The organism is Flavobacterium lacisediminis, from assembly GCF_025909975.1.
Lineage (GTDB): Bacteria > Bacteroidota > Bacteroidia > Flavobacteriales > Flavobacteriaceae > Flavobacterium > Flavobacterium lacisediminis.
Genome location: NZ_JAPCIO010000008.1, coordinates 1 through 115,343, shown reverse-complemented (window position 1 = coordinate 115,343; position 115,343 = coordinate 1). Strand labels below are relative to the sequence as shown.

Here is a 115,343-nt window from a genome sequence, read left to right as displayed (position 1 = left end):
ATTTGGTTTTCGATTTTAAAATACTTGAAAATAGCTAAATAAAGCGCTAAAACCTCTGTTTGATTTGCTTGCTTAGTTTTGATTACATCGCTTAGATTTTCTTTGGTATCGAAATAGCGGTTATACGCAATTGTTTTTTTGACTTTGTTTTCAATGTTCCAAATTTGCTCTTGTAAATCGGCTGATTTGGTAATGGTTTTACAAAAATCGTCAACAGCTTTCTGGTTTTTTTTGTCTAATTCGATATTGAACCTTTCGTATACATTAGATGCAAATTCTTTGTAGTTATAAAGATTTTTTGAACCATTGTATAAGTTAGCATCAAGTTTGTAACGGAAAAATTTAATATTAGCTTTCCAGTTTGAATACTTTTCATCGTCTTCTAATTTTGGAACATTTGATTCTTTAACTGAGATTGCAATTTTGTCTTTATGTGTTTTTTCGTCTAAAACAGCTTCTGCTAAATTGTTGTATCCTTTTGTTTTGAATACTAAATGATTTGGATAGATTAACTCGAAGTTGATATCCATAATAGGTAAATCATCTTGCATTTTAAACGTTTTTCCGTTTAATTCTGGCATTTCTTCTAAAACGAATATTTTTTCAATTACAGCTCCTTTTTCTAAACCATTAATAGCGAAATAATTAAATTTAACACCGCGTTCTTCATCTACTTCTTCTTTGATATCTTTTTTATCTAAAGTAATGATTTTACCACTTTTTAAAATAACACGAGCTTCGTTTTTAATTACGTTCTCCTTTAAATTAAAAGGTAAGTAGATTTTGTTGTTTTTCTCGATAGCATCATCGGAATTGATGAAGATTTTATCGTGAAGTAAATAATATTGTTTTGGTCCGTTTTTGTCTGAAATAATTTCAACTTTAATTGTACGACTTACGATTACTTCGTTTTCATTTTTATATTGTTCTGGAACCGAAAAAGCTTCTGGTTTTTGTTCCCATTTGTAGTTTTTGAAGGTGTAATCTTGTGCTACAATCGAATTGACGCTGCACAAGAATAAAACAAGAAGGCTTTGAGCTATTAGTTTTCTCATTTGAATCGTATTATTTTTCAGTTAAAATTAAAGTTTCGCTATAGTTGCTTTTCATTTTTTTAATGCTGTCATCCCACAATTGAAAATCGCTTGGTTCAATTACCAGTTTTTTAACTTCAAACGTGTATTTCACTAAAATCTTATTATTACTTTCTGTAAAAACAGCATTAACTTTTAGTAATTCGTTATCTAAAGTAAAGTTTTTTGGAATGTATTTTACTTTGTAATTGGTAGGAATTTCAAATTCGTATTCTGAATTGAAAAAAGAAACAATTTCAAAATCATAGCCTGTAACGCGGTCTTTTTGAATTGGATTTTTTTCGAATACTTTGTGTAAATAAGGATTTAGGTACAGCTCTTTTTCTACTTTGATTAGGTAATTATCCAATTCGAAATCGTAATTTACATTATAAGGTAAATCGCGATTGCCAATATTTTCTTCAGTAAATGAATTTAGGTTGAACTTGTTATTTCCTTTTAAGACTAAGCTTTTAATCATTTCAAAACGGGTTTTTCCTGAAGCGTCACCAATTTGCATTAAGGTCATACTTCGGTTAAAACCATTGAATTCCATTTTTCCTTTTCCAATAAGCTTTCCGTCTTTTATTTGAACTTTTACGATATCGTCTACCTGATTTTTTTTAGCATCAATAACTGGAACTTTTACAATTTTAAATTCTTTTCCATTATTGATTAAAGCTTCTTTTCCTTGAATAAAAGAAGTTGGTAATCCGTAACGCGTTTCTCTATCAGTAGCATCTAAAAAGATATAATCTTCTCCTTTTTTATAAGCTGCAATCATGTGATTATCTACAGCAGGTGTTGCTAATTCAGAGTAGGAGTAAGGAATTTCTCTGGTTCCAATCCAACATAAATTTACATCTTTTATATTGGCATATTCTGACATAGAAACTATGATATTTGCCATGTCTTTACAATCTCCAAATTTTCTTTCGAATACTAAATCGGCTTCTCTTGGGATAAAACCTTCGTAGCCGTTTTCAAAAGCTACATATTTGATATTGTCTTTTACCCAATAAAAAATGCTTTTGATTTTTTCCTCATCAGAGGTTTTGTCTTTAGTAATTTCTTCTGTAATCTTTTTTAAATCGATACACTCTTTTTTATTCAGATTGTTTACAAAACCTTGGTAATATTTGTGTAACAATGAAACATCATCTAAAACGATAGTTTTTTTGTCGTTTATCGTATAATCTTTAACGTAAATATCAATGTGAGGTGCTGTATGTAAAACACCAGGTCCGTTAGATTCAAATTTGAATGCTTTAACGTTTTTTAATGTCCAAGTGTAGACCATTTTACCTTTTACTTCGGTTTTTTTGAATTGAATGGTATTGTTTGGGTCATTAAAAATTTTAAATCCGATGTTTACGTTTTTATCGGTTTTTACTTCAAATGTGGCATTTTTTATTGGGTATCCTCCAATAAACATGTACTTATGAAGTAGAAATGGATCTACAAATTCTCGTTTGTAATTGTAAACTTTTTTAGCTCCTTTTTCTAAATGAGGAAAAATAAGTTGTCTTTCTTTAATGTCGTCAAAGAATACTGAACTACTGCTTGAGTTTTTCTCAGTAGATTGTGTCACTTTGATTTTTTTATCTTTTCCATTGGTATTGATAACTGAGAAAGCGTCATATTCTAATAGTTTTACTAATTCAGAATAAGTAAAAGTTTCTTCGTTATTGTGAATGCCATTTTCAGAAAGTATCATCGATTCAAATGATGTATTTTGAATGATTTTCAACTTTTTGTTTTCGATAGAAATATCATACCCTTGATAATCTAAAAGTACAACCTCGTTAAAATCGGGATATTCTTTTTTGTAGTCCTCAAAGGTTTGCTGAGCTTGTACGCCTATCGAAGTACATCCGATAAGCACACAAGTAACAACTATTTTATTTGCTGATTTCAACCAATTCATCTGAATCGTATTTTTTAGTTAGAGTTAAAACACCATTAGTGTAAATTAAAAAGTCACCTTGAAGTTCATCATTTTTATAATTTGCTGTTAACCATGGTTTTCCATCTTCTTTGAAGTAAGTATGAACTCCCTCAAAATCTCCGTTTTTCAAATTTTCTTTTTTGTATACTTTTCCGTTAGAGTAGTATTCAGTACGTTCTCCTTCAAATAAACCATTTTTGTAGTTTGCTTCATATTCTGGTTTACCTTCTGCATTGTTAATTACCAATTTACCATTGATATTTCCCTTTACAAATGTTACTTTCATTGCTACTTTTCCATTTGGATACAAAGAAGTAATTTCTGCGTTTTCTGCTGGGGTTTTTACATTTTCTGAAAAACCACCCGTTTTGCTTAATGTTGCATAACTTACTAAAGCACTACTTTCAAAATTTACTTTTAAGACAGGTTCTCCTTTTTGGTTGTAATAAATATATTCACCATCAGTTAGACCATCTAATTCGTTATATTCAAACATTTTTGCTTTGTTGTGGTAGTAACGAATTGTTTTACCATTTTCAGCACCTAATACATATTCACTAGTAATTCTTAAATTTCCAACTAAATCATATTGTGTATCAGTTCCTGTAATTAAACCACAATAGTAGTTTCTTTCAAACATTAATGTTCCGTATGGACTGTAATATTTGTAATTGTTGTTAAGCTTTCCGTTTACATATTGTGATTCAGAAATTTTGTTACCTAATTTATCTTTTGAAGTAAATTTACCATTATAATTTCCGTTCACCATTTCAAAATCTTGAGATGATGCTCCGTTATTAAGACTTAAATTGAATTTTCCAGATTTGTTTTTGTAGTCAAATTCAAATTCTTTTTTCCCGTTATTGTCATAACTCTCAGAAAAGATAATTTCACCTTCAACAAATTTTGAAACTTGAGAAAGTTTTCCAGATTGTCTGTAATTTGTTTTAATATAACTAACATCGCCATCTAATAGAAAACCTTCTATTTTTATAGATCCATCTGGGTAATAAGTAGTATAAGGACCGTTTTGGGTACCATTAGTATAATTTGAAATTTCGTTTAAAACACCACTATCATAAATTTCATAAACACCATTTAAGGCATCATTTGTATAATGAGAAATACTCATTAGTTGAGCTCTGTTATTATAGGAATGGCATAAACCAGTTTGATTTCCGTTGATGTAATTTTCTTTGATTTTTAAATTTCCATTTGTAAAGTAATAATTCCATTCTCCCGATTTTTTTCCTTTCTCAAAGAAACCAGTTATTTGTTTGTTACTGTTCAAACTAGAAATACTGAATGCTTTTTTAGTAAGATTGATTTCATCAGGTTTTGGATTTGCGTACGAATATTGTAATCCTGATTTTAACTCGCCTCCTTTGTATTTTTCTTCGAAGTATTTTTCTCCTTTAGGGTTGAAATAACTGTACGATTCTAATTCTTCTTTATCATTAAAAATTAATTCAGAAGCTTTTACACCAGTAAAGAAATAGTTTGTGGTTTTGGTAATTTTTCCATTGGTATAAAAATTCTCATATTCTAAATTTTTATTGGCATAGTATTTTTTATAATTAGCTGTTGGTTTACCGTTTGCGTATTCACCTTCAGCTTTAATTGTTTTACCATCAAAGTATTGTGTGTACTTGCCATCAATTTCATCATTCTTATAGGTAGTTGACACTGTAATGTCTCCAATTTCATTATAAAGTGTATAAGAACCATTTAATTTTCCTTTAGCGTATGTAATTACACTGCTTTTGTTTCCGTTTGGATAATAACAAGTTAAGGCACCATCTCGTTCTCCATTTGTAAAATTAAGCTCACAGTTTTTACCGCCATTTACATGGTAAGTACTGCTTAATCCATGAAGTACATCATCTTTATAAATTTCAATAGTACTTAAGTTACCATTAGAATAGTATTCTTTTTTTTCACCGTTTAGCTTTCCTACAGAATACATTTTTTCCATTTCAAGATTTCCTTTGGAATCAAAATATTTTTGTAAACCATCTAATTCGTCATTTTTTAGATGTAACTCGCCTTCAATATTTCCATGTTCTCCTAAAAGTTTGAATTTCCCTTCTTTTTTCTTATTTACAACAGGACCAATAATGAATGGTTTTCCATCATTTAAATAAATAACTACTTCTTGTTTTTGCCCAAAGTGATCCATATTTCTTTTAGCAAATTGATCCCAAAAATCAACTAAGTAATATTTTTCATAAAATGCGGTAATTACTTTTTTGTGTTTTGTAATTTCTTTGCCTAATTTTTCTTCTAATCCAAGTAATATGTAATAGCTAAAACCTTCAAATTGTTTTTTAGCTACAACGTCTTTAATCCAAGGCAGGTAGGTAGTTTCGAAGAAGCCATCTCCCATTTTGTGTTCTAAACTATATTCCATTACAGCTTGCATTTGACGCATAATAATGTCGTCGATTTCAGTTTTTAGCTTATAAGCTTTTCTTAATGGAAGTTGATTTCTTAAAATAGTTTCTAATTCTTCAAAGTTATCTCCGCTAGTAGAAAAAACAACTTTTCCTTTAGTAAGATAGTTTTCTCCAAATTTATTATTCAATTTTAAAACCGCTTCTTCAGCAAATTTTCCTGTTGGAGCAATAGCTAAATAACTTAATAGAGCTAAACTTCCTTCAACAATATTACCGTTTTCAAGTGCAATAGCGCCTAAAAAATAATGTCCAGAAGCTAAATTAGGATTGATCGTAACTGCTTTTTTTAATAAATCAGCACTTTTTTGAAGATCATCTTTTCTTAAATATAAAATAGCTTGATTGTATAAGAAATTTGAAGAATTGCTTAAGTATTGTGCTCCTTCATTAAATATTTTTTCTGCTTTATCATATTCTTTTTCATCACTATAAAAAGTACCATAAAGAGTATATAAAGAAGGTTGTTCTTTCATTTTTCCTTCATTATACAATGTTTCGTAATGCTTTAAAAGTTGTTCTTTCTTATCACCAGCATATAATGATAACGCAATTTCATGCTGAGCTACTAAATATTTAGGGTCTGTTTTTCCGATTTTCTGAAATTCGGCAACAGCTTCATTGTACTGTCCTTTTTCATAGTGAGCAAAACCCGTTTTTAGAATAGAATCTGTAGAGTAAACAAAAGAATAATCTTTTTTTGATTGAGAAAAAGCATTGGTAAGCCCAATGATTAATAGTGTTAAGAAGGCTTTTTTCATGGAAAAATAAAATTTACCAAATATAAATTTTATTTCTATTTTTTGTGCAAAATTTCCTAAAAATGTTAGATTTTTAACATAATTAAAATTTAGAAATCTAAAATAATGTTATAGTGATTATGATGCTTCTTAAATTCATTAACTCCCTCTTTAAAAGTTAAGTATTTTGCTCCATTTTTTTTATTCTCTTTGCTAATTAAATACATATAATGAAAGTGGCGTGTAAGCTCTTTCCAGCCAAACAATAGACTGTGTTTTGGGTCATACATGTGAGTAGGTTCACTAATAGCGCCATTAATTTCTACGATTTGGAAATTTTTCCCTTTTGCTAAATCAGCATACGATTCATACATGATATCCATGCGTCCAAAATGAAAGCCTTTTATTTGATTGCAAATAGTATTAAAGCTTTCAATCATTTCTGAAGTAATTTCGTGACTTGCATCTACAAATTTTGTACCGCGACAATGATTTCCGTAAGGTACCAAATTAATGGTTTCGCCTTCTTTTAAAACGGTATTCAATTTATCTTTGTATTCGGATTCAAGGGTTTCTAATTGCAGTAAATAACGTTTGTCTTGATGTAATAATTCGCGAATAGTATTTTTTCCGTTTCCAGTAAGAATCATGAATTCTTTTGAAACAATTCCGGTTATTTTTCCAGGTTGATTAGGAAGTTTTACATAAAAAAGACCAATTTCATTTTTGTATGGAATTAAATCTTGAATTAAGATGTCAAATTTTGCTTTTTTAAGGTAATTTTCTAACTCTTCAGTATTGTGAATTTTTTTAACTGCCGTTCCTCTTAAGCCAATATCTGGTTTTGCAATTAAAGGAAATTGAATATTTACTTTATTGATTCTTTGTGAGATGGTTTCAAAATTTTCGGTCGGACTAACTAAAATGGTTTTTGGATAATATTGTGGTGGAATCAAATCGTAAATTTCTTTTTTCGATTCCATAAAAAAACCTCCATTTTTAATAGTAGGATTAGAAGCATTGAAAAAGAAGAACGAACGTGTTCTTACAACATAATATAAATATTGAAAATATACAGGAAAATAAACCACTTGATATGGCCAATATTCCCAATGAATTAATTTGTGTAGAAAGAGATTCAGTTTAGCCATTATTATTCGTATAAATCCAGATATAACATTTCTATCTTATTGTTAGTCACTGAGCACTGCGTAATGCTTACAGTTTTTAAGATGTCATTACGATTGATTTGTAACCCAAATTCTTTATTTTCTGATTCAGTAAATTGATGAAAATGTAAAATTTCTTCTGATGTTGGATTATTTTTTGTCTTAATAAAATCCTGGAACCATACTTTTCTTTTTTCTCTAATTTCTTTTGAATATAGAGTAGAAGAGGACCAAATGTGAAATTGCTTAGCATCAAATTCTGTTGTGCTTTTTTCGACTTCGTTCCATTGCAATTGCGTCAATTTATTATTCTCAATTAACACAATTGTAAAAGGTTCAACATTAGATAAATCAATTTTTTCCCAAAGAGCAATAGTGTTTTCTGCAGTCATTAATTCTAAAACAATTAGTCCTCTACTTTTGAGATAATTAAGTTTTGGATTATGCTTTTCTTGTGCTCCGTTTAGTAAAACAATAACTTTGGTTTCATTATGTGCTACCCAAGTGCCACCTGCTTTTGGATCTTTTGGAAAGTTTATTTTATTTCCATCAATTAAATATTCTTTGGGAGGAATTGCTCTTTCTCGTGCAATTTTTTCATCTCTATTAGAAGTGATGATACAGCCATTATTGGTTGGAACATAAGTTACTGTGCACATTGTCTACGATATTCAAGTGTTGAAGGAGCTACTCCAAATGAATTGGAAATTCGAATATGGGGTAAACGATGTAATGCTACTTTTATCAAGGCTTGATGGTGAATACTGTGTTCTAAATTATAGACTAATTCTCTGAAATAATTCGTTGGTAATAATTCAACAGGACTAAAACAATTGTGCGCTAACGAGAGGGTTTTGTTAGTTTTGTCTATTTCATGAAGATATTTTTCAATCCTATTGATAGCTTCGTTTTTATCGGTTTGAAGTATTAAATCTCGCTTTCTATCATCGTAATTGATTACTCCACAATCATAGTTTTCTAGCAAACAGCCAAACAACTCAATAATATGACGCATATGTTCTCCAATAGTTGCATTGCTTAACTCTGGATTTTTTTGCGTGAATTCATCGTTTGTGAGTTGACGAAGTAATTCGATGTTTTCGGAAAGATTATTTTTAACGTTTTGAATCAGCATAATCATTATTTTGTTTCAGGAACAAATTTTATAGAAACAGAGTTCATGCAAAAGCGTTGTCCAGTAGTTTCTTTTGGTCCATCATCAAATATATGTCCTAAATGACCATCGCATTTTGCACACAAGACTTCAGTTCTAACCATTCCGTAGCTCAAATCTTGTACATAGACAACCGAACCTTTAATCGCTTTGTCAAATGAAGGCCAACCACAGTGTGAATCAAATTTGGTATCAGAACTAAATAAATCATTTCCGCAAGCAGCGCAAACGTATTTTCCTTTTTCAAAATGATCCCAATATTCTCCCGTAAAGGCTCTTTCTGTTCCTTTGTTTCTTAAAACTTCATATTGCTCAGGTGTAAGCTCTGCTTTCCATTCAGCATCTGTTTTTTTTGAATTTGAATTCATCGTTTTAGGTTCTTTGGTTTGTGATTGACACGATTGTAAATTTACAATTACTAATAATAAAAATAACTTTTTCATAGCTAACAGTTTTTTCAAATTTAATGGTATGAATTCAAATAATATGTTAACTAAATAACAAAATATTTGAATTATGTATTGATTTCTAAATCTTTAATATAATCTTCGTTTTCATAAAAGAAACGTTCAAAAGCATCCATTTTTTCGCTAAAAAAATCAAAAACAGCATTCCAAGTATTTTTGTTATTGATGCTTATTCCTGTTTTTTCAACCCAAATGCGACTGATTACTTTTCCATTTTCTAAATAATAATTACGTTCAAAAATTGCATCTTCTAAATAATCTTCTAAAAGAATAGTTTTTAACGATTCAACTTTCTCATAATATATTTTACGTTTTTCTTCGTCTTTTGGTTCTATATCTAGTAAAACTTGTGCTTTTTTATTGTCAACATAAAATTTAAAGGTTACATCTTTTATTTTGGTATTGTATAACAACCACTTACGAGGGTATTCAGCTGCAAATGCAATCCAAAAATCTTTTTTAATTTGAAGGGCTTCTTCTTTACTAAACATATTATTAAATTAGAATATTATTTTGTTTCAAAAAAATAGCTACCTTTAAGGTTGCTAAATTGAGATTATATGCTTTTTAATGATTTTATAAAATATATTCCAAAGATAGAAAAAGAAACCCTTCTTTCTACAGATGCGCATGCGAAAATGGCACCATTAGAACGTATTTCTTATTTAAAAGAGGAAAGTTATTTGGATAAAAATCCTAGAAAGGCAGCTGTTTTAATGCTTTTTTATCCTAAAAATGAAGTAACTCATTTAGCATTAATTGTAAGGAATTCATATCCTGGAGTGCATTCTTCCCAAATAGGTTTCCCTGGTGGAAAAGTTGAAGAATATGATGCTGATTTAGAAGAAACGGCACTACGAGAAACACATGAAGAAGTAGGAATTCACCCAGATAAAATACAAATCATTAAGCCTTTTAGCGAAATTTATATTCCACCAAGTAATTTTTTAGTGGCTCCTTTTATGGGAATTTCCAATGAAGAACTAACTTTTATTCCTGATTTAGATGAAGTTAAAAGAGTGTTAGAATTTTCAATAGCTGACTTTTTAGACGAGAAAAGTATTACTAAAGTAACCATGTCAACATCTTATGCTACAGATATTGAAGTTCCTGCTTTTATGGTGGATAAATACGTGGTTTGGGGAGCTACTGCCATGATGATGAGTGAGTTAAAGGAAACTATTAAATGTGCACTTAGTAAATGCAATTTATAGTGGTTTCAAATTGTTAAGACTTAAAGTGATTTTAAACTTTTTTTCTTTCTAAAATCACCTATTTTACTACTTTTGCGTTCTTGTTTTGTTAAAATAAATGAAAATTATGGGATTATTTAAGAGAAATCCTTTCGGACATATATTGTTTTTAAAGACTTGGTTAATTCGTATAGCAGGGTTTTTAACACACCGTCGTTACCGCTATTTTAACCAATTACATATTGAAGGTTCTGAAATTATTAGAAATTTACCAGATACCAATGTGTTGTTTATTTCAAATCATCAGACTTATTTTGCTGATGTTGTAGCTATGTTTCACGTTTTTAATGCGAGTTTAAAAGGTAGAGAAAACAACATTAAAAATGTTATGTATTTGTGGCATCCTAAACTTAACTTGTATTATGTCGCAGCAAAAGAAACAATGCAAGAAGGATTATTACCTAGGATTTTAGCTTATGCAGGTGCTATTACAGTAGAAAGAACATGGAGAGCGAAAGGAAAAGATGTTACGGAGAAGAAAGAAGTAAACCCAAACGACACCGAAAATATTAAAATTGCTTTAGAAGATGGTTGGGTAATTACTTTTCCTCAAGGAACTACGCGTTCGTTTAAACCAGTAAGAAAAGGAACAGCTCATATTATTTTGCAACATAAACCAGTTGTAGTGCCAATTGTAATTGATGGTTTTCGTCGTTCTTTTGACAGAAAAGGATTAATGATTAAGAAAAAAGGAATATTACAATCGATGGTAATTAAAGAACCATTGAAAATTGATTATGAAACAGCAACGGTTGAGGAAGTAGTAGAAATGATTGAATTTGCTATTGAACAACATCCTTCTTTATTAAAAGTGATTCCATCTGAAGTTTTAGATGAACAAGCAAAATTAGACAGAGAAAGAATGTGGAAATATTAAAACACTTTTTTTTTCATTTTGAACTTGTTTCAGAATCTATGTTTAGATGTTTTAAAGTATAAAAATCATATTGAATTGGAAGAAGTTAGTAAAAAAATTTACAGAGTAATGTTTATTGTGGCGCTTCCAATAATAATCTTTGCTTATCTGTTTGTTAATTATCAAAACAATAATCTTAATGTTGTAAAAGAAGATTATGAAAAAATAAGAAACATAGAATTTTCAGGACTCGTTATTGAAAAGAAAAAAGACGGAAATTACCCAAGAGCAAATCGATACATATATTTAACGAAATATCATAAAGTTATAATATCAAGTGAACTTTATACAAAAATAAAGATTGGCGATTCGGTTTCAAAACCTAAAAATTGTGATTCTATTTATTTTTACCTAAAAAATGGTGACATTGAGATTGAAGACTTCAATCAATTCGGAAGAGAAAAATATCTAAATTTGCTAAATAAAAAAGAATAACCACTACAATAGGGGGAAATCATTAAATTTACGAAAGTTCTTGACAAAAAAAGTTTTTATTGAATCGCCTCAACTTTATATCCTTTTTTACGAAGTAGTTTAATTACACCTTCTTCACCGGCTAAATGTCCAGCTCCAACACCAAAGAAAGTAGATTTATCTTTCATGGTTTTAATCATAATAGGAATCCAGTTTTTATTTCGGTTATTTAATAAAATGTCTTGATTTTCGGAAGTGATTTTATTGTCAGAGTCACTCATCATTTTAAGCATACCTTCAATGTCTTTGTTTTGGTAAATGAGCATCATTTCATTAATTTCTTTTTTGTCATTTTCTAAATCGTCCTTTACTGTTTTTAATAATTCATCCGCTTGGTCTTGATAAGAGATTTCGTCAAATACTTTCATTTGATCTTCCGCTTTTTCTAATCCAAAAATTTCTTCATTTTGTTCTTTAGTAATTTTCATTAGTTCTGATTCTACCGATTGAGATTTACAATCTAACATCTTAGGAAACAACATTGAACTAATCATAAAAGGTTTAAAACTGTCAAACATTTTAGCTGACATTTTTAAATTTTTTTTCATGAATTCATCTACCATTTTAAAATCTTCAGCACTTAATAAAGTCGATAATTTTGTGCCATCTTTCATCATCATGAGTTTCATCAATTTCATCTGAATAGATTTATCATCCATGTCGAGTTCTAAATATAATTGTTCCGTAGCTTCTAATGCATTTATAGTGTTTTCATCTAAAGAAGCATCACAAGTTATGTGAATGGTTCCATATAAATATGAAGGTTTCTTTAATCCATTTCCTGAAATCTTCCACAAAAGACTTTTTTCTAGTTCTTGAGCATCTGAAAATAAGGAAGTAAAGAAGGTAAAAAGTAAAAACAAGTAACGCATTAGAAATCTATTTTTTTAAGTTCGTTGTAATTCTTTTCTAATCGTTTCATTAAAATACCATATAAAACACGATAGAACAACCAAATAAGTCCAATAAAAACGGCAATAACAATGGCATATACCATAAGCATAATACAATAAAATGTATTTGGGTCTACATTTTGAGACATCTTATCTACCATTTTACGAATGTTTGGATCATACATAAATTGGAAAATAAAAACTAAAATAAAAGAAAAAGCCGTCATAGCTAAGTTATACCATACGTAGTACTTGACTGTTTTTCTGGTTTTTAGAATACTTTGCATTAATTGTTTTACCGTATCTGTAGTATTGATGGTTTTATAGTTTTTGAAGAATAGGTAAATAAAGAACAGAATTACACCATAATTTATAAATGAAATTATAGGCATAGCTGTATCTAAATGATACGTTTTTAAAGTTTTAAAATATTCTTCATCTGCAGTGAAAAAAGAAATACCAGTCCATAACAAAAGCTCTAAAACACTAATAATTACAATCCACTTCACGATAGAAGAGGAACGTTTATGTAGCATTCCATAAATTTCTTTTTCACCTATTTGTTGGAACGAACTTTCTTGTTTTTTCCAGTCTTTTTTTAATAAATCTAATTCATCCATGAGTTACGGATTTAATATTTTTTTTAATTTCCCTTTTACACGGTTCATTTTTACCCGTGCATTCACTTCACTAATCCCTAACGTTTCTGAAATTTCGGTATAATCTTTATCTTCTAAATACAAGAAAACTAAAGCTTTTTCAATGTCGTTCAGTTCACTAATAGCGCTATATAAAAGCTTTAATTTTTCTTCTTCTTCAAAATTGTAATCGTCTTGTGTTACTTTATGAAAAGTACTATCAAACTCAATGGTATCAATAGTTCTTTTCTTTTTTCGATATAAAGTAATGGCTGTGTTTAATCCTACGCGATAGGCCCAAGTAGTAAATTTGGAATCACCTCTAAAATTTGGAAAAGCTTTCCATAATTGAATTGTAATTTCCTGAAACAAATCTTTATGCGCATCTTCATCAGTAGTATACAATCGACAAATTTTGTGGATTATATTCTGATTCTCTTTAAGTTGCTTTACGAAAAGTGCTTCCGATTCTGATTTCATATACAATAAGTAGTCGTTTGAACCAATATGTTACAAGTATAGTACTTCAAATTTAATTAATCATTAACTTTTTTACTAACTTTTCAATTCTTTTTCTCCTTATCTTTGAATTGATAAATTTACAATGATAAATGAATATTCCTCGTAGTAGCTTTCCTAGAATCGTCATCATTGGTGGTGGTTTCGCTGGAATTTCTTTAGCGAAAAGACTTCGCAATAAAAATGTACAAGTCGTTTTATTAGACAAACACAATTATCATAATTTCCAACCTTTGATGTATCAAGTAGCAACAGGCGGATTAGAGCCCGATTCTATTGCGTACCCAATTCGAAAAATTGTTCAAGAATATAAAGATTTTTATTTTCGATTGGCAGAAGTTCGTGAAATTGATGCCGAAAACAATACGATTTACGCTGATATTGGTGAACTTAAATATGATTATTTAGTAATTGCAACAGGTTCTAAAACCAATTATTTTGGAAATAAAGAAATCGAACGTAATAGCATGGCGATGAAAACCATTCCGCAATCGTTGAACATTCGTAGTTTAATTTTAGAGAATTTCGAGCAAGCTTTGCTTACCAATGATATCGACGAACGTCATAGTTTGATGAATTTCGTTTTAGTTGGTGGTGGTCCAACAGGAGTTGAATTAGCCGGAGCTTTAGCCGAAATGAAAAAAGCCATTTTACCAAAAGATTATCCCGATTTAGATGTTCGAAAAATGGAAATCAATCTGATTCAAAGTGGCGATAGAATTCTGAATACCATGAGCGAAAATGCTTCTGAAAAAGCAGAAAAGTTTCTGTTGGATTTAGGAGTTAGCGTATGGAAAAACGTTCGTGTAACAGGTTATGATGGAAAAACAGTCACTACGAATTCCGATTTATCATTTGATTCGGCAACTGTAATTTGGACAGCTGGTGTACAAGGTGCTTTACCTCACGGTTTAAAGGCAGATAGTTTCATCAAAAATGTAGACAGAATTAAAGTCAATCAATTCAATCAAGTAGAAGGTTATGATAATCTTTTTGCAATTGGAGATATTGCCGTAATGACTTCAGAAGAATTTCCGCAAGGACATCCTATGATGGCACAACCTGCTATGCAACAAGGAAGATTGTTAGCCGAAAATGTAATCCGATTATTAGATAAAAAGGAATTAAAACCGTTTGTGTACAAAGATAAAGGTTCAATGGCAACCATAGGAAGAAACAAAGCGGTTGTTGATTTACCAAATTACAAATTCAGCGGTGTTTTTGCTTGGTTTGTGTGGATGTTTGTGCATTTATTTTCGCTAATCGGATTCAAAAATAAAGCGGTGGTTTTCTTAAATTGGGTTTACAATTACATTCGTTTTGACCGAGAAGCGCGTTTGATTATGCGTCCGTATAAAAAGAGAAATCAAGTGAGTTTTACGAGTGATGAATTATAAGTGTTCAGTCGCAGTCGCAGTTTTCAGTTCGAGTATTAGAAAGTATAGAGAATCCTTACGTTAAATTACTGTGACTGATCACCGAGACTGTCAACTTTCTCATATCCAATCGCTAACCCTACAAATTTACTATAACCTTCCATGCCGTCTTTTTGTTGGTTGGCTTTTAGGAAATTGTCGTAGAAGTATTCAAAAAAAGTATTGATTGGCGTTTGGTATTCCTTCCAAAAGGTTTTGTTTTCTTCAAAGTTTTTTAAAACACCTTTATTGATTTTTTTTAAATAAGCTTCTGAACTTCCTTCTTTTATCATTTCCAAATTATGCAATGCATAACGTAACGCAAAACTGTAAGCTGAATATTGGAAATACAAATCCTCATTTTTAGCTGCTGTTACAAATCCGATGAAATTGCATTCGCTTTCGCTACCAATTCCTGTTTGATGTGCCATTTCGTGGCAAGTGGTTAGCGGTGAAGTGTATTTTGGTTTCAAATAATTCACTTGCGCTTCATTGGTAAACGGATTCAAATACCCACCAAATCCCATATAACTCAACGGATAACTAAATAACGACGATTTAATGCTTTTTACTTCGTAACGAAATTCTTGTAAGTCTGTTGGTAATTTTTCATACCCTTTCAAAGCCAAATTGTAAATTTCTTCATCCGAATACGGAATCACAACCGCTAACGAATCATTTCTTGTGATTTGTAATTGTAATTCGTTGGTTTTTACCAACATTTTTTCAATAAAAACTTTCAATTGGTCTACCGAATATTCTTTTTTAATCTTCAATTTTTCATGTAACGGAATGCGGTAGTAGTTCATTCCCCAAAGAATATGAAAGAAAAAATAAAACACCGAAACCCAACTCAAAATCGCCAATCCATTATTTTTCCATTCTTTAAAAAAGCCAATTCGGTGCTTCCAAATCCAACGGAATAAGAGTAAAATTAGTATGAAATAGATGACATCTCCAAAAGAAAATGGTAACCAACCTAATGCTTTTCTCGACAAGAAAGCCAGTTTTGGATAAAAACCTTTGCTGTACCAATTTTCTACAAAATCAGGAAATAAACCAATCGTTTTCACAACGATGATTTGGATTATTAAAAATAAAGGAAGGACGAATTTTCTTTTCACAGCGTATTTTAAAACGTAAATATAATCACAAATCAATTTGTAAAGAAATTAAACTTTGTAACTTTGTTGCTTAGACACTTAAAAACTACAAAAATATAATGAGCCAAGAAATTAGAAATCTGGAACCAAAGCCACTTTGGAACAAATTTGCCGATTTGAATGCTGTGCCACGTCCGTCTAAAAAAGAAGAGCGTGTGATTGAATTCATGAAAAACTTCGGAACCAGTTTAGGATTAGAAACGTTTGAAGACGAAATTAGAAACGTTATCATTCGCAAACCAGCAACGCCAGGAATGGAAAACCGCAAATCAATTGTTCTTCAAGGACATTTGGATATGGTACACCAAAAAAATAACGACACTAATTTTGATTTCGACACGCAAGGAATTGATATGTATGTCGATGGTGATTGGGTTCGTGCAAAAGGAACTACACTTGGTGCTGATAATGGGTTAGGAGTAGCGATGATTATGGCGATTTTAGAATCTACCGATATCAAACATCCTCCAATTGAGGCTTTGTTTACAATCGACGAAGAAACTGGAATGACAGGCGCTTTGAACTTAAAAGGCGGTGTGTTGCAGGGTGAAATTTTATTGAATATGGATACCGAAGAAGATGATGAAATCGATATCGGTTGTGCAGGTGGAATTGACGTAACAGCTACAAGAGGTTACAACGAAGAAGAAACGCCAGAAGGTTCTGTGGGTTACACGATTACTGTAAAAGGTTTACAAGGTGGACACTCTGGAATGGATATTCATAAAGGATTAGGAAACGCAAACAAAATCATGAACCGTTTATTATTTGACGGATTTGAGAATTTTGGATTGCAAATTGCTGAAATTTCAGGAGGAAGTTTGCGTAATGCAATTCCGAGAGAAAGTGTAGCGAAAGTTATTATTGCTGAAATGTATGATGAAGCGTTTGTTTTTGACATGCAAGAAGTAATTGGCGATATCAAAACCGAATTCAAAACAATGGAGCCAAATTTAACGATTGAGATTGTTAAAAATGATACAGTTCCTGCTAAAGTAATGGATTTAGGCGTGCAAGAAGGTTTGTTACGAGCTATTTATGCAGCACACAACGGCGTTTACAGAATGTCGGCTGATATGGAAGACTTGGTGGAAACTTCGAATAATATTGCACGTGTAATTGTAAAAGACGGACAAATTTCGATTCAGAATTTAACGCGTTCATCAGTGGAAAGTTCTAAAATGGATTTAGCAAATAGCTTGCGTTCGGCTTATGAATTGTTTGGTTGCGAAGTTGATTTTGCAGGAAGTTACCCAGGTTGGGCACCAAACGTTAACTCGGAAATTTTAGACGTTTTGACTTCTATTTACGAAAAACAAAACGGCGATAAACCAAAAGTAGTGGCGTGTCATGCAGGATTAGAATGTGGTATTTTAGGAACGAATTATCCAAACATGGACATGATTTCTTTTGGACCAACCATTCACGGAGCACACAGCCCAGATGAAAGAGCGTCAATTAAATCGTCTCAGAAATTTTGGAAGTTTGTTTTGGAAATTTTAGAGAATATTCCGGTTAAGAAATAAGAATATAGATAAAATCCCGAGCTAGCTCGGGATTTTTTTTGTTTATACTATAGAAATGGCGAGTAGCCATAAACAGCTTTTTTAACGTTCTGAGGCTTGCTTTCAGTGGCGTTGAACCAACACCAAGCCATTACAAATATAACAAAACATTCCATTCAGCAGCGGATTTTCCTACGGAAAATCCGGAAGTAGCCATTGAAGCAAACCGTTGTTAGCTGCAGTAATATTTTTAGTATCTATTTGCATAAAATTCTATATTTTATTTATAAGTCTTTATTGAAAATTATCCGAAGAGTATGATTGTCTCAGCAACAAATTTGTTTCAATATTTTTTCGCCAAGAAAGTTTCAACAGATTTTTGCTATTAAAACGAAAACGGTTTTTCGGGCATTCCTTTTCCTATCCAACGATCATACTCGACCATAATATTGAAATAGTCAAAAAGGAAAAAATTTAAGCTGATGAGAAAAAATAAGGAAAAAATGATTAAAATTAACTTGTCTGATTTGTCAATTAATTTCAATTTTAATCTAGTTGTTATAAGTACAACTAATGCTAAGAATAAAAATATTTTCCCGCAAAACAAAATGTCAAGACTAGTTTGGTTAGCACTATTCTTTAAATAAAAAGCATAATAGTTCATAAAAAACAACAGAAGTAATTGTCCTACGATAAATATTATTTTGATTATCTTCATTGCCTTTCTATAATTTTGTGAATTATTGCAGCTAACTTGTATATATGCGCTAAAAAGTAGCGCCAATCTACCCATTTTGGGGTGTATATGAGCTATAAATTAGCGCTTTTCAAAAATAATAAAAAAATCTTACAAATTATCAATTGAGATTATAATCGTTTTAAACAAAAAAGGCTCACTTTCGTGAACCTTTTCGTTTATTAACTCAAAATAATTAAAACTAAGATGGGGAAAATTATTCCAGCTACGGCTAGTTTCCAGCCTCGGCGTTTAAAGGTGTTTTTGCCGTGGGTTACCATTAAAGTTCCCGTGATGGCAATAAGTATTAAGGATATTCCAAAAATATCAGAGTAGTAAATCCACCAGTTAGAAGTGGTTTTATGTAACTTCATCGTTTGGCTGATAATCGGAGTTTTATTGAAAGCAACAATTTCACCTTTTCCTGTTTTCATGTCGATTTCTACATCGTGTTTTTCAAACGAAATTTTAAACGTGCCTTTCTTTATATTGTGGCGACGCATTTTATCATCGATTCCCAATTGTTTTCCTAAATTTTCAGCAAATTCTTCTGTAATTTGGCTTTCTTCGGGTAATTGGACTTTGATGTTTTTGGTTTCGATGGTGTATTTTTCAGGATGCCAATGTTCTCTATGGTTCATTAAAATTCCAGAAAAGGCAAACGAAATTATCAATCCTACGTAGAAGTAGCCAAAATCGCGGTGAATGTCTCTAACTAATTTTTGTTGTTTCATGGTTTAAAATTTATATCGTAAAGAAGTTAAAATTTGTCTTGGTGCAATTGGGTTTACACTGTAGTTTTCGTGTATTGTATAATTCAATTCATTAGTAATGTTTGATAATTTACATAGTAATGAAAACTGCTTCCAGTTGTAACCAAGCGATACATCAATAGTTGTGTAACCATTTACTGGAATTTCTCTATCCCAAACGTTGTTTGGATAGGCAGGATTTACCTGATTGTTCCAACCTCCAACTCGGTCACCAATGTAGTTTCCAATCGCTCCTAACGATACATTTTTGAAAATTCCTGTTGGAACGGTATAGAAGAAACTTAAGTTTGCAGTATGTTGAGGTGTTCTTACTAAACGATCGCCTTCGATGAAACTTCCTGTTGCTCCAGTGGTTTTTGTGAAACGCATATCGTTATAACTATAGCCTGCAATAATATTAAAATCATCTAAAGGTTTGTAGTTTAGGTCTAATTCAATTCCTTTACTTGTAGTTTCGCCACTTAACGCTTTTACATTGGTATTTGTGTTGATGTTTCCGTTGGCATCAAATTCGGCTGTTTGAGCTAAATTGCTATTTACAATTTGGTATAAAGTAACGTTTGTTGTCAATTTCCCTTTCCAAAATTCGTTTTTAACACCAACTTCAATTTGGTCAATAATAGAAGGTTTAATAGCTTCGTTGTAAATCGTTACACCAGTATTTGGAGTAAATGAGTTTGAATAGCTAGAGAATATAGTAATGGTTTTTAATGGTTGGTAAATTAAACCCACTTTTGGAGAGAAAGCTCTGTCGTTTCTGATTACTTCTTCAGTTACCGTATTAGCTAATAAGTTATAAGTTTCAGGTTTAGCTTCTTGGTATGAATAACGTATACCTAATAAAGCTTTAAATTTTTCGCTGAAAGAAATCAAATCTTGAGCATAAAATCCCAAGCGATTGGTTTCCGTTTTTACAATTCTTGTTACTTCTGAAGGTAAAATTGGTCCTTCATTTGAAGCTGCATAAGAAGATGGATCAAAAATATTTACAGTATCGTATGTGGTTACAGTTGCTCCAGTTGTAGGATTGTAAAATCTGAATGTGTAGGCATCTGCAAATGAAATTTCAGTATCTATTCCTGTAAACAATTGATGTTTGATTTTTCCTGTATTAAAGTTACCTTGTAAGCTAATTTGATTAGCAAAGATTTGTTCAACCGCTTTATTTCTTCCATACGGACGATTCCAATCGCCATTTGTTGCAGGCTGAATACGTTCTGTACCAATTGATTCTCTATCGTAATCTTGGAAAGAAGAATTAAAGTTTAGTTTCCAATTTTTATTGAATTCATGATTTACTAAAATAGAAGCTGTAGCTTGTTTGGTAGTTCCGTTTGACCATTTTGCTCCTAAATAAGCGTTTCTTGGTACATCGGCAATTTCTTTTCCGATAGAACCGGTTCCAAAATCAGGTGCCCAATCGTCGTTTAAATAATCGGCTTGAAGCGTGATTTCTGTTTTATCACTTACTTTAAAAAGTAGGGAAGGATTTACGTAGTAGCGTTCTTTAGTAACAAAATCTCTAAAGCTTTCCGAATTTTCATACGAACCATTAAAACGATACGCAATCGAATTATTAAAAGCACCATACACATCTGCTGAAGGTTTGTAGAAATTGTAACTTCCTGCTTGCATGGTGAATTCGCCGCCGGTTCTAAAATTTGGAGATTTAGTTACCATATTCATAATTCCCCCGGGCGCCACATTTCCGTATAATAACGCTGCACTTCCTTTTAAAATTTCTACTTTTTCTAACGAAGAAACTTCTGGAATAGAACCGCTGTTGAAACGGAATCCATTTTTGAACATGTTGTTTGCCGACATATCGTAACCTCTTGACCAAAACGATTCTTGAGCGCCACCACGAGCTGAACCAACATAAACACCATTAGCGTTTTTAATAACATCACTCAAACGAATGGATTGCTGTTGTTGGATGATTTCAGCTCCAATTACTTGAATGGCTTGAGGTAAATCTTTTTCTTTGATTCCAGCTCTGTTTACTGAAGATTTTGAAGGGTTGTTTTTGGCTTCGATAACCACTTCTTTTAATTTTTTTACAGTATCGTTTTCTGTAAAATAGTTTTCACTAACGTCGTTAAGGTTTTCTTGAGATACTGCCTGAAGTGAAGACAGTAGAACTATAGATTTGAAAATGTTTTTATACATCTTATTTAGATTAAATTAAAATAATGATGCAAAAATATCAAGTCAAAATCAAAACACAAAATTTATTTAGACTTATTTTAAATAATATTTATAAAGAATTGATTTTCAAGCCGAACTTTTAAACACTTAAATTTTTAAACTTTAAACTAAAATTGTAACTTTGCACTCCAAAATAAATAACAGCTATGTTAGATAGATTACAATATGTAAAACAACGTTTTGACGAAATTTCAGACTTAATTATTCAGCCTGATGTAATTGCCGATCAAAAGCGTTATGTACAATTAAATAAAGAATACAAGGATCTTAAAGGATTAGTAGAAAAACGTGAAGAATATATTATTCTTGACGGAAACATAAAAGAAGCGAACGAAATTATTGCCGATGGTTCGGATGCCGAAATGGTAGAAATGGCCAAAATGCAATTAGATGAAGCTAAAGAGCGTTTACCACAATTGGAAGAGGAAATCAAATTTATGTTGATTCCTAAAGATCCAGAAGATGCGAAAAACGTAATGGTTGAAATTCGTGCGGGTACTGGTGGAGATGAAGCTTCTATTTTTGCAGGAGATTTATTCCGTATGTACACTAAATATTGTGAAGCACGTGGTTGGAGAACTTCTGTAGTAGATGTTAGTGAAGGAACTTCAGGTGGATTCAAAGAGGTAATTTTTGAAGTAACAGGAGAAGACGTTTACGGAACTTTGAAATTTGAAGCAGGAGTACACCGTGTTCAACGTGTACCACAAACCGAAACTCAAGGTCGTGTACACACTTCAGCGGCAACGGTAATGGTTTTACCAGAAGCAGAAGAATTTGATGTGCAAATTGATATGAACGATGTTCGTGTTGACTTTTTCTGTTCGTCGGGTCCTGGTGGTCAGTCGGTAAATACGACAAAGTCTGCGGTTCGTTTAACGCACATTCCAACTGGATTAGTAGCGCAATGTCAGGATCAAAAATCGCAGCATAAGAATAAAGATAAAGCAATGGAAGTATTGCGTTCTCGTTTATACGAAAAAGAATTAGCCATCAAACAAGCGGAAGATGCAACAAAACGTTCATCGCAAGTAAGTTCAGGTGACCGTTCGGCAAAAATTAGAACCTATAATTACTCTCAAGGTCGTGTAACTGACCACAGAATTGGTTTAGACGTTTTTGATATGGATGGTGTTATGAATGGTAAAATTCAAAAATTTGTTGACGAACTTCAGTTGGTAAACAACATGGAAAAATTAAAAGAGAACGAAGTTTTCTAAAATATAAGCCTCATTTATTGAGGCTTTTTTTATATCTTAAATCAAAAATATTTCGCAAATTTGCGACAAACGACAATACCATGACAACACAACAACTAATTTCCCAAATCCAAACTAAAAAATCTTTTCTATGTATTGGTTTGGATGTCGATTTGAATAAAATTCCAGAACACTTACTACAAACCGAAGATCCTATTTTTGAATTCAATAAAGCGATTATCGATGCAACTCACGATTTGTGTGTTTCGTATAAACCAAATACTGCATTTTATGAAGCTTACGGAATTAAAGGTTGGCAATCGTTAGAAAAAACCATCAATTACATCAACGAAAAGTATCCAGAAATCTTCACTATTGCCGATGCAAAACGTGGCGATATTGGCAACACATCGTCTATGTATGCCAGAGCGTTTTTCAACGACTTAGATTTCGATTCGGTAACTGTGGCTCCTTATATGGGAAAAGATTCAGTAGAACCTTTCTTAGCATTTGAAGACAAACACACGATTATGTTGGCGTTAACTTCAAACGAAGGCGCTTTTGATTTTCAAACGCAAAATGTCGATGGTAAAGAATTGTACAAAGTAGTTTTAGAAACCTCAAAATCATGGAAAAACGCTCATAATTTGATGTATGTAGTTGGCGCAACCAAAGCCGAATATTTCACTGAAATCAGAAAAATTGTTCCTGATAGTTTCTTACTAGTTCCAGGTGTTGGCGCCCAAGGTGGAAGTTTAGCAGAGGTTTGTAAATACGGAATGAGCAAAAACGTTGGTTTGTTAATCAATTCTTCAAGAGGGATTATTTACGCTTCAAACGGAACTGATTTCGCGGAAAAGGCTAGGGAAGAAGCGTTGAAATTACAACAAGAAATGAAAGAGATTTTGGGATAAATTTTGAACAAATGCAACTCACAGACCAATTAGGAACCCAACACACTTTTGCTTCAACTCCATTGCGAATTGTTTCTTTAGTACCTTCTCAAACCGAATTGTTGTACGATTTGGGTTTAGAAGATAACATTGTTGGAATAACAAAATTCTGTGTGCATCCTGTTCATTTTAAAGCAACTAAGACGATTGTTGGCGGAACAAAAACAATCAAATTCGATAAAATAATAGTGCTTCAACCCGATATTATCATTTGTAATAAAGAGGAAAATACCAAAGAAATTGTAGAAGAATTATCTCAAATTTGTCCAGTTTGGGTGACCGATATTCTTACGATTGAAGACAATTTACAAATGATTTCCGATTTTGGGAAACTCTTCAATAAACGAACTGATGCTCAAAAATGGATCTATAAAATCAATTTTGCATATCAAGATTTTCAGCAATTCATCAAAGATAGACCAGTAAAGAAAGCGGCTTATTTTATTTGGGCTAACCCACACATGGTGGCCGGAAATGACACTTTTATCAATGAATTATTGAAATTAAATCATTTCGAGAATATTTACGAAGTAAAAGAAGGTCGTTATCCAGAAATTGAATTGAAGAAAATTCGTTTAGAAGGCGATCCTGATTATGTTTTTTTGTCTTCCGAACCTTTTCCATTTAAAGACGAACATGCTTTTGAAATTGGACGATTCACGCATCATGCAAAAACCGTTTTTGTGGATGGTGAAATGTTTTCTTGGTACGGAAGCCGATTGCTAAAAGCATTTGATTATTTTAAATTACTACATTCAAAAATTTAAAATTTGTTCAACAACTAAATAAGCTGAAAAGCAGTACATTTGGGCAAAATTAGAATTTTGATTTCCTATACAATTTATAAAAACGAAACGAGTACAGAATGGGTGACTTTTGTTCATGGAGCAGGAGGAAGTTCGTCTGTTTGGTTCAAGCAAATTCGCGATTTTCAGAAGCATTTTAATGTATTGTTGTTGGATTTGCGTGGTCATGGAGATTCAAAAGAACAATTAAAATCGGCATTCAAACAAAAATATACGTTTAAAGCCATTGCAGAAGACATTGTTGAGGTTATTGATTTTTTAAAGATTGAAAGTTCTCATTTTGTTGGAATTTCATTAGGTTCCATCGTCATTCGTCAATTAGCAGAAATGCATCCTGAACGTGTAAAAAGTATGATTTTAGGTGGCGCTATTTTAAAAATGAATTTCCGTTCGCAAGTATTAATGCGATTAGGAAATACGTTTAAATATGTGTTGCCATATTTGGTGTTGTATAAGTTTTTTGCCTTTGTTATTATGCCGAAAAAAAATCACAAACAATCGCGTTTACTTTTTATCAACGAAGCAAAGAAATTGTATCAAAAAGAATTCATTAAATGGTTCAAACTTACTGCCGAAATTAACCCAGTGTTACGTTGGTTCCGTCAAAAAGAACTAAATATCCCAACACTTTACGTTATGGGTGAAGAAGATTATATGTTTTTACCTTCTGTAAAACAAGTCGTTGCTAACCATGTTAAAACCGCCGAACTTTTCATCATACAAAACTGCGGACATGTAGTAAATGTTGAACAACCGGTAATTTTTAATGAAGCGGTGATTGGGTATTTGAAAGGTAAAGAGTAAAAGAATTTATGCTTATTAATGATAAATAAATAGTTGAAGACAGTTTTTATAATTTTTTAAGACTTTGTAATTTGGGTAGTTTAATAATATTCTATTTGATAAATAGTTGTTTCGTAAAGTTTATTGTTTGAAATAATTTTTGTCATGATGAGATTTTTTTTCTTATCATAAGTATTAATGTAATTTTGTTCAAATTTTAAATTGTCATTTTTGTCATAAGAGACTTTTTTTGAAATTCTTCCCATTTTATCATATTCATAAAGAAGTTTACCATAACGAGAATCAACACGAATAATTTGTCCTTTGTGATTGTAATATGTTTTACTTTCACTATTTGATTTAAGATAATATGAAGTCTTTGTTCTGTTTTTGTAATTATATTTAAATAATGTAGTGTCACCTGGTTTACCACTTTCTAAATGTATTTCTTTAATTTTATTATTGTTTTTATCATAAAACATTTTCTTTTCTAGAATTACTGAATTTTGGTATAAGCTCTTGCGATTAATCATATTTCCTTTTTTATCATATTCCATTTTAGTTGACGATTGTTTATTATAATCAGGTTTTATATCTATTAGATTATTTCCGTCATAAGTATATGAAGTTGTTACAGTAACAGTTTTAAAAAAATGAATATGTTTTTGAGGTAACTTATTGCCATTGTAAACGAGAATTACTTTGGTTGAGTCATTTTTCTCTTCTTCAAATAAAGAGTAACAAGTGATCGATTTAATTTTTCCGTAGATTTTCAATTCTTCATTTTCTTCAAAAAAAGTATCTTGAAATTTTGATGAACTACAAGAAATAAAAATAATATAGGAGATAAGTAACAAAAATAATTTTCTCATTGAGAATGATTTCTAAATTAAAGTAAATTTGCTTATAATAATCTTTTTATTTCCCAAATATAATAAAATATTTACAAAACGTACCGTATAAAAACAAAAAAACCACGCCAAAAAAGCGTGGTGATTTTTTCTAAACTAACCCTAACTAAATGAGAATTTTATTCTTATTACGTTGCAAATATCTTACCTTTTTTTGAATTGTAATGTTAAGGTTATGTTATTCTTATGTTATTGATTACTAAATTTTTACGAAAACGTTTTTTCTGTAAAAAATGAATTACAAAACACTATTTTTTGTCTTGTAACGCGAAAACGCGTTTTAATAAATCAGAACTTCTTGCTGTTAAATTTGTACGAATTTCCTTCTCCTCAACAGCAATCATTTTGAAAACACCTTCCATTGCTTTGTTGGTTGTATAATCCGTTAAATCAGGATTCACTTTCGTCACTAACGGAATAGCATTGTATTTTGTAATAATGTTGGTCCATACTTTGTCAGCACCCACTTTGGCAAACGAATTTTTAATAACAGGATTAAATTTAGCATATAAAGCATTTGAAGTCGTGTTTTGTAAATAAGTTGTTGCCGAACTTTCATTACCCATCAAGATATTTTTGGCATCGTTGAATGTCATTTGTTTTACGGCATCGACAAAAATAGGTGTCGCTTCTTTTACCGCATCCTCTGCTGCTCTGTTTAATACTTTTAAACCTTCGTCAGCCAATTTACTCATCCCTATTTGACGTAATTTTTTATCCACCACTTGCAATTCTTGTGGTAATAAAATTTTTACTGCTTCATTTTTAAAGAAACCATCGGTTGCGGTTAATTTCGAAACTTGTTTGGTAATTCCATTATTCAAGGCTTCTTTCAATCCGCTACCAATTTCTGCCTGACTCAAAATACCAGTTCCTTGTGGTAATTGATCTAAAACTTGTTGCATTTCAGCACAACTAAATAAACTAAAGGCTACTAAAGTAAGAACTATTTTTTTCATGTTTTTCTATTTTGCTAATGTATGGGCAAAGATAGTGCCATTTTTTGGTAGAATTTATTCTAAAAATTGGATGGAATAAAATTATTAAATTCGTAAATTGCACCCTTTAAAACGAATAAAAATTACATATGGAACTACAAACTCCTTATATTCCTAAAAATAAAGTAAGAATTGTGACTGCTGCGTCACTTTTTGATGGACACGATGCAGCCATTAATATCATGCGTAGAATTATTCAAGCTACGGGTGTTGAGGTAATTCACCTTGGACATGATAGAAGTGTGGAAGAAGTTGTAAATACTGCTATTCAGGAAGATGCTAATGCAATTGCAATGACGTCTTACCAAGGAGGCCATAACGAATATTTCAAATACATGTACGATTTGCTTAAAGAAAAAGGAGCAGGTCACATCAAAATATTTGGTGGAGGTGGAGGAGTAATCTTACCATCTGAAATCTCAGAATTACACGAATATGGAATCGAGAGAATTTATTCGCCAGACGACGGTCGTGCTATGGGATTACAAGGGATGATTAACGATTTAGTTCAACGTTCAGATTATCCAATAGGAGATAAATTAACGGGAGAATTATCGCACATCGAAGAGAAAAACCCAACTGCAATTGCAAGATTAATTTCGTCAGCTGAGAATTTTCCAGAAATTGCAAAATCGGTTTTTGACCAAATTCACCAAAAGAATGAAACGTCAAAAATTCCAGTTTTAGGAATCACAGGAACTGGTGGTGCCGGAAAATCATCTTTAGTGGATGAATTAGTTCGTCGTTTCTTAATCGATTTCCCAGAAAAAACTATCGGATTAATTTCGGTTGACCCATCAAAACGTAAAACAGGTGGAGCTTTGTTAGGCGATAGAATTCGTATGAATGCAATTAACAATTCTCGTGTTTACATGCGTTCGTTAGCTACTCGTCAATCGAATTTAGCTTTATCAAAATATGTGGCTGAAGCGATTGAAGTATTGAAAGCAGCAAAATATGATATTATTATTTTAGAAACATCTGGAATTGGACAATCTGATACCGAAATTTTAGAGCATTCTGATGTTTCATTATATGTAATGACACCAGAATTTGGAGCAGCAACTCAGTTAGAAAAAATCGATATGTTAGATTTTGCTGATTTAGTTGCCTTGAATAAATTTGACAAACGTGGTGCATTAGATGCGATTCGTGATGTAAAAAAACAATACCAACGCAATCATAATTTATGGGATGTGGATACCGATAAGATGCCAATTTTTGGAACAATCGCCTCGCAATTCAACGACCCAGGAATGAATACACTTTACAAATCTATCATGGATAAGATTGTAGAGAAAACGGGAGCCGATTTAAAATCGACTTTTGAAATTACGCGTGAAATGAGCGAGAAAATTTTCGTAATTCCGCCGCACAGAACACGTTATTTATCTGAAATTGCAGAAAACAATAGAAAATATGATGAAACAGCTCTTTCTCAAGTAGAAGTAGCTCAGAAATTATATGGAATTTTCAAAACTGTTGAAACCGTTAACGGAAATGTTCCGCAATTAGATAAAGCAGGAATTGTTGAAAGTTCTCTGAAAATTACTGCTGATAACAAAGATTTCGTTTCGTTATTAACAAAAGAATTCGACCGTGTAAAAATGAACCTTGACCCATACAACTGGGAAATCATTTTAACTTGGGACGAAAAAGTAAACAAATACAAAAATCCGGTTTATAGTTTTAAAGTTCGTGATAAAGAAATCAAAATTGCTACGCATACTGAATCGTTATCGCATTCTCAAATTCCAAAAGTGGCTTTACCAAAATACCAAGCTTGGGGTGATATTTTAAAATGGAATTTACAAGAAAATGTTCCGGGAGAATTCCCATTCGCATCAGGTTTATATCCATTCAAACGCGAAGGAGAAGATCCAAGTAGAATGTTCGCAGGAGAAGGAGGACCGGAAAGAACGAATAAACGTTTTCATTATGTATCTGCTGGATTACCAGCAAAACGTTTATCAACCGCTTTTGACTCGGTAACTTTATACGGAAATGACCCACATATTCGTCCTGATATTTATGGAAAAATTGGAAATGCAGGAGTTTCAATTTGTTGCTTAGATGATGCGAAGAAATTATATTCAGGTTTCGATTTAAGTCATCCGTTGACTTCGGTTTCGATGACGATTAATGGACCTGCGCCGATGTTGTTAGGATTCTTTATGAATGCAGCTATCGATCAAAACTGTGAGAAATACATTGTTGAGAATAATCTTCAAGTTGAAGTTGAAGAAAAAATCAACGAAATCTATAAGAAAAAAGGAGTAGCACGTCCAAGATATCAAGGTGCTTTACCAGAAGGAAACAACGGTTTAGGTTTAATGCTTTTAGGAGTAACTGGTGACCAAGTTTTACCTTTAGATGTATATCAAGATATTAAAATTAAAACATTAGCACAAGTTCGTGGTACGGTTCAAGCGGATATTTTAAAAGAAGATCAAGCACAAAACACTTGTATTTTCTCAACGGAATTTGCTTTAAGATTAATGGGTGATGTTCAAGAATATTTCATCAAACAAAATGTTCGTAATTTCTATTCGGTTTCAATTTCTGGATATCATATTGCGGAAGCAGGAGCGAATCCTATTACGCAGTTAGCCTTCACGTTGGCAAATGGTTTCACTTATGTAGAATACTATTTAAGTAGAGGAATGAACATCAACGATTTCGGTCCGAACTTATCATTCTTCTTCTCTAATGGAATTGACCCTGAATATGCGGTAATCGGTCGTGTAGCTCGTAAAATTTGGGCGAAAGCCATGAAAAATAAATACGGCGCTAACGAAAGAGCACAAATGTTGAAATACCACATTCAAACTTCTGGTCGTTCGTTACACGCACAAGAGATTGATTTTAATGATATTCGTACGACTTTACAAGCTTTATATGCGATTTACGATAACTGTAACTCGTTACATACGAATGCTTATGATGAAGCAATTACAACGCCAACAGAAGAATCAGTGCGTAGAGCAATGGCAATTCAGTTGATTATTAATAAAGAGTTAGGTTTAGCGAAAAATGAAAATCCAATTCAAGGTTCGTTCATTATTGAAGAATTAACTGATTTAGTAGAGGATGCCGTTTTACAAGAATTCGACAGAATCACAGAACGTGGTGGTGTTTTAGGAGCAATGGAAACCATGTACCAACGTTCAAAAATCCAAGAAGAATCATTGTATTATGAAACTTTGAAACATACTGGAGAATTCCCAATTATTGGAGTAAATACGTTCTTGAGTTCAAAAGGTTCGCCAACAGTTATTCCAGCTGAGGTTATTCGTGCAACAGAAGAAGAAAAACAATATCAAATTGATATGTTAAATAATCTTCATAAAACAAGCGCAGAAAAAGTTGCAGAACAATTGAATATTATTCAGGATGCAGCCATAAATAACCAAAACATCTTCGAAAAATTAATGGATGCAACCAAAGTTTGTTCGTTAGGGCAAATTACAAGTGCATTATTCGAAGTAGGAGGTCAGTATCGACGCAATATGTAATTAGAAATAGATAAATAATTTATAAAAAAGACCTTTCAGAAATGAAAGGTTTTTTTATTTTTGAAGAATGGAACCAATAATTAAAACATTTCCCGAGACAAAATTCATTGGAATGAATAGTGTAATTTCTTATTCGAATTATCGAATAGGAGAATTATGGAGTAGTTTCATGCCAAGACGAAATGAAATTCAAAATACTATAGGAACAGAATTATTCAACATTCAAATCAATCCTGATAATTTTGATTTTAATCCGCAAACCGAATTTGTTAAATGGGCTGTGGTTCCGGTAAAAGATATTAATTCTATTCCTGATGGAATGCAATCGTTACTAGTTGAAGAAGGATTGTATGCTGTTTTTAATCATGTGGGAGATGCTGTAAAAGCAAGAGAAACCTTTGGTTATATTTTTGGAGTTTGGTTGCTTAACTCAGAATATCAATTGGATAATCGCCCTCATTTTGAAATATTAGGTAAGAAGTATAAAAACAACAGTCCAGATTCTGAAGAAGAAATTTGGATTCCTATTAAAAGAAAAGCTTAATATTCTCCATCCACATAAAACCATTTATCGTTTTCCAATTTAAAAGTCGAATGTTCGTAATGTACTTGAGCCTTTAAATTTTCGTCTAAAAAATACGCTTTGAAAGTTACTGTAGTTTCGGTTGAGGCTAGAACTTCTAGTTTTAACCATTTGTTGGCTTGACTCCAAGCTAAAATATCTCTTTTGTTGTGGTATTTTCTTTTAGAAATATGCGTGGTATTTATCAAATAATCAGCAGCTCCAACTGCAAATGCACTATAACGCGATCGCATCAATGCTTCTGCTGTTGGAGCATTTTTGATACCTTTTATATAAGGTTCACAACAATTTTGAAAGGAAACAGAATTTCCGCAATAGCAACCCGACATAAATTACGATTTAGATTCGTTAAATTTTCGTTGAATTTCTTTTAATTTTTCGGCACGAGCATTCTTTTTAGCTTTTTCTTTTGCTTGCTCTTTGTGTAATTTATCGTTGTGTGCTTTAATATTTTTTGGATTATTTCTTCCCATTTTTATGGTCTTTTTAGAGATTTCAAAGATACTAATTTAAATGGTATAAAAGTTTGGCACAACAATTGGTTATATTTACATAGGAAATAATTTAAAACTTAAAGATTATGAAGAAAATTACTTTATTGTTTGTTTTTATCGGGATGATAACACTTCAAAGTTGTACAGTTAACGAAGTTCAAGATAATGTGGATAATGATACTATAAGCGAGGTTTTTGAATACACTAATGTGGATTTAACTTCTGGAAATGGATATTCTGCATTATTGACTTTTCCTTACGCTACTTATACATCTGATATGGTTTTGGTTTATCGTTTAGTAGATTATGGTTCTGCTGGCGACGTATGGAAATTATTACCTGAAACTTATTATTTTGATGATGGTACTTTGGATTTTGGATATGATAATGATTTTACTCGCTATGATGCACAAGTAAATTTATTTGGATATGATTTGCCAGGATTGTCTAATGCTTATAAGTTAGATCAAGTAATAAGAGTAGTAGTTATTCCAGCAGCTTTTGGAAATAAAACATCAAATAAAATCGATTTCGAGGATTATAACTCGGTGAAGGAACACTTTAATTTAGATGCAGCGAAAGTGACTAAGATTAAATTGTAATATAAATTAAAAGAGCTATCAAATTTGATAGCTCTTTTTTTATACTGATATTTTATCCAACTTTAAATAACCAATGTGTTTTTCGTCTTCTGAAATTACATTGGGTTTTGTTATTTTCAAACGATATTCCGATTTGAATTTGTCTGAAAGAATATCTTCAATATTGTGAATATCATCTACATCAACACCATATTTATCATCAATGTGTGATTCGGCGCCTTTGAAACCACAATGTTTGTAGAAAGTCGTTTGTTTCGCTTTTTTAATAGCTTCGGCTTTTGTTTTGGAAACCACTAATACTTTATAATGGTATTCTTCAAATTCTCCTTCTTTATAACCACCTAGATTCAAAAAGAATAATTGTTCTTCTTGATCTAAATTTTCATTATTGGAAACTACTTCAATTGTAAATCCATCAACAGAAGTAACTTTTTGCCACGCATCAATATGAATTCTTCCTTTAGCTTCTGGCCAAAAAGCATTCATGTCGGGAACTAATTCTTTCAAACTACTTCCAATGCCAAAAAAGATATCGTGTTGTTCGGTAAAACGTCCTTTTGGGGTGCACCCCAGCATAATCATATGTAAATTTACTGTTTTCATAGTGTAAATATAATAAAAAATATTTTTACCCCTAAAAAAATAGGGGTTGTTGTAAAATTATTTAAAAAAGTTATATATTTGCATAACTTTTCAAGGGTATAACTTTAAACACACACAACTTATGTCAACATTTCGTTTTCAAGCTTTAAGAAAGGCAACCGACAGAAAACCAGTTCATGTAGAAGAATTGGACAGAAAATCAGTTATTTTTGGTAGTAATGTCTTTGGTGACAAAGCTATGCGACAGTTTTTAACACCTGAAGCTTATAAAGCAGTTAAAGCGGCAGCAGATGGAGTAAAAATCGACAGAAAAATTGCCGATTATATTGCTTTGGGAATGAAAGAGTGGGCATTATCTAAAGGAGTAACTCATTACACGCACTGGTTTCAACCATTAACTGGAACCACTGCGGAAAAGCACGATGCTTTCTTTGAAACATTTCCTGATGGAAGCGACCCAGTAGAAAAATTTGGTGGAAGTCAATTAGTTCAACAAGAACCAGATGCGTCTTCTTTTCCAAATGGAGGAATTCGTAATACTTTTGAAGCTAGAGGATATACAGCTTGGGATCCAACATCACCAGCTTTTATCTTTGGAACTACATTATGTATTCCAACGGTTTTCGTATCGTATACAGGAGAAGCTTTAGATAACAAAACGCCTTTATTAAGAGCTTTACATGCTATCGATTCAGCTGCAATTGACGTAGCAAAATATTTCGATAAAAATGTAAAAAGAGTAACACCAACTTTAGGTTGGGAACAAGAATATTTCTTGGTAGACAGCGCTTTAGCTTCGTCAAGACCTGACTTATTAGCTACAGGAAGAACTTTATTAGGTCACACCGCAGCAAAAGGTCAACAATTAGATGACCACTATTTTGGTTCGATTCCTACAAGAGTTTTAACGTACATGCGTGATTTAGAAAACGAATGTATGTTATTAGGAATTCCAGTTAAAACGCGTCATAACGAAGTAGCACCAAACCAATTTGAGTTAGCACCTATCTTCGAAGAAACGAATTTAGCGGTTGACCACAATTCGTTATTAATGGATGTAATGCAAAAAGTGGCTGAACGTCACGATTTTAAAGTATTATTTCATGAAAAACCTTTCAAAGGAGTTAATGGTTCGGGTAAACACAACAACTGGTCATTAGCAACAGATACTGGAATTAACTTGTTGTCTCCAGGAAAAACGCCAATGAGCAACTTACAATTCTTAACGTTTTTTATTAATACGATTAAAGCGGTTCATGATTATGAAGAATTGTTAAGAGCGTCAATTGCATCAGCAAGTAACGACCACCGTTTAGGGGCTAACGAAGCGCCACCAGCAATTATTTCGGTTTTCATTGGACAACAATTGACTAAAGTGTTAGCGGAATTAGAAGGTGTTTCTCAAGGGAAATTATCGCCAGAAGAAAAAACAGATTTAAAATTAAACGTAGTAGGTAAATTACCAGACGTTTTATTAGATAATACAGACAGAAACAGAACTTCGCCATTTGCTTTTACTGGAAACAAATTTGAGTTCAGAGCAGTTGGTTCTTCAGCAAACTGTGCGGTTTCTATGACGACTTTAAATACAATTGTGGCAAAACAATTAAAAGATTTCAAAATTGAAGTAGATACTTTAATCGAGAAAAAAGATTTAAAGAAAGACGAAGCAATTTTTAATGTATTGAGAGAATATATCAAGCAAACAAAAGCTATCCTTTTTGAAGGTGATGGTTATAGCGATGCTTGGGAAAAAGAAGCTAAAAAACGTGGTTTAAGCAATCACAAAACAACACCAAAAGCATTAAAAGCAAAAGTTTCTAAAAAAGCAATTGAATTGTTTGGCGAAATGGGTGTAATGAATCATGTTGAGGTAGAATCACGTTACGAAATTGAATTGGAAGAATACGTGAAAAAAATCCAAATCGAAGGTCGTGTTTTAGGTGATATTGCTCGTAATCATGTGGTTCCAACTGCTATTCGTTACCAAAATGTATTAATTGAAAACGTAAAAGGATTAAAAGAAATCTTTGGAAAAGATTTTGAGAAAATTGCAAAAGAGCAAATTTCGTTAATCAAAGAAATTTCAGAACACATCGAAGGCATTAATACGAAAGTAGAAAAAATGACCGAAGAACGTAAAAAAGCAAACGCCTTAACAAGCACAGAAAAAATGGCAGACGCTTATTGCGATAAAGTAAAACCATACTTCGAAGAAATTCGTTACCACGCTGACAAATTAGAATTGTTAGTAGACGACGAACTTTGGACATTAACTAAATACAGAGAATTGTTATTTACGAAGTAATTAGAAATAGGAATCCCAATCGAAAGATTGGGATTTTTTTATTTGAGTATTCCTCAATTCTTAACAACCATCATTCTTGTTGAATTCGCGTTTAAAAAGCACTTTGCTATTATATTCAATATAGTCGCCTGATAAAATTAAATAAGGATGATTGTGCGAAAAACCAGCACTACGACTTCTTATAAATATTTTGTCTTCAACTTTTAAGTTTTTAAATTTCTCAAAATCATTTGGAATAAATTGCATCATGTAATTTTCGCCATTAATCTTGACAACTAACCATTTTGGGCTCGATGGGTTTGTAGTTGGAAGTTGAAAAGTTACCGATGTAACCACAGCTTCCATTTCAGCATACGCTTCTATTTCGTTTTTTATTTTCTCATAACTAGCTTGTACTTTTTTGCCTTCGGGCGAGTTTTTCCAGTCATTAAATTTTATTCCATCTGGTGAAGCTTCCCATTTTTTTCTTTTTTCTAAATTAGATAAAGGTTTTGAAGAAATTTTAGTGTCGTTTTTAATTTCACGATTTGCATGTAAGCCGTTCGCAAAAGTTGAAAAGCTAAATACAAATCCACTTATCACAACCAGCGACAAGATTAGAACATAAAATGTTTTTTTCATAAGTTTCATTTTTTTAAATTGATTATACGAATTTACATTCATAATTTTTTGTTAGAACGATTGAGATTGTAAATAAAAATGTAAACTTTGTAAATAATTAATTGACATTATGCATTTTAGTCGAAATCTCCTTTCAGGAAAACGTAAATATATATTCACATTGATATTACTCTTATTCATCTCGATAATTGGGGTAACTCTATTTACAGCTGATAGAGATGATTTTGATATTTCGAGAAGAGAAGTTTTACTTCGTAGAATTGGTCATGAAATTCTTTTGCAATCTGGCGATAGTACATCGCGAGTACTTCCTGTAGAAAAGATAGGTGAAAATGAATATCAAATAAAGTTTGAGAATGAACTTACCTTTCAAACGGATTCTTTAGTAAATACAACGCAGCGATTACTTGCTAAAGATTTACATGTTCGTGACTATGTGGTTAATGTAATTAATTGTGACAATTCGAGTGTAGCTTATGGATATGCAATCTCAAAAAACAAAAAAGATGATATTGTGGCGTGTAAAGGCAGAAAGCAACCTAGCGCTTGTTATAAGATTAATATTAAATTCAAACCGATTGGTATACTTACGGCAAGTTATCAGTACTTTTTAGTTGCTTTATTGTTATTTGGATTAGTTGGCTTTTTCTTTTGGAAACCAAAACCTAAGCAAACGGTACCAAAAGCAGTACAAAACAACATATTTACTTTAGGTTCTGTTCTATTTGATGCGCAAAAACGCCAATTGGAAATAAATAACGAAAAGATAGATTTAACCGCAACCGAAACACGTTTATTGCTCATTTTTGCTTCATCGCCTAACGAAACAATAGAAAGAAGCCGACTTCAAAAAGAGATTTGGGAAGACGAAGGTGTTATTGTTGGACGTAGTTTAGACATGTTCATATCAAAACTCAGAAAAAAACTGGAGCTTGACACCAATATTAATATCGTGGTGATTCGTGGAAAAGGGTATAAGCTTGAGGTGAATACTTAAAGTTGACAAAAATCCCAATCTTATTATTGGGATTTTTTAAAATTATTTAATTTAATAAATCGTTAAAAAAATACGTTTTGGAGATTCTAAATTATCATAATCAATAATTAAAAAGTTGTTATTATCTAAAATTAAATTCTTAGGACTTCTTTCGTTTATTGGTAATAAAGAATCAATTGTGAAATTACCGCTATTATATTTGAGTATTTTGTAAAAATAATTAGGATTAGTTTGAATAGAATACAAATAGCTACCATTTAGACTTATTTTATAATCAGTTAAGGTACCGTCAGTTGATAGTGTAGTTGAATTATTATTTAAATCATTTTTATAATAAATTCTTCCTCTATTACCAATAATAATAAAATTAATATTGTCATTAGTTTGGTTAATATTACCTTCTAGATAATTTGTACCAAAATTAGAAGATAAATAAATTCCATTATTGTTAAAAGTCTCTATTCTAAAGAGCGAACTATTAGAGCCTTGGGGTAGGTTTAAACATTTGATTTGATTCGGATTGGATAAATCATTATAAACATTTAAAGTGGGTGAGTTATTGTAAGTAACTGTGTCACTTATTAAGCTCAAATTATTCCTACTATAAACAGCTATTTTTGATTGGCTTAAAATAAAGTTGTAATAACTTATAAATATTAATCCATTTTTTTGAACAACACTTGAAATATTATCATTAGAAGCTAAACTAATATTATCAATTTCTTGTAATGATGAATTTAAAATGGATAAATTATTTCCTGAAACTATATATAATTCCGTTTGATTATTATAATTACTTAAAGAATGAGTTATGTAATTTACTAAAAATGGGTTAATTGGCTTTTGCTGTAGAACTATATTGTTGAGATAATCATAGGCTATAAGTTTGAAATTACTTTGGCCAGAAAGGCTATTATCATATGTAAATAAATATAGAATCTTGTCTTGAGGATTATGAAGAACATGTTTGGAAATTTCACTAGTTGTAGAGAACATTAAATATTTATCAGAAGTAGTAAATGTAATTTCATTACCATATGAAGTACCTAATATATTTGTTGCAAATGCTCGAACATAGTATTGTGTGTTTCTACTTAAATTATTAATTGTAGTTAAAAAAAAACTTTGATTTTCAGTATTTGTTTGTATATTATCGGAAATAGTAGGATTTGGATTGGTACTCCAAACTAATCCCTTTGATGTTATAGGAGAATTTCCAGAATTACTTATGTTTCCTGAAATAATTGCTGAATTATTAGTAATATTTTCGATTGAATTTGTCGTTACTATTGGTGGAGTAGGTCCTAATGTTCTAAATACAACTTCTTGTCCATAAGCAGTTCCAGCGTTTGTAGAAGCAAATGATTTTATATAGTAAGTTGTATTTGGAGATAAATTATCAATATATGCCACAAAACTTTCTGGACCATTTCCAATATTTTTAACAAAATCATTAATACTAGGATTTGGATTTACACTATAAACTAATCCTTTTGATATTATAGATCTTCCTTCTGTAGAAATAATGTTTCCACCACAAATAGCAGAAGTTAATGTTATGTCACTTACGCCAGTTGTTGTTATTATTGGTAATGTTTGATTATTTGTGTCTTCTGAATCATTACTACAACTAACTAATAATAATAATGTTATAAAACAAATTACTGCACTTTTTAAATTCAACTTCATTGTTATTGTTAATTTGTTTTAAGTTTTTAAATTTTCTTCTTTTGTTAAAATGAAAATAATATTCAAATTTAAATCTTACTAATAGCAGTTTCATATTTAATATTCACTACATTCCAATCGATTACGTTGAAAATAGCGGTTAAATATTCATTGCGCTTGTTTTGATAGTTTAAGTAGTAGGCGTGTTCCCAAACATCAATCGCTAAAATGGGTGTTCCTCTAACTTCTGCATTTGGCATTAGGGGATTGTCTTGGTTGGCTGTGCTGGTTACGGCTAATTTTCCTTCACGGGTAACTACTAACCATGCCCAACCGCTTCCAAATTGTCCTGCAGCGGCGTCTGTTAGTTGTTTTTGTAAGTTGTCAAACGAACCTAGTTCGGCAGTAATGGCTTCGGCTAAAGCGCCTTTTGGTGTGCCACCGCCTTTTGGGTTTAAAATCTCGAAAAATAAATTATGGTTGTAGTAGCCGCCAGCATTATTTCGGATTTCTTTATTGTTAACGTCTAAGTTTTTTAGAATATCTTCTACTGTTTTAAGTTCTAAATCAGTTCCAATAACGGCTTTATTTAGTTTGTTAGCGTAACCCAAATGATGTTTCGAATAATGAATTTCCATTGTACGACCATCTATATGCGGTTCTAAATCATCATAAGCATACTTTAGTCCACGCATTTGAAAAATCCCACCTTCGGTAACTTTAACATCCGCAGGATTACCTAGAGCAGATATTTTAGTTTCTACTTCTGGATCTGGAATTTTAACTTCTTCAAGTTGGTTTTCTTTTCTACAGCTCGTCATCATAAATGATATACAAGCCAAAATCAATAATGACTTTTTCATTTGTAATGCAAATTATAGGTTACGTTCTTTCAGTAATTGATTGATAATTTTGATGTATTCTGCTTTTGCTTCATCAGGAGGAAGGTTTTTTACCTGCATCCATGCATTTAATTTGAAGGCATTTCTAATATCCTGAGGATTTTGAAACAATAAAGGGTTTGTGGTTTCGGATGTAGCTTGTTTGTACAAACCATACAATACCAATTGCATATCCTGTGGCACCGATTCTTGTGGAATCAATTGTGCGTTAGCAAATGCTTCATCAAATAATGTATTTAAATCCTTTACGCTCATTCTTTATGCTTTTTTACTAATAACGGTTTTGTTTCCGATAGCTTTATCGCCTAATTTCACATTAACTTCGGTTCCTAATGGTAAATAAATATCTACTCTTGAGCCAAATTTGATGAAACCTGCATCTTTACCTTGAACCACACGCATGCCTTCTTGAGCGTAATTTACAATACGTCTCGCTAAAGCACCTGCAATTTGACGGTATAAGATTTCACCATACACTCTGTTATTGATAACAACAGTAGTTCTTTCGTTTTCTTCACTTGCTTTTGGATGCCATGCTACTAAGTATTTTCCTGGGTGATATTTGCTGTATTTTACGATTCCGTTTACACAATAACGCGTAACGTGAACGTTAATAGGCGACATGAAGATAGAAACCATCAAGCGCTTGTCTTTAAAATATTCAGGTTCGAATACTTCTTCAATAACCACTACTTTTCCGTCTACTGGAGCTAAAATATGATTATCGCTATTGTCAGCAACACGTGTTGGATTTCTAAAGAATTGTAAAACCAATACTAAGATTACTAATGCAAATAAGTATAAAATAGTTTTTAACCAACCGATGGTTACAAATTCATCAGTTAAGAAAATAATCCCAACAACTAAAAGTAGTGTGATTAAAATGATTTTAGCGCCTTCTTTATGAAACATAGTATAAAATTAAATAAAATAAATTAATAAATGGAATTACAAATATAATACTATCTAGTCGATCTAGAATACCTCCGTGACCAGGCATTATATTTCCGGTGTCTTTTATACCGGCAACGCGTTTTAATTTTGATTCAATTAAATCGCCTAACGTACTGAAAACACTCACAATAGCTGCAATTACAATCCAAATGTAAATTGTAGAAGCCATAATGTAATAATTAGCTAATAAAGCACCGCCAATGATGGTAAATACTAACCCGCCAGCAAAACCTTCAATGGTTTTTTTAGGAGAAACACTTGGAAAAAGCTTGTTTTTGCCTATGTTTTTTCCAACTAAATACGCAAAAGTATCGTTGGTCCAAATTAAAACAATGATTGAAATTAAAATTTTTGGATTGTATCCTTTCACGCCCATTGCAATATAATTCGCCAAGATAAAAGGAAGAATTACGTATCCAAAGAGTAAAAAGTAGCGCGTGTAAAGTTGAAAATTTGTTTTCTTGGTATTGAAAAGATATAGTAATAATTTAACCGAAATTATAACCGCTATTGCAGTTAATGCAGTATTTAAATTTAAATCGGAGTTTTTATTCCATAAGAAATAATAGGAAGCAGCGGCAATAGGAATGCTAACGTAGAAGTTCAATCCACACATTTTGCAAAATTCATACACTCCAATAATCAAAAAAGCGCCAAAAAGAATCGCTAAACTCTCCCTAGAATAAGAAATGCAGCCTAATAGTAAAATCACATAAACGGCTCCAGATAATGCTCTTTTTAGCGTTTCGTTCATTATTATAAATCTTCTAAAAGAAGTAGGTAAAGATTTTTGTGGCAACTTCCATAATGAAGAAAATCCTGTTCTTTTACTTCTTCAAAATATTTTATGGTAGTAATATTAGAAGGGTAATTTTTTTCGTGAGCGCTTTTAATTCGCCTTAATCCGTCGCTTTTGCTATTTACAATCTGACTTGTGGTAGCGAAAATAATCATGTTTGTAGGCAATTCATTTGGTTTGAAGTGCTTAAACTGATTTGATGAAAATAGAATAGAACCTTCATCTGCAATTAAATTTTCGCAAGAAGAAAGAAAAAATATTGGATTTGTAGTGCTATTGTAGGTTAGTTTATTGTCGTCAAGTAAATAAAGTAGTCGATTGTCATAACATTGTGCGTTACTTTCGAACCAATCGTTTTCAGCTAAAATATTTTCAAAATTCTCTGCAATTTCATCTAAATTCTCACAATAAATGAATTTACCCCCATTTTCTTTGAAATTGAAAGTAAACTGTTCGTCTATAGGCAGAGCAGTATCAGGCGAATACGGACTTTTAACTTCTTGTTTTTTGTCGCTTTCGTCTTCGTCTCCCGAAGTGCCAAAAAATTTTCTAAAAAGACTCATGTATCTTTAGTCGTTTTTTATAGTGTAAAAATCAAAGATAAAAAAAAACTTAGTTCTTTTCCTAAGGAACTAAGTTTTTTATTAATATTATTTTGTTGATAAGTCCTTATTCCGCAGCAGGAATTTCTTCTTCTTTGTCAAAAGGTCTTTTTCCGAAAATAGTTTCCAAATCATCTTTGAAAATTACTTCTTTTTCTATCAGAATATCAGCTAATTGTGTTAGCTTTTCTTTGTTTGTTTCTAAAATGTGAATTGCTCTTTGATATTGCTCTTCAATTAATTTAGAAATTTCAGTATCGATAACTTTTGCAGTTTCTTCAGAATACGGTTTAGAAAAATTGTAATCAGATTGCCCAGTTGAATCGTAATACGTGATATTTCCAAGCTTATCGTTCAATCCATAAATGGTTACCATCGCTCTTGCCTGGCGCGTTACTTTTTCTAAATCGCTCAAAGCACCTGTTGAAATTTCATTGAAAATTACTTTCTCAGCCGCTCTTCCGCCCATAGTAGCACACATTTCGTCTAGCATTTGATCTGGACGAACAATCAATCTTTCTTCTGGTAAATACCATGCTGCTCCTAAACTTTGTCCACGAGGAACAATCGTAACTTTTACAAGAGGTGCTGCATGTTCTAACATCCAACTTACTGTTGCATGTCCAGCTTCGTGAATGGCGATTGCGCGTTTTTCAGCTGGTGTGACAATTTTGTTTTTCTTTTCTAAACCACCAATAATTCTATCAACAGCGTCTAAGAAATCTTGTTTGTCTACCGCTTTTTTGTCTTTACGTGCTGCAATTAATGCCGCTTCGTTACAAACATTAGCAATATCAGCTCCAGAGAATCCTGGGGTTTGTTTTGCTAAAAATTCAGTATCTAATTCCTCTGATTTTTTCAAAGGTTTTAAGTGTACTTCAAAAATTTCCTTACGTTCTCTAATGTCTGGTAAGTCTACATAAATTTGTCTGTCAAAACGACCAGCACGTAATAATGCTTTGTCTAAAACATCAGCACGGTTGGTAGCAGCTAATACAATTACATTTGAATTGGTTCCAAAACCATCCATTTCAGTTAATAACTGATTTAATGTATTTTCTCTTTCGTCGTTAGCACCTGTCATGTTGTTTTTTCCACGAGCTCTACCCACAGCGTCAATTTCGTCAATGAAAATGATAGATGGTGATTTCTCTTTGGCTTGTTTGAATAAATCTCTAACACGAGAAGCTCCAACTCCAACAAACATTTCCACAAAATCAGAACCTGATAAAGAGAAGAAAGGTACTTTAGCTTCACCTGCAACGGCTTTAGCTAATAATGTTTTTCCAGTTCCAGGAGGCCCAACTAATAAAGCTCCTTTTGGGATTTTACCACCAATTGAAGTATATTTTTCAGGAGTTTTTAAGAATTCTACAATTTCTTGAATTTCTTCTTTAGCACCTTCTAATCCGGCAACGTTTTCAAAAGTTACACGAGTATCGTTCTTTTCATCAAATAGTTTAGCTTTCGATTTACCAATGCTGAAGATTTGTCCACCTCCACCACTAGAACCACCTGACATTCTTCGCATCATAAAGACCCAAAGTCCTACTAAAAGTAAGATAGGTAAAAGCATAGAGATGATTTCTCCCCACATGCTTTCAGGCTCCTTTTCATATTCGGTTAGTTTGCCTTCGTTTGATGCTTTTTGTAAATTTTCTTGAAAGGTTTTTAAATCTCCAATTTCAAAGAAATAATGAGGTCCTTTAGTGTTTAATTTATTTAAAACATCATTTTTTACTTTTTCATGCGTTTTATCGCTTAAAGCTGTTTTCTTTAAATAAACAGTCGCCTTTGTATTAGTAAACACTACTTTTTCTACCTGATTTTTATTTAAAAATTGATAGAATTTAGATAATGTTGTAGGCGCAGGATTACTTAAATCAATCCCTTTTGTAAATAAACTTATCGTAAAAAAAATAGTCAAGACAAGTACAATACTCATCCATGGACTAAACTTAAAGCCAGAATTATTATTTTGTGCCATAAATTTTTTTAGTATTTAGTTTCAATGGTTGTGATTTTTGCATCACCCCATAAACTCTCAATTCGGTAGTATTCGCGAATGTGTTTTTGGAAAACATGTACTACAATATTCACGTAGTCCATTAAAACCCATTCTCCATTTTCAGCACCTTCAACGTGCCATGGTTTATCTTTTAATTCTTTTGAAACGATTTTTTGTACTGAACCTACAATTGCATTTACTTGAGTATTTGAATTTCCATTACAAATTACAAAGTAGTCACAAACCGTGTTGTCAATTTCTCTTAAATCAAGAATATCAATATTTTCTCCTTTTACTTCTTCAATCCCTTTGATGATGTTTGCTAATAAATCATCATTATTAATCTGCTTCTTCGCCATTTATTATTTTTGTATTTATGCAAAGGTATCATTTTTTGTGATTATTTTTGAACCTTAACATAAGATTAAATTTTGTTATTGTATTATGAAGATAATCAAACTCGATGCCATAGATTCTACCAATAGTTTTTTGAAAGCGCTTTCGGCACAAGAAACTTGCGAAAATTTCACCGTTGTTAACACCGAATCGCAAACAGAAGGGAAAGGACAAAGAGGTTCGGGTTGGACTTCTGAAGCAGGTAAGAATCTAGCTTTTAGTGTTTTATATAATCAAAAAATAGAGGAGAATGCAAGTTTATTTACCTTGAATATTGTCGTGGCTTTAAGTGTAGTTGAAGCACTGAAAACCATTAGTAATTTAAATTTCTCCATTAAATGGCCTAATGACATCTTGGCAGAGAATAAGAAAATAGCTGGCATTTTAATCGAAAATACATTCAAAAATTCAAACGAAGTACAATCGATTATCGGAATTGGTTTAAATGTGAACCAATCTCAGTTTGAAAATTTGCCACAAGCATCGTCTTTATTTTTATTGGAAAACCAATTATTTGATAGAGATGCACTTTTGATTTCCATCGTAAACAGATTAGAATTCAATTTAAATCAACTTGAAAATCTTAACGAAGATTATTTTTGGAATGCTTATCATGCTATTTTGTTTAAGAAAGAGGTAGTTTCAACTTTCGAATCGGCATTAGGAAATCGATTTGTAGGAAAAATTCAAAAGGTAACAAAAGACGGCAAATTAGAAGTTTTATTGGAAGACGATTCGATAACCTCTTTCGATGTGAAAGAAGTAAAAATGTTGTATTAAAATCATTCGAATATAAATTACTCAAACCTTTGTTAAACTTCGCGGAAAAGTTTTTGTTTTTGAGTACATTTGTGCCAATTTATAAAAAACGTATTCCCAACTCATGGAGAAAAAAATACTATCCCTGTTATCTTCCACACGCTTAATGGCTTTTTTATTCATTGCTTTTGCTATAGCCATGGCAGCCGGAACTTTTATCGAAGACGCTTATAATACTGATACTGCAAGAGTTATTGTTTACAATGCCGTTTGGTTTGAAGTAATTATGGTGTTTTTTATCATCAACTTTTTAGGTAACATCAAACGTTATCAATTACATAAAAAAGAAAATTGGGCAACTTTAATTTTACACCTTTCTTTCATTTTAATTATCGTTGGCGCTTTTGTTACGCGTTATATTAGTTACGAAGGAATGATGCCGATTAGAGAAGGTGAATCAGCCAATATGATTTATTCTGATAAACCTTATTTAACGGTTTTAGTGGATGGAAATCACGATGGACAAATGCGTCGTAAAACTTTTGAAAAAGGATTGTATTTGGCGCCAGAAGTAAAAGAAGATGGCTTTTTGAATGCTTTTGCCAGTAATCATTTTTCAATGGGAGGCGAGTTTAGTGGAATTCCATTTGAAATAGAACATCAAGAATTCATTATGAACGCTACCGAAACCGTTGTTCCATCTGAAACCGGACAATTGATGATAAAAATGGTAGAGTCGAGTGGAGGAACGCGTCACGAACATTACTTAAAAGAAGGAGAAGTTCAAAACTTACACAACGTACTTTTTGCTTTCAATAAATATACAGAAGGCGCAATCAATATTACTAAAATTGCTGAAGCCTATACGATTCAAACGCCATTTGAAGGTGATTTTATGCGAATGGCTGATAAATTACAAGGTAAAGTGGTAAAAGATTCGGTGCAACCTTTGATGTTACGTTCGTTGTATAATATTGGTGGAGCGCAATTTGTATTTCCAGAACCAGCTATCAAAGGAGAATTGACTTTCAAGTCGAATAACGATTTCAAAGACAAACAAACAGATGACGCTTTGAAAGTAAAAATCAAAACACAAGGAAAAGAAGAAATTCTAACATTAGTTGGTTCAAGAGGTAAGCAAGGTGTTCCGCAAACTGTTAAGATTGGTGATTTAGAATTTACACTCTTCTTTGGAAGTAAAATTTACAACACACCATTTACTGTTAAACTAGATGATTTTATTGCTGATAAATATCCAGGAACAGAAAATAGTTATTCGGCTTTCAAAAGTAAAATTGAAGTTATTGATACAGAACAAAAGAAAACATTTAAAGATAGTGTTTTCATGAATCATATTTTAGATTACAGAGGTTATAGGTTCTTCCAAGCCGGATTTGACCCAGATGAAAAAGGAACACAATTATCGGTTAGTCACGATTTCTGGGGAACTTGGATTACTTACATTGGTTACTTCTTGTTGTATCTTGGTTTGATGGCTATATTATTTACAAAAAATAGTCGTTTTTCAAGTTTGAAAGAGAAATTAGAAAAAGTGAAAGCTAAGAGAGCAGGTTTGCTAAGTGTGTTTTTGATTTTATTTTCTACTCTAACTTTTGCACAACAACACAATCATCAACCTAGTAAAGAAGAAATTCTAAAGTTGTTAAAAAAATACGAAGTTTCAACTGAACATGCGAATGAATTTGGAAAAATCGTAATTCAAGATGGTGGTCGTATGAAACCTATCAATACGTTTTCATCGGAATTACTTCGTAAAGTATCAAAAAGCGATTCGTATGAAGGGATGAATTCCGATCAAGCGTTTTTATCGATGACGCAATATCCTCAATATTGGTATTCGTTGCCAATTATCTATTTAAAAAGAGGAAACGACAGTATTCGTAAATTAATTGGTGTAGAAAAAGAAGCAAAATATGCGCCTTTAGTAGCCTTCTTTGATGAAACTGGAAGCTATAAATTAGCTAAAGTATTAGAAACGGCTTATAAAGAACCAGTGCCGAATCAATTCCAAAAAGATTTTATTGAGGCAGATAAGAAAGTTAACCTTTTATATTCAGCTTTAAGCGGACAAATATTGAAAGTGTTCCCAGTTCCAGGCGATAAATCGAACAAATGGGTTTCGTTTTTAGAAATCAACCAACCAACAGGAACTGCTTTGGATTCCATTAAAAATGTAATGCCATTTTATTTGAATGCACTTGATAAAGCATCACAGAGTAAAAATTACGAACTACCAAATAGCCTTTTGAAAGGATTAACCGAATACCAAAAGAAATACGGAAAAGCCGTAATGCTTTCGGAAAGTAAAATCAATTCTGAAATTACGTATAATAAATATGATATTTTCAAGAGATTATATTATATGTATATGTTAGCTGGTGTTTTAATGTTAGCTTTCTGTATTGTTCAAATTTTTAAAGATTCGAAAGTCATTCGATTGATTATCAACGGTTTTCATGGATTAATCGGATTGTTTTTCATATTGCATTTAGCGGGATTAATTGTAAGATGGTATATTTCAGGTCACGCGCCTTGGAGTGATGCGTATGAAAGTATGATTTATGTAGCTTGGGCAACGATGTTCTTTACATTAGCTTTGGGATTTGGAAATCCTTTATGGTTATTTTTATTAACAAAGCAAAAGTTAGTTAACAATTCTCCAATAACAGTTGCAGCCGGAACTTTTGTAACTTCAATGATTTTGATGATTGCGCATTGGAATTGGATGGATCCTTCCATCGGAAACTTACAACCGGTTTTAAATTCATATTGGTTAATGATTCACGTTGCAGTAATCGTAGCGAGTTACGGACCATTTACTTTAGCGATGGTTTTAGGTTTAGTTTCGTTATTCTTGATGATTTTCACTAACGAAAAGAACAAAGAAAGAATGAAATTAAGCATCGATGAAATTACGTATATCAATGAAATGGCACTAACAGTAGGTTTGGTTATGTTAACCATAGGAAACTTCCTTGGCGGACAATGGGCTAACGAAAGTTGGGGACGTTATTGGGGTTGGGACCCAAAAGAAACTTGGGCTTTAATTAGTATTATGGTGTATGCATTTGTAATTCATGCACGATTTGTACCTGCATTAAGAGGAAGATGGATTTATAACGTAATGAGTGTTTTAGCTTTTGCTTCTATTTTAATGACGTATTTTGGAGTAAATTTCCACTTAAGCGGTTTACACAGTTACGCTTCAGGAGAGAAACAAAACGTTACGTATTACTTTGTAATTTTAGTAATTGTCCTATTAATATCGGCAATAGCTTATTTCCCGTATAAGAAATATTATAAAAAATAAGAATTTGGTCGCTAATAAGCGGCCATTTTTTTTAAGAAATGTTTATCAAAAATTGCGTTTTAAAACCCTAAATTTGAAATAAAAAAAAGATGAAGAAATTAGTAACCTTGTTTTCAGTAGCAGCATTGCTTTTTAGTTGTCAAAATCAGGCACAAAAAAAGCAACCAACTACCGCAACAGCAACCACAACACCTATGACAAAAGAAACCATTTATCAGTTTAAAGTAGAAGATTTAAGCGGAGATACTTTTGATTTTTCAACACTAAAAGGAAAGAAAATCTTAGTAGTTAACACAGCTTCTGAATGTGGTTTAACACCGCAATACGAACAATTACAAGCGATTTACGAAAAATACAAAGACAAAAATTTCGTAATCGTAGGTTTTCCAGCAAACAACTTTGGAGCACAAGAGCCAGGAACAAATCAAGAGATTGCTACGTTTTGCCAACAAAACTATGGAGTTTCGTTTCCTATGATGGCTAAAATTTCGGTAAAAGGTGGCGATATGCATCCTGTGTACCAATTCTTAACACAAAATGCTAAAAACGGATTAGAAGATAGCGAAGTACAATGGAATTTCCAAAAATACCTAATCAATGAAAATGGTGAATTAGCAAAAGTAGTGTCTCCAAGAACGTTGCCAACCGATGCTGAAATCGTAAATTGGATTGAAGGGAAATAATTTAGTATTTAGTTTTCAGTCGCAGTTTTCAGTATCTGTTGACTGTGACTGAGAACTGCGACTAATTTTAAAGCATTTTCTGAACAAAAACCGAATGCAACCATCGGTTAAATTTAAAGCCTGATTCTTTAATAAAACCAACTTCTTCGAAGCCAAATTTCTTGTGAAAATCGATACTATTCTTATTTTCAGAATCGATAACGCCAATCATCGTATGAAGGTTTTGTTGTTTGGCTCTTACGATTAATTCGGTTAATAATAATTTCCCGATACCTTTTCCAATAACATTTTTATTCGCATAAACCGAATGTTCTACTGTGAATTTATACGCTTCTCTGAATCGGAATTCACTATAATAACCAAAACCTACAACCTCATTATTCATTTCGGCAATAATCACAGGAAAACCTTTCTGAACTTTTTCTTCAAAAATAGCTTCTTGTGTGGCTAAAGTTCGAACGTTGTAATCATACAGTGCAGTCGAATTCAAAATAGCATCGTTGATGATGTCTAAAATGGCTGGGCAATCTGTTATTTTATAGTCTCTAATTTTTATCTCCATTTGGCAAAGAAATTACGTAGTAAAAGTACTAAAAACCTTTTCAACTTCGTAACTTTGTAGTCCAGTTATTTTTTAAAATGATGTATCCAAAAATTCCTTTAGCGCAAAGCATTATCGAAATTTGCCAACAAAAAGGAGTCCAACATATCGTAATTTCACCAGGTTCTCGCAATGCACCTTTGACGATTGGATTTACTAATAATCCGTATTTCAAATGTTACAGTATTGCTGACGAACGTTGTGCCGCATTTTTTGCTTTGGGAATTGCCCAACAAATTCAGAAACCTGTTGCTGTTGTTTGTACTTCGGGTTCTGCAGTGTTGAATTATTATCCTGCGGTGGCGGAAGCTTTTTATAGTCAAATTCCGTTAGTAGTCATTTCTGCGGACAGACCACAAAATAAGATAGATATTGGAGACGGTCAAACGATTCGTCAGGAAAATGTTTTTGCGAATCACAGTTTGTACAATGCTAATTTGCAAGAAAATGTATCAACTGAAAACGATAATAACATTCAAATGGCGTTGCATGTTGCGGTTACCCAAAAAGGGCCAGTTCACATTAATGCACCTTTTGAAGAACCTTTATATGAAACCGTTTCCGAAATACAAGTACAACCTGAAATTGTTAATTTTAATACTGAAAACAAACCTTTCTCTTTAGGAAATTCCACTATAGAAACTTGGAATAAAGCGACTAAGAAATTGGTTTTAGTAGGAGAGTTGTTCCCAAATTCGTTAGAGCAAAAGTATTTGGATGTTTTAGCGAATGATCCAAGTGTTGTGGTGTTAACCGAAAAAACATCGAATTTACATCACCCAACCTTCATCGATCAGATTGATACGTTGATTACACCATTTACAGAGGATGATTTCAAAGCGTTTCAGCCTGAAATTTTGTTGACTTTCGGTGGAATGGTGGTTTCGAAACGTATCAAAGCCTTTTTGCGAAAATACAAACCAGTACACCATTGGCATGTGGACGATTTACGTGCCTATGATACTTTTGGAGCACTTACGAATCATTTTGAAACGAAAATCAATACGTTTTTGAGTCAGTTATTGACTGAAAATACGATTGAAAGTACCTATAAATCCAGTATTTCAGCTATTTGGAAAGATAGAGTAGCGAAACATCAAGAATACACTGCAAAAATTCCGTTTTCGGATTTTAAAGTGTTTGATTTTATTTGTCAAAACTTGCCAAAGAACATTCAATTGCAAGTTAGTAATAGTTCAGCGATACGCTATTTGCAGTTGTTTGATTTAGATAAAAGCATACAAGTTTTTTGTAATCGTGGTACGAGTGGGATTGATGGAAGTACTTCAACTGCCATTGGAGCTGCATCTGTGACAAATTTACCAACGATTTTGATTACAGGTGATATCAGCTTTTTATACGACAGCAACGCTTTGTGGAATAATTACATCCCAAAAAACTTTAAAATCATTTTATTAAACAACAGCGGTGGCGGTATTTTTAGAATTTTACCAGGACATCAAGAAACGGAAACGTTTAACACCTATTTTGAAACTTCGCACCAATTAAACGCCTCACATTTAGCTAAAATGTATGGACTAGATTATTTTGAAGCGAATAATGAAGCTACTTTACAACAACAATATGCTAAATTCTTAAGCCAAAACGAAAAACCAAGTATTTTAGAAGTTTTCACTCCAGAAAAAGAGAATAATGATATTTTATTGGAATTTTTTAGAAGGTTGAAGTAAAATACATATTTAAATAAAAAACGCTGTCAATTTTTTTTGATAGCGTTTTTTTATTGAATCTTGTAATTAAACTACCAGTCACTTTTTGTTGCGCTAGATTTTGCCATTTCCTTTTTAATATCGCTTTTAATGGTTTCAATTGTAGAATTGATTTCTGCATAATACGCTTTAAGAGTTTCCATTAATTTTGGATTATCCACCGCTTTTTCCGAAGCCAATTTATCAAACATTTTCTCTACAGTTGTTTCAGCACTCGACTTGATAAAGATATTTTTTATTTCGTATTTGTATTTGCCGTCTTTCGACATGATAGAAACAGTGTAAAATAATTTTACTTTTGTCTCACTTCCGTTTGCCTTAATGGTCATGAAAGAATACTGGGTATCAGTAACTGAATAAGCTTCTTTATCCTGTTTAATCTTATCCTGTGTTTCTTTATAGATATTTACAAAGAACATTTTGGAGTTGTTAAACAAGTCATCTTTGTTTTTTCCTTCTGCAGATACAACTTCCGAGAAGATAATTTGCCCGTTTTCATTCAATGGAAAATCGAATTTTTGTTGGGCACTCATGGTGAATGTAGTCAATACTAATAGTAAAAGGATTTTTTTCATATTTATGGAGCTTGATTTAATAATGGTTAAGTCGAATACAATAATAATATATTTTTTCTAAAATAGAAAAAAACCTTTGAGATAAAATAAACTTTTTTGGACTAAGCTGTAAATATTGAAAAAAAATCCCCAATTACTTGAGGATTCTATTTACTTTTTATTTTTACCAGAATTAAACTTAAAGCGTTCAACTGGGCTTTCTGGCTTTTGCTTTTTTGTAGAAGGCTTGCCTTGTCCAAATGGTTTTTTGTCCGTTGCCGATTTCGGTTGGAATGGTTTTTTGGTTTCGGGTTTTTTGGCGTCTTTTGAGATTGAGGTTTTGTTTTTGGCAATTTGGTCTAAAACTTCTCTTGGATTTTTTGGGTCTTCTTTTGTGCCACGTAAGTAAATCACTAATCCATTAAGGAAATTACGCAATAATTGATCTCCACATTCCATGTAATTGGGATGGTCTTCGCTTCTAAATATATTACCTAATTCGCCTTTAGAAACTCTAAAATTCACTAAGTTTAATATCTCAATAATTTGGTCATCGCGTAATTGTAAGGCTACACGTAACTTTTTAAAAACATCGTTGTTATTCATTTTATATCTTTTATTTTTGGAACATAGATTAAAGATTTTTTCTTTAATCTAAAACTTGAAACCCTTTAAAAAAGCCAAAGGTACGCTTTTCCAAATTCTTGGCTCCATAATTTTTCATTATGTTTACCATTAACAATTACCACTTTTTTGGTTAAATGCATGCAAGTGCATCTTTTATCGTTGACTAAGTCTACCATTTTGTCCATATCGGCTACTGTGGTTTCACCTTCGCTATCGCCACACATGAAATACAATTTGGTTTTGAGATTTTTGGTGTTTTCCGTCAAAGTATAAATGCTATTGTTAAACCAAAAAGAAGGTGAAAAAATAGCTGCTTTTCCAAAGATTTTAGGATATTTTAAAATCGCGTAATAGGAAACGAGTCCGCCAAGTGAACTTCCTGCAATAGCGGTATTCATTTTACCTGTTTTCGTTCTGTAATTGGTATCGATATGAGGTTTTAAGATAGTTACAATGAAATCCAAATAAGCATCGGCTTTTCCGCCACCATATTTTTCATTTGGATAAGGTGTAAGTTCATCCATTCGTTTTTCGTTGCCGTGTTCAATTCCTACAATGATGACTTCCGCTTTTAAAGAATCTAAAGTTTCATCTACTCTCCATTCGCCTGCGAAAGCCGTTTTATCATCAAATAAATTTTGCCCGTCGTGCATGTAAATTACGGGATATTTCTTTTCTGAAGTTTCATAATTGTGAGGTAAATACAACCAAATTTTCTTTGAAGTCTGTAATTGTGGAGCTTCAATCATAAAAGAAGTAACTTTGCTTTGCGACCATCCCGAAAGAGATGTTAATAAAAAAAAGAACAAAAATGGGAAATACTGCTTTTTCATTTTTATATTTGAATTCATCTAAAACATAAAAATACTATTTTGATGGACAGTTACCAAGAAAAAATAAGTTTATTACAGGAAATGATTGGTTTTGCTTTAATCGATGGCGAATTGCACGATAGAGAGTACGATTTTTTAGAAATGGTAGCCATGGAATTAGAAATTGAGAAAACCGTTTTTCATAAATTATTTGAAAATAGAGGTGAAGTTACCGTAATAAAAGATGAGTTCCACCGAATTTGTCAGTTTTATCGTTTGGCGTTATTGATGCATTGCGATGGCGTTTTACACGATGCTGAACAAATCAAAATCAATGAAATTGGAATTAATATGGGATTAAATCCGTATGCGATGAAACGCGTACTGAATTTAATGAAAAACTCCCCAAACCGAATGGTTGAGGGAGATGTTTTATTGTCCGTTTTTACTGAGCAACATAATTAGTTTGCAAGAACTTCGTCGAAATTTACCATCCAATTGATGCCGAATTTATCGGTAAACATTCCGAAATAAGCTCCCCAGAATGTTTTTTCCATTGGCATAATAATGTTTCCGCCTGCAGAAAGTCCATTGAACAATTTATCGGCTTCTTCTTTACTGTCTGTATTGATAGATACAGAGAAATTGTTTCCAAAAGTAACATCGCCACTAAACGAAGTACTATCACTTGCCATTAAAATGGTTTCTTTACTAATAGGCAAACTTACATGCATAATGCGATTGCCTTCTTCCTCACTTGGAGGTGGACAATTTTCATCGGCTGGCATATCTTTAAATCTACCCATATAAGTAAATTCGCCTCCAAAAACCGATTTGTAAAAATTAAAAGCTTCTTCTGTATTACCATTAAAGGTAAGATATACATTTACTGTTGCCATACTTTATTGTTTTATGATTGATTACTTAAAAGTATAAATTTTTTTTAAGATAGGTTTTATCAAATAGAACTAAAAAAAAAGAGTGAACTAGCACTCTTTTTTTTTAGTTATAAGTAATACTAAAATTACCTTGGGAAATTGTCATGGTTTGGGAATTTCCTGTTGCTGTAAAATTAAAAGTTCCTACAATTGTATTCCCTGAGTGAGAAGTAATGTTTATAGTTCCTCCTGTTGTTGTGTAGTCAATATTAGAATTATTATTGAAACCAGCATCATAATTATTTCCATCAATTGAATGTGAACCAACAGTTGCATTTTCAGGAATCATGATGGAATAAATACCAAAATCAGCACCAATATTTGTATTGTATCCGTATACCACTATTTTATTAGCTTCGCTAACTTGCTGAATCATTAAATACTTACCATCATTGTTATCTGTATCCATATTGAAAACAGTACCGCTATTTAATTTTAATGACATACTTCCATTAGAATATAATTGTTGACTAATTACTCTAATATTGCTAAATGTACCATTGGTTATTGACATTTGTGTTGGAGAATCAAAGCCGATTAAGGTTCCACTAAAAGTTCCTGAAATTGTTCCGTTGTTACTGTTGTATGAGTTGATTGTTAATGTGAATGTTCCACCCGTTTCATCAGAACTATATGAGTCTTCCATAGTATTGTAACTTAAATTTCCATCTGCATCGAATCCATTATAAGTATAAGTTCCTACTGATAAGTTCTGTAAAGGAATATTAATAGCTAACGATGAAGAATTTGATGCAGTTCCTAAAATTTGAAGTACACTACCATTAATGTCACCAAAATTAATAGATTGAACTGCGGCAACAGCTACATTAGAGCGCCAATTTTGACCATCGATAGTGGCAGTAATTGATCCCGTTAATGATGATTCATCAGAAGAATCGCTTGAACATGAAGTTAGGACAACGAAACACAAGATAAGAGTAATAATTTTTTTCATTTTTTTCATTTATAATAGTTAATTGGTATAAAAGTAAAATATTAAGATTTATCTTGCAAATTTTAATTAAGCTCCAAATTGATTTTCGTTGGCTTTAATATAATCTACGATTAATGTTACGATATCTTCTTCAGTTTCGTCTTCGAAAAATAATTCGTCTAAGTCTTCCCAACCTGAAATGATGTTTTCATCCGCTTTTTCAATGAATGCTATTCTTTTTTCCACGTCAGACGAATAGGTTTTAGCTGGAAATAAACCCAATGCTTTTGAAATTAATTCCGCCGTTTTAAATGCTTTAATTTCTTTATAGGATGTGATAACTTCTTCTGCAAAATCACCTGCTTCTGAACTAAAAAAGAATTGAAAACCACCTTCTCCCATAGCACCTTCAAATAAATCTACAAAAACGAATACTTTCTCTTCATCGGTTAACGATGAGAAATCCTCTGTTTCTTCTTTTTTCTGCCAAATGATTTCTCCAATAGCTTCAATGATTTTGATTTCGTCTTCTAATTTTAGAATGTTTGCAATGTTACTCATGTGTGTTTTTATTTAATTGTTGTTTTGTTTTTTCTTGATTAGCCAAGGTGTTATTGTTAATGATATTAGAATTGCTGAAATAGCTGTTACAATTACATTTCCGTATTGCTTTGGATCAAGTCCGGCTAAAATCTTTAAAGCAATTATTATAAAAGTAATTCCAAAAACAATTGCCCAGTATTTCGAATTTATATTTTCTTTTTCAGTCTTACTTGACGGTAATTTATAAATAGTAAAAAAGATTACTAACCCACCAATTAAGGTTGAAGAATGTTGTAAGATTTTCAATATTGGGATCTCTAAAGAAATAAAGTTTAAAGAGTTAGACAAGCTTGGAATTGTTTCGACAAAATAACCGTCAACATGAGTAAAACTATCCCAGAAAATGTGTGAAACTGCTCCAATAAAAATTGAAATTATCACGGTTAACCAATTCTTTTTAAAATAGGTATTCCAATTAAACGATTTAAAAACTGAAAATCTTGATTTAAAAAATAAAGGTAAGTTGTTATAAAAATTATTTCGAACTATGTTATGAAAAATAAATGCAAGCAAAACACCTAAAGGTAAATCAAACCAAAATAGGCCTTCTAGAGTGTGACTATATTCACTTTTGATTTTCATTCTAATAAAATATTCAAAATCAGGAGTAAGACTGCCGATTACCAGACCAGTTAAAGAAAACCATTTTTTAGGTAAATAATTTAATGGTAATACAATTGCTGGATGTGAAAAAGTAAAAGGCATTTTTTTTATTTGGTTTTTATTTAATTTTCTCTTGTAAAACTTTTATATCGTCACGCAATTTCGCTGCTTGCATGAAGTCTAATTCTTTAGCTGCTTTTTCCATCATTTTGCGTAAATCTCTAATTTTTTTCTCAATTTCGGGTTTACTCAAGTATAAACTTTCTGGTTCGGCCGCTTTTAGAGCTTCTTTTTCATAATAACCTGTAGAAACTGAATTACCACTTAATGCACTTCCTAAACTTTTATTTAAAGCTTTTGGCGCTAATCCGTTTTTGGTATTGTAATCGATTTGTTTTTGTCTTCTGTAATTGGTTTCGTCAATGGTTTTTTGCATCGAAGCGGTAATTTTATCCGCATACATAATCGCTTTTCCATTTACGTTACGCGCAGCACGACCTACAGTTTGTGTTAACGAACGATGACTTCTTAAAAAACCTTCTTTATCCGCATCTAAAATGGCAACTAAAGAAACTTCGGGTAAATCCAAACCTTCACGAAGTAAGTTCACACCAATTAACACATCAAAGATTCCTTTACGCAAATCTTGCATGATTTCTACACGTTCTAACGTATCTACATCAGAATGAATGTAACGACAACGAATCGAAACTTTAGTTAAATATTTTGCCAATTCTTCCGCCATACGTTTGGTTAAAGTAGTCACCAAAACACGTTCGTCGGCTTCGCATCGCAATTGAATTTCTTCAATTAAATCATCAATTTGATTCGCACTTGGACGAATTTCAATAATTGGGTCTAATAATCCTGTTGGACGAATGACTTGTTCTATATAAACACCTTCTGTTTTCTGTAATTCATAATCAGCAGGTGTAGCAGAAACATAAATTACTTGATTTTGTAAGGCTTCAAATTCTTCAAATTTTAGTGGGCGATTGTCCATGGCAGCGGGCAATCTAAAACCATATTCTACTAAGTTTTCTTTACGACTTCTATCGCCACCATACATAGCGTGTACTTGCGAAATCGTAACGTGACTTTCATCGACCACCATTAAGAAATCATCAGGAAAATAATCTAATAAACAGAAGGGTCTAGTTCCGGGTTCACGACCATCTAAATAACGTGAATAGTTTTCAATTCCAGAACAGTAGCCTAATTCGCGAATCATTTCTAAATCGAAATTGGTACGTTCTTCTAATCGTTTTGCTTCTAAATGTTTACCTATTTCTTTGAAATAATCCACTTGTTTTACCAAATCTTGTTGGATAGCCCAAATCGCATTTTGCAACACATCTGGCGAAGTCACAAACATATTCGCTGGATAAATCGTCAGTTTTTCATACTTTTCAATGACTTGCGATGTTTTTGGATCATAGGCTTCAATTTCTTCGATTTCATCACCAAAAAAGTGAATTCGGAACGGTTCATCGCCATAACTTGGAAAGATTTCCACAATATCGCCTTTGATTCTGAAATTTCCTGCGGCAAAATCAGCTTCGGTTCTTGAATATAAACTTTGGACTAATTGATGTAGTAACTTGGTACGAGAAATTTGCTGACCTGCTTCTAAATTGATTACGTTTTTTTGAAACTCAACTGGATTTCCAATTCCGTACAAACAAGAAACTGAGGAAATCACAATAATATCTCTACGTCCCGAAAGTAGGGCAGAAGTAGTACTTAAACGCAGTTTTTCTAATTCATCATTAATTGATAAATCTTTCTCAATGTACGTTCCAGTAACGGGAATAAAAGCTTCAGGTTGGTAATAGTCGTAGTACGAAACAAAATACTGCACTGAATTATTTGGGAAAAACTGCTTGAATTCAGAATACAACTGTGCCGCTAAGGTTTTGTTATGCGCTAACACTAAAGTTGGACGCTGTACTTCTTGCACCACATTAGCCACCGTAAATGTTTTTCCAGAACCGGTTACACCTAACAATGTTTGGTACTTTTCACCATTTAAAATGCCTTTTGAAAGTTTTTCAATGGCTTGCGGTTGGTCACCAGTAGGTTTATATTCGGATACGACTTGGAATTTCATTTAAAGCAAGTATTTTTACAAAAATACTACATATTTTATTTAATGATGTAAGTATATCCTAAACTTAATTCACTATAATCAGCTTGTCCTAAATTACTACAAATGTAAGCGCCAATTGATAAATTGTGTTTCGGCATGTTTTTAGTATTCCAAGCATAATATTTTAAACCTAATTTTCCGGAAATATAGCGCTTTAGAGTGTAATAACTATCTAATTCATTAGGGATATAATCGCCTGTCTCCGGAACATAAATTTCACTATTTAATCGGTAATCAATTTTATAAAATGGCTTGTCAATGTTGAAACCTAGTTGTGCTTCAACAGCAAAATGATTCATTAAAAGTTCTCCATTTATAAAAATACCATAAGCAGACGAATTGTAAATTGGGTTTTTCTTTAATTCTGGATAGTCTTCATTCACTAAGAATTTTTCGTCTTTAATGTAATCGTAATAACTTTCGTAAAAAGTATAGAAGAACCCTAGTCCTACTTTAAATGTATTTTTATAAATTTTACCATAAGAAAAAGAAGTGGAATATACTTCTTTAGTGTCGTTATCTAATCTATAAATAGATTGCTGACCGATGCCTGCTTTGATATGATAAAATTTAACAGGAGCATATTTTGTGTCATTTAATGAAATAGAATCGGTATGAGTTTTTTGAGGATTAAATTTCAAATTTAAGCCGACAGAAAAAGTATTTAAACCTTGATTTGGCCATTTTACATGTCCATTGGAATGATGCGAATATCCAATACTTGCTCGAGTATCTATAGATTTATTTGAAAATATCGAATAATTTAAAAACATACGGTAAGCCCAAGTGAAATCTGTAGAAATGGCTTTGTTTTGCCAATTCTTCCCATCATCATAATTCTTGTTAAAATAAGAAGCTCCAATTGCTGAATTTAAAGATAAACGTTTAGTTTTTGAATAAAATAATGGAATTTCTAAATAAGGCATTAAACTATAAGATGAACCAACAAATTCATTATTTCCATAATTGCTATATTGAAAAAGCAAACCTGTTTCTGGATTTTGTAGTGATTTTACCCAAGCATCATCTGAAAAATGTTTTTTTCCAACAAATAAACTCAGGGTTTGATTTACTTTTAGTTCTGGAAAAAATTCATTGGCAGGCGATGTTCTACCTAATACATATTCTACATTAAATGTAGTTTGTGAGAAAGATTCAGGTATAATTGAGCAAAATATATAACTGATAAATAGTAATTTTTTTAAATTCATAGACAAATTGTTTAATCCCAACATTCCATTAATAGTAAATCGCCTTTTTCGTGAATAATAGAAACAATTCCGTCTTCAGTAACGTGATTGCTGCTTCCAGTGCGATAACCAATGGTTAGTTCTTCGTTATATAATGGGTAAAATAAGTTTTTTGTTGTAATTCCGCTAACTTTTCCAATCGGAATTAATGATAATGTAGTGTTTGCAGTATACCATTTATCATATTTGTTAGGTAGTAAAAACACTTTAGAATGATCGTCAATAATTACAATTTTTAATTGATTGCGATACGCTACAATGTTAGTAATATTGGTAATGGTATGATCGGCACGTCTTCCGGTGGCCCAAATAACGTTTACAGCTTTGTGTCCTTTTTCAATAAGGTAATCGAAGGCTTTTTCTAAATCGGTTTTATCTTGATTGGGAGCATAAACAATTTCTAGAGGATATTGTTTCTCTAAATAATGTTCTGCATCAAAACCTCTGTCAAAATCACCTAATAACACATCTACCTTAATACCTAATTCAAAAACACGTTCAATTGCCGAATCTAAAACAATTACTAAAGGCGACCATTCTAATAATTGTCCCATCAATTCTTCGCTACAGGATGCACCATTAGCAATGATTAAAGCAGGTTCTTGGTCGTCTCGAACAATGTGGTGTGATGACATTTTTTAGATTTAATGCCGTAAATATATCGTTTAAAAAAATCAAGTGCAAATACAAATAAAAAGTCAAGTACAATCTCAATTTTGAATTTTGTACTTGTAATCGTAATTGCCCTTTAAAATTTATTGAACCAAATAACTAACGGTATCAATTTCACTCAAGAAGAAATAGCCTAGCGGATAATTTGAGTTAGTTGTTATATTACTAATATTTCCTCTTACCGTTGCTGGGGGAGTTGCAAATGGGTTTCCAGAACCACTTCCAGCAATTGCTATTAATTTATTCATGTAGTTGTGATAGCTTTTTGAAATTCCCTGAACACTTAAGTCTAGTGTAATTCCAGGCTCTGTTTCGCTACTACCATAAAAACCAAACATGACATTACCTTGAAAAAACTCATCACTAACAACACCAAATTCAGGAAATTGTTTGTTTGGATTTTTAACACCTAACAAATAATAATTTTCTTCTGCGCCATTATCTTGATAAAAATATTTAATTTGAATTTCATCTTCATCACTAATTCCAACTACGGTTTCTTGTTCTACATTGATAATATCTGGAGTTGGATATAAAGCACTAGAAGAAGTATATATTTCTCCATCATATTGAATTTCTAATGTATAAACTTCCCCAATTACAGGTTGAAAATTGTCGCAAACATAATCTCCAGTATTTGGAACTTCAGTAAAATTGAAAATTACATTGGAACTATTTGTAACTGTAACAGTAGCTCCATTAGCAGGAAGAATTTCATTAGTATAAAAATCATTCGTCAAACTTAATTTTATGGTTTGATTTTCACCTGTGGTTCCTTTTTCCCATTTAATAATAGCATCAATAACTAATTTTGGTTCTGAATTATCTAATTCAATATCCACTACTTTTTCACAACTACTATTAAATAATGTTACGAATAGTAAAACGCTATATAGAAATATATTTTTCATAATATTAAAATTTAAAATTATAAGAAACTGAAGGCACAATTCCGAAAATTGAAAGTTTCACCGCTTCGTTTGCGCCAGTTTCAGCATTTTGTCTAAATGATATTGAAGCAGCATTGTAGCGACTGTATATGTTGTAAATTCCGAAAACCCATTCCCCTTTGAATTTGCGGTTTTCATATTTTTTAGGTGTTAAAGTCGCTGAAATATCCATTCTATGGTAAGCTGGTAATCGGTCTTCGTTTCTAGAATTATAACTTGGAACAGTTACACCTTGAAAAACATATTTTCCACTCGGATAAGTAACAGGTTGACCAGATTGAAGTGTGAAATTAGCTCCAAAACTCCATTTTTTATTTAATTTATAGCTTCCGGTAACCGCTAAATTATGTGTTTTGTCATATGCAGAACGATACCAATCACCATTGTTAATTCCTATTTCTGTTGGAGTTCTTCCTGGAGTTTGTTGTTCGGAACGGGATAAAGTGTATGCAATCCATCCGCTTAGCGGTCCTTCATTTTTTTTAATCATCATTTCTAACCCATAGGAGCGCATTCTTCCGTTTAATAACACTTGTTCTATTGCTTCGTTAGCAATTAAATCAGCACCATCAATATAATCTATTCGGTTTTGTACTTTTTTGTAGTAAGTTTCTAATTCTAAAGTGTAATCACCATCTTTAAAATTTTTAAAATATCCTACAGCAACTTGGTCTGCTAGTTGAGGTTTTATGTAATTGTCACTTGGTGTCCAAACATCTAATGGAGTAGGAGAAGCGGTGTTTGAAACCAATTGCATGTATTGTACCATTCGGTTATAACCTGCTTTTACTGATTGATCTTTATCAATTTCGTAGGATATCGTAAAACGAGGTTCAAAATTTGAATAATCAGCTATTTTTTCATTCGAACCAAAATATTTTGTGGAAGTTGGAGATGCTTTTTCATAAATTTTCAACTCTTCATCATATAAAACTGGTTGATTGTTATCATAATAGTTGATTGTGGAAGCTCCAACTCTATAAAAAGAACTAAAACGAATTCCGTACATAACGGAAAGTTTATCAGTTAAATTTTGCTCAACTTCGGCATATAATGCATTTTCAAAAGCATATTTTTTATCCAATTGTCTATAGTTGATAGAAGATTCTTCATCTAAAGGTTCTATGGTTCCAGGATTAATATCGAATTTAGTTACATTGGCTCCAAAATTAATTTTCAATTTGTCAGAAGCATAGTATTTAAAATCGTATTTTAAATTATAGTTTTGTATAGTTGATTCCCAGTTGAATCCAATAAAATCCAACTCTAATCCATAAAAATAATTGCTATAAATCAGTGATAAGTTGGAAAATAATTTATCCGAAAACAAGTGATTCCAACGCATGTTAAGTGTCGAATTTCCGTAAGTATTACGAAATGATTCATTTAAGTTGAATATATCACGACCAAAATAACCAGATAAGTATATGTTGTTGTTTTCGTTGAGTTTGTAATTTAATTTTGTGTTTAAATCATAAAAATATGCAGAGTTTTTATTGTCGGTTAATTTTAAGAATAAGTGAGCATACGAACCTCTTCCGGCTATAAGAAATGAGCCTTTGTCTTTTACAATTGGTCCTTCAGCTAATAATCTACTTGAAATCAATCCGATTCCGCCATTCATGCTAAATTTATTGCTATTTCCGTCTTTTTGGTATACATCTAAAACTGAAGCAGCTCTACCTCCAAAACGAGATGGAATTCCTCCTTTATACAATTTCAAATCTTTAATAGCATCCGCATTAAAAACTGAAAACAAACCAAATACATGTGATGTGTTGTAAAGCGTAGCTTCATCTAGAAGCACTAAATTCTGATCAGCTCCACCACCACGAACATTAAAACCTGATTGTCCTTCACCAGCATTGGTAACACCAGGTAAAAATAAAAGCGATTTTATAATGTCTACCTCTCCTAATAAAACAGGCATTTGTTTAATTGTGCTAATAGCCAATTTATTAACACTCATTTCTGGTTTCTTGATATTGGTTTTGTACGCGTTTTCAGTAATTACAACTTCGTTTAGTTCTTGTTTGCTTTCTTTTAGGCTAAAGCTTTTTTTTACATTTTGATTGATTTCAATTTTTTCTGATAGCGTTTCAAAACCAATATAACTTATTTGAAGTGTGTAGTTTCCTTTTGGTAGAGTAATAGAATAGAAGCCATATTCATTTGTATATGTTCCAATATTTAGTTCTGAAACATATACCGAAACTCCAATTAAAGTTTCGTTGTTATTAACATCTGAAACAACTCCACTCAGGGTTACTTTTTCTTGTCCAAATCCCAAAAGTGAAAAAAAGAATAAAAACAAATAAAGTTTTTGTTGTAGCATCATTTCGGTATAAATTTTGTACTACAAATTTCACAAAAAAAATATGCAATAGTTTAAAACATATGTTAATTTGTAATCAAAAATCAATTATTGTTATAATTTTACCACTTTCAATGTAGTTCAAATGAAAACCAAATTATTCGTTTTATTTTTCCTATTTCAATTTGTGTCAATTTTTGCACAAAAAGATTCGCCTTTTAAAACTTCTAAACTAAAGTTGAATTGGGACGAACCAGCAAAAGTGGATACAGAATCGAATACGACTACTTTACCTTACAAGAGTATTTTTGATAAAGATGATAGTTATTTAAAACGCTATTCGATATTAAATCAGAAAAAGGGAGAAGAAAGTGTTTTGCTTCAGAAAAATGAATTTAAAAACCCAGGAGATGAAATAAAGGATAAATTAAATAAAGAAACACAACAGGGAAGTTGGGAAAATGTTTTCTTTGGCAAGTTTAAAGTAAGTACTCCTGTCTTGAAAATTATGACTAGAGATCACATGGATCCAGATGGGGATAAAGTAAGAATAATTTTAAATGAAGTTACTGCATTTAATGTGATTTATTTGGATTCAGAATTTAAAACAAGTTATGTAGAATTGCGTGAAGGAGATAATCTATTAGATATAGTTGCTTTGAATCAAGGCTTGTCTGGTCCAAATACCGCCACTTTCGCTATTTATGATGAAAACGATAATTTAATTACAACAAATGACTGGAATTTGAATACTGGTGTTGCAGCAAAATTTATAATTGAGTATGTTAAGCCAATGGAAAAAAAATAACAAAAAAGCGACCCAATCAGGTCGCTTTTTTTGTTGTATAATGTTTGAGTCTTAACTCAATTTTGCTAAAATCGTATTCAAAGTTTCACTCGGACGCATTGCTTTTTCAGTTAACTCAAAACTTGGATGATAATAACCACCAATTTTTTGTTCTTTACCTTGAGCCGCAATTAATTCAGCATCAATTTTCGCTTCGTTAGTAGTCATTGCTTCAGCAATTGGAGCGAAAGTAGCTTTCAATTCAGCATCTTTAGTTTGGTTTGCTAAAGCTTGTGCCCAGTAAAAAGCTAAATAGAAATGTGAACCTCTGTTGTCAATTCCACCTACTTTTCTTGCTGGAGATTTGTCTTCTGCTAAGAATTTTGCATTTGCTTCATCTAAAGTGTCTGCTAAAACCTGTGCTTTTGCATTGTTTTGAGTTTGTGCTAAATGCTCCAAAGAAGCTTGTAATGCTAAGAATTCACCTAATGAATCCCAACGTAAATAACCTTCTTCGATAAATTGTTCTACGTGTTTTGGAGCTGATCCACCAGCACCAGTTTCGAACAATCCACCACCGTTCATTAACGGAACGATTGATAACATTTTAGCAGAAGTTCCTAATTCTAAAATAGGGAATAAGTCAGTTAAGTAATCACGTAATACGTTTCCAGAAACTGAAATTACATCTTTTCCTTGACGGATGATTCGTAATGTTTCTTTCATGGCATCTTTAACATCCATAATGCGAATGTCTAAGCCTGTTGTATCGTAATCGTTTAAGTATTTCTCAACTTTTTTGATGATTTCTCTATCGTGTGCTCTGTCTTTATCTAACCAGAAAATAGCTGGAGTATCAGATAATCTCGCTCTGTTAACTGCTAATTTTACCCAATCTTGAATAGGCGCATCTTTTACTTGACACATTCTAAAAATGTCACCAGATTCTACTTTTTGAGATAATAAAACGTTTCCAATTTCATCTTCCACGTTTACAACTCCATTTTCTTTTAATTGGAATGTTTTATCGTGAGAACCATATTCTTCTGCTTTTTGAGCCATTAATCCAACGTTTGGAACTGAACCAATTGTTTTAGGATCTAATGCACCGTTTTGTTTCATTTCATCAATACAAGCGGAATAGAAACCAGCATAAGAACGGTCTGGAATAATAGCGATGGTATCTTCTTCTTTTCCTTCTGTATTCCACATTTTTCCACCACTACGAGCTAAAGCAGCCATAGAAGCATCTACAATTACGTCTGAAGAAACGTGGAAGTTAGTAATTCCTTTTTCTGAATTTACCATAGCCACACGTGGACCATTAGCTAAAGTATCAGCAATAGCTTGTTTAATTTCAACTTCTTGAGGAATTCCTGCTATTTTATTATATAAATCTTGTAATCCGTTATTTGGATTGATATCTAAAGAATTGAATAAGTCAGCATACTTAGTGTAAACATCAGCAAAGAAAGTTTCAACGATAGCTCCAAAAATAATTGGATCAGAAACCTTCATCATCGTTGCTTTTAAATGCGCCGAAAGCATTACGTTTTTCGCTTTAGCATCAGCAATTGTTGCTTTAGCAAATTGTTTTAAAGCATTTAAGTTCATCACTGAAGTATCAATAACTTCACCTGCTTTTAAATTAGAGAAATCTTTTAAAACAGTACTTGCTCCATTATCTGAATTGAAAACGATTCTAAATTTCCCGTCTTTTTCAATAGTTGTAGAGTTTTCTGTTCCGTAGAAATCACCTGAATTCATGTGAGCCACTTCGGTTTTACTATCTGAAGTCCAAGTTCCCATTTTGTGAGGATTTGCTTTTGCGTAGTTTTTAACCGCTTTTGGCGCTCTTCTATCAGAGTTTCCTTCACGTAATACTGGATTTACAGCTGAACCTAATACTTTACTATATTTTGCTTTAATTTCTTTTTCAGCATCATTTTGAGGTTCTTCAGGATAGCTGGGAATATTGAATCCTTGCGATTGTAATTCGGCAATCGCTTCTTTTAATTGAAGAACTGAGGCAGAAATATTTGGTAATTTGATAATGTTTGCTTCTGGAGTATTTGCTAGTTGTCCTAATTCGGTAAGTGCATCACCAATTTTTTGATCTTCTTTTAAAAACTCCGGAAAGTTAGATAAAATTCTGCCAGCTAAAGAGATATCTCTGGTTTCTATAGCAATGTTTGCAGGTTTTGTAAAGGCTTTTACAATAGGTAAAAACGAATGCGTTGCCAACATAGGCGCCTCATCCGTAATGGTATACATTATTTTAGATTGATTGGACATGAATGTTATGTGTTTGTTTGAATATAATTTGTAAAATCTGCCAAATATAGGAAATTCGAGAGAAATAATTTAGTATATATGCTTAAATCTTGCATAAAATTCAATAAAAAAAGCCACAACAATGTTGCGGCTTTTTATACTTGAGAAAGTACAAATTAGTTTTTGTATCTTCTTTCTTTGATTTTTGCTTTTTTACCAGTAAGATCTCTAAAGTAGTAGATACGAGCTCTACGAACTTTACCTCTTTGGTTCACTTCAACTTTTTGTAAAGCTGGCATGTTTACTGGGAAGATACGCTCTACACCAACAGCTCCAGACATTTTACGGATTGTAAAAGTTTCAGTTGCTCCAGCACCTCTTCTTTGGATTACAACTCCTTTGAAGAACTGAGTTCTAGTTTTTTCACCCTCTTTAATTTCGTAGTACACAGTGATTGTATCACCAGCTCCGAAAGCAGGAAAATCTTTTTTTGTTACAAATTCGCTATTAACGAAATCAACTAAATTTGACATAATCGTAATTATAAATGTTTGATTCAAAGCAACATACACGGTTATCGTCAGAGGTTGGTTCAAAGTGGGTGCAAAATTAAGTTATTTTATTGAAAATACAAATTTTTGTAGTTTATTTTTAATTATAAAGCACCTTGTTTCGAAAAGAATTCAAAAAAGTATCTATAAAAGTATTGATAATACTATCAATATTAGACGTTTTTTTGACTTGAAATGGATTGATTTCGGGGTGTTTTATGAGAAATTCAGGATTGACAATACTGTAACCCATTTTCCAATCTGAAAAACTACGCTTTTTTATGGGTTCATTCGTAATTAGAATAATATTTTTATGTCTAGAATCGTTTAAAATTTTTTGGTAAGTAATTTCAATCGCTTCTTTTTCACCTTCAATAATTTGCAAGAAATTACCATCGACATAAAGCAACAAACCGGTAATGTCATTATTTGCATTGTTTTTTCTAGATATATCCAATAAACTATTTATCTCTTCATCTGAAAAAACTTTAACTCCAGAACTTAGATAGATAATACGTTGCATTTTTTATCTTTTTAGAGATATAAATTTACGAAAATAGCAACAAATAAAAAACTTTTTAATGATTAATCATCCAATAAATCAGGTCGTCTGTTCTTGGTGTGTTCATACGCCATGTCTTCGCGCCATTTTTCAATTTTGGCGAAATTCCCACTTAATAAAACTTCAGGAACTTTCAATCCTTTGTATTCGGCGGGACGTGTATAAATTGGGGGTGATAACAGATTATCTTGAAAACTATCCGTTAAAGCCGAAGTTTCATCACTTAAAACACCTGGAATTAATCGAATAATCGCATCGCAAAATACGATTGCTCCAATTTCGCCTCCGCTTAATACGTAATCACCAATCGAAATTTCTCGAGTAATATGCATATCACGAACACGTTGGTCAACACCTTTGTAATGTCCGCACAAAATCATAATGTTTTCGTACATCGAAATGGAATTTGCCATTTTTTGGTTCAAGGTTTCCCCATCAGGTGTCATGTATATGATTTCGTCGTATGTTCTTTCGCTTTTTAGTTTCGAAATACAATCGTCGATAGGTTGCACCATCATTACCATGCCAGCACCGCCACCAAATTGATAATCGTCCACACTTCTTTGTTTATTGGTAGTGTAATCTCTTAAGTTATGAAAATGGACTTCGACCAATCCTTTTTGAATGGCGCGTTTCATTATCGAAGCCTCAAAAGGACTTCGCATTAATTCGGGTAAAACGGTAATAATATCAATTCGCATGCTGCAAAGATAGTAGATTATTTTTTAGTTGCCGAAAGTGAATACACCATTGGAATTTTGTTTTCCAAGTGCTTGATTCGGAATTTATTCGGCTGAAATTCTTCGGTTTGATTGAAGCAATTGTAAGGCGAATAATCAAATTCGTTGAAAGAATTAATTTCTAATCCATTTGAAATCAATGCGTTTAAAACTTCTGAAATAGGATGGTTCCAAGTGATAGTAGTTGTATTAAGAGAAGCTTCTTTATCCGCATATGTTCCAGATTCTTCTTCTAAAATAGGTTCTACATTGAAATAATTATAAAAGACTTCTTTGAAATCGTTATCAAACATCCAAACCACAGGATGAAATTCGGCAAAAACAAATTTTCCATCTGGTTTTAAGAAATGTGAAACTATTTTTGCCCATTTGCCCAAATCTGGAAACCAACCAATCGTACCATAACTCGTGAAAACAATATCGAATTTTTCATCCAAATGGTTTGGAGCATCATAAATATCACAGCAAACAAAACTAGCATCTAAATTTAATTTTTCATTGATTTCTCTAGCTCTTTCAATGGCTTTGTCTGATAAATCAACACCTGTAGTTTTAGCACCCATTCTCGAAAAAGTCATGGTATCTTGACCAAAATGACATTGCAAGTGCAATACTTTTTTTCCTTTTACATCGCCAAGTAAATCTAATTCGATACTATTTAAGGTTGACTTTCCTTTCAGAAATCCTTCCATATCATAAAAATCAGAGTCAATGTGCACATCTACTTTGTTGTTCCAAGTTTCTTTGTTTATGTTGATGTAATCTTTTGCTTCCATAGTATTCAAATAAGTATATCAAATCTACTATTTATTTTGTAATTTTGCATCTTTAAATTAAAAATCAAAACAATGGAAAACGGAATATACGCTAAATTTAACACGGCAAAAGGTGCTATTTTAGTAAAATTAACACACGATTTAACGCCAGGAACAGTAGGTAACTTCGTAGGATTAGCAGAAGGTCAATTAGAAAATTCGGCTCGTCCAATGGGAAAACCTTATTATGATGGATTAAAATTTCACCGTGTAATTCCTGATTTTATGATACAAGGTGGCTGTCCTCAGGGGCAAGGAACAGGTGGCCCTGGTTACAACTTTGACGATGAGTTTCACCCAAGCTTAAAACATGACAAGGCAGGTGTTTTGTCTATGGCAAACGCTGGACCTGGAACTAATGGTTCTCAATTTTTTATTACACACGTTCCTACGAATTGGTTAGATGGAAAACACACTGTTTTTGGTCACGTAATTGAAGGGCAAGATGTTGTTGATGCTGTTGAAGGTGACGATGCTTTGGAAAGTATTGAAATTATTAGAGTAGGAGACGAAGCTCAAAAATGGAATGCATTGGAAGCTTTCAGAACATTTGAAGGTTCAAGAGCGAAAAGAATTGCTGAGCAAAAAAAAATGGCAGAGGAAGCTTTGGAAAAATTAGCCGCTGGTTTTCAAAAGACTGAAAGTGGATTACGCTACCAAATCATTCAAAAAGGAAGTGGAAAACAAGCTGAGAAAGGTAAAAAAGTTTCAGTTCATTACCAAGGTGCATTAGAAAACGGACAAGTATTTGATTCTTCTTACAAACGAAAACAACCAATTGATTTCCAATTAGGAGTTGGACAAGTTATTGAGGGCTGGGACGAAGGGATTGCTCTTTTAAAAGTAGGTGATAAAGCTCGTTTTGTAATTCCTTCTTACTTAGGATACGGTTCTAGAGGTGCTGGAGGGGTAATTCCACCAGACGCTACGTTAGTTTTTGACGTTGAATTAATGGATGTAAAATAATTAGTATTCATACTCAATATAAAATCCCAAAAACATTGTTTTTGGGATTTTTTTTTATATTTACCCATCAAACAAATCTTAAATATGAAAATTAAACTTATTGCAATAATCCTTTTAGGAACTTTTATTTATTCGTGTTCGCCTAAAGTTATTCAACCAGAATCACCAAAAGTTGAAAATACTCCTATAGTTATTGAAGCACCACTAACGGCTGAACTAGCAGAAGGTAGAACTCTTTTTATAAATAATTGTGCTAAATGTCACGATTTATATAGTCCTAAAGATTTTAATGCAGAACAATGGAAGCCTATCATATTAAGAATGCAAAAAGAAGCTAAAATTTCAGATGAAGAAAGAGAAAAGATTTACGCTTATCTAACAAAATAAAAAAGTATCCGTCATATGGCGGATATTTTTTTGGTATTGTTTTTGTATTTTTACCACCAATTCAAGTCTATGAAAACCAAATTATCAATTTTCTTTTTACTATTCTCTTTGTTCTCTTTTGGGCAAGTGCCGCATTGTGGGTTTGATTTTACATCCTATTTAGTTGTAAAAGCTCATGAAGAAGGAAAATCAGATAATATTTCCGATTTAAAAATTACGTTGGTCAACGAAAAAGGAATAGAAATCATCAACGAGAATAATAAATACAGTTGGAAATACGGTAATCAAGCCTTAGTTTTTACTCGAAATCACTTAATTAGCAAACCAAACGAAGCTGAGAAATGGTTTTTTCCGTATTCGGGAGACACCTATTTACTTTCAGTAACCAATACATTTCCTGCTGAAGATTTTTTTATCAAAATTCAAGATACAAAAGGAAAATACAAAGAACAATTAGTACAATTACAAGCTTTTAATATGTACATTTTGTGTTCGAGTGAAAACGAACGCCAAGCCAGAAGTTTCGGACCAAGAAGCAATAATCCGATTGAGGTGATTTTGGAGAGAAAGTGATTATAGTTAAATATTGTAATATCCAAAAGCTAAGAATATTATTTTGATTTTTCAATTTCTTTGTAATATTCGTTTAATTCATCCTTGATTCTTTGAACATTAGCTTTTGAATATTTAAAACTCAGAAACACATAAAAATAGCCAGTAATAGCAAATAAGATTATTGGTAAAAATTCTAATTCAAATAAAAGGAGAAAACAAAGAATTAATAAAAGTGATAAAATTAACGAACTTAAAATAAATCGTAAATAAGTAATACCTTGAATGTCAGTTTTAATAAAGAGTTTCTCGTCTTGAGATTTAAAATTTAGTTTTATACTGCTGCTCGCCCTTAATCTTTTATATGGAAAAGTTCTTTCTCTAAGTTCAGCTTGGTTTTTAGTGAAATATCCAACATATTTAATTTTTTCAGATAATATAAAATCGGTTACTAAAAGAAGTTTCGTTTTAAAATTGATATCTGAAATTTCTTTCATTTTATTTACAAAAGTTTCCTGATCTACTTTAAGTTCCGTAATAAAAGTAACTTTTAATTCGTGTTTATTTAAAAAATCGTCTATCAACATATATCAACTATTTAATTCCACTTAATATTACACCCAATACTCGGTTTTTGGTCAGGATTTATTAATCTATTGGTAACCACGCCATCAATAGCGCTACGTAAATCTGAACCACTTAATGGAATGCCATTGGCTGGTCGGCTGTCGTCTAATTGTCCGCGGTAAACCAATTTATTTTGATTGTCGAAAAGATAAAAATCAGGTGTACAAGCGGCATCGTAGGCTTTGGCTACTTCTTGTGTTTCGTCGAATAGATATGGAAATTCAAATCCGTTTTCAAATGCAAATTCGGTCATTAATTCTGGTGCATCTTGAGGATATTTTACCACATCATTACTCGAAATCGCAACAAAACCAATTCCCTGCACGCGATAATCATTCACCACTTTTAGTACTTCTTCCATCACATGATGCACAAACGGACAGTGATTGCAAATGAACATCACAACCGTTCCTTTTTCACCTTTGCAATCTTCAAAAGTTTTATATTCATTCGAATTAGTATCTCTCAAATGAAAATCTGGAGCAATTGTGCCTAATGGTAACATGTTAGAAGGAGTTTGAGCCATTTTGAAATTAGAATTAGAGGTTAGAATTTGGAAGTTTTAATCTTTCTACTTTTTACTTTTCACTTTTTACTTCGTTAATTATACGCACCAAATCTTTTATTGTTACAAAATGCGTCAATACTTTTTTTTGGAATAGCATTTTCTTACTTTTGCAGAACAACACAACATATTATGTACAAACTATTTATTCGTCCGTTACTTTTCTGTTTCGATCCAGAAAAAGTGCATTATTTTACCTTTTCATTCATTCGTTTTCTGAATAAAATTCCAGGTTTTTCAGGCTTATTTCAATCGCTTTACGAAGTAAAAGATGCACGTTTAGAGCGCGAAGTTTTCGGAATTAAATTTAAAAATCCGGTTGGTTTAGCGGCAGGATTTGATAAAGATGCGAAGTTATATCAAGAGTTATCGAATTTCGGTTTCGGATTTATTGAAATTGGAACATTGACGCCAGTTGGACAAGAAGGGAATCCTAAAAAACGTTTGTTCCGACTAAAAGAAGACAATGCGATTATCAATCGAATGGGTTTCAATAACGGTGGCGTTAAAGAAGCAGTCGAACGTTTGAAACAAAATAAAGGTGTTTTAATCGGTGGAAACATCGGGAAGAATAAAGTCACACCAAACGAAGAAGCGGTTAAGGATTACGAAATCTGTTTTGAAGCTTTGTTTCCGTATGTAGATTATTTTGTGGTGAATGTGAGTTCACCAAACACACCAAATCTTCGCGAATTACAAGATAAAAAGCCTTTGACTGAGTTATTACAAACGCTTCAAAATCAAAATAACGCAAAACCAAAACAAAAACCAATTTTACTAAAAATCGCTCCCGATTTAACTGATGAGCAACTTTTAGACATCATTAATATTGTAAATGAAACTAAAATTGCGGGCGTTATAGCTACAAATACTACGATTTCTCGCGAAGGTTTACAATCAGATAACAAATCAGAAATGGGCGGTTTGTCTGGAAAACCATTAACGAAACGTTCAACAGAAGTGATTCGTTTCCTTTCGGAAAAAAGTAATAAGTCGTTCCCAATCATAGGAGTAGGAGGAATTCATACTGCTGATGATGCGATTGAAAAGTTGGATGCTGGCGCAAGTTTAGTTCAATTGTACACTGGATTTATTTACGAAGGTCCAGCTTTAGTGAAAGCAATCAACAAAAAGATTTTGGAAAACAGCTAAAATTTCTATCTTTGAAGCTATGAACGAAATCAAAATTATCGAATGTCCACGCGATGCCATGCAAGGCATTAAACCTTTTATTCCAACCGAAAAAAAGGTAAAATACATCCAATCGTTATTGCGTGTAGGCTTTGATACTATTGATTTTGGAAGTTTTGTGTCGCCAAAAGCGATTCCGCAAATGCAAGATACAGTTGAGGTTTTAGCGCAATTAGATTTATCGGCAACGAATAGCAAATTATTAGCGATTATAGCCAATACACAAGGTGCTCAAAATGCTTCTCTTCACAAAGAAATTCAATATTTAGGTTTCCCTTTTTCGATTTCGGAGAACTTTCAAATGCGAAACACGCATAAAACCATTGCTGAAAGTTTAGTGACATTGCAAGAGATTTTAGAAATCGCAGATAAATCGAATAAAGAAGTGGTTACCTACATTTCAATGGGCTTCGGAAATCCGTATGGAGATGCTTGGAACGTGGAAATAGTAGGCGAGTGGACTGAAAAATTGGCGAATATGGGTGTAAAAATTCTATCGCTTTCTGATACCGTTGGAAGTTCAACTCCAGAAGTTATCGATTATTTGTTTTCTAATTTGATTCCGAAATATCCAAATATTGAATTTGGTGCACATTTACACACCACACCAGACAAATGGTTTGAAAAAATTGATGCAGCTTACAATGCAGGTTGCCGTCGTTATGATGGAGCCATTCAAGGTTTTGGAGGTTGTCCTATGGCAAAAGATGATTTAACTGGAAACATGCCAACGGAAAAATTATTATCGTATTTCACTACCAAAAGAGAAAACACGAATACCAGTCCAATGAGTTTTGAAAGTGCTTATAATGAAGCGACAAAATTATTTGGCGAGTTTCATTAAGCTGATTTTCTTCGCTTAAAAACTTTATAAATTTCTACCCAAAGTACAGAAATACTTCCCACTAAAACACAAATTCCTATTTGGGTTACACTTACCAATTCAAACAAGAAGAAGTTGGAAAAAGCAGGAATAAATAGCAATAATCCAGTCATTAGAATGGTGATTCCAATGATTAATCCCACCAAGTTATTTTTGTACTGAATTGTTTTAAAAATCGAATAATAAAACGAACGATTCGCTAATGTTAATACGATATTAGAAGTGATTAATGTTAAAAAAATCAGTGTTCTAGTGCCGTTTTCAGACATGCTTTCTCTAATAGCATATTGATACATAAATAACAATCCTAATGTAATAACCAGTCCTTGAATAATGCTAATCAATACTTCTTTCAAATTGAAGAAAGTTGTGGTTAGTGGTCTTGGTTTTTGGAGCATCAGATTGTCTTCCATAGGTTCGTTTTCGTAAATTATCGAACAAGTTGGACCCATAATAATTTCCAAGAAAATAATATGAACTGGCGTAAAAATATTCGGATACATCCAACCCAAAGCCAAGGGAATAAACACAATTAAAATAATCGGTATATGAATCGAAATAATGTATTGAATTGCTTTTTTGAGGTTGATGTAAATTTTTCTTCCCATAGCAATGGCATCCGTCATTTTTTCGAAATTATCATCTATAAGAATTAAATTGGCGGCTTGTTTGGCAATTTCAGTTCCTTTTTTACCCATGGCAATTCCTATATGTGCCGATTTCAAAGCGGGTCCGTCATTTACGCCATCACCAGTCATGGCAACGATTTGGTTGTTTGCTTTTAAAGCTTGAATAATTTTAAGTTTTGCCTCAGGAAACATTCTGGTGAAAATAGCGGTTTCCATAACTTTTTCTTTCAAAGTCGCTTCATCCATTGCCATTAATTCGTCTCCATTCAATACTTTATCAGCATTTTTAAATCCGACTTGTCTTGCAATTGTTGAAGTGGTTTCGGCATTATCACCTGTTACAATTTTTACTTGAATTCCTGCTTTGTAAAACGTTTCAAAAACCGCTTGAATATTGTGTTTTGGAGGATCATAAAAAGCAACCAAACCTTTAAAGTTGAATTTTAATGCTTGCTGTGTTTCCGGATAATTGGTTCCAGAAAAGTCAGAAACTCCCACGCCTAAAACTCGAAATCCTTTTTGCGTCATGGCTTTCATTGCAGTTAAAACCTGATTTTTTTCAGCTTCATTCAAATGACTGACATCGATTAAAGCTTCTGGTGCTCCTTTTGCAGCGATGATTTTATTACCTGATTCGTTTTCGAAAACGTGAGTCATCATTGGAGGTTTTCCACTTAACGGATATTCGTGAACCAATTTAAAATTTGGTCTTTCGTCGTCGCTTTCAAAATTGGAATACGCTTCATGAATCGCAATTTCCATCGCATCAAACGGAATAGGTTCGCTTGACCACATGGCGTAATTTAGAACTTCTTCTGCTTCTGTTGTTAATTTTTCTTTCGTATCAATAATCGTATCAGAATCAAAAAGATACAATTCGGCCAAACTCATTTTGTTTTCGGTAATGGTTCCGGTTTTATCGGTGCAAATTACGGTGGCGCTTCCTAAGGTTTCAACGGTTTTGGTTTGTTTGGTAATGATTCCCATTTTCATCAATCGCCAAGCGCCTAAAGCCATAAAAGTGGTAAATGCTACTGGGATTTCCTCTGGAATAACGCTCATTGCTAAGGTTAACGCTTTTAATAAACTATCTAAAACAATTCTTGAATTGTAATAATTAATGCCCCAAACAATCCCGAAAATTACCAAACCAATAATCGACATTTTAGTAACGAAATTGTTGATTTGAATTTGCAAAGGCGTTTTTTCGTCTTCAATTGCATTTAAACTGGAACCTATTTTTCCTAGTTGCGTGTTTTTTCCAATAGCTGAAATTTCGCAAATTGCAAGTCCTGAAGCCACAATCGTGCCTTGAAAAACTTGCTTGTTTTCGGATTCATTAGATTTAAAAACCGATAAAGATTCACCTGTTAAAATAGATTCGTTAACTGAAAAATCGTTGGAGGAAAGAATAATTCCGTCTGCAGGAATAAATGCACCTTCTTCCAGCTGAACGCAGTCTCCAATTACAATTTCTTCTGTGGGAATTTCGATGATTGTACTGTTTCGAATAACTTTACATTTGGGTTGGGATAATTTTTTCAAAGCTTCAATCGCATTCCGACTTCTGGATTCTTGAAAAACAGAAATAGCAATGACAAAAACAATCGCAATAGCCATAAAAATTCCATCACCATAATCTCCAGTTATAAAATAAACACTTGTTGCGGTAAACAATAAAAGAAACATAGGTTCCTTTACAATGTCTAATAACGAATTTAAGAAGTGGTTTTTTTTAGTATGTTCTACGGAGTTAGTTCCGTGAATTTTTGCGGATTCTAAAACTTCTAAATCGGTTAAACCTGTACTTGTTTTTTTAGAATCGCTCATTGTAATTGAAATATTATTTATGCAAGTTACATAATTTATTCTTAAAAGAAATAGATTATTTGTCTAAGTTTTACTATATTTGCACGCAATTTAACAACAACTACAAATTGCACCATGAAAGCACACACAACTAAAATCGTTGGCGAAGGCCTTACTTACGACGATGTTTTGCTTATTCCAAATTATTCAGAAATTTTACCACGGGAAGTTAGTATTCAATCGAAGTTTTCGAGAAATATTACTTTGAATGTTCCTATCGTTTCCGCAGCAATGGATACGGTTACCGAAAGTTCTATGGCAATTGCTATGGCACAAGAAGGTGGAATTGGCGTTTTACACAAGAACATGACGATTGAGCAACAAGCAGCGAAAGTAAAGAAAGTAAAACGTGCAGAAAGCGGTATGATTATCGACCCAGTAACGTTACCTTTAACAGCAACTGTGGGTGATGCAAAAATGGCGATGAAAGAATTTAGCATTGGCGGAATTCCAGTAGTAGATGATAACGGAATTTTAAAAGGGATTGTTACCAACAGAGATTTACGTTTCGAAAAAGTAAATACCCGTTCTATTTTAGAGGTAATGACTTCTGAAAAATTGGTAACAGCTGCTCAAGGAACAACTTTACAAGAAGCAGAAGGAATTCTTCAAGAAAATAAAATTGAAAAATTACCTGTAGTTGACAACAACAATAAATTAGTAGGTTTAATTACCTTTAGAGATATTACTAAATTAACGCAAAAACCAATTGCTAATAAAGATAGATTTGGTCGTTTGCGTGTAGCTGCGGCTTTAGGTGTAACAGCTGATGCAGTAGATAGAGCAACAGCTTTAGTAAATGCTGGTGTTGACGCTGTAATTATCGATACCGCTCACGGACATACAAAAGGTGTGGTAGATGTGTTAAAAGCAGTAAAAGCGAAATTCCCAGATTTAGATGTAGTAGTGGGTAACATTGCTACTCCAGAAGCAGCATTATATTTAGCTCAAAACGGTGCTGATGCAGTGAAAGTTGGAATTGGTCCAGGTTCTATTTGTACGACGAGAGTTGTAGCTGGAGTTGGATTTCCACAATTTTCAGCAGTTTTAGAAGTAGCTGCGGCGTTAAGAGGAACAGGAGTTCCAGTTATTGCAGATGGTGGAATTCGTTATACAGGAGATATTCCCAAAGCGATTGCTGCGGGAGCTGATTGTGTAATGTTAGGTTCGTTATTAGCAGGAACAAAAGAATCACCAGGTGAAACGATTATTTTTGAAGGAAGAAAATTCAAATCATACCGTGGAATGGGTTCTGTTGAGGCGATGCAAGAAGGTTCGAAAGACCGTTATTTCCAAGATGTAGAAGATGATGTGAAGAAATTAGTTCCCGAAGGAATTGTAGGTCGTGTACCTTATAAAGGAGAATTAAACGAAAGTATGCAACAATTCATAGGTGGTTTAAGAGCCGGAATGGGATATTGTGGGGCAAAAGATATTCCAACTTTACAAGAAAACGGTCGTTTTATCAGAATTACAGCAAGTGGTATTGGCGAAAGTCACCCTCACAATGTAACGATTACGAAAGAAGCTCCGAATTATTCGAGATAGTTTTAGTGTTCAGTGATCAGTCACAGTGTTCAGTAAAAATAGAAACCTGATAGTTATAAGCTATCAGTTTTTTTTATTTTGTGCCAAAAACTTGCACCGCATAAATTTTCTTGTTTTCCCAATCAATGCTAAAACCGATTTCTGTATAGAAATATTGATGATCTAAAATGTTTTTCAAATGATTGGGTGATTTCTTCCACAGATTGAACATTTTTAAGGCTAAAGTGTCTAAGTCAGCTTCAGTATAAAATTGGTCTTTAATTCCTGTAAATAATAAGTTTTCACCCACTAAAACAAATGAATTTCCACCATAAAAATACACTCGTTCTTTTGGACTTTGCTTTTTAGCATCGGTTTGTTCATGGGATAAGGTTTGAATTTTTGCAATGTATTTAGCATGGTCGTCAGCTGCTTTTTTCAAATAAATATCTAAACCAAGTAATTTTCTGTCGTTATTAGAACGTTCTTCGTTTACCAATTGATATACTTTTGTTTTCAGTTTTTCTAAATCAATTTTGTTTTGATTTTGACTGAAACTGAATGTAGAAACTAGAAGTATTATTGAGACGAAGGTTTTCATGTTAGTTAGAGATTAGTTCTTGCTTTAATTTATCCAAAGTGGTTTCTTTAAAGTTTATATCAAATTCATCCATAGAATTTTTGTCAATATTAATAGAATCAAACATGATTTTATTTCCTGAATTTGCATAAATAACAATTTTTATTTTTCCTACTATTTTAACATTGAGTAAATATTTAGAAAATTGACTTAGATTATAATTTAAAACAGATCTATTGTTTGGATAAATAATATTAATTGAAAAATATTTAAGGTTTTGATTATCGTTTTTGAATAATATTTCTTTCATAACATCATAAGTCAAAACTTTATCAATGTTTATCCACCCTAATTTATCTGATGTAAAAGAATAGATTTGATTTTGATTTTGATAAAAATTATATCTTGTAATTTTTTCTTCATCTGTTAAGTTTTGGTCTTCTAATGCTGTATCCCATTCACTATTCTCTTCAATTAAGGCTTCAATGCTTTTTTTCTTATCCTCATTTAGAATTTTTAAATATTTCAGGGAATCTCTTTTTTTAACAATTTCAAGACTATCTAATGCAACTCTTTTTTTGAACTTGTCTGGAATATTCTCATATTTCCATTTACCAGATTTAAAATATTTCAAATTTCTTACAATGTCAGATATTTCGGTGTATAGTCTATTATTACTCAATTTCCATCTAAAAATCGAATCATTATCGTTATAATAAATATTACTTTCTTCTAATGGTTTATTTGGAATTGTAACATCATAAGATTTACCTTTTTTGATTTTCAATTGTTTATCGCCTTCTTTAAAATTAATATAAAACATTCCAGAAGATTCTAATAATTCGTCTTTATCAGTTACAGTTGACAAACCATTTAAAATCATATCTTCTTTTGAATAAAACTCTTTTAATTCAAAAGTGATTTTTCCATTCGAATAATTTTCAAATAAATCTCTTGGAATCCAAATTTTGATACCTTCTTTCCCTGAAATTAAAGTGTCTTTTTTAAGTACAAACTCAAAAGTTTGTAATTTATCCGTTTTTAATTGGGAAGAAATTGAGATTGAATTTTCATCAAGTTCTTGAGTTGTTTTTTCTTTTTGACAAGAGAATATTACAACCGAACACAGAAGGATATAGAATGTTTTCATAAAATTTGTTTTGAAAGAAAAATCAACTTTCATGCCAAAATCTTAATAAATTCTTAAAATTTAAACACAACATTAAACTTAAAATCTTTGCATTATGGTCTACGTTGTTATTGTTTCAAAATCTCATTAATCTTTTTTCTATCACCAGCAATCCACAAAATATCATCAGATTCTAAAATCCAATGCGATTCTGGATTTAGAATACGTTTTCCGTTACGTTCGATGCCTACGATGATGCCGTGTGTTTTCTCTCTAATTTGCGATTCTCGAATACTTTTTCCTATGCAAACTCGGTTTTTAAGTTCTAATTGTTGTAGAATAATATCTTCTTTAATGAAAGCTTCTGGTTCGTCGATTTCGTGTTTATCCAAATAAATTTTGAATAGTTTTACTTGTTCATCGGTGCCAATTACGTTGATTTCATCACCAGGGAATAAACGTTCGGTTCTAATTGGAATATTAATCGTGACATCACCACGTTTGATAGACGCAATATTGATTCCGAATTGCTCTCTAATTTTTAATTCTTCTAAAGTTTTACCAGCTAAATTCGATTCTTTGGCAATAATTAAATCGGCCATGTGACCATCCCAAGGCGACAGTACATTCTGTCGTTTGTTGGCTTGTTTCGTGATTTCTCTGTCGTTGAAATTTTTCAAAAAATGACCTTCGATTTTGTTGTAAAAAGCATGCAATCGTTTCGGGAATAAAATGTACGATACAATTCCAATAACTAAAGCAATGATGGCGATAACTGGTGATAAAAACTCATTCAATACAAATCCGAAATAGAATAAGGTTAGCGCAATTCTAAAGAATACCAATACAATAATCGGACCTTGATATTTTCTGACTTGCATTAATTCTTGCACTTGTTCCACAGCCACTCTTCTCAACGATAATGCCCATAAAAAAGGTGATAAAATTACAACCGTTATTAAAGCTGCGATAGCATTTCCAAAGCGGGAATCTTCAACCAAAGGCAAAATATATTTCGATGAAAGTAGAATAATCGCCACAATAATAATCGAGTGAATGATTACCTGAGTTAAATACGCTTTTAATACAATTTGCCAAGTACTAACCGATTTAATAGCTTCGGTATTGGCGCTGTAACGTTCGATTTTTTTTACCCAACGTCTTGGTAATTTTTTCTCCAAAAAGATAGATAAAGGCGTTGAAAATTTCACCATGAATGGCGTTGTAAAGGTTGTAATAGCTGAAACCGCAACCACAATAGGGTATAAGAAATCGCTTGTTACATTCAACGTCATTCCTAATGTGGCAATGATGAACGAAAACTCTCCAATTTGCGATAAACTCATTCCGGTTTGTATGGATTGTTTCAATGGTTGTCCCGAAAGTAAAGCTCCGATTGTTGAGGAAAGTGATTGCCCAAGAATAACCACTAAAGTTAGAATTCCAACTGGAAACGCATATTTCAACAACATTTCAGGATCAATCAACATTCCGACCGATACGAAGAAAACGGCTCCAAACAAATCTTTTACTGGTTTTACCAAATGCTCAATGTGTTCTGCTTGTGTGGTTTCGGCAATAATCGAACCCATGATAAATGCACCAAGAGCAGGAGAGAAGCCTACATTTGCAGCAAATAAAACCATTAATAAACACAAAGCCAATGAAACAATTAGTAGCATTTCATCGGTTAAAAGATGTTTGGCTTTTTTTAGTAGCGTTGGAATAAAGAAAATTCCCGCTACAAACCAAATAGTTAAAAAGAAAACCAATTTCAAAACGGATTGAATCAATTCGCTACCAGAAAATTGTTGACTTACTGCAACCGTAGACAATAAAACCATCATTAAAATGGCTAAAATGTCCTGCACAATTAAGGCTCCGATTACATTTCCTGCGAATTTTTGTGTTTTTACACCTAATTCATCAAAGGTTTTTAAGATAATTGTCGTGGAAGAAATAGATAAGATAACTCCTAAAAACAAACTATTCATTTTGCCCCAATCCATCATTTGTCCTACGAAATAGCCCAAAGCTACCATCGTAATGATTTGGGTTAACGCTGTGATGGAAGCTGTTCCGCCGACTTTCATTAGTTTTTTGAAACTAAATTCTAGTCCTAAACTGAACAAAAGAAATATAACGCCAATTTCTGCCCAAACTTTTACACTGTTCATGTCTTTTACCGTCGGGAAAAAATCAAACTCGCTTCCAGCTAAAAAACCAGCGACCAAATATCCTAAAACTAACGGTTGTTTTAAGATTCTAAAAATAAGTACCGCAATGGCTGCAGTGACTAGAATTAGTCCTAAATCGCTAATTAAATTGGGTAAATGAACAGTGGAAGCAGTTAGAAATATTGGCATAGAATGGAATTTTTACTAAAATAGTGAAAAGTGGTCGGTTTTCAAAATTTCAATTCTTTATGCGCTCAATTTTATTGTTTTTTTAACGAATTAAGTTCTTGAAGCGTGTAAAATTTCATTTGGTTTGAAACCACAAATTGACAAATCATTTCCAATGTTTTAAGATCTACTTCATACTCATTTGTAGCTTTTTCAACGGGTTTATGTCCGTAGAAAACCACTATTTTATTGTGCTTTTTTGCGTAATTTAAAACTTTAGATAAGTAGTTTAAACTAAAATGCTCGTAATTACTGTCGATTCCAATTCCGTTTGCAAGTCGAGTTCCGTTATAGAAATTAGCGTTATCGGCTACTTTTTTGCCGCCTTTTGCAGTTCCTCTGATGATTTTGAAATGTTTTTGTAATTCGTAGTCTAACGTTTGTGTTTTGGCTCCAAATGGATAAGTAAACGATTTAATTTCGATGCCTTCTTTTTTAAACGCTTCGATTAGAGGAAAAATTTCAACAATTAAGTATTGCTGTTTATTATTTTTCTTAGTGAATTCTTTTGCATTGAGATGACGGAATCCGTGACCAGCAATTTCGTGACCTTTGGTTTGAAGTTTTTTTAAATTTGAGATATCTGAAACGGAGAGTTTTTCAAAATTACTTACGCAAAAAGTAGCTTTCCAATTGTACTTTGCGAGTTGAGCATCGGCTTCTTTCCATTCGTTTACAAAGTAATCGTCAAAGGTAATGACAGCACCCGCTTTTGAATTTGTGGTTGGGGTTTTGGTAGACGAACAAGAATAAAAGAAAAAACCTATCAGTAAACTAATGAGAATGAGTTTTATACTGATAGGTTTTGGCATATTTTAGAAGTAATTAAATCCCCAAATAATTGCTAGGTGTAATTTGCATTAATTCCGCTCTTACTTCTTCAGAAACTTTTAAAGTTCCAATGAAATTATGAATGGCTTCTTTGTTAATTACAGTATTTGTTCTAGTTAAGTCTTTCAAAGCTTCGTATGGATTTGGATAACCTTCACGACGTAAAATTGTTTGAATTGCTTCAGCAACCACCGCCCAGTTTTTCTCTAAATCTTCTGCGAATTTTTCTTCGTTTAATAACAGTTTATTCAATCCTTTTAAAGTAGCTTCAAATGCGATTAAAGTGTGTCCCATTGGTACACCGATGTTACGTAAAACTGTACTATCTGTTAAATCGCGTTGTAATCTTGAAAGTGGTAATTTAGCTGAAAGATGTTCGAAAATCGCATTAGCAATTCCTAAATTTCCTTCCGAATTTTCAAAATCAATTGGATTTACTTTATGTGGCATAGCCGAAGAACCAATCTCGCCTGCTTTGATTTTTTGTTTGAAATAATCCATAGAAACATACGTCCAAATATCTCTATCCAAGTCGATTAAAATCGTGTTGATACGTTTTAAAGCATCGAAAAACGCTGCGAAATGGTCGTAATGTTCAATTTGTGTAGTTGGAAACGAATGATGTAATCCCAAACTGTTTTCTACGAAATCTGTTCCAAATTTTCTCCAATCTGTATTTGGATACGCTACTTTGTGTGCGTTGTAATTTCCAGTTGCACCACCAAATTTAGCGGCAAAAGGAACGTTAAATAACAAACGCATTTGCTCTTCTAAACGTTCTACAAAAACTAAAATCTCTTTTCCTAAACGAGTAGGAGAGGCTGGTTGTCCGTGTGTTCTGGCTAACATTGGAATGTCTTTCCATTCCATTGCTAATTCTTTCAATTTTGCAATTACGCTTACTAATCCTGGTAAATAAACATTTTCAAACGCCTCTTTTGTCGAAAGCGGAATCGCTGTATTATTGATATCTTGAGAAGTCAATCCGAAATGGATAAACTCTTTGTAATCTTGTAATCCTAAACCATCAAACTTCGATTTAATGAAATATTCCACCGCTTTTACATCGTGATTCGTTGTTTTTTCGGTTTCTTTAATCCAAAGTGCATCTTCAGTAGAAAAGTTCTTATAAATAGCTCTTAAAGAATCGTAAATCGATTTGTCAATATTGGCTAATTGAGGTAAATCAGCTTCGCGCAAAGCAATAAAATATTCAACCTCTACCAAAACTCGGTATTTAATTAAGGCTTCTTCAGAAAAATAAGGAGATAATGAAATAGTTTTGCTTCTATAACGACCATCAATTGGCGAAATAGCGTTTAATTCTGTTAATTGCATTTTGTTGTGTGTTGTTTAAAGAAGTGCAAATATAATAAGAAGTTAGAAGTTAGAAGTTAGAAGTCAGAAGTTTTTTGGATAGAATTTACCAATTCTTCTTTTACAATTTTCATTCCTTCAACGGCAGTTAAAGGTAATACCTTCAACTCATTTGGTAAATCGTAAATTGTTGCTGGTTTTGGATCGATGTAATAAACAGGAACGTTTTGGTTCACATAATTCATTAATCCAGCAGCAGGATATACTTGTAAAGAAGTTCCTATAATGATTAAAATATCTGCGGTTTCTACAATGTCAATTGCGTGTTCAATCATAGGAACATCCTCGCCAAACCAAACAATATGTGGTCGTAATTGGTTACCTTCCAAATCAAAATCACCTAAGTTTAAATCGTGTTTCCAATCAATTACAAAATCTTCGTTTGAAATACTTCTTACTTTTAATAATTCGCCATGCAAATGAACAATTTTATTACTTCCGGCTCTTTCGTGTAAATCGTCTACGTTTTGTGTTATGATGTGAATATCGAAATGTTCTTCTAGTTCAGCCAATATTTCGTGGGCTTTGTTGGGTTTAACAGTTAAAAGTTGGGCTCTTCGTTTGTTATAAAAGTCTAAAACCAATTCGGCATTATTTTTCCAGCCAATAGGTGAGGCCACTTCCATAATATCATGACCTTCCCATAAGCCATCAGCATCACGGAAGGTTTTGATGCCGCTTTCGGCGCTAATTCCAGCACCTGTTAGTACTACAATTTTTTTCATTTTCTTTTCTTTTCTTTTCTTTTGCAATTTTAAAAAACAAATGCGCCTTAAAGACGCATTTGAGTATTATACTTTTCCTAAGGTATAGAGTTGTTCCATTGTAGGTCCAGCGCTTCCTCCCGCAGGTTCTAATGTAATTCCGAAAGCTTGTGCTTCATTTGCGTTTTCTACTTTAATTACTTTCGTAGTACTTGTTGCATACGAATCAAGCAATCCGATACTTGTAGGCGTTAAAACAGGTTCTAATTTTAAAGCCCATACTTGATATACCATTCCTTCAGGAGGAGTTGGTAAGCCAGATGCATCGATATATACTTCTTTTGTGTTTTTGTTGTAATACGCTTTCGCATATGCGTTTGGTGCTACTTGTTGTCCAGCTAAAGCAACGGCAATATTACTTGTATCTCTTAAAATGGCTAAAACTTCTTCTGATTCTTTTTTCTTCAATTCTAAATCCACAACTGATTCTTGTAATAAGTCTTTTTGTGTAGAAACGTTATTCAAGGTTTCATTCGTTTGGTTTAATTTATAAAATTGAAGTCCAAAACCAACAACTAATACAGCTGCAGCAACCCAACCCGTATATTGTGACCAATTGGAACGTGGTTTCATAGTTACGACTTTGCTTCTTCCTAATAATTCGGCTCTGATCTTTTCGAAATTAGTTGCCGATAAATGAGGTGCTACACTGTGTGATAAATTAATGACTGCTGATTCAATAGCCTTAATTTCCTCTCTCACTTCAGGATATTGTGCTGCCATTTGGTTGACTTCCGCAATTTCTTCATCGGAAAGTTTTCCAAATACATACAGTTCTAAAATACCTGATTCTATATATTCTCTACTATTCATTGATCATTAGTCTTAATTCATTCATACAATTTCTGTTCTGCGTTTTCACGGTTCCTAAAGGAATCTCTAATTCATCAGATGCTTCTTGTTGGGTATACCCTTTAAAAAATAACAAATCAATTAGTTGGATGCACTTTGGCTTCAATTTCTTGATAAACTCTTTAATTCCAATCGCATCTATTTTATTGATAGTCTTAGAGTTATCGTCCAATATATGTACGAAATTATCGGTAGATAGGTTTTTTTGATTGTTGTTAAATCCTTTTGAACGTAATTTATCAATAGAAGTATTACGTGCAATATTCAACATCCAGGTGTACAATCTGCCTTTAGAGGTATTGTAAGTATCAATATTTTTCCAAATTTTAACAAAAACTTCCTGAAGTACATCTTCGGCTTCTTCTTTGTCTTTAATTAAATTGAAAATAATTCCGTACAAACTCTTCGAGTAATTATCGTAGAGTAGTGTAAATGACCTATCGTCTTTTTTAAGTAATAGGGGTAAAAGTTCTTCTTGTGTCATGCAATTTTCTTTTTTTGTCTAAAATAATAAAAAAAGTAGTATTATTTTTGCAATATGAAGAAATTTAATCAAGAATTGTTAACATACTTAGAAGGTTTTATAACTGAAAATAGAAAAGAAGGCTTTTTAAGGGTATTGAAAAACCGAACAAAACATTTTACTATTGCGATGGAAGATGTGTATCAGTTGCATAATACTAGTGCGGTAATGCGCAGTTGTGAAGTTTTTGGTATTCAAGAATTGAATGTGATTGAGCAAAAATTTGGTAAACGAATTGATACTGAAATTGCAATGGGTGCACAAAAATGGGTAGATGTAAATCGTTTTAATACGGTTCAAAGTTGTATTGATGAAATGAGAGCTAAAGGATACCAAATCATTGCTACAACCCCTCATGATGATTCTTGTAAGTTACATGAATTTGATATTTCTAAACCTTCGGCCTTGTTTTTTGGTACGGAACGAAATGGTTTGTCTGAAGAAGTGATTCAACAAGCCGATGGATTTTTGAAAATTCCGATGGTAGGTTATACCGAAAGTTTGAATATTTCAGTTTCAGCAGCTATTATTATTCAAGATGTGACAAATCGTTTGCGTCAATCGGAAATTAATTGGCAGTTAACAGAAGAAGAAGTTTTAGAAAAACGTTTAGATTGGACGCGAAAATCGATAAAAGATATTGATTTTATTGAGAGAAAGTATTTCGAATTAAAAGAAAACGATGCAGAATAAATTATTTATTCTTTTTTAATATTTTATAATCTTCATAACAAGCGCTAATGGCGTCCATGATTTGTAAATCATTTGCTGTTTGAATAAAATATTCTGAATAATTGCAGTTTTGAAGAATCAGCGGAATGTCATCTTTGTTTATTTCTAGTAAAGCAGCAAGTGTTTCTCTATCAAATTTAGTAGCTAAAAGATTTCTAACGGTATCGTCTTTCTTCATTTCTTTTAGTTTTTTCATTTCTTTTGGACGTTTTCCAAATACATTGTACAAGAAATCGGCAGGATTGGAAATGGAACCTAAAACTTTTGCAATCGCTCCTGGTTTGTATTCACCACCTTCATAACCCGTTTTTAGTCCTGAAATACTGTAGCGATAAGAATCATCTGATACTGGAATTAATCTTGTGTCTACTTCTACATAACCTGTTAAATTGTATTTAGCAACAACAACTTCGTCTAAGACATAAGCTTTTTCACTCAAGTAAATTTTGGTTGGGTTTTCTTTAATCCAGTCGTTAGTTACTTTTACTTTAACAGTTTCATAACCTAAATACGTGAACAATATAGTATCGTTTACTTTGGCACCAATTTCGAATGTTCCACTAGGAGTGGTTACAGTTCCTTTTACTCGTGAAGTGTTAATAACGTGAACATTGCCCATAGGAAGCTTTGTTTCGTTATGAATAACGGTACCTTTAATGTTCGTCACAAGCGAATCGTTTTGTGAAAAACAAAAATTAGAAATTAGTACAAAAAGAAAAACTACAAAATATCTCATTCTTTATTTATTGATTCAAAAATACGAATCTAAAGATGATATTTTGTAGTTTTCTATAAATTTATAAGAAAATTAACGAAAATCGTTAGCTTCTTCTTGGTCTTCTTGGTCTTGAAGAATCTCCAGCACTTTCAGCACGTCTTGGCGCTCTATCTGAAAATCCGCCTTCTCTTTTAGGAGCCGAACTGCTTCTTTCGCCTCTGAAGCCACCTTCTCTTTTAGGAGCTGAACCTCTATCGCTACGGAAACCGCCATCTCTACCACCTTCTCTTCTTGGAGCAGAACCACTTCTTTCACGGTTAAAGCCACCTTCGCGTCTTCCACCACCAAAACCTCCGCCAGAGTTTCTTCCATTATGGTCACGTCTTCCGCCACCATCATTTTTAGAAATCTCAACGTTGATTCTTCTACCGTTCATGTCATATCCGTTAAGAACAGACATTACTTTGTCAGTATGTTCTCCATCTGTATTAAAGAAAGAGAAACCTTCTTTAACGTCTACTTTAAATACGTCATCTCTGCCTAAATCTAAAGTTTCTTTGATAAAGTCTTTCAATTGCATCCAATCGAAATCGTCTCTTGCTCCAATGTTGATGAAATAACGAACGGGATCACCTGCTCTAATTTCTCTTGGTTCAGAACTTCTTTCTCTATCATTTCCTCTTTCACCTGATAAATCACGTTTCGATTTGTAATAGTTGATGAATCTATTAAATTCAACAGATACCATTTTCTTAATTAACTCTTCTTTAGATAAACCATCTAAAACTTCATTAATAGCTGGTAAATAGTTGTCAATTTCGTGATCAACTTCTGTGTCTTTAATTTTGTTTGCTAAGTGTAATAACTGAATTTCGCAGATTTCAATTCCTGATGGGATTGTTTTTTCTTCGAATTTTTGTTGGATAATACGCTCAATTGAGTGTATTTTTCTGATTTCACTTTTCGTAATAATTACGATAGAAGTTCCTAATTTTCCAGCTCTTCCAGTTCTTCCTGAACGGTGATTGTAGGTTTCAATTTCGTCTGGTAATTGATAATTTACTACGTGAGTAATGTTATCAACGTCAATTCCACGAGCCGCAACGTCTGTTGCAACCAACATTTGAATTTGACGACCTCTAAACGATTTCATTACGCCATCACGTTGTGCTTGCGATAAATCTCCGTGTAATGCCGCTGCGTTATAACCATCTTCGATAAGTTTTTCAGCAACCGCTTGTGTGTCTCTTTTAGTTCTACAAAATACAACCGAGAAAATATCTGGGTTCGCATCTGCTAAACGTTTTAAAGCTTCGTAACGGTCACGAGCATTCACACAGTAATATTCGTGTGATACTGTAGCCGAACCTGAGTTTTTGCTACCCACAGTAATTTCTACTGGAGACGACATGAATTGTTTTGCTATACGCGCTACTTCAGCAGGCATAGTTGCAGAGAATAACCAAGTGTTTTTCTCATCTGGTGTGTCCGATAAAATGGAACAAATGTCTTCGTAGAATCCCATGTTTAACATCTCATCTGCCTCATCTAAGATACAAAAATCGATGTTTTTAATGTTTACAAGACCTCTGTTAATCATGTCTTGCATTCTACCTGGTGTTGCCACAATAATTTGTGCACCACGTTTAACTTCTCTAGCTTGTTCTGTAATGCTTGCACCACCATAAACAGCCACTGTATGTAACCCCTTTATGTACTTTGAGTATAATTTAATCTCGTTGGTGATTTGTAAGCATAATTCACGTGTTGGCGATAAAATTAATGCTTGTGTATTTCTATTCTCAGCATCAATTTTTTGAATTAGCGGGAAACCAAAAGCTGCGGTTTTCCCTGTACCTGTTTGCGCTAGGGCAACTAAATCTGTGTTTTGTTCCAATAGTACTGGAATCGCTTTTTCTTGCACTTCTGACGGATTCTCAAATCCTAGATCTTTAATCGCCAGCAGTAGCGACTCATTCAATCCTAATTGTTCAAATTTATTCATATAATATTTTAAATTGGGTGCAAAGGTACGGTTTATAAATCACATAAACTAATTTGTTAGATATTGATTTTCAATTTGTTACGATTTTTTTCTTTTTCACATATTTTATAAAATATGTTTTATTGCTCAAATTACAATGGAAAAATTAGAAAGTAAGGTATTTTTGCATCAAAATAAGAGCCATGTTTGAACTGTTAGATATTATTGGAACCTTAGTATTTGCTATTTCAGGAGCATTAACTGCTATTTATAAGAAATTGGATTTGTTTGGTGTGTATTGTATTGCTTTTGTAACAGCATTAGGTGGTGGAACAGTTCGCGATGTATTAATAGGAAGAACGCCGGTAGGGTGGATGTTAGATATCGATTATGTATATATTATTACAACAGGCTTTCTACTTTCTATAATATTCAATCGTTATTTAGAACGTTTGCGTATTTCGATGTTCTTATTCGATACCATTGGATTAGGTGTTTTTACCTTAATAGGTTTAGAAAAAGGATTAGAATTTGGCTTAAGTCCGGTTATTTGTGTGATTTTGGGAACTTTAACAGCTACTTTTGGCGGTGTAATTCGTGATATTCTCTGTAACGAAATTCCAGTTTTATTCCGAAAGGAAATTTATGCAACGCTTTGTATTGCGGGAGGAATTCTATTTTTTCTTTTACAAGAATTACAAATACAAAGCGATATTATTTCATTAATAGTAGCGGTTTTTATTATCTCGTTCCGATTGATTGCTTTTAAATACAACTGGAGTTTACCTATTGGGACAGTTTTTGTAAGAAAAGAATAAGCTCTTTAACTGCTATTCCTCTGTGACTGATGGTTGATTTTTCTTCCATGCTTAATTCGGCAAAAGTTTTTTCATATCCGTCAGCTACAAAAATTGGGTCGTAACCAAAACCGTTTGTGCCAATTTTTTCTTCAATGATTTTTCCGTTGATGATTCCGGTAAATAAGTTTTGTTTTCCATTCAGATTTAACGCAATCACCGTTTTAAAATTAGCTTTTCGATTCGATTCATCTTTTAATTCCGACAAAAGCTTATCCATATTATCATTCGCATCTTTTTGTTCGCTTGCATATCGTGCGGAATACACTCCAGGAGCTCCATTCAAAGCCTCAACTTCTAAACCGGTATCGTCAGCAAAACAATCGTAACCATACTTTTCTGTAACATAATTGGCTTTTAAAATTGCATTTCCTTCAATTGTATCAGCTGTTTCTGGGATATCTTCTGTACAACCAATTTCTTCCAAACTCACAATTTGAATAGTATTTGGAACTAAAGCCTGAATTTCTTGAATTTTATTTTTGTTGTTGGATGCGAATACGAGTTTCATAAAGTTTTTAGAGCAAAGTTATTTTTTATTTTTGAGAAAGTTAACTCTTTGTTCTAAAGTATTGAGGGAAATGAAATCAGATTATTTCTTAAAAAAAACAATTATGCATTTGATGTACTTTTATTATTGATTTATGCTGCTTTGTAATTTGGGGGTAAACGAAAAGGTTCAAGCTCTTCTATTGGAATGCCTGTGTAGTTTGCATATTCACGGAATGTTAGTTTGCACCTTTTTTCTATTTTATTGAAGTAGACACGCATGTCGCTCATCTTTTGAGAAGCGGTACGTGGAGAACATTCTTCTATGCTAATAATGTCTTTAGTAGTGATGCAAATTCTTAAGGTTGTTCTTGACATGGCTTATACCCTTTTGTTTGACAGTGTTGTAATTTAATTTTCCCATGATAATTTGAATTTGTTAGTTAATTTGAATTGCGTTAGCTGAATTTTACTTTTTGCTAACATTATATTTACAAATTTAGGAATAAATTAACAAGTTGTTTCTTGAACTTTTTAACAATTGGATCAAGTTTTCAACAATCGAAATTGTTTAAAATTGCTATTTTTTGCATAGTTTTGGTCTAAAAAACTCTTTTTTTGTCAACTTTTTGCCATTTTTTACCACTTTTTGTTGTTTTATTAAAAATGAAAAAGCCGATTTTTCAGATGGTTGTATTGTATAATGACTTGTTCCTCTTTTTTCTTTTTAGGTAACCTTTTCTTTATCTCTACAATATCTCTTCTATACTTCTGGCATACACTCGGGATACCCTTTTCATACATTCTCCATACACTCGGCATACACTCGAGGTGTTTTTTAGCGCTTTTTATAATTTCTTTTCTGATTTTGTAATTGTCTTATTTTCAATTTATTAAATTCTTTTTTGTGCAAAAATGGCAATTGTTGTGGTTTTTGGTAGTTTTTGTAGGTATTGGATTATTTTACGAAAAAGAATGCAATAGTTTTCTTAATCGGCAGTATTTGCAAGGGCTCCCTTTAGACGTGGCTATCTTTGCGTTATTATAAATCATTAAATATTTTAAATCATGGCAAAATTAAAAAGCTTGATTAAGTTAGAAGGTACGATGGAGGATCTTACTTTCTACAAAGGTACCGATGGGTACTTTGTGCGCACCAAAGGTGGTGTGAGTAAAAACCGAATTATGAACGACCCTGCGTTTGCTCGTACTCGAGAGAACGGAGCGGAGTTTGGTAGTATTGCAGGTTCGGGAAAATTATTGCGTACGGCATTAGGGCCGATGGTGTTTCGAGCGAAAGACAGTAAACTGACGAGTAGGCTTGTGAAGGTTTTGGGACAAATTAAGAATTTGGACAGCGTGAGTGCTCGTGGAGCTCGAAATGTTGCAGAAGGATTGAACAGTTCTTCCTCCAATTCTATCTTAGAAGGGTTTGATTTTAATGCCAAGGCTACTTTTGGCAGTGTATTGAACTCTATTGTTACGGTTGATATGGTAACTGGGTCGGTGAGTATTGCTGCTTATAATCCATTGGAGCAAATGCGCAGTCCTGAGGGGGCGACCCATTTTAGCTTACAAGTTGGGTTTTTGCGTATCGATTTTGCTTCTGGTGCTTATGAATTGACCCAAAGTTCAGAGGAAGTATATCCATTAGTGAATGGGATGATTTCGCCAGTATTAACTCCAGTTAGTGCACCTACGGCTACTGGTACAGGTATGCATTTTATATTGATTGAATTTTTTCAAGAAGTGAATGGCGTGCAGTATATGTTAAATAATGGAGCTTTTAATGTTTTGAATTTATTGAAAGTAAGTTAAGTTATGCTTTGTACAAAAAAAATACCTTCAAATAATAGCTATTATTTGAGGGTATTTTTTTATATGGGTGATGTGTTACTACGATTATTAAATTATTTCTCTTTTTATCGATTATTACATCATATAATACAACTGTAACATCTTTTCGATAGAAAAAGAAATTATATTATATTTTTATGATTAATTTTTAATGAGAAAGAGATGGGTAAAGTAATTGTTTATGATAAGAAAAAATATTTTTTTTCTTATTTAAAAAAAAATCTTCGCGACTATATTCTCATAAGAATAAAGAAAAATAAAACGCAATTGACTTCTGTTAAAATCTCTTTTGTTGTTTTATATGATGTAACTGATTTTTTATATTTTTTTTATTTGTTTCAACCTGATTTTTTTATTGTTGTTTGCTCTAATGATAAAGATATGTTGCGTTTTTTTGAAGATTTTGATAATGTTTATACTTGGGAGATTAGCAAAATGAAAATACAATTAAAAAATGAACTGGTTCAAATTATGAATAATGATGAAATAAGATTGTTATGAAATTTGATTATTGCTTGATTGATAGAAAGAGCATTCATGGAATGTTGTTATCTGGAAAAATGTTAAAGATTAATAAAAAATTAAAAATTAAAAGATTAAAAAGTGTAAGAAAGCCATTTGATTGCAAGATTATATATATAATATATGATTATTCTGATTTTGTTGATATGAGCATGAATAGTCTTACGTGTGACAATGTTTTAATGGTAGTTATTAATCTTGATATTATAAAAGAAAACAAATTAGGGCCTAAAATGCAGTTTTATACACCAGATTCTCTTGTTGCGTATTTAATGTCTTTAGAATATGAAAAGTAATTGTTTTAGATAAATTGATTTAATCATGCGGTATTTTAATATTATGATTATAGAGTCTTCTTTGGTTGAATTAAATGGCTTAAAGAAAAAAATTAATCAGTATAAACCTCTTTTTAGAGTTGTAGTGACTTCGAGTTCTTTTAATGATGCATTAACTAAAATTAAAAAAAATAAACCAGATATTGTTTTTTTAGATTTTAATATTGAAAACCGAGTTGATTTGATTTTATTAAAAGAACTAAAACAGAAAAACATTAGTATTATTTTATCTGTTTCTCATTTAAAGGACGCTTTGGTTTCTTTTGATTATAATGTTTTGCATACGATTGAAAGACCTTATACAGAAGAAAATATAGCTGTTACATTTAACAAAATTTATGGTAGACTTATAAGAAATGAGGTCTTGTTTAATATTTCAAAAAAATGATGATTCAAAAAAACTATTCTCTTTATTATCAAAATAGTATTCTTCTATTATTTTGTGGTTTATTAAGCTATTTGAATTACTTTTTTTTTGATGTTTATTCTGTGTTTTTATTTGTAATTGCTTATTTAGGAACTTGGCTTTCGGTTTCTTTATTAAGAGTTGTTACAGGATATAAGGATAGGACTATTTTTGAATTATATGATGAATTAAATGATACTCACTATTTAACTGGCGTAACTCCATTTGTTTCTGAGTCTTCTTTTTCAAGATTGTATTTGTGGCTAGCTAAAATTTTTGTAATATATTTTAGTTCCTCAATGCTCTATTTGTTTTTCTTTGGCTTTCATTATTCGTTGTTTTTTGGATTAACCTTACTGACGTGTGCTTTTATTTTGTACTTGTTTTATTTTCAATTTTTTATAGTAAAAATATGGTGTGTTTTTAGTATTATATACCTCTTTTTGTTTTTGTTGCAATTGTTTATTGTAATGAATATTGAAGTTTTGTTTGTACTAGATTATCATCGTTTGTTTTGTTTTATTTTAATTGTTTTTATAGGTTTTTTATTGATACAGTTATTTTTTAGAATTGTAAAACAGCAAGCCCTTGAAGCAACAAATTGTGATTTTTATAAAGATTTTTACAAAAATAAAGCGTTGTTTAATTTGGTTTTAAATACTAAAAAAGTTTTTGATGTTTCAGATAAAAAATATCCTTTAGCAGTAATAAGTAAAGGAAACCCTAATGGCAAAACGCATCTTACGTTGTATTTAGATCTTCATGATGGTGCTTCTAAAATTTTGTTTCAAAGAGTATTTGAATTATTAGTTGCCTCGCCATATCAAATATGTTTAGATATTTTTTTTAATGTGCCTAATACAATAGATAGAGAAACTGATTATTTACAAGTTGCCTATAAAATTTTTGAAACTAGATCTTTTGATTTGTTAGACGATTGGTATGAAGATTTTGATGCAGCAAGATGGCTTGTTAATCATGGGAAGCCTAATTTTTCTGAAGATTTTAAAAAAGCTTTTGAGTCTAATAGTGTGTTTGTGTCATTATTAGATGTTCCTACTACTTCTACTTTGTTTGTAAATGGTGCAGCCTATCCGGCAGCCTATTATGGCGCAGATTTTACAATACTACTAGCTCATCTTATTCGTTTTTAGCCAGTTATTTCATTGTTTTTGCCGTTTGTATCATAAAGAGTTAAGGCTTGTATTAATTACTGTAATTTTATTTTGCATTTAGTGTGCAAACAGTTTTAGTTTTAAATTAATTAGGTAATTATATGAAATAAAAATACTTCTTTACGCTGGTTTTTGTAACCACAACAGCTCCTTGTATTTATTGTAGTTAGGCAAGTTTGTGTCTTGCGTTTTGTGCTTGTAGCCAGTAAGCTGCTTATTTGTTTAACCACTACTAGTGGCAAACAAAATTATTTTAAATATTAATATTAAATAAATTTATTTTTATGAAAAAACTATTCTTTTTTTTAACGCTCCTTTGCTCTTTTGCCACAACGGCACAAGTAGCAGGAGATGTAGCTCAAACATTTGGTCCTATGCCTGGGTTTAACGGTTCAGTAGCAACTACAGCTTTACAAACCGATGGTAAAGTACTAGTAGGTGGTGATTTTACTGCTTATAACAGCGTATCAGCCAACAGAATTATCCGTTTAAATGCCGATGGTACTAGAGACGCCAGTTTCAATATAGGTACAGGGTTTAGTGGTGAAGTACTAACAATTGCTATACAATCTGACGGAAAAATCCTTGTAGGAGGTTCTTTTACTGCTTATAATGGCGTAACTGCCACAGAATTATCCGATTAAATGCTGATGGTACTAGAGATGCTGGTTTTACTATAGGAACAGGATTTGATAATCTTGTATACGATATTGCAGTGCAATCCGACGGAAAAATTCTTGTGGGTGGTAATTTTACCACTTATAAAGGCGTAACAGCCAATAGAATTATCCGTTTAATGCTTGATGGTACTACAGACGCAGGTTTCAATATAGGTACTGGGTTTAACGGTGCTGTAATAACTATTGCGTTGCAATCCGACGGTAAAATTCTTGTAGGTGGTAATTTTACTTCTTTTAATGACGTAACATCTAACAGAATTATCCGTTTAAATGCCGATGGTAGCCAAGATACTAGCTTTGTTGTAGGAACAGGATTTAATAATAATGTAAAAACTATTGCGTTGCAACCTGATGGTAAAGTACTAGTAGGTGGTAGTTTTACATCTTATAATGATGTAACTGACATCAGAATTATCCGATTAAATGCCGATGGTAGCCAAGATACTAGCTTTGTTGTAGGAACAGGATTTAATAATAATGTAAAAACTAGTGCGTTGCAACCTGATGGTAAAGTACTAGTAGGTGGTAGTTTTACATCTTATAATGATGTAACTGACATCAGAATTATCCGATTAAATACTGATGGTACTAGAGATGCTGGTTTTACTATAGGAACAGGATTTAATAATAATGTAAAAACTATTGCGTTGCAACCTGATGGTAAAGTACTAGTAGGTGGTAGTTTTACATCTTATACTGATGTATCTGACATCAGAATTATCCGATTAAATACTGATGGTCCTAGAGATGCTGGTTTTACTATAGGAACAGGATTTAATTCTGATACAATTTATATCGCTTCGCAACCCGATGGTAAAATAATTGTAGGAGGTACTTTTTCTACTTACAATGGAGTATCAGCCAATAACATTATCCGATTAAATGCTGATGGTACTAGAGATACTAGTTTCAATATAGGAGCAGGGTTTAATAGTACTGTATACACTATTGCTTTGCAAACCGATGGTAAAATGCTTGTAGGTGGGAGTTTTGCTTCTTATAATGATGTATCATCCAATAAATTTATCCGATTAAACACCAGTGGTACTAGAGATACTAGTTTTTCTTCAATAGGAACGCTAACTACAGGGTTTAATAATGCAACAAGAGCTACTCAAACACAATCGGATGGTAAACTGATTATTGGTGGAGATTTTTTTGAGTTTAAAGGTGTAGCAAGCAACCGTATTGTCCGATTAAATGCCGATGGTACTAGAGATGCTAGTTTCAATATAGGTACAGGATTTAATAATAATGTAAATACTATTGCGTTGCAACCTGATGGTAAAGTACTAGTAGGTGGTAGTTTTACATCTTATAAAGGCGTAACTGCCAACAGAATTATCCGATTAAATACTGATGGCACTAGAGATGCTGGTTTTACTATAGGAACAGGGTTTTTTAATGGTCAAATTTTTTATATTTTGTTGCAAACCGATGGTAAAATAATTGTAGGAGGTACTTTTACTGCTTACAATGAGGTATCAGCCAATTACATTATCCGATTAAATGCTGATGGTACTAGAGATACTAGTTTCAATATAGGAACAGGGTTTAATGGTTGGGTTAAAACTATTGCGTTGCAACCTGATGGTAAAGTACTAGTAGGTGGTAGTTTTACATCTTATAATGGCTTAACTGCCAACAGAATTATCCGATTAAATACTAATGGTACTAGAGATGCTGGTTTTACTATAGGAACAGGATTTAATTCTGATACAATTTATATCGCTTCGCAACCCGATGGTAAAATAATTGTAGGAGGTACTTTTTCTACTTACAATGGAGTATCAGCCAATAACATTATCCGATTAAATGCTGATGGTACTAGAGATACTAGTTTCAATATAGGAGCAGGGTTTAATAGTACTGTATACACTATTGCTTTGCAAACCGATGGTAAAATGCTTGTAGGTGGGAGTTTTGCTTCTTATAATGATGTATCATCCAATAAATTTATCCGATTAAACACCAGTGGTACTAGAGATACTAGTTTTTCTTCAATAGGAACGCTAACTACAGGGTTTAATAATGCAACAAGAGCTACTCAAACACAATCGGATGGTAAACTGATTATTGGTGGAGATTTTTTTGAGTTTAAAGGTGTAGCAAGCAACCGTATTGTCCGATTAAATGCCGATGGTACTAGAGATGCTAGTTTCAATATAGGTACAGGATTTAATAATAATGTAAATACTATTGCGTTGCAACCTGATGGTAAAGTACTAGTAGGTGGTAGTTTTACATCTTATAAAGGCGTAACTGCCAACAGAATTATCCGATTAAATACTGATGGCACTAGAGATGCTGGTTTTACTATAGGAACAGGGTTTTTTAATGGTCAAATTTTTTATATTTTGTTGCAAACCGATGGTAAAATAATTGTAGGAGGTACTTTTACTGCTTACAATGAGGTATCAGCCAATTACATTATCCGATTAAATGCTGATGGTACTAGAGATACTAGTTTCAATATAGGAACAGGGTTTTTTAATGGTCAAATTTTTTATATTTTGTTGCAAACCGATGGTAAAATAATTGTAGGAGGTACTTTTACTGCTTACAATGAGGTATCAGCCAATTTCATTATCCGATTAAATGCTGATGGTACTAGAGATACTAGTTTCAATATAGGAACAGGGTTTAATGGTTGGGTTAAAACTATTGCGTTGCAACCTGATGGTAAAGTACTAGTAGGTGGTAGTTTGACATCTTATAATGGCTTAACTGCCAACAGACTTATCCGATTAAATACTAATGGTACGAGAGATGCTGGTTTTTCGATAGGAACAGGATTTAATTCTGTTACAATTGATATCGCTTCGCAACCTGATGGTAAAGTACTAGTAGGTGGTAGTTTTACATCTTATAATGGCTTAACTGCCAACAGAATTATCCGATTAAATACTAATGGTACTAGAGATGCTGGTTTTACTATAGGAACAGGATTTAATTCTGTTACAATTGATATCGCTTCGCAACCTGATGGTAAAGTACTAGTAGGTGGTAGTTTGACATCTTATAATGGCTTAACTGCCAACAGACTTATCCGATTAAATACTAATGGTACGAGAGATGCTGGTTTTACTATAGGAACAGGATTTAATTCTGATACAATTGATATCGCTTCGCAACCCGATGGTAAAATAATTGTAGGAGGTTGGTTTGTTTCTTATAATGGCGTAACAGCCAATTACATTATCCGATTAAATGCTGATGGTACTAGAGATACTAGTTTTATAGACATAGGGTTAAATGGTCAGGTAGCTGTTGTCACTTTACAGCCCGATGGTAAAGTGCTTGTGGGAGGTGCCATTTCAGCTATTCGATTAAATACCAATGGAAGTAATGACGCTAGCTTTGTTACAGGTACAGGATTCAATGGTATTGTATATACTATCGCGTTACAACCCGACGGTACTGCTCTTGTAGGAGGTACTTTTACCACCTACAAAGGTATTGTAGATTCCGCTTATTTAATACGATTGCATTCAACTACAAATCAATCTAGTGTTTCGGGTACTTTTATTTATGATGCCGATAGTAATGGTTGTACTGTTGCAGATGGTACATTAACAGGTACGGTAATGGTAACAAATGGCAGTAGTACTGCTGTTGCTCCTACCAATCATTTAGGTGGGTATTTTAATTATATTTATGCTACAGGTACTTATACGCTTACGCCTATATTAGCAAACCCTGCTTATTTTACTATTCCTGCACCAGGTACGGCTACTTTTGCTAGTACAACGAGTGGTAATCAAACAGTAGATTTTTGTTTTACGGCTAATGGTACTCATAATGATTTACAAGTAACGGTTATTGCGGTTACCCCTGCACGCCCTGGTTTTGATGCTACCTACAAAGTTATTTATAAAAACCAAGGTACACACACACAAACTACAGGTACGGTATCACTTGCTTTTATAGTGATGCTATTCTTGATTATGTTTCGGCAGCACCCGCTTATACTAGTTTGACTACCGGTATGTTATCATGGAATTTTACCAATTTAGCCCCTTTTGAAACTCGAGAAATAACAGTTACTTTTAATGTAAACAGCCCAATGGAAACCCCTGCGGTTAATATTGGCAATGTCTTGACTTATACTGCTACCATTACAGGTCTTACAGACGAAACCCCAGCAGATAATGTTTTTACACTTAATCAAATTGTAATAGGCTCTTATGACCCTAACGACAAAAAGTGTATGCAAGGTGCTACAATTACAACAACTCAGGTGGGTGAATTTGTAGATTATGTTATCCGTTTTGAAAACACAGGAACCTATATGGCAGAAAAAGTGGTTATAAAAGATATTATAGACACCAGCAAGTTTGATATTGCGAGTATTACGCCAATAAAAGCAAGTCATAGTTATATTATAGATGTACGATCAGGAAACCAAGTATATTTTACATTTGATAATATAAATCTTCCGTTTGATGATGCCAATAATGATGGTTATGTAGCGTTTAAAATAAAAACAAAATCTACTTTAGTAGCAGGTGATACGTTTACAAACGGAGCAAATATTTATTTTGACTATAACCCTGCTATTGTAACTAATGTAGCTTCTACCGCAGTTGTTACTACATTAGGTGTTTCTGACTTTGATTTTTCAAATAACTTTGTTTTGTATCCAAACCCTGCACAAGAGGTATTGCATATTACAAGCAAAAACAATTTAACGGTTCAATCTGTAGCTATATACAATATGTTAGGTCAGCAAGTATTGTTAACACAAAATATTGAAGCTATTGATGTGTCTAGACTTTCTTCTGGAAATTATGTTTTAAAAATAATTTCAGATCAAGGTGTTTCTAGCACAAAATTTATTAAGGAATAGTACTTATTTCTAATTTTTAAAAGCCATCGCAACTTTTATGTTGCGGTGGTTTTTTTATTTTTTAAAATGAGTTTGAGTTGCATTAACACGGTTGTTTATTAGATAATTTATTTATGCTTAAACTTTGTTTGTAAATGGCGCAGTTTTTACCATTCTGCTAGCTCATCTTATTCGTTTTTAGCCGGTTATTACATTTTTTATGCCGTTTGTATCATAAAGAGTTAAGGCTTGTTTAATTACTTTATTTTTATTTTGTATTTAGTGTACAAACAGTTTTTGTTTTAAATTAGTTGTACTAATGCATTAGCTGATTTAAGTGTTTTTATTTCTTTTGAGTGTTTGTATTTCCGTTTGTTACATTATGCTAGCCGTTTGTTACGCCGTTTACTGTTTTGTTATTTAATGATATAATTTGTTCTTGAAATTAAATTTTAAAATTGAGAAATAAAGACCGTTTTATTTTGTGTTTATTATATTGGTTATTGTTGTATATTATTAGTTGAGGTATTAATTATTGAAATTTAGTATGTAATCATTACTTTGTATAGCAATTTGCTGCAAATTATTAAAATTATAAGTTATGAGAATAAAATTACTTGCTAAAACAGTATTCCTGTTTTTAATTGTTTGTACAGAGGTTAAATCTCAATCTGTTTCGGCTTATAGTGTTGATGATTTGTTAACAGCATCATTGTGGAATTCTTTATTTCCAAAGCGAGCAGGAACATATGGTGTTCATCCGCAAGGTTATGCCGCTGATTTTTATTCTTATGCTAATTTTAATCAAGCAGTAACTGAAATGTCGGATTATTTAGTTCAAATTAGAAAAAAACAAGGTGTGTGGGGTGAGCTAGTAACTATTACAAAAAAATCGACTTCTGTTTCATATGTTTATTCAGATGTTGAGTCGTGGTGGTATTCTAATTCAACTCCAGAAACTGTAATAAATATTGATTTTGCCGATTTTGTTAACAGAAGTTCTTTAGATAATAATAAAAGAGAATTGTCCGCTTTTTTAGCTAATATTTCAAAAGAAACAACAGGAGGTTGGCAGTTACCGGTGGGCGGAGGTTTGGCAGGAGACTACGCGCAATGGGGATTGTACTTTGTTCATGAGGTTGGATATTCTAGCGCTACTTCAGCGGGTGTTTATTCACAAGCGCACGCTGTGTATCCTCCAAATCCTACAAAAGGATATTATGGTAGAGGTCCTATTCAGTTGTCATGGAACTATAATTATGGGCAATTGAGTAAATTTTTATATAATGATGGGTCTGTGTTATTAAATAATCCAGATTTAGTTCAAGAAGATGGTGTGTTGGCTTTTAAATCAGCTATCTGGTTTTGGATGATGCCACAATGCCCGAAGCCTTCTTGTCATCAGGTAATGCACGAGTTATGGGTGCCGCAAAGTGGTGAATATACTGAAAACAAAATGTATAAAAAGGGTTTTGCGCATACAAACAATATTATAAATGGGGGATTAGAGTGTAGAAGTGCATCCACTGCTGCTTTTACAGAAAAGGTAGTATTGCGATCTGAATTGTATAAATACTATTTGGATGTTCTAGGTTTTAGTGTTGCGCAAATTAGTTTAGAAGATACAGGGGATTATTCAACTTTATGTTACGAAAGTAGCATCAACGCCATGCAAGATTATATTAATTGTGCTGTAGTTGCTTTGAATACATCTGATTTTATAGCTGCTGAATTGTTATTATATCCAAATCCTGCAAAAAATCAAATTACTATTGAGAGTGATACAATGATTCAAGGAATAGAAATCTTTAATGTATTGGGGCAAATGCAATTTAACAACGAAGGAGTTTCTGGCTCTGTTGTTTTAGATTTATCAAGCTTTAAGAAAGGTAGTTATTTTATTAGGATTTATGTTAATGATACTGTGGTTACAAGAACGTTTGTTGTAAATTAAATTTGCGAGTTAATGGAGTTTTTTTATATTGTTTTACTAAGATGATTTTTTTTTATATGTTTTTTGTACACTAATTTTAAGTGTAATTTGTTTTTTTATAATGGTTTTTTTACCGTTTATTACACAAAACTGATCGAGTATTAACTTGTTTTTGTTTTGTAATTTGTTATTGATATAATTTGTACTCAAAATTATATTTTACTTAGTATGAAGAAAAAAATACTGTTATTTTCGATTTTACTTTTTTCGGGCATTACAAATGCTCAAGTAGGTATTGCAACAACCAATCCAAACCCTTCTACAATTTTGGATATTGTTTCTACAGATGCTGGAATTATGATTCCTAGAGTTGCTTTAACAGGGACTACAGATGCTGTTACTATTTCTAATGGTAATGTTGAAAGTTTGTTGGTGTATAACACCCAAACTATAAGTGATGTTACGCCTGGTTTTTATTATTGGTATGATAACAAGTGGCAACGATTGATTAATTCGTCTACTAATGATTGGTCATTAACGGGTAATGCTGGGACAAACGAATCTTTGAATTTTATAGGTACAACAGATGATATGGGTTTAACCTTTAGAACTAATAATGTAAAAACTGGTTTTATTAGTAATGATGGATTGGCTTTGCATTTTGGAATTAATGCAGGTTTAGGAGGTTCTTTTGATAGAACCGTTTTTTTAGGTGATGCATCTGGAAGTAACGCATCTGGAAGTGATATTAATGCAATTGGTTCTAATGCTGCTTTAGGAGCTGAAGCATATGATTCTAATTTTATGGGAGCCGAAGCAGGTTATAGTTCTTCTTTTAATTCATCTAATGTTTTTGGGAAACAAGCAGGTTATAACAATTTTGAAACAACAGATGCAAATATTTTTGGATTTCAGGCAGGCTATGAATTAGGTGAAATGAATGATATTAATTATTTTGGTAACCAAGCGGGTTATAGAGCATGGTCAGCTGAAAATTCTAATTTTTTTGGAAGAATGGCAGGATATTTGGCAAGTGAAGCTTATAATTCTAATTTTTTAGGACACCAAAGTGGTTATAACGCCAATAAAGCTTCTAATTCAATTTTTATTGGGTATAGATCAGGTTATAATGATCCTGTTGATAATACGCTAGATGATTTAAGAGGATACTCAATATTGATAGGAAGAGAAACTAGTACAGGTGGTTTTGGTAAAAGTATAGCAATTGGCGGAGGTGCTACTAATACAGCTTCAAATCAATTGATGGTTGGATCTTCTTCTACTCCTATAGATACTGTTGAGTTTAAAGGTTCTGGTGCAGTTAAAGTTTCAATTGGTACATCAACAGATAGGCCAGTAGTACCAGAATTTGGGCAAATACGATATAACACTGATTTAGGGAGATTTGAAGGTTATGTAAACGATTTGAATGGTGACGGCACACAAGGTGATGCTGGCTGGAGGGCTTTTTAATTTAAATATATATTTACTAAAAAAGCGACAGTTTATTACTGTTGCTTTTTTAGTAAACAACCACTTATTACATGAAAGTTTCCACTTATTACATAGTGGTTTGAAAAGGCTTGCATTCTTGACACATTTGTTTTATAAATTTCTGTAAAAAATTATTCAAAGTAATGTGTTATGATGAATTGCAAAAAGAATCTCTTTTTATTTAGTGTCGATTTAGAAGATATTCGGTTGCGAATGTCTGATGGTGTTCGTTATTCGGCAAGAGTAGAGCAATTGGTATTTGAGTATTTAGCATTTTTAAATCAATATGGTTTTAAGGCAACTTTTTTTGTTGTTGGTGATATACCAAAGGTTTATCCTAATTTAATTTATCATATACAAAATGAGGGTCATGAGATTGCTTGTCATTCAAATCTTCACATACCCCTAACAAAAATGGATAAGGTTAGTTTTAGAGACGATATTGTAGCTAATGTTGACAACTTAATAAATGCTGGTGCAGGACCTATTTGTGGATTTCGTGCTCCTGTTTTTTCATTGGTGAAAGAAACTTCATGGGCTTTTGAGGTTTTGTCAGATTTAGGCTTTAGCTATTCGAGTTCTGTATTACCAGCTAAAAACCCGCTATTTGGTTGGGAAAACTTTGGTAGTTCTCCAGTACAATTTCATCAAAATTTTTGGGAGATTCCTATGTCTGTTAGAGGAAGTAAATTATTAAATGTTCCTTTTGCAGGGGGTATTTATTTTAGGATTTTACCATTGCAAATAATTTCAAATTCTTTTAAAAATCATTTTGCTAAAAATGAAGTTGTTACTAGTTATTTTCATCCATATGATATAGATAGTGAACAAGAATTTTTTATGCATCCTGGTATTAATGATAACAGGTTTTATAATCAACTTATGTATTATAACAGAGGAAAGGTTTTTAAGCGACTTGATTATATAATTAAAAAATTTGATTGTGAAATAATTACTTATCGAGATTATGTAACTCTACTAAATACGAATTGTGATGGATAATTTTAGAGAAGCTACCATTATAAGTAAGTATTTGTTAGATGTTTCTATAGGTGATACAGAAATGGAAAAGTATCATTTAGCAATGGAGCATTTAAAAATAGAATTAGCAAAAGAAGAAGCGCTTTTATGGCGATTTATGTTAAAAAGCAGATTAGTTATGCTTTTTATTGATTCTTATTTGTCGTTTTTTTTACCACAAAGTGCTATAAGAAGAAAACTATTTATCATGCTTGCCATATTAGAAACTACACCATTATATGCCGCTTATTTTTTACCAAAAGAAAGGAATTTATTTTTTTTAATAAAAATACTATTTCTAGGCTTTGTTTCTTTTTTTTATGTGTTCATAGGTTTTTTTATGGTTAAAATAATTAGACTTTTATGGAATTAAATTATGATTACATAGTAGTTGGTTCTGGCGCTACCGGTGCAATTGCCTCACATTTTTTAGTAGAGAGCGGTGTTACTGTTGCTGTATTAGATGTGGGTATTGAGGACACAACCTATAAAAATCAAATACCTAGTAAAGATTTTCTTTCTATTAGAAAAGAAGAAGAAGAGCAGTATCGTTATTTTTTAGGAGAACGTTTTGAGGGAATACCATGGGGCAAAGGTAGAGTTGGGTCTCAGTTAACACCTCCAAGAGGCTATTTGACCCAAGCTGTAGAAAAATATATTCCTTTTTCATCTTCTTCATTTTTTCCAATGGAAAGTTTGGCAAAAGGAGGTTTAGGAGGTGGCTGGGGTTTAGGTTGTTATGTTTTTTCTGAGCTTGAATTAAGAGCTATAGGTTTAAATGATTTAGAAATGCAAACCGCTTATGAAAAAGTAGCCAGCTACATAGGAATATCAGGAAGTTATGATGATTCAAACCCATATTGTTTAAGGGATTTGAAAAGTATAATGCCAAGCTCAAAAATAGAACATAATTTAGAAGGTATTTTTTCTACTTACCATAAGAAAAAAAACAAGCTTAATGATAAAGGATTTTATTTAGGTCGTTCAGCATTAGCTTTATTAACAGAAGATAAAGGCGATAGAAAAGCGGTTGCTTATAAAGATATGGATTTTTGGTCTGATACCGATAAGTCTGCTTATCGTTCTTGGATTACAATTGATGAATTAAATAAAAAAACAAATTTTGTTTATCATTCTCAATGTTTGGTATTGAAATTTGAAGAGCTCGACAATCAAGTAAAAGTTTTTGTAAAAAGGACAGATACGAATGAGGAACAAGTTTTTACTTGTAAAAAATTAATTTTATCTCCGGGTGTTTTAGGTACTGCTCGTATAGTTAGCAGGTCTTTTGAATATAAAAAGCAAAAGTTGCCCATAATTTGCAATCCGTATAGTTACATACCGTGTATTCAATGGAAAATGTTGGGTAAAATACCTGAACAATACAAAACAAGTTTAGGACAGTTGGTTTTGTATTTAGATGAAAATCAAAACAATTTAGATGTAAGTATCGCAGCACTGTTTAGTTATAGGTCGTTGTTGCTCTTTAAGTTGATTAAAGAATCTCCGCTAAACTTTAGAGATTCAAGATTTTTGATGCAGTATTTGCAATCTTCTTTTACAATTGCAGGAATTCATCATTCTGAAAAAGGTTCTACTTCTAAATATATTCAGTTGCTTCCTGATGATGCAAGCTTTACTCTGGATAAACTAATAGGTGAATATATTCAGTCTGATCAAGAAATTGAACGTAATTTTTTACGTGAGAAGAAATTTAAATCTGCTTTAGGATTGTTAGGTTGTTTGCCGTTAAAAACGGTAAATACAACTCATGGAGGGAGTATACATTATGTAGGTACCTTACCTTTTGATACAACAGGAAGTTTATTTAGTTTGTTTCCTAATGGGAAATTAGCAGGTACGCAAAATGTATATGTAGCCGACGGCTCGGGTTTTAAGTATTTACCAGGGAAAGGATTGACTTTAACATTAATGGCTAATGCCTACAATGTTGCTAAAAATGTTTTGAAAAATGAATAAAAGATCCGTCATAATAACAGGAGCTAATGGCTTTATAGGGAGTGCATTAGTCGATTATTTTTGCAATAAGGGTATGCATGTTAAAGCTTTTGTAAGAAGATTGCCAACTCTACCAAAAGAAAGGGTTGAATATTGTTTGTATTCTTTAGAAAAAACTCCAAATGAAGTTTATTTTGAATCTGTTGATTATTTTATTCATTGTGCGTTTGTTAAGCATGATGTTGATAAGAATTCTGATGCAATTAATTTAAAAGGTACATCCTTGCTTTTGAAATTATGTAGAAAGCATAATGTAAAAATGGTTTTTATTTCCTCTTTTTCAGCTCATTCTGAAGCTATGTCGCATTATGGAAAAAATAAATTTGAATGTGAGAAAATATTTAATTTATCTACAGATGTTGTTATTAAACCTGGACTAGTTTTAGGTGATTGTGGTTTTGCTTCAGAGGTTATTTCATTTGTAAAAAAGAGTAATGTTATTCCTTTGATTGGTGGAGGAAAGCAGCCATTGCAAACTTTACATATTAATGACTTATGCCTGGCTATAGATGTAATAATGGAAAATGCTTATTGTGGATTGTTTTCTATTGCAGAAACCCATGTGCTTACAATGAAATCATTTTACAAGGAAATTGGTGCTATTTTAAATAAAAAAATATTTTTTATTCCTGTTCCTTTTTCCATTGTTTTTTGGATTACTAGAAGTTTTGAATTATTAAAATTGAAATTACCAATATCATCAGAAAGTTTATTAGGATTGAAATATTTGATATCTATTGATACCACTAAAGATGTTAGGTTGTTAGGTTTTTTTCCCCGCTCTTATAGAGATAGTTTGCAATTAATTTTAAAAAAATAATATGGAGTACGAATTTTTACCAATAAAGACTGATAAAGCATCTATAGATGAGATTGTAGCCTTATTACAAATTACGTTTCCTGAATCGAACAAGTTTACCTATGCCTATATTGAATGGCAATATAAAAATAATCCTGATGGTGAAGTAGTGGGGTATAATGCATATGATTCTGGTAAGTTAATAGCTCATTATGCTTTAATGCCTTTTAAAGCTACCGTTTTTGATAAGGAAGAACTGGGTTTACTTTCATTAAACACAGCCACCCATCCGGCATATCAAGGTAAAGGCCTCTTTGTTAAACTAGCAGAAATGTCATATGAATTAGCAAGGCATAATGGATATGGTTTTGTTATAGGTGTTGCAAATGCAAATAGTAGTTATGGTTTTATCTATAAATTAAATTTTCAAAAGATAGGGGAGCTTGAGGCCAGAATTGGGTTTGGTGCTTTGAAACGATTGAAAGATGAAGAAAATAAAGTTAATTATTATAAAAGAGAATGGAGTGATGCTTCTTTGAGGTGGAGATTAAATAATCCGTCTTGTAACTATAAAGTAACAGAAGATTTTATTTTTTCTATGACATCGGTCTTTTTTATAAAGGCTATACTTTTTGAAAAGTATGGAGGTTTTTTATTCCATAAAAAAGAAACTGAAATGAAATTAAGGAAACTTAATCTTTGGATTGGAATAGATAATTCGATTGATTGGAAAGCAAGTAATTATTTTGAAATACCCAAAAGGCTAAGGCCTTCACCACTAAATTTAATCTTTAAAGATTTAACAGTTAATAACCGGAAATTAGAACTTAATACGGTTTTGTTTAATGCTTTAGATTTTGATGCTTATTAATAGACTTTAATGAATTTGTATTATGAAATATTTAGAAAAAATAAAACAGTATTTAAGTGAGCCAAGGCTTAAAAATGTAGATCCGGATAGTGATGAGATGTTGCGAATTCACAAAGAAATTTTGTCTGAAAAAACAATGATGAAAAATGTTTTTTCAGAGTTTTATGATTTATGTATTTCGCTTGACAAGAAGTTTTTTAACACAACAATTGTAAAACGAGTTGAAATAGGAGCTGGGGTAAGTTTTTTTAAAGAAAGATATCCTGATATACTTGCTACAGATATAAAAAATGCTAGCAATTTAGATATGGTAGTTGATGCCCAACAAATGCCTTTTGAAAACAATACTGTTAGTGCCATTTATGGTATTAATTGCTTTCATCATTTTCCTAATCCAGAAAAGTTTTTTGTAGAGCTTAATAGGGTTTTAGAAACAGGTGGAGGTTGTGTTTTAATAGAGCCATATTATGGTTTTGTTGCAAGAAATTTTTACAAAAATATTTTTAAAACAGAATCTTTTGATTTGTCGCAATTGCAATGGAGTAATGATAGTATTGGTTTTATGAATGGGGCTAATCAGGCATTGTCTCATATTGTTTTTATTCGTGATAAGAAAAAGTTTGAGCAGCTATTTCCTAATCTTGAAATCACTTATAAAAGACCATTGAATAATTATTTACGCTACTTACTTTCTGGAGGATTGAATTTTAAACAGCTTTTGCCTTCTTATTTGTCTTGGATTATAAAAGTTGTTGAGTTTGTTTTACGTCCATTTAACACGGTTTTTGCTCTGCATCATGTAATCGTAATAAAAAAAGTTACTAAAAATTAATTGATACTATTATGATTAAAAATACCTTAAGTAAGACAACACTTAATTTAGTGTTTATAGTATGTTTTTTCTTGTTTTTTGGAGTTTTATATTTTGCTTATTCCAATCATTTTAATAATATTTTTATTTTTGATGATGATCATACTATATTAAATAATACAGCTATTCAAGAAATTGATATTGTGAAGTTTTTTACTGATCCTACAACTATTAGTTCTTTACCTGCAAATCAAACTTATCGACCTTATTTAGCTTTAGAAAATGCAATTGATTATCAACTAGCTGGAGGTCTTAATTCTAAGGCTTTTCATATTCATATTTTTATAACTTTTGTACTACTGTGTATTGCAATATTGTTTTTTGTGAAATTATTGCTAGAAAAATTAGGGTATTTAACTAATACTAAATTTTATGGTTTGTTAGCAGCCTCTATGTTTGGTTTACTATGTGCTAATGCCGAAACTGTGAATTATATTATTCAAAGAGCCGAAATTGTAGCTGCTTTTTATATTGTTTTAGGTTTTGTTTTTTATTTGAAAGGCGGAATATGGAAAAAGTATAATTTGTATTTATTTTTTCCGTTCATTGGTTTTTTTGTAAAAGAAATGGGTTTTGTTTTTTCTCCTCTTTTATTTTTATATGTACTTGTTTTTGAAGAAAAAGCTTATTTAGGTAATTTTTTTAAAAAGTCAGAATTACTAAAAATTAAAAATGCTTTTATAACTGTTTTACCATCCGTGTTATTTACTGCTTTATTTTTAGTTTTTTATTCTCAAATGCTTCCTAAAACTTTTACGCCTGGAGGTGTAGATAGATGGTCTTATTTAATTACGCAACCTTATGTTGTTTGTCATTATTTTATCACTTTTTTTTATCCTTATAATCTAAGTTTAGATTCAGACCAAATGGTTTTTACCTCAATAATGGAAGATAAGGCTATATTAGGTTTTTTAGGATTGTTTCTTTTATTGTATGTAGCTATTAAATTAACAAAAAGCAAGCAAACAAGACTTATTTCATTTGGTATTTTATGGTTTTTAATAGCATTATTGCCTACTTCTTCTGTTATTCCATTTTCTGAGGTATTAAATGACCATAGAGCATTTACGCCTTACATAGGTTTAGTAATTGCTGTAATTTTTACCGTAAAACGTTTTTTTGATATTTTGATAGAAATTTTTAAAAATGTTAAAGTACACTATTTGGCTTATTTGTTATTAGGAATTTTTTTTACAGTTAATGTTTATGGAATAAGACAAAGAAATGAGGTATGGAGTTCTCCTTTGTTAATGTGGAAAGATGTAACTGAGAAGAGCCCTAAAAACGGTAGAGGATTAATGAATTATGGTTTAGCACTTATGGCAAAAGGTGATTATCAACAAGCTGAAACCTATTATAAAAAAGCCTTAGTATATAATCCAAACTACACCAATTTATATATAAATCTTGGTATTTTAAAGGATAAAACAGGTTTTTCCGATGAAGCAGAGGCTTATTTTAAACGAGCTATTGCTTGTAATTTTCAAAATTTTATGGCTTATTATTATTATGCTAACTTTTTAAATTTAAAGAATAGACAAGATGAAGCTATTGTTTTTTTAAAAAAATCTCTTGATGATAATTTGTTTTATTACAATTCTCAAGTTCTGCTTTTAAATTTATATCATCAACGCGACAATTGGCTAGGAATTGAGCAAATTGTAGGAGCTGTTTTAAATGTGGCACCTGATAATAAATTGGCGCTTGAATATGCTAAGATTGCAAAAGATCGTATTTCCTATTTTACCTTACAAGAAAATCGAGCAACAGAATTAAAGAGTGCTGATTTATTTCTTAGCTTGAGTTTGCACTATTTTAATCAGGGTGAATTTGAAAAGTGCATAAAAATGGCTGAAAAAGCGATTGAAATAAAACCAAATTTTGCAGAAGCTTATAATAACATTGGTATTGCCTACTACAATTTGAAAAACACTGAAAAAGCAATTGAAAATTATAAGGCTGCCTTAAAATTAAATCCTGAATTTACTTTAGCTAAAAATAATTTGTTGTATGCGAGCAATACTACTAGTGTTTCAAATTCAAAGACTGCTGAAGCAGATAACTATTTGAATTTAAGTCTAAAGCATTTTAACGAAGGTAATTATAGAGCTTGTATTGATGCCGCAATAAAATCAAATCAATTAAGACCATCAGCCAATGCATACAATAATATTTGTTGTGCTTATAATCAATTACAAGAGTATGATAAAGCGGTTATAGCTTGTGAAAAAGCACTTAAAATACAAAGTGAGCATGTTTTAGCAAAAGGGAATTTAGCTCATGCTAAAAATCAAATAAGTTTAAGATAACAAGATATGGAAAATTTACAACTTAAAGTTGCCATTGTAATTCCGTATTACAATGCAGAGAAACATATAAAAAATGTATTGTCTAAAATACCTAGCTATATTTATAAGGTAATAATTGTAAATGATTGCAGTCCTCAACCCTTGCCAAGTGCCCTTTTTGATGTTTTGCATGAAAATGTAGTATATGAGGTTATAGAAAGTGAGGTTAATTTAGGGGTAGGAGGTGCAACAATTAAAGGCTTTAGACGCGCTTGGCAAGAGCGTATAGATATAGTTGTAAAGGTTGATGCGGACAATCAAATGGATTTGTCTTTTTTACCTGAACTAATAACTCCATTGCTTGACAATAAATGTCAGGTTGCAAAGGGAAATCGTTTTAGAGATTTTACCGCGTTACAAAAAATGCCTTTAGTAAGAAGAATGGGCAATCTTGGGCTTTCATTTTTAACTAAGATGGCAACAGGTTATTGGAATAATTTTGATCCTACAAATGGTTATATTGCTCTTAACACCAATTTATTTAAAGAGTTAAATTTTAACAAACTTTCTAATCGTTATTTTTTTGAAACTTCCTTATTAGCGGAGCTATATTTTCAGAAAGCAATTATAAAAGATGTTGCCATGCCAGCCATTTATGGTGATGAAAAGTCAAGCATGAATGTGTGGACAATGCCAATTATTTTTGGATCAAAATTATTTAAAACATTTTGCAAGAGAATCGTAAAGCAATATTTTTTATATGACTTTAATATTGGTTCCCTGTATGTTTTCTTTGGTTTGCCATTATTTTTCTTTGGTGTTTTCTTTGGGATTTATACTTGGATTCAATCTGCGATCTCTCATGAGTTAGCTCCAACGGGAACTATTATGATTATTACACTATCTATTATTTTAGGATTTCAATTGCTATTGCAAGCAATTCAGTATGATGTTATTCATGCGCCTAAGAGTTAATCTTGTTTTTTTAATCGATTATTACATCCTTTTCGCCACTTATTACATGTTTCGATGCTAGACTTGTAATTATGCTCAAATTTGTTATAAATATTAAATTTTAAATTATGAAGAAAATTTTACAGGCTTTAGTCTTGCTATTTGGGATGTCGGTATATTCCCAAGTAGGTATCGGGACTCCTATGCCCAATGCTTCCACCATGTTAGATGTGGTGTCGGCAAATAAAGGTATTAGGATTCCTCAGGTGCCGTTGACGAGTACTACAGATGTAACAACTATTACTAATGGAAACATTAATAGTTTGTTAGTCTTTAATACTTCAACGGTTAATGATATCACGCCAGGATATTATTATTGGTATATTGATCGATGGCGCAGAATAGCTACTTCAGATGATGTGTCAGCTTTAATTGTTTCTACTTTAGTAGACAATGGAAACGGAACTTTTACTTACACAAATGAAGTAGGAGGTATTACTGTAATTAATTTTCAAACTCTTGTAGATCAGTTTGAAACATTAACAACATTAGTTGATAATGGTAATGGTACTTATACGTATACAAGTGAAAATGGTACGCAAACAACTATTAATATAGTAGGCGATGTCATTTCTAATTTTACGGATATTGTATCGAATACTAACGTGTTAAATGAATTAATTGAAATTATTCATCAACACGGAGGTAATGTGTATTATGATGGTACTACATTTACTTATATAGATGATAATGGTGTTACTCAGGTTATTAACATTTCAGATATTGTTCAGTTGTATGAAACCATAACTACATTAGTTAATAATGGAGATGGTACTTATACGTACACAAGTGAAAATGGAACAGTTACAACGATTAATATAGTTGGCGATGTAATTTCTAATTTTACGGATATTGTATCGAATACTAACGTACTAAATGAATTAATTGAAATTATTCATGAGCACGGAGGTAATGTATATTATGATGGTACTACATTTACTTATATAGATGATAATGGTGTTACTCAGGTTATTAATATTTCAGATATTGTTCAGTTGTATGAAACTGTTACTACTTTAGTAGATAATGGAAATGGTACTTATACGTATACAAGTGAGAATGGTACTCAAACTATTATTGATATTCCTGGTAATGAAACTATCACGACATTAGTTGATAATGGTGATGGTACAATTACATATACAAACGAAGCAGGAGATGTTGTAACAGTAAATATACTTGGTGCTACAGGGGCTGCTGGTATTAATTGTTGGGATATTAATGGAGATGGAATAAATGATCCTACAGAAGATGTAAATGGTGATGGATTTTGGAATGCTTTAGATTGTCAAGGAGCAACTGGTGCAACAGGAGCTAATGGTATCGATGGTATTAA

At 32.1% G+C, this 115,343-nt stretch carries 108 protein-coding genes (1 of these 108 running past the window's edge); 47 read left to right on the top strand and 61 right to left on the bottom strand.

Translation table 11 applies throughout. The features are described from left to right. From OJ995_RS11920 to OJ995_RS11885, 8 genes are all read right to left on the bottom strand, one after another. Positions 1–1,055, bottom strand: partial view of a DUF3857 domain-containing protein gene (locus OJ995_RS11920; protein ID WP_264369628.1) — the 5' portion only. The gene continues 913 nt to the left of window position 1, outside the view; only the first 1,055 of its 1,968 coding nucleotides appear in the window; it begins with the start codon at positions 1,053–1,055; its stop codon lies beyond the left edge, outside the window. A gap of 10 nt (positions 1,056–1,065) precedes the next feature. Then, a complete protein-coding gene (locus OJ995_RS11915) occupies positions 1,066–3,000 on the bottom strand; it encodes a DUF3858 domain-containing protein (protein ID WP_264369627.1) in 1,935 nt (644 codons plus the stop codon). Continuing rightward, positions 2,975–6,235 carry a hypothetical protein gene (locus tag OJ995_RS11910; RefSeq protein WP_264369626.1) on the bottom strand — a complete coding sequence of 1,087 codons (3,261 nt, stop codon included), beginning with the start codon at positions 6,233–6,235 and terminating at the stop codon, positions 2,975–2,977. Before OJ995_RS11910 ends, OJ995_RS11915 begins: the two co-directional genes overlap by 26 nt. An 89-nt stretch (positions 6,236–6,324) precedes the next feature. Further along, positions 6,325–7,365, bottom strand: a complete 1,041-nt coding sequence (locus OJ995_RS11905; protein ID WP_264369625.1) for an ATP-grasp domain-containing protein — start codon at positions 7,363–7,365, stop codon at positions 6,325–6,327. 2 nt (positions 7,366–7,367) lie between these two features. Beyond that, complete coding sequence (locus OJ995_RS11900; protein ID WP_264369624.1) at positions 7,368–8,042, bottom strand: NRDE family protein; 675 nt, start codon at positions 8,040–8,042, stop codon at positions 7,368–7,370. Next, positions 8,030–8,518 carry a DinB family protein gene (locus OJ995_RS11895; protein WP_264369623.1) on the bottom strand — a complete coding sequence of 163 codons (489 nt, stop codon included), beginning with the start codon at positions 8,516–8,518 and terminating at the stop codon, positions 8,030–8,032. Before OJ995_RS11895 ends, OJ995_RS11900 begins: the two co-directional genes overlap by 13 nt. A 5-nt stretch (positions 8,519–8,523) precedes the next feature. Further along, positions 8,524–9,000, bottom strand: coding sequence for a peptide-methionine (R)-S-oxide reductase MsrB (msrB, locus tag OJ995_RS11890; RefSeq protein WP_264369622.1), 477 nt, complete (start codon positions 8,998–9,000; stop codon positions 8,524–8,526). Positions 9,001–9,071: 71 nt separating this feature from the next. After that, positions 9,072–9,515 carry a DUF4268 domain-containing protein gene (locus OJ995_RS11885; protein WP_264369621.1) on the bottom strand — a complete coding sequence of 148 codons (444 nt, stop codon included), beginning with the start codon at positions 9,513–9,515 and terminating at the stop codon, positions 9,072–9,074. Positions 9,516–9,584: 69 nt separating this feature from the next. Between OJ995_RS11885 and OJ995_RS11880 the strand changes: the two genes are divergently transcribed. The 3 genes from OJ995_RS11880 to OJ995_RS11870 all read left to right on the top strand — a co-directional run bounded on the left by OJ995_RS11880 (position 9,585) and on the right by OJ995_RS11870 (position 11,628). Further along, positions 9,585–10,238 carry an NUDIX hydrolase gene (locus OJ995_RS11880; RefSeq protein ID WP_264369620.1) on the top strand — a complete coding sequence of 218 codons (654 nt, stop codon included), beginning with the start codon at positions 9,585–9,587 and terminating at the stop codon, positions 10,236–10,238. A 106-nt stretch (positions 10,239–10,344) separates the two neighbouring features. Then, the gene (locus OJ995_RS11875; RefSeq protein WP_264369619.1) at positions 10,345–11,154 is read left to right on the top strand and encodes a lysophospholipid acyltransferase family protein; all 810 of its coding nucleotides are present in this window, start codon (positions 10,345–10,347) and stop codon (positions 11,152–11,154) included. A gap of 75 nt (positions 11,155–11,229) precedes the next feature. Continuing rightward, positions 11,230–11,628 (top strand): hypothetical protein, encoded by a 399-nt coding sequence (locus OJ995_RS11870; protein WP_264369618.1) that lies wholly within the window; start codon positions 11,230–11,232, stop codon positions 11,626–11,628. 56 nt (positions 11,629–11,684) lie between these two features. Here OJ995_RS11870 and OJ995_RS11865 read toward each other — a convergent pair whose 3' ends face one another. From OJ995_RS11865 to OJ995_RS11855, 3 genes are read right to left on the bottom strand one after another with little or no spacing between them, the layout of a single operon-like run. Continuing rightward, a complete protein-coding gene (locus OJ995_RS11865; RefSeq protein WP_264369617.1) occupies positions 11,685–12,539 on the bottom strand; it encodes a TraB/GumN family protein in 855 nt (284 codons plus the stop codon). Beyond that, positions 12,539–13,180: a DUF8845 family protein gene (locus OJ995_RS11860; RefSeq protein WP_264369616.1), complete on the bottom strand. Its 642-nt coding sequence runs from the start codon at positions 13,178–13,180 to the stop codon at positions 12,539–12,541. The genes OJ995_RS11865 and OJ995_RS11860 overlap by 1 nt, the downstream gene beginning before the upstream one ends. Positions 13,181–13,183: 3 nt before the next feature. Further along, positions 13,184–13,678 carry an RNA polymerase sigma factor gene (locus OJ995_RS11855; RefSeq protein ID WP_264369615.1) on the bottom strand — a complete coding sequence of 165 codons (495 nt, stop codon included), beginning with the start codon at positions 13,676–13,678 and terminating at the stop codon, positions 13,184–13,186. Positions 13,679–13,809: 131 nt separating this feature from the next. On the opposite strand from OJ995_RS11855, the gene OJ995_RS11850 reads away from it, so the two are divergent. Further along, the gene (locus OJ995_RS11850) at positions 13,810–15,114 is read left to right on the top strand and encodes an NAD(P)/FAD-dependent oxidoreductase (RefSeq protein WP_264369614.1); all 1,305 of its coding nucleotides are present in this window, start codon (positions 13,810–13,812) and stop codon (positions 15,112–15,114) included. Positions 15,115–15,179: 65 nt separating this feature from the next. On the opposite strand, the gene OJ995_RS11845 is transcribed toward OJ995_RS11850, so the two are convergent. Beyond that, on the bottom strand, positions 15,180–16,205 hold the full coding sequence (locus OJ995_RS11845; RefSeq protein ID WP_264369613.1) for a DUF3810 domain-containing protein: 1,026 nt from the start codon (positions 16,203–16,205) through the stop codon (positions 15,180–15,182). 149 nt (positions 16,206–16,354) lie between these two features. On the opposite strand from OJ995_RS11845, the gene OJ995_RS11840 reads away from it, so the two are divergent. Continuing rightward, complete coding sequence (locus OJ995_RS11840; protein ID WP_264369612.1) at positions 16,355–17,821, top strand: aminoacyl-histidine dipeptidase; 1,467 nt, start codon at positions 16,355–16,357, stop codon at positions 17,819–17,821. Between the two features lie 897 nt (positions 17,822–18,718). Here OJ995_RS11840 and OJ995_RS11835 read toward each other — a convergent pair. Both OJ995_RS11835 and OJ995_RS11830 read right to left on the bottom strand, forming a co-directional pair. After that, positions 18,719–19,270, bottom strand: coding sequence for a PepSY-associated TM helix domain-containing protein (locus OJ995_RS11835; RefSeq protein ID WP_264369611.1), 552 nt, complete (start codon positions 19,268–19,270; stop codon positions 18,719–18,721). Between the two features lie 3 nt (positions 19,271–19,273). Further along, positions 19,274–21,478 carry a TonB-dependent siderophore receptor gene (locus OJ995_RS11830; protein ID WP_264369610.1) on the bottom strand — a complete coding sequence of 735 codons (2,205 nt, stop codon included), beginning with the start codon at positions 21,476–21,478 and terminating at the stop codon, positions 19,274–19,276. Between the two features lie 185 nt (positions 21,479–21,663). On the opposite strand from OJ995_RS11830, the gene prfA reads away from it, so the two are divergent. From prfA to OJ995_RS11810, 4 genes are all read left to right on the top strand, one after another. Next, on the top strand, positions 21,664–22,737 hold the full coding sequence (gene prfA / locus OJ995_RS11825; RefSeq protein WP_264369609.1) for a peptide chain release factor 1: 1,074 nt from the start codon (positions 21,664–21,666) through the stop codon (positions 22,735–22,737). Between the two features lie 80 nt (positions 22,738–22,817). Further along, complete coding sequence (gene pyrF / locus OJ995_RS11820; protein WP_264369608.1) at positions 22,818–23,630, top strand: orotidine-5'-phosphate decarboxylase; 813 nt, start codon at positions 22,818–22,820, stop codon at positions 23,628–23,630. A gap of 11 nt (positions 23,631–23,641) precedes the next feature. Continuing rightward, entirely contained in the window at positions 23,642–24,436 is a 795-nt protein-coding gene (locus OJ995_RS11815; protein WP_264369607.1) for an ABC transporter substrate-binding protein, read from the top strand. A gap of 57 nt (positions 24,437–24,493) precedes the next feature. Beyond that, complete coding sequence (locus OJ995_RS11810) at positions 24,494–25,279, top strand: alpha/beta fold hydrolase (RefSeq protein WP_264369606.1); 786 nt, start codon at positions 24,494–24,496, stop codon at positions 25,277–25,279. An 80-nt stretch (positions 25,280–25,359) separates the two neighbouring features. On the opposite strand, the gene OJ995_RS11805 is transcribed toward OJ995_RS11810, so the two are convergent. Beyond that, complete coding sequence (locus tag OJ995_RS11805) at positions 25,360–26,130, bottom strand: hypothetical protein (RefSeq protein WP_264369605.1); 771 nt, start codon at positions 26,128–26,130, stop codon at positions 25,360–25,362. A gap of 287 nt (positions 26,131–26,417) precedes the next feature. Next, complete coding sequence (locus OJ995_RS11800; RefSeq protein WP_264369604.1) at positions 26,418–27,128, bottom strand: DUF4197 domain-containing protein; 711 nt, start codon at positions 27,126–27,128, stop codon at positions 26,418–26,420. A gap of 128 nt (positions 27,129–27,256) precedes the next feature. Here OJ995_RS11800 and OJ995_RS11795 point away from each other — a divergent pair, with 128 nt between their 5' ends. Both OJ995_RS11795 and OJ995_RS11790 read left to right on the top strand, forming a co-directional pair. Further along, positions 27,257–30,682, top strand: a complete 3,426-nt coding sequence (locus OJ995_RS11795; RefSeq protein WP_264369603.1) for a methylmalonyl-CoA mutase family protein — start codon at positions 27,257–27,259, stop codon at positions 30,680–30,682. A gap of 67 nt (positions 30,683–30,749) precedes the next feature. Then, on the top strand, positions 30,750–31,226 hold the full coding sequence (locus tag OJ995_RS11790) for a GyrI-like domain-containing protein (RefSeq protein WP_264369602.1): 477 nt from the start codon (positions 30,750–30,752) through the stop codon (positions 31,224–31,226). Here the strand turns inward: OJ995_RS11790 and OJ995_RS11785 are convergent. Both OJ995_RS11785 and OJ995_RS11780 read right to left on the bottom strand, forming a co-directional pair. After that, on the bottom strand, positions 31,223–31,594 hold the full coding sequence (locus OJ995_RS11785) for a YchJ family protein (protein ID WP_264369601.1): 372 nt from the start codon (positions 31,592–31,594) through the stop codon (positions 31,223–31,225). The two genes, OJ995_RS11790 and OJ995_RS11785, sit on opposite strands and share 4 nt — an antisense overlap. A gap of 3 nt (positions 31,595–31,597) precedes the next feature. Next, a complete protein-coding gene (locus OJ995_RS11780; RefSeq protein ID WP_264369600.1) occupies positions 31,598–31,738 on the bottom strand; it encodes a hypothetical protein in 141 nt (46 codons plus the stop codon). A 107-nt stretch (positions 31,739–31,845) separates the two neighbouring features. On the opposite strand from OJ995_RS11780, the gene OJ995_RS11775 reads away from it, so the two are divergent. Further along, complete coding sequence (locus tag OJ995_RS11775; RefSeq protein ID WP_264369599.1) at positions 31,846–32,361, top strand: hypothetical protein; 516 nt, start codon at positions 31,846–31,848, stop codon at positions 32,359–32,361. Between the two features lie 39 nt (positions 32,362–32,400). Here OJ995_RS11775 and OJ995_RS11770 read toward each other — a convergent pair whose 3' ends face one another. Then, entirely contained in the window at positions 32,401–32,964 is a 564-nt protein-coding gene (locus tag OJ995_RS11770; RefSeq protein WP_264369598.1) for a DUF1543 domain-containing protein, read from the bottom strand. Between the two features lie 121 nt (positions 32,965–33,085). Between OJ995_RS11770 and OJ995_RS11765 the strand changes: the two genes are divergently transcribed. After that, positions 33,086–35,272 carry a glutamine synthetase III family protein gene (locus tag OJ995_RS11765; protein ID WP_264369597.1) on the top strand — a complete coding sequence of 729 codons (2,187 nt, stop codon included), beginning with the start codon at positions 33,086–33,088 and terminating at the stop codon, positions 35,270–35,272. A gap of 60 nt (positions 35,273–35,332) precedes the next feature. On the opposite strand, the gene OJ995_RS11760 is transcribed toward OJ995_RS11765, so the two are convergent. Further along, positions 35,333–35,893: a hypothetical protein gene (locus OJ995_RS11760; protein ID WP_264369596.1), complete on the bottom strand. Its 561-nt coding sequence runs from the start codon at positions 35,891–35,893 to the stop codon at positions 35,333–35,335. 160 nt (positions 35,894–36,053) lie between these two features. Here OJ995_RS11760 and OJ995_RS11755 point away from each other — a divergent pair, with 160 nt between their 5' ends. Then, complete coding sequence (locus OJ995_RS11755; protein WP_264369595.1) at positions 36,054–36,890, top strand: winged helix-turn-helix domain-containing protein; 837 nt, start codon at positions 36,054–36,056, stop codon at positions 36,888–36,890. A 51-nt stretch (positions 36,891–36,941) separates the two neighbouring features. On the opposite strand, the gene OJ995_RS11750 is transcribed toward OJ995_RS11755, so the two are convergent. The 8 genes from OJ995_RS11750 to rsfS form a co-directional block, all read right to left on the bottom strand. Further along, the gene (locus OJ995_RS11750) at positions 36,942–38,579 is read right to left on the bottom strand and encodes a hypothetical protein (RefSeq protein WP_264369594.1); all 1,638 of its coding nucleotides are present in this window, start codon (positions 38,577–38,579) and stop codon (positions 36,942–36,944) included. A 68-nt stretch (positions 38,580–38,647) separates the two neighbouring features. Next, positions 38,648–39,421: a superoxide dismutase gene (locus OJ995_RS11745; protein ID WP_284698690.1), complete on the bottom strand. Its 774-nt coding sequence runs from the start codon at positions 39,419–39,421 to the stop codon at positions 38,648–38,650. 12 nt (positions 39,422–39,433) lie between these two features. Beyond that, positions 39,434–39,715, bottom strand: coding sequence for an acyl-CoA-binding protein (locus tag OJ995_RS11740; RefSeq protein WP_264369593.1), 282 nt, complete (start codon positions 39,713–39,715; stop codon positions 39,434–39,436). A gap of 3 nt (positions 39,716–39,718) precedes the next feature. Then, positions 39,719–40,372 (bottom strand): phosphatidylserine decarboxylase family protein, encoded by a 654-nt coding sequence (locus tag OJ995_RS11735; RefSeq protein WP_264369592.1) that lies wholly within the window; start codon positions 40,370–40,372, stop codon positions 39,719–39,721. After that, entirely contained in the window at positions 40,362–41,168 is an 807-nt protein-coding gene (locus OJ995_RS11730) for a phosphatidate cytidylyltransferase (protein WP_264369591.1), read from the bottom strand. The genes OJ995_RS11735 and OJ995_RS11730 overlap by 11 nt, the downstream gene beginning before the upstream one ends. Positions 41,169–41,170: 2 nt before the next feature. Further along, the gene (locus tag OJ995_RS11725) at positions 41,171–41,776 is read right to left on the bottom strand and encodes an LUD domain-containing protein (RefSeq protein WP_264369590.1); all 606 of its coding nucleotides are present in this window, start codon (positions 41,774–41,776) and stop codon (positions 41,171–41,173) included. A 106-nt stretch (positions 41,777–41,882) separates the two neighbouring features. Next, the gene (ftsH, locus tag OJ995_RS11720) at positions 41,883–43,802 is read right to left on the bottom strand and encodes an ATP-dependent zinc metalloprotease FtsH (protein WP_264369589.1); all 1,920 of its coding nucleotides are present in this window, start codon (positions 43,800–43,802) and stop codon (positions 41,883–41,885) included. A gap of 8 nt (positions 43,803–43,810) precedes the next feature. Next, positions 43,811–44,182 carry a ribosome silencing factor gene (gene rsfS, locus OJ995_RS11715; protein WP_133610768.1) on the bottom strand — a complete coding sequence of 124 codons (372 nt, stop codon included), beginning with the start codon at positions 44,180–44,182 and terminating at the stop codon, positions 43,811–43,813. 85 nt (positions 44,183–44,267) lie between these two features. On the opposite strand from rsfS, the gene OJ995_RS11710 reads away from it, so the two are divergent. The 3 genes from OJ995_RS11710 (at position 44,268) to OJ995_RS11700 (ending at position 48,992) form a co-directional block, all read left to right on the top strand. Beyond that, positions 44,268–44,999, top strand: coding sequence for a biotin--[acetyl-CoA-carboxylase] ligase (locus tag OJ995_RS11710; protein WP_264369588.1), 732 nt, complete (start codon positions 44,268–44,270; stop codon positions 44,997–44,999). Positions 45,000–45,102: 103 nt separating this feature from the next. Beyond that, positions 45,103–48,309, top strand: a complete 3,207-nt coding sequence (locus tag OJ995_RS11705; RefSeq protein WP_264369587.1) for a cytochrome c biogenesis protein — start codon at positions 45,103–45,105, stop codon at positions 48,307–48,309. An 89-nt stretch (positions 48,310–48,398) separates the two neighbouring features. Beyond that, on the top strand, positions 48,399–48,992 hold the full coding sequence (locus OJ995_RS11700; protein WP_264369586.1) for a glutathione peroxidase: 594 nt from the start codon (positions 48,399–48,401) through the stop codon (positions 48,990–48,992). Positions 48,993–49,059: 67 nt separating this feature from the next. Here the strand turns inward: OJ995_RS11700 and OJ995_RS11695 are convergent, their stop codons facing one another. After that, on the bottom strand, positions 49,060–49,554 hold the full coding sequence (locus OJ995_RS11695; RefSeq protein WP_264369585.1) for a GNAT family N-acetyltransferase: 495 nt from the start codon (positions 49,552–49,554) through the stop codon (positions 49,060–49,062). A 77-nt stretch (positions 49,555–49,631) separates the two neighbouring features. Here OJ995_RS11695 and menD point away from each other — a divergent pair, with 77 nt between their 5' ends. After that, on the top strand, positions 49,632–51,284 hold the full coding sequence (gene menD, locus OJ995_RS11690) for a 2-succinyl-5-enolpyruvyl-6-hydroxy-3-cyclohexene-1-carboxylic-acid synthase (RefSeq protein ID WP_264369584.1): 1,653 nt from the start codon (positions 49,632–49,634) through the stop codon (positions 51,282–51,284). Positions 51,285–51,355: 71 nt separating this feature from the next. On the opposite strand, the gene OJ995_RS11685 is transcribed toward menD, so the two are convergent. The 3 genes from OJ995_RS11685 to OJ995_RS11675 form a co-directional block, all read right to left on the bottom strand. After that, on the bottom strand, positions 51,356–51,898 hold the full coding sequence (locus tag OJ995_RS11685) for a DUF4468 domain-containing protein (protein ID WP_264369583.1): 543 nt from the start codon (positions 51,896–51,898) through the stop codon (positions 51,356–51,358). 150 nt (positions 51,899–52,048) lie between these two features. Continuing rightward, positions 52,049–52,483, bottom strand: coding sequence for a DUF1456 family protein (locus tag OJ995_RS11680; RefSeq protein WP_264369582.1), 435 nt, complete (start codon positions 52,481–52,483; stop codon positions 52,049–52,051). Positions 52,484–52,548: 65 nt separating this feature from the next. Continuing rightward, on the bottom strand, positions 52,549–53,337 hold the full coding sequence (locus OJ995_RS11675) for an alpha/beta hydrolase (protein WP_264369581.1): 789 nt from the start codon (positions 53,335–53,337) through the stop codon (positions 52,549–52,551). Positions 53,338–53,379: 42 nt separating this feature from the next. Between OJ995_RS11675 and OJ995_RS11670 the strand changes: the two genes are divergently transcribed. Next, a complete protein-coding gene (locus OJ995_RS11670) occupies positions 53,380–53,781 on the top strand; it encodes a hypothetical protein (protein ID WP_026725073.1) in 402 nt (133 codons plus the stop codon). On the opposite strand, the gene OJ995_RS11665 is transcribed toward OJ995_RS11670, so the two are convergent. The 9 genes from OJ995_RS11665 to OJ995_RS11625 form a co-directional block, all read right to left on the bottom strand. Continuing rightward, the gene (locus OJ995_RS11665; RefSeq protein ID WP_194096503.1) at positions 53,778–54,215 is read right to left on the bottom strand and encodes a VOC family protein; all 438 of its coding nucleotides are present in this window, start codon (positions 54,213–54,215) and stop codon (positions 53,778–53,780) included. The two genes, OJ995_RS11670 and OJ995_RS11665, sit on opposite strands and share 4 nt — an antisense overlap. A 103-nt stretch (positions 54,216–54,318) precedes the next feature. Then, positions 54,319–55,209, bottom strand: coding sequence for a Riean_0653 family protein (locus tag OJ995_RS11660; RefSeq protein WP_264369580.1), 891 nt, complete (start codon positions 55,207–55,209; stop codon positions 54,319–54,321). A 66-nt stretch (positions 55,210–55,275) separates the two neighbouring features. Further along, on the bottom strand, positions 55,276–55,749 hold the full coding sequence (locus OJ995_RS11655) for a DMP19 family protein (RefSeq protein WP_264369579.1): 474 nt from the start codon (positions 55,747–55,749) through the stop codon (positions 55,276–55,278). A 12-nt stretch (positions 55,750–55,761) separates the two neighbouring features. Beyond that, positions 55,762–56,496 carry a DUF4184 family protein gene (locus tag OJ995_RS11650; protein WP_264369578.1) on the bottom strand — a complete coding sequence of 245 codons (735 nt, stop codon included), beginning with the start codon at positions 56,494–56,496 and terminating at the stop codon, positions 55,762–55,764. A 16-nt stretch (positions 56,497–56,512) separates the two neighbouring features. Beyond that, positions 56,513–58,504, bottom strand: a complete 1,992-nt coding sequence (uvrB, locus tag OJ995_RS11645) for an excinuclease ABC subunit UvrB (RefSeq protein WP_264369577.1) — start codon at positions 58,502–58,504, stop codon at positions 56,513–56,515. 35 nt (positions 58,505–58,539) lie between these two features. Then, a complete protein-coding gene (locus OJ995_RS11640) occupies positions 58,540–59,754 on the bottom strand; it encodes an acyloxyacyl hydrolase (RefSeq protein ID WP_264369576.1) in 1,215 nt (404 codons plus the stop codon). A gap of 11 nt (positions 59,755–59,765) precedes the next feature. Next, complete coding sequence (locus tag OJ995_RS11635; RefSeq protein ID WP_264369575.1) at positions 59,766–60,428, bottom strand: thiamine diphosphokinase; 663 nt, start codon at positions 60,426–60,428, stop codon at positions 59,766–59,768. A 120-nt stretch (positions 60,429–60,548) separates the two neighbouring features. Beyond that, positions 60,549–61,376 carry a DUF4249 domain-containing protein gene (locus OJ995_RS11630; RefSeq protein WP_264369574.1) on the bottom strand — a complete coding sequence of 276 codons (828 nt, stop codon included), beginning with the start codon at positions 61,374–61,376 and terminating at the stop codon, positions 60,549–60,551. Between the two features lie 4 nt (positions 61,377–61,380). Then, complete coding sequence (locus OJ995_RS11625; protein WP_264369630.1) at positions 61,381–63,750, bottom strand: TonB-dependent receptor; 2,370 nt, start codon at positions 63,748–63,750, stop codon at positions 61,381–61,383. Between the two features lie 124 nt (positions 63,751–63,874). Between OJ995_RS11625 and OJ995_RS11620 the strand changes: the two genes are divergently transcribed. Then, positions 63,875–64,537, top strand: coding sequence for a hypothetical protein (locus OJ995_RS11620; RefSeq protein WP_264369573.1), 663 nt, complete (start codon positions 63,875–63,877; stop codon positions 64,535–64,537). A gap of 51 nt (positions 64,538–64,588) precedes the next feature. Here OJ995_RS11620 and OJ995_RS11615 read toward each other — a convergent pair whose 3' ends face one another. From OJ995_RS11615 to OJ995_RS11595, 5 genes are all read right to left on the bottom strand, one after another. After that, positions 64,589–66,811: an NADP-dependent isocitrate dehydrogenase gene (locus OJ995_RS11615; protein WP_264369572.1), complete on the bottom strand. Its 2,223-nt coding sequence runs from the start codon at positions 66,809–66,811 to the stop codon at positions 64,589–64,591. Positions 66,812–66,966: 155 nt separating this feature from the next. After that, positions 66,967–67,323 (bottom strand): 50S ribosomal protein L19, encoded by a 357-nt coding sequence (gene rplS / locus OJ995_RS11610; protein WP_264369571.1) that lies wholly within the window; start codon positions 67,321–67,323, stop codon positions 66,967–66,969. 118 nt (positions 67,324–67,441) lie between these two features. Continuing rightward, positions 67,442–67,864 (bottom strand): BLUF domain-containing protein, encoded by a 423-nt coding sequence (locus tag OJ995_RS11605; protein WP_264369570.1) that lies wholly within the window; start codon positions 67,862–67,864, stop codon positions 67,442–67,444. A gap of 62 nt (positions 67,865–67,926) precedes the next feature. Next, the gene (trmD, locus tag OJ995_RS11600; RefSeq protein WP_264369569.1) at positions 67,927–68,604 is read right to left on the bottom strand and encodes a tRNA (guanosine(37)-N1)-methyltransferase TrmD; all 678 of its coding nucleotides are present in this window, start codon (positions 68,602–68,604) and stop codon (positions 67,927–67,929) included. A 17-nt stretch (positions 68,605–68,621) separates the two neighbouring features. Further along, complete coding sequence (locus OJ995_RS11595) at positions 68,622–69,419, bottom strand: class I SAM-dependent methyltransferase (RefSeq protein WP_264369568.1); 798 nt, start codon at positions 69,417–69,419, stop codon at positions 68,622–68,624. A gap of 72 nt (positions 69,420–69,491) precedes the next feature. Between OJ995_RS11595 and OJ995_RS11590 the strand changes: the two genes are divergently transcribed. From OJ995_RS11590 to OJ995_RS11580, 3 genes are all read left to right on the top strand, one after another. Continuing rightward, a complete protein-coding gene (locus tag OJ995_RS11590) occupies positions 69,492–70,424 on the top strand; it encodes a peptidylprolyl isomerase (RefSeq protein ID WP_264369567.1) in 933 nt (310 codons plus the stop codon). An 84-nt stretch (positions 70,425–70,508) separates the two neighbouring features. After that, the gene (locus OJ995_RS11585) at positions 70,509–70,811 is read left to right on the top strand and encodes a c-type cytochrome (RefSeq protein ID WP_264369566.1); all 303 of its coding nucleotides are present in this window, start codon (positions 70,509–70,511) and stop codon (positions 70,809–70,811) included. A gap of 69 nt (positions 70,812–70,880) precedes the next feature. Next, complete coding sequence (locus OJ995_RS11580; RefSeq protein WP_264369565.1) at positions 70,881–71,384, top strand: hypothetical protein; 504 nt, start codon at positions 70,881–70,883, stop codon at positions 71,382–71,384. 38 nt (positions 71,385–71,422) lie between these two features. Here the strand turns inward: OJ995_RS11580 and OJ995_RS11575 are convergent, their stop codons facing one another. Beyond that, on the bottom strand, positions 71,423–71,860 hold the full coding sequence (locus OJ995_RS11575) for a hypothetical protein (protein WP_264369564.1): 438 nt from the start codon (positions 71,858–71,860) through the stop codon (positions 71,423–71,425). 101 nt (positions 71,861–71,961) lie between these two features. After that, positions 71,962–72,516, bottom strand: a complete 555-nt coding sequence (locus tag OJ995_RS11570) for a thioredoxin family protein (RefSeq protein WP_264369563.1) — start codon at positions 72,514–72,516, stop codon at positions 71,962–71,964. Between the two features lie 171 nt (positions 72,517–72,687). On the opposite strand from OJ995_RS11570, the gene OJ995_RS11565 reads away from it, so the two are divergent. Both OJ995_RS11565 and OJ995_RS11560 read left to right on the top strand, forming a co-directional pair. Next, positions 72,688–73,707: a quinone-dependent dihydroorotate dehydrogenase gene (locus OJ995_RS11565; RefSeq protein WP_264369562.1), complete on the top strand. Its 1,020-nt coding sequence runs from the start codon at positions 72,688–72,690 to the stop codon at positions 73,705–73,707. Between the two features lie 19 nt (positions 73,708–73,726). Then, the gene (locus OJ995_RS11560; protein WP_133606166.1) at positions 73,727–74,590 is read left to right on the top strand and encodes a hydroxymethylglutaryl-CoA lyase; all 864 of its coding nucleotides are present in this window, start codon (positions 73,727–73,729) and stop codon (positions 74,588–74,590) included. Here OJ995_RS11560 and OJ995_RS11555 read toward each other — a convergent pair. Further along, on the bottom strand, positions 74,587–77,088 hold the full coding sequence (locus tag OJ995_RS11555; RefSeq protein ID WP_264369561.1) for a cation-translocating P-type ATPase: 2,502 nt from the start codon (positions 77,086–77,088) through the stop codon (positions 74,587–74,589). The two genes, OJ995_RS11560 and OJ995_RS11555, sit on opposite strands and share 4 nt — an antisense overlap. A 114-nt stretch (positions 77,089–77,202) precedes the next feature. On the opposite strand from OJ995_RS11555, the gene guaB reads away from it, so the two are divergent. After that, positions 77,203–78,675: an IMP dehydrogenase gene (gene guaB, locus OJ995_RS11550; RefSeq protein ID WP_264369560.1), complete on the top strand. Its 1,473-nt coding sequence runs from the start codon at positions 77,203–77,205 to the stop codon at positions 78,673–78,675. A gap of 73 nt (positions 78,676–78,748) precedes the next feature. On the opposite strand, the gene OJ995_RS11545 is transcribed toward guaB, so the two are convergent. The 8 genes from OJ995_RS11545 to OJ995_RS11510 form a co-directional block, all read right to left on the bottom strand. Continuing rightward, a complete protein-coding gene (locus OJ995_RS11545; RefSeq protein ID WP_264369559.1) occupies positions 78,749–79,255 on the bottom strand; it encodes a CAP domain-containing protein in 507 nt (168 codons plus the stop codon). A gap of 1 nt (position 79,256) precedes the next feature. After that, positions 79,257–80,384 carry a hypothetical protein gene (locus tag OJ995_RS11540; RefSeq protein ID WP_264369558.1) on the bottom strand — a complete coding sequence of 376 codons (1,128 nt, stop codon included), beginning with the start codon at positions 80,382–80,384 and terminating at the stop codon, positions 79,257–79,259. Between the two features lie 107 nt (positions 80,385–80,491). Continuing rightward, positions 80,492–82,729: a monovalent cation:proton antiporter family protein gene (locus OJ995_RS11535; protein ID WP_264369557.1), complete on the bottom strand. Its 2,238-nt coding sequence runs from the start codon at positions 82,727–82,729 to the stop codon at positions 80,492–80,494. A 71-nt stretch (positions 82,730–82,800) separates the two neighbouring features. Further along, a complete protein-coding gene (locus tag OJ995_RS11530) occupies positions 82,801–83,580 on the bottom strand; it encodes a polysaccharide deacetylase family protein (RefSeq protein WP_264369556.1) in 780 nt (259 codons plus the stop codon). A 13-nt stretch (positions 83,581–83,593) separates the two neighbouring features. Beyond that, positions 83,594–84,937, bottom strand: coding sequence for an adenylosuccinate lyase (gene purB / locus OJ995_RS11525; RefSeq protein ID WP_264369555.1), 1,344 nt, complete (start codon positions 84,935–84,937; stop codon positions 83,594–83,596). A gap of 56 nt (positions 84,938–84,993) precedes the next feature. Further along, entirely contained in the window at positions 84,994–85,701 is a 708-nt protein-coding gene (locus OJ995_RS11520) for an SIR2 family NAD-dependent protein deacylase (RefSeq protein ID WP_264369554.1), read from the bottom strand. Between the two features lie 66 nt (positions 85,702–85,767). Continuing rightward, a complete protein-coding gene (locus OJ995_RS11515; RefSeq protein WP_264369553.1) occupies positions 85,768–86,553 on the bottom strand; it encodes an anti-sigma factor in 786 nt (261 codons plus the stop codon). Continuing rightward, a complete protein-coding gene (locus tag OJ995_RS11510; RefSeq protein ID WP_111567511.1) occupies positions 86,546–87,076 on the bottom strand; it encodes an RNA polymerase sigma factor in 531 nt (176 codons plus the stop codon). The genes OJ995_RS11515 and OJ995_RS11510 overlap by 8 nt, the downstream gene beginning before the upstream one ends. Positions 87,077–87,130: 54 nt before the next feature. Here OJ995_RS11510 and OJ995_RS11505 point away from each other — a divergent pair, with 54 nt between their 5' ends. Next, complete coding sequence (locus OJ995_RS11505) at positions 87,131–87,808, top strand: TrmH family RNA methyltransferase (protein WP_264369552.1); 678 nt, start codon at positions 87,131–87,133, stop codon at positions 87,806–87,808. A gap of 1 nt (position 87,809) precedes the next feature. Here the strand turns inward: OJ995_RS11505 and OJ995_RS11500 are convergent, their stop codons facing one another. After that, the gene (locus tag OJ995_RS11500) at positions 87,810–88,583 is read right to left on the bottom strand and encodes a carboxypeptidase-like regulatory domain-containing protein (RefSeq protein ID WP_264369551.1); all 774 of its coding nucleotides are present in this window, start codon (positions 88,581–88,583) and stop codon (positions 87,810–87,812) included. Between the two features lie 85 nt (positions 88,584–88,668). Continuing rightward, on the bottom strand, positions 88,669–90,570 hold the full coding sequence (locus OJ995_RS11495) for a DEAD/DEAH box helicase (RefSeq protein WP_264369550.1): 1,902 nt from the start codon (positions 90,568–90,570) through the stop codon (positions 88,669–88,671). A gap of 182 nt (positions 90,571–90,752) precedes the next feature. Here OJ995_RS11495 and OJ995_RS11490 point away from each other — a divergent pair, with 182 nt between their 5' ends. Further along, the gene (locus OJ995_RS11490; RefSeq protein WP_133606195.1) at positions 90,753–91,367 is read left to right on the top strand and encodes a trimeric intracellular cation channel family protein; all 615 of its coding nucleotides are present in this window, start codon (positions 90,753–90,755) and stop codon (positions 91,365–91,367) included. Here OJ995_RS11490 and OJ995_RS11485 read toward each other — a convergent pair. Both OJ995_RS11485 and OJ995_RS11480 read right to left on the bottom strand, forming a co-directional pair. After that, entirely contained in the window at positions 91,336–91,917 is a 582-nt protein-coding gene (locus OJ995_RS11485; RefSeq protein WP_264369549.1) for a non-canonical purine NTP diphosphatase, read from the bottom strand. The genes OJ995_RS11490 and OJ995_RS11485 overlap by 32 nt on opposite strands. Before the next feature lie 131 nt (positions 91,918–92,048). Beyond that, positions 92,049–92,273 (bottom strand): hypothetical protein, encoded by a 225-nt coding sequence (locus OJ995_RS11480; RefSeq protein ID WP_264369548.1) that lies wholly within the window; start codon positions 92,271–92,273, stop codon positions 92,049–92,051. A gap of 807 nt (positions 92,274–93,080) precedes the next feature. Here OJ995_RS11480 and OJ995_RS11475 point away from each other — a divergent pair. The 19 genes from OJ995_RS11475 to OJ995_RS11385 all read left to right on the top strand — a co-directional run. Continuing rightward, positions 93,081–93,713, top strand: a complete 633-nt coding sequence (locus tag OJ995_RS11475; RefSeq protein ID WP_264369547.1) for a hypothetical protein — start codon at positions 93,081–93,083, stop codon at positions 93,711–93,713. Between the two features lie 201 nt (positions 93,714–93,914). Beyond that, complete coding sequence (locus OJ995_RS11470; protein ID WP_264369546.1) at positions 93,915–94,253, top strand: hypothetical protein; 339 nt, start codon at positions 93,915–93,917, stop codon at positions 94,251–94,253. Then, complete coding sequence (locus OJ995_RS11465) at positions 94,250–94,570, top strand: hypothetical protein (protein WP_264369545.1); 321 nt, start codon at positions 94,250–94,252, stop codon at positions 94,568–94,570. Before OJ995_RS11470 ends, OJ995_RS11465 begins: the two co-directional genes overlap by 4 nt. 61 nt (positions 94,571–94,631) lie before the next feature. Further along, positions 94,632–94,997: a response regulator gene (locus OJ995_RS11460; protein WP_264369544.1), complete on the top strand. Its 366-nt coding sequence runs from the start codon at positions 94,632–94,634 to the stop codon at positions 94,995–94,997. Then, positions 94,994–96,169: a hypothetical protein gene (locus OJ995_RS11455; RefSeq protein WP_264369543.1), complete on the top strand. Its 1,176-nt coding sequence runs from the start codon at positions 94,994–94,996 to the stop codon at positions 96,167–96,169. Before OJ995_RS11460 ends, OJ995_RS11455 begins: the two co-directional genes overlap by 4 nt. Before the next feature lie 305 nt (positions 96,170–96,474). Then, positions 96,475–96,834, top strand: a complete 360-nt coding sequence (locus OJ995_RS11450) for a delta-60 repeat domain-containing protein (RefSeq protein WP_264369542.1) — start codon at positions 96,475–96,477, stop codon at positions 96,832–96,834. Continuing rightward, positions 96,822–100,850, top strand: coding sequence for a beta strand repeat-containing protein (locus OJ995_RS11445; protein WP_349292871.1), 4,029 nt, complete (start codon positions 96,822–96,824; stop codon positions 100,848–100,850). Before OJ995_RS11450 ends, OJ995_RS11445 begins: the two co-directional genes overlap by 13 nt. Before the next feature lie 8 nt (positions 100,851–100,858). Continuing rightward, on the top strand, positions 100,859–101,719 hold the full coding sequence (locus OJ995_RS11440; protein WP_264369541.1) for a T9SS type A sorting domain-containing protein: 861 nt from the start codon (positions 100,859–100,861) through the stop codon (positions 101,717–101,719). A gap of 580 nt (positions 101,720–102,299) precedes the next feature. Then, positions 102,300–103,652, top strand: coding sequence for a glycoside hydrolase family 19 protein (locus tag OJ995_RS11435; RefSeq protein ID WP_264369540.1), 1,353 nt, complete (start codon positions 102,300–102,302; stop codon positions 103,650–103,652). Positions 103,653–103,859: 207 nt separating this feature from the next. Next, a complete protein-coding gene (locus OJ995_RS11430; protein ID WP_264369539.1) occupies positions 103,860–105,104 on the top strand; it encodes a phage tail-like protein in 1,245 nt (414 codons plus the stop codon). Between the two features lie 171 nt (positions 105,105–105,275). Further along, the gene (locus OJ995_RS11425; RefSeq protein ID WP_264369538.1) at positions 105,276–106,127 is read left to right on the top strand and encodes a polysaccharide deacetylase family protein; all 852 of its coding nucleotides are present in this window, start codon (positions 105,276–105,278) and stop codon (positions 106,125–106,127) included. Further along, entirely contained in the window at positions 106,120–106,518 is a 399-nt protein-coding gene (locus OJ995_RS11420; RefSeq protein ID WP_264369537.1) for a hypothetical protein, read from the top strand. Before OJ995_RS11425 ends, OJ995_RS11420 begins: the two co-directional genes overlap by 8 nt. Then, complete coding sequence (locus OJ995_RS11415) at positions 106,509–108,125, top strand: hypothetical protein (protein WP_264369536.1); 1,617 nt, start codon at positions 106,509–106,511, stop codon at positions 108,123–108,125. The genes OJ995_RS11420 and OJ995_RS11415 overlap by 10 nt, the downstream gene beginning before the upstream one ends. Beyond that, positions 108,118–108,984 carry an NAD-dependent epimerase/dehydratase family protein gene (locus OJ995_RS11410; RefSeq protein ID WP_264369535.1) on the top strand — a complete coding sequence of 289 codons (867 nt, stop codon included), beginning with the start codon at positions 108,118–108,120 and terminating at the stop codon, positions 108,982–108,984. Before OJ995_RS11415 ends, OJ995_RS11410 begins: the two co-directional genes overlap by 8 nt. A gap of 1 nt (position 108,985) precedes the next feature. Continuing rightward, a complete protein-coding gene (locus tag OJ995_RS11405) occupies positions 108,986–109,834 on the top strand; it encodes a GNAT family N-acetyltransferase (RefSeq protein ID WP_264369534.1) in 849 nt (282 codons plus the stop codon). A 22-nt stretch (positions 109,835–109,856) separates the two neighbouring features. Next, on the top strand, positions 109,857–110,666 hold the full coding sequence (locus OJ995_RS11400; RefSeq protein WP_264369533.1) for a methyltransferase domain-containing protein: 810 nt from the start codon (positions 109,857–109,859) through the stop codon (positions 110,664–110,666). Positions 110,667–110,677: 11 nt separating this feature from the next. Beyond that, positions 110,678–113,014 carry a tetratricopeptide repeat protein gene (locus OJ995_RS11395; protein WP_264369532.1) on the top strand — a complete coding sequence of 779 codons (2,337 nt, stop codon included), beginning with the start codon at positions 110,678–110,680 and terminating at the stop codon, positions 113,012–113,014. 6 nt (positions 113,015–113,020) lie between these two features. Then, positions 113,021–113,968 carry a glycosyltransferase family 2 protein gene (locus OJ995_RS11390; protein WP_264369531.1) on the top strand — a complete coding sequence of 316 codons (948 nt, stop codon included), beginning with the start codon at positions 113,021–113,023 and terminating at the stop codon, positions 113,966–113,968. Between the two features lie 107 nt (positions 113,969–114,075). Further along, positions 114,076–115,343 (top strand): phage tail-like protein (locus OJ995_RS11385; protein WP_489886098.1); only part of this gene is annotated, 1,268 nt, incomplete at its 3' end.

What these genes read in the sequence shown, in the direction of transcription:
- OJ995_RS11915 (WP_264369627.1), bottom strand. Translation starts at nt 3,000, where the DNA reads ATGAATTGGTTGAAATCAGCAAATAAAATAGTTGTTACTTGTGTGCTT.
- prfA (WP_264369609.1), top strand. Translation starts at nt 21,664, where the DNA reads ATGTTAGATAGATTACAATATGTAAAACAACGTTTTGACGAAATTTCA.
- OJ995_RS11775 (WP_264369599.1), top strand. Translation starts at nt 31,846, where the DNA reads ATGAAGAAAATTACTTTATTGTTTGTTTTTATCGGGATGATAACACTT.
- OJ995_RS11615 (WP_264369572.1), bottom strand. Translation starts at nt 66,811, where the DNA reads ATGTCCAATCAATCTAAAATAATGTATACCATTACGGATGAGGCGCCT.
- purB (WP_264369555.1), bottom strand. Translation starts at nt 84,937, where the DNA reads ATGCAATTAACAGAATTAAACGCTATTTCGCCAATTGATGGTCGTTAT.
- OJ995_RS11855 (WP_264369615.1), bottom strand. Translation starts at nt 13,678, where the DNA reads ATGAAATCAGAATCGGAAGCACTTTTCGTAAAGCAACTTAAAGAGAAT.
- OJ995_RS11630 (WP_264369574.1), bottom strand. Translation starts at nt 61,376, where the DNA reads ATGAAAAATATATTTCTATATAGCGTTTTACTATTCGTAACATTATTT.
- OJ995_RS11750 (WP_264369594.1), bottom strand. Translation starts at nt 38,579, where the DNA reads ATGAAGTTGAATTTAAAAAGTGCAGTAATTTGTTTTATAACATTATTA.
- OJ995_RS11640 (WP_264369576.1), bottom strand. Translation starts at nt 59,754, where the DNA reads ATGAATTTAAAAAAATTACTATTTATCAGTTATATATTTTGCTCAATT.
- OJ995_RS11695 (WP_264369585.1), bottom strand. Translation starts at nt 49,554, where the DNA reads ATGGAGATAAAAATTAGAGACTATAAAATAACAGATTGCCCAGCCATT.
- OJ995_RS11790 (WP_264369602.1), top strand. Translation starts at nt 30,750, where the DNA reads ATGGAACCAATAATTAAAACATTTCCCGAGACAAAATTCATTGGAATG.
- OJ995_RS11705 (WP_264369587.1), top strand. Translation starts at nt 45,103, where the DNA reads ATGGAGAAAAAAATACTATCCCTGTTATCTTCCACACGCTTAATGGCT.
- OJ995_RS11425 (WP_264369538.1), top strand. Translation starts at nt 105,276, where the DNA reads ATGATGAATTGCAAAAAGAATCTCTTTTTATTTAGTGTCGATTTAGAA.
- OJ995_RS11405 (WP_264369534.1), top strand. Translation starts at nt 108,986, where the DNA reads ATGGAGTACGAATTTTTACCAATAAAGACTGATAAAGCATCTATAGAT.
- OJ995_RS11745 (WP_284698690.1), bottom strand. Translation starts at nt 39,421, where the DNA reads ATGAAAAAGTCATTATTGATTTTGGCTTGTATATCATTTATGATGACG.
- OJ995_RS11805 (WP_264369605.1), bottom strand. Translation starts at nt 26,130, where the DNA reads ATGAGAAAATTATTTTTGTTACTTATCTCCTATATTATTTTTATTTCT.
- OJ995_RS11770 (WP_264369598.1), bottom strand. Translation starts at nt 32,964, where the DNA reads ATGAAAACAGTAAATTTACATATGATTATGCTGGGGTGCACCCCAAAA.
- OJ995_RS11485 (WP_264369549.1), bottom strand. Translation starts at nt 91,917, where the DNA reads ATGAAACTCGTATTCGCATCCAACAACAAAAATAAAATTCAAGAAATT.
- OJ995_RS11795 (WP_264369603.1), top strand. Translation starts at nt 27,257, where the DNA reads ATGGAACTACAAACTCCTTATATTCCTAAAAATAAAGTAAGAATTGTG.
- OJ995_RS11455 (WP_264369543.1), top strand. Translation starts at nt 94,994, where the DNA reads ATGATGATTCAAAAAAACTATTCTCTTTATTATCAAAATAGTATTCTT.
- OJ995_RS11585 (WP_264369566.1), top strand. Translation starts at nt 70,509, where the DNA reads ATGAAAATTAAACTTATTGCAATAATCCTTTTAGGAACTTTTATTTAT.
- OJ995_RS11500 (WP_264369551.1), bottom strand. Translation starts at nt 88,583, where the DNA reads ATGAGATATTTTGTAGTTTTTCTTTTTGTACTAATTTCTAATTTTTGT.
- OJ995_RS11880 (WP_264369620.1), top strand. Translation starts at nt 9,585, where the DNA reads ATGCTTTTTAATGATTTTATAAAATATATTCCAAAGATAGAAAAAGAA.
- OJ995_RS11685 (WP_264369583.1), bottom strand. Translation starts at nt 51,898, where the DNA reads ATGAAAAAAATCCTTTTACTATTAGTATTGACTACATTCACCATGAGT.
- OJ995_RS11465 (WP_264369545.1), top strand. Translation starts at nt 94,250, where the DNA reads ATGAAATTTGATTATTGCTTGATTGATAGAAAGAGCATTCATGGAATG.
- OJ995_RS11725 (WP_264369590.1), bottom strand. Translation starts at nt 41,776, where the DNA reads ATGAGTCTTTTTAGAAAATTTTTTGGCACTTCGGGAGACGAAGACGAA.
- OJ995_RS11620 (WP_264369573.1), top strand. Translation starts at nt 63,875, where the DNA reads ATGAAAACCAAATTATTCGTTTTATTTTTCCTATTTCAATTTGTGTCA.
- OJ995_RS11430 (WP_264369539.1), top strand. Translation starts at nt 103,860, where the DNA reads ATGAAGAAAAAAATACTGTTATTTTCGATTTTACTTTTTTCGGGCATT.
- OJ995_RS11415 (WP_264369536.1), top strand. Translation starts at nt 106,509, where the DNA reads ATGGAATTAAATTATGATTACATAGTAGTTGGTTCTGGCGCTACCGGT.
- OJ995_RS11480 (WP_264369548.1), bottom strand. Translation starts at nt 92,273, where the DNA reads ATGTCAAGAACAACCTTAAGAATTTGCATCACTACTAAAGACATTATT.
- OJ995_RS11535 (WP_264369557.1), bottom strand. Translation starts at nt 82,729, where the DNA reads ATGCCAATATTTCTAACTGCTTCCACTGTTCATTTACCCAATTTAATT.
- OJ995_RS11475 (WP_264369547.1), top strand. Translation starts at nt 93,081, where the DNA reads ATGAACGACCCTGCGTTTGCTCGTACTCGAGAGAACGGAGCGGAGTTT.
- OJ995_RS11390 (WP_264369531.1), top strand. Translation starts at nt 113,021, where the DNA reads ATGGAAAATTTACAACTTAAAGTTGCCATTGTAATTCCGTATTACAAT.
- OJ995_RS11545 (WP_264369559.1), bottom strand. Translation starts at nt 79,255, where the DNA reads ATGAAAACCTTCGTCTCAATAATACTTCTAGTTTCTACATTCAGTTTC.
- OJ995_RS11605 (WP_264369570.1), bottom strand. Translation starts at nt 67,864, where the DNA reads ATGCAACGTATTATCTATCTAAGTTCTGGAGTTAAAGTTTTTTCAGAT.
- OJ995_RS11470 (WP_264369546.1), top strand. Translation starts at nt 93,915, where the DNA reads ATGGGTAAAGTAATTGTTTATGATAAGAAAAAATATTTTTTTTCTTAT.
- OJ995_RS11395 (WP_264369532.1), top strand. Translation starts at nt 110,678, where the DNA reads ATGATTAAAAATACCTTAAGTAAGACAACACTTAATTTAGTGTTTATA.
- OJ995_RS11675 (WP_264369581.1), bottom strand. Translation starts at nt 53,337, where the DNA reads ATGAAAAAGCAGTATTTCCCATTTTTGTTCTTTTTTTTATTAACATCT.
- OJ995_RS11420 (WP_264369537.1), top strand. Translation starts at nt 106,120, where the DNA reads ATGGATAATTTTAGAGAAGCTACCATTATAAGTAAGTATTTGTTAGAT.
- OJ995_RS11490 (WP_133606195.1), top strand. Translation starts at nt 90,753, where the DNA reads ATGTTTGAACTGTTAGATATTATTGGAACCTTAGTATTTGCTATTTCA.
- OJ995_RS11635 (WP_264369575.1), bottom strand. Translation starts at nt 60,428, where the DNA reads ATGTCATCACACCACATTGTTCGAGACGACCAAGAACCTGCTTTAATC.
- OJ995_RS11515 (WP_264369553.1), bottom strand. Translation starts at nt 86,553, where the DNA reads ATGAATAGTAGAGAATATATAGAATCAGGTATTTTAGAACTGTATGTA.
- OJ995_RS11765 (WP_264369597.1), top strand. Translation starts at nt 33,086, where the DNA reads ATGTCAACATTTCGTTTTCAAGCTTTAAGAAAGGCAACCGACAGAAAA.
- trmD (WP_264369569.1), bottom strand. Translation starts at nt 68,604, where the DNA reads ATGCGAATTGATATTATTACCGTTTTACCCGAATTAATGCGAAGTCCT.
- OJ995_RS11740 (WP_264369593.1), bottom strand. Translation starts at nt 39,715, where the DNA reads ATGAGCGTAAAGGATTTAAATACATTATTTGATGAAGCATTTGCTAAC.
- OJ995_RS11540 (WP_264369558.1), bottom strand. Translation starts at nt 80,384, where the DNA reads ATGAAAACATTCTATATCCTTCTGTGTTCGGTTGTAATATTCTCTTGT.
- rsfS (WP_133610768.1), bottom strand. Translation starts at nt 44,182, where the DNA reads ATGGCGAAGAAGCAGATTAATAATGATGATTTATTAGCAAACATCATC.
- OJ995_RS11895 (WP_264369623.1), bottom strand. Translation starts at nt 8,518, where the DNA reads ATGCTGATTCAAAACGTTAAAAATAATCTTTCCGAAAACATCGAATTA.
- OJ995_RS11555 (WP_264369561.1), bottom strand. Translation starts at nt 77,088, where the DNA reads ATGAGCGATTCTAAAAAAACAAGTACAGGTTTAACCGATTTAGAAGTT.
- OJ995_RS11590 (WP_264369567.1), top strand. Translation starts at nt 69,492, where the DNA reads ATGGAAAACGGAATATACGCTAAATTTAACACGGCAAAAGGTGCTATT.
- OJ995_RS11840 (WP_264369612.1), top strand. Translation starts at nt 16,355, where the DNA reads ATGAGCCAAGAAATTAGAAATCTGGAACCAAAGCCACTTTGGAACAAA.
- OJ995_RS11660 (WP_264369580.1), bottom strand. Translation starts at nt 55,209, where the DNA reads ATGAAAAAAATTATTACTCTTATCTTGTGTTTCGTTGTCCTAACTTCA.
- OJ995_RS11410 (WP_264369535.1), top strand. Translation starts at nt 108,118, where the DNA reads ATGAATAAAAGATCCGTCATAATAACAGGAGCTAATGGCTTTATAGGG.
- guaB (WP_264369560.1), top strand. Translation starts at nt 77,203, where the DNA reads ATGAAAGCACACACAACTAAAATCGTTGGCGAAGGCCTTACTTACGAC.
- pyrF (WP_264369608.1), top strand. Translation starts at nt 22,818, where the DNA reads ATGACAACACAACAACTAATTTCCCAAATCCAAACTAAAAAATCTTTT.
- OJ995_RS11860 (WP_264369616.1), bottom strand. Translation starts at nt 13,180, where the DNA reads ATGGATGAATTAGATTTATTAAAAAAAGACTGGAAAAAACAAGAAAGT.
- OJ995_RS11905 (WP_264369625.1), bottom strand. Translation starts at nt 7,365, where the DNA reads ATGGCTAAACTGAATCTCTTTCTACACAAATTAATTCATTGGGAATAT.
- OJ995_RS11625 (WP_264369630.1), bottom strand. Translation starts at nt 63,750, where the DNA reads ATGCTACAACAAAAACTTTATTTGTTTTTATTCTTTTTTTCACTTTTG.
- msrB (WP_264369622.1), bottom strand. Translation starts at nt 9,000, where the DNA reads ATGAAAAAGTTATTTTTATTATTAGTAATTGTAAATTTACAATCGTGT.
- OJ995_RS11865 (WP_264369617.1), bottom strand. Translation starts at nt 12,539, where the DNA reads ATGCGTTACTTGTTTTTACTTTTTACCTTCTTTACTTCCTTATTTTCA.
- OJ995_RS11815 (WP_264369607.1), top strand. Translation starts at nt 23,642, where the DNA reads ATGCAACTCACAGACCAATTAGGAACCCAACACACTTTTGCTTCAACT.
- OJ995_RS11505 (WP_264369552.1), top strand. Translation starts at nt 87,131, where the DNA reads ATGAAGAAATTTAATCAAGAATTGTTAACATACTTAGAAGGTTTTATA.
- OJ995_RS11900 (WP_264369624.1), bottom strand. Translation starts at nt 8,042, where the DNA reads ATGTGCACAGTAACTTATGTTCCAACCAATAATGGCTGTATCATCACT.
- OJ995_RS11730 (WP_264369591.1), bottom strand. Translation starts at nt 41,168, where the DNA reads ATGAACGAAACGCTAAAAAGAGCATTATCTGGAGCCGTTTATGTGATT.
- OJ995_RS11495 (WP_264369550.1), bottom strand. Translation starts at nt 90,570, where the DNA reads ATGAATAAATTTGAACAATTAGGATTGAATGAGTCGCTACTGCTGGCG.
- rplS (WP_264369571.1), bottom strand. Translation starts at nt 67,323, where the DNA reads ATGTCAAATTTAGTTGATTTCGTTAATAGCGAATTTGTAACAAAAAAA.
- OJ995_RS11780 (WP_264369600.1), bottom strand. Translation starts at nt 31,738, where the DNA reads ATGGGAAGAAATAATCCAAAAAATATTAAAGCACACAACGATAAATTA.
- OJ995_RS11400 (WP_264369533.1), top strand. Translation starts at nt 109,857, where the DNA reads ATGAAATATTTAGAAAAAATAAAACAGTATTTAAGTGAGCCAAGGCTT.
- OJ995_RS11680 (WP_264369582.1), bottom strand. Translation starts at nt 52,483, where the DNA reads ATGAATAACAACGATGTTTTTAAAAAGTTACGTGTAGCCTTACAATTA.
- OJ995_RS11650 (WP_264369578.1), bottom strand. Translation starts at nt 56,496, where the DNA reads ATGCCTTTTACTTTTTCACATCCAGCAATTGTATTACCATTAAATTAT.
- OJ995_RS11760 (WP_264369596.1), bottom strand. Translation starts at nt 35,893, where the DNA reads ATGAAAAAAACATTTTATGTTCTAATCTTGTCGCTGGTTGTGATAAGT.
- uvrB (WP_264369577.1), bottom strand. Translation starts at nt 58,504, where the DNA reads ATGAAATTCCAAGTCGTATCCGAATATAAACCTACTGGTGACCAACCG.
- OJ995_RS11510 (WP_111567511.1), bottom strand. Translation starts at nt 87,076, where the DNA reads ATGACACAAGAAGAACTTTTACCCCTATTACTTAAAAAAGACGATAGG.
- OJ995_RS11440 (WP_264369541.1), top strand. Translation starts at nt 100,859, where the DNA reads ATGTTATCATGGAATTTTACCAATTTAGCCCCTTTTGAAACTCGAGAA.
- OJ995_RS11800 (WP_264369604.1), bottom strand. Translation starts at nt 27,128, where the DNA reads ATGAAAAAAATAGTTCTTACTTTAGTAGCCTTTAGTTTATTTAGTTGT.
- OJ995_RS11670 (WP_026725073.1), top strand. Translation starts at nt 53,380, where the DNA reads ATGGACAGTTACCAAGAAAAAATAAGTTTATTACAGGAAATGATTGGT.
- OJ995_RS11910 (WP_264369626.1), bottom strand. Translation starts at nt 6,235, where the DNA reads ATGAAAAAAGCCTTCTTAACACTATTAATCATTGGGCTTACCAATGCT.
- OJ995_RS11835 (WP_264369611.1), bottom strand. Translation starts at nt 19,270, where the DNA reads ATGAAACAACAAAAATTAGTTAGAGACATTCACCGCGATTTTGGCTAC.
- OJ995_RS11735 (WP_264369592.1), bottom strand. Translation starts at nt 40,372, where the DNA reads ATGTTTCATAAAGAAGGCGCTAAAATCATTTTAATCACACTACTTTTA.
- OJ995_RS11435 (WP_264369540.1), top strand. Translation starts at nt 102,300, where the DNA reads ATGAGAATAAAATTACTTGCTAAAACAGTATTCCTGTTTTTAATTGTT.
- menD (WP_264369584.1), top strand. Translation starts at nt 49,632, where the DNA reads ATGATGTATCCAAAAATTCCTTTAGCGCAAAGCATTATCGAAATTTGC.
- OJ995_RS11570 (WP_264369563.1), bottom strand. Translation starts at nt 72,516, where the DNA reads ATGGCTCAAACTCCTTCTAACATGTTACCATTAGGCACAATTGCTCCA.
- OJ995_RS11830 (WP_264369610.1), bottom strand. Translation starts at nt 21,478, where the DNA reads ATGTATAAAAACATTTTCAAATCTATAGTTCTACTGTCTTCACTTCAG.
- OJ995_RS11575 (WP_264369564.1), bottom strand. Translation starts at nt 71,860, where the DNA reads ATGAAAGAAATTTCAGATATCAATTTTAAAACGAAACTTCTTTTAGTA.
- OJ995_RS11580 (WP_264369565.1), top strand. Translation starts at nt 70,881, where the DNA reads ATGAAAACCAAATTATCAATTTTCTTTTTACTATTCTCTTTGTTCTCT.
- OJ995_RS11530 (WP_264369556.1), bottom strand. Translation starts at nt 83,580, where the DNA reads ATGCCAAAACCTATCAGTATAAAACTCATTCTCATTAGTTTACTGATA.
- OJ995_RS11450 (WP_264369542.1), top strand. Translation starts at nt 96,475, where the DNA reads ATGAAAAAACTATTCTTTTTTTTAACGCTCCTTTGCTCTTTTGCCACA.
- OJ995_RS11700 (WP_264369586.1), top strand. Translation starts at nt 48,399, where the DNA reads ATGAAGAAATTAGTAACCTTGTTTTCAGTAGCAGCATTGCTTTTTAGT.
- OJ995_RS11885 (WP_264369621.1), bottom strand. Translation starts at nt 9,515, where the DNA reads ATGTTTAGTAAAGAAGAAGCCCTTCAAATTAAAAAAGATTTTTGGATT.
- OJ995_RS11850 (WP_264369614.1), top strand. Translation starts at nt 13,810, where the DNA reads ATGAATATTCCTCGTAGTAGCTTTCCTAGAATCGTCATCATTGGTGGT.
- OJ995_RS11595 (WP_264369568.1), bottom strand. Translation starts at nt 69,419, where the DNA reads ATGGAAGCAAAAGATTACATCAACATAAACAAAGAAACTTGGAACAAC.
- OJ995_RS11875 (WP_264369619.1), top strand. Translation starts at nt 10,345, where the DNA reads ATGGGATTATTTAAGAGAAATCCTTTCGGACATATATTGTTTTTAAAG.
- OJ995_RS11665 (WP_194096503.1), bottom strand. Translation starts at nt 54,215, where the DNA reads ATGGCAACAGTAAATGTATATCTTACCTTTAATGGTAATACAGAAGAA.
- OJ995_RS11785 (WP_264369601.1), bottom strand. Translation starts at nt 31,594, where the DNA reads ATGTCGGGTTGCTATTGCGGAAATTCTGTTTCCTTTCAAAATTGTTGT.
- OJ995_RS11520 (WP_264369554.1), bottom strand. Translation starts at nt 85,701, where the DNA reads ATGAAAAAAATTGTAGTACTAACAGGTGCTGGAATTAGCGCCGAAAGC.
- OJ995_RS11710 (WP_264369588.1), top strand. Translation starts at nt 44,268, where the DNA reads ATGAAGATAATCAAACTCGATGCCATAGATTCTACCAATAGTTTTTTG.
- OJ995_RS11655 (WP_264369579.1), bottom strand. Translation starts at nt 55,749, where the DNA reads ATGAGTAACATTGCAAACATTCTAAAATTAGAAGACGAAATCAAAATC.
- OJ995_RS11565 (WP_264369562.1), top strand. Translation starts at nt 72,688, where the DNA reads ATGTACAAACTATTTATTCGTCCGTTACTTTTCTGTTTCGATCCAGAA.
- OJ995_RS11560 (WP_133606166.1), top strand. Translation starts at nt 73,727, where the DNA reads ATGAACGAAATCAAAATTATCGAATGTCCACGCGATGCCATGCAAGGC.
- ftsH (WP_264369589.1), bottom strand. Translation starts at nt 43,802, where the DNA reads ATGGCACAAAATAATAATTCTGGCTTTAAGTTTAGTCCATGGATGAGT.